The following is a 112,768-nucleotide window of genomic DNA, read 5'->3' on the forward strand; positions in this document are numbered from 1 at the left end:
GTTGAACACAAAAGCATGTAGCTGATGACTGCGTTCTATTTCTTCCTTTTGAAAGTAACGGCGGCCAGGAATACCAAACTCTCCCTTGACCAAATAACCGAGCTGTTCTAGCTTTGGGGCCGCCCAATCTAGCTCTTCTAAGCTATCTACTTCCATCAATAAATCAATAAATCAATAATGGGCTTGGCCGATAAACCAGGCACAGAAGTACTCCCAATATGATGAATTTGGACCAGCATGTTTTTAGGCAAAATACTCAAAATGGTCGCCTTTTCTTTGGCAAAGGCCTGGGGCCAGTCCTCCCGATAAGGACAAACTTCAATCGTTCTGATGTTCATAGACTATTGTTTTAAATGCAAAGGTAGGGATCTCTACTATAACGCTCTTCTTCAAAACAGGCTTTGTTTTTAAACTAAAACCTGTACCTTTGTTGCCAGAAAGATCATCCTTTCTTTTTAACTAAAACTATGCTTCAATATGGATTTTGATATCATTGTTTTGGGCAGCGGCCCTGGCGGATACGTAACGGCCATTCGGGCCTCTCAATTAGGGTATAAAGTAGCTGTTGTAGAACGCGAAGCCCTTGGTGGTATTTGTCTCAATTGGGGATGTATTCCCACTAAAGCACTACTCAAAAGTGCACAGGTATTCAATTATATTCAGCATGCTGCTGATTATGGCATTCAAGTAAGTGAGGCCAAAAGCGACTTCTCTGCTGTGGTGCAACGCAGCCGTGGAGTAGCTCAAAAAATGAGCGGCGGCGTCAATTTCTTGATGAAGAAGAATAAAATTACGGTCCTTATGGGCCAGGGCAAGCTGTTGCCCGGCAAAAAAATAGAAGTAAGCGAGGAAAATGGCCAAAAGAAAACCTATTCGGCCAAACATATTGTCCTGGCTACTGGTGCACGCGCCCGCCAACTCCCCAATTTACCCATCGATGGTAAACACATAATTGGCTACCGCGAAGCCATGACCCTAGCCAAACAACCCAAAAGTATGTTGGTGGTGGGCTCTGGCGCTATCGGTATGGAGTTCGCCTATTTCTACAAGAGTATGGGCACTGAGGTGACCGTGGTCGAGTATCTAGATAATATCCTTCCCCGCGAAGATGTAGATGTCTCTAAGGAAATTACTAAGGTCTACAAAAAGGCCAAAATGAAGATTAAAACCAAAGCCGCCGTGCAAAAGGTTACTCCTTTGGCCAACGGAGGCTGTGAGGTCGAAATCCAACACAATAAAACAGGAAAAGTAGAAAAAGTCACCGTTGATCTGGTCCTTTCTGCTGTAGGCGTAAGCCCCAATACCGAAAATATCGGCCTGGCCAATCTAGGCGTCAAAACAACCAAAACAGGCCATATCGAGGTCAATGAGGTCTATGCCACCAATGTCGCCGGCATTTATGCTATCGGCGATGTACTAGAAACTCAGGCTTTGGCCCATGTCGCTAGCGCCGAGGGAATCACTTGTGTAGAAGCTATCGCCTATAAAGAGGGTAAGTTTGAGCACGCCCCTCAAGCGATCGATTATGACAATATTCCCGCCTGTACCTACTGCTGGCCCGAGGTCGCTTCTGTCGGCATGACGGAGGAACAAGCTAAAGCCGCTGGCTACGAACTGCGCATCGGTAAGTTCCCCTTCTCCGCTTCCGGAAAAGCGAGCGCCGCTGGCGATAATGCCGGTTTTGTCAAACTAATTTTTGATAAGAAATATGGCGAGTTGCTCGGTGGCCATATGGTGGGCGCCAATGTAACCGAAATGGTGGCCGAACTCGTGGCCGTCCGCAAACTAGAAACTACAGGCATGGAGCTGGTCAAAACCGTTCACCCTCACCCCACAATGTCTGAGGCCGTGATGGAAGCCGCCGCCGCCGCCTATGATGAAGTCATTCACCTATAAAGTAGCTCTTATTTTGGGGCCTCCGCTGCGGCTTCGCCTTGCGGCGGTTATTCCCTTCGGTCATCGAACTGCGGCCTAAAGGCCTTGTTGTCGTTTCAGGGCTCGCTGTTACTTGCTTCGCTGCGTCGGCTCCCGTTGGTCGGGTCGCTCGGCCCTTCAGCGCTAAAGCGCTTCGGTCTGGCCTACGGCCACCCCTGCACATCGCTAGGCCTGCGGCCCTTCGGGCCTGTAGGACGCCAAAATGAGCACTAAAGAAAAAGCCACCCTCTTCAAAAAAAAAGGGTGGCTTTTTTGTGCCCCAAACAAAAAAACTTAGCGAGCTTGTTTAAATTTTTTAGTCAGCAGCTAGACTAAGGCAAAAAAAAATGCTGCAAAGCGCTTATTATTGTTGATTACGACAAAAACAAAAAAAGGCTTTGCAACATGGTTGTGAATTTATCAAAAGAATTTATTACGGAAAAAATATTAGCATTTTTTCCCGAAAAAAAATTGGCTCGAAAAACCAAAGCGCCTCTGTGGCAAATTGTTAAAGCGATAATTTATAGGCTTAAAACAGGTTGTCAGTGGAGAGAATTACCGATACAATCTTTTTTTGACGAAGTTCTAATTTGCTGGCAAACAGTATATTACTACTTCAATAGCTGGTCCGAGTCTGGTATTTGGCAAAAAGTGTGGATCCAATTTCTAGCCCATGAAAAATCTTGTTTAGATTTATCTAGTATACAGCTTGACGGAAGTCATACCCCAGCGAAAAGAGGGGGCGAAGCTGTGGGTTATCAGGGCCGAAAAAAGTCCAAAACCACAAATGCTCTCTTTCTCACAGATAAAAATGGGCTGCCAATCGCTATGTCTCCGCCTTTTGCGGGAAACCATAATGATTTGTTTGAAATCGAGAGTCATTTCCAAAAAATGCTTGCCGATCTGCAGCTTTCAGACATCTCTCCTGATGGTTTATTTATGAATGCTGATGCAGGGTTTGATAGCAAAAAACTTAGAGAAAACTGCCAAAAAATGGGCATTATCCCTAATATTGACCACAACAAAAGAAATAGAAAAAAAGCTTATTATCAAGATATTATAGATGAGGAACTTTACAAAGAACGCTTTTCTGTTGAGCGAACTAACGCATGGATTGACGCATTCAAAATTTTACTCATTCGTTTTGAAAGAAAAGCCGACAACTGGGCGAGTCTACACTATTTAGCCTTTATACTTATTTTCCTAAAACGAAATTTTTAAACAAACTCAGCTTTAACAATAGTCTTTTTATAATCTCCAAATCAAAGTTAATTATGGCAACTAAAGTATCTGCTATCGAAGGAATTGGCCCTAAATACCAAGAAAAATTAGCCGAAGCAGGCATCAGCACCGTAGAAGGCCTACTAGATGCAGCCTGTACCCCCAAAGGCCGCCAAGAATTAGCCGATAAGTCAGGCATCGATAAAAAACGCATTCTGGCCTGGGCCGGCATGGCCGATATGTTCCGCATAAAAGGCGTAGCTAGCCAATTTGCCGAATTGCTCAAAGCCGCCGGCGTAGATACCATCAAAGAATTACGGACCCGCAAGGCCGAAAATCTACAACAAAAAATGACCGAGGTCAATGCCGAAAAAAAACTCACCAGAGCGGTCCCCCGCCTAGAACAAGTAGAAGGTTTTATCGATCAAGCCAAAGAATTAGAACCTAAAATGAGCTATTAGGACAAGCCAAGCCAAAATAATCATTAGCCGATAGTAGCATAAAGCTGCTATCGGTTTTTTATTGAATGCAGAAAAAATGAGCCAGAGGCCAAAAAAATAACAGCATTTTTATACCTTATACAAACATTTGAGCGAAAACAGTTTCCCTACACAAAACCGATATAATGAAAGCTAAAAAAATAACCCTTTCACTAGCCGTTTTGGGCCTCATGGGCCTGCAGGCTTGCCAGCCTTCTGCCCCCAAACGGACTTTTGAGCCCATTGAAACCCAAGAGGAAACAACAATAACAACCCCCAAAAACAAAGAAGCAGTGCAACTGATTCATCCCGATAAATTGCAGTTGGTTTATCCCAAAACAGAAGAGGGAAACCAAAGCGATGATTATTTTGGCCAAAAAGTAGCCGACCCTTACCGCTGGCTCGAAAAAGATACCGACCCCAAAGTAGAAGCTTGGGTGGCCAAACAAGAAAAGTTGAGCCGCAATTATCTAGATGCGCTCCCCGGCCGTGAAGCCCTAAAAGATCGCCTAGAAAAAATCTGGAACTATAACCGCTATTCGGCGCCCAGAAAAGAAGGGAACTATTATTATTATACCAAAAATACAGGCCTACAAAATCAATCGCCGCTTTACCGCTCAGCTAGCTTGAGCCCCCTCAAAGAAGAATTGGTCCTAGATCCCAATACTCTCTCTAAAGATGGTTCTGTTTCTTTGATGGGCCTTTGGTTCTCTAAAGATGGCCGCTATTTGTCTTATGCCATCAGTGAGTCAGGCTCCGACTGGAGAACAATCAAGGTAATGGACCTGAAAACCAAAAAAGTATTGGCCGATGAGATCAATTGGGTGCGCTACTCTAATGTGAGCTGGTTTGAAAATGGCTTTTTCTATAGCCGCTATGATGCCAATGAAGCAGAGGATAAATATAGCCGCAAAAATGAGTTCCATCAACTATATTACCACCGTTTGGGCCAAAAACAAGCAGAAGATGAACTCATCTTTGCCGATAGAAGTCACCCGAATTATAATTTTAGCCCAGAAGTGACCGAGGATGAAAATTATCTCCTCATTTATAGTACAGCTAGTACTAGTGGCAATGGAATTTATTACAAAAACCTCAAGCAGAAAGATGCGGGCATTGAGGTCTTGGTCAGTAATTTTGATTATGATTATAGCCTGGTGAATAATAAGGGCAGCCGTTTATATTTTAAGACCAATTATAAAGCACCCAATTACCAATTGCTAGAAATTGACCTCAAACAGGCCGAAGAGAAAAATTGGCGCCCCATCTTGCCCGAGCAAAAAGAAGCTTTAGAGTCGGTCATTATGCTAGGCGATCAGTTTGTGGCCAACTACATCAAAGATGTACGCAACCAATTACGGGTATATGATGCTAAGGGCGAATATAAGGGCCGTTTGCATTTGCCCAAGGTTTTGGGTAGCGATAGCCCGGTAGATATTGGTAGCTTGCGGGCTTTCCCCAATGGCCAAGGCGGTAGCTATAGCGTGAGCGCCTTTACAATTCCTACCACCGCTTGTACCTTTGAGCTCAAAAGCCGAAAAAGCGAAACTTGGCAGGCCCCAAAATTGGCCTTTAACCCCCAAGACTTTGTAACGCGACAGGTGTTTTATACCTACAAAAACGGAAAAGAAACCGTTCGGATTCCCATGTTCATTACCCATAAAAAGGGCCTAAAAGCAGATGGCAAACGCCCCACTTTACTCTATGGTTATGGCGGATTTAATATTAGCATTATGCCTTCTTTTGCCCTAGAGCGCATTCCTTTATTAGAGGCGGGCGGTATTTTTGCCGTGGCCAATATCCGAGGAGGAGGAGAGTATGGTAAAGATTGGCATCAGGCGGGAACGCAGCTAAATAAGCAAAATGTATTTAATGACTTTATCCAAGCAGCCGAGTATTTGGTCAAGGAGGGCTATACCAACCCCGGTAAATTGGCCATAGAGGGCCGTTCTAATGGGGGACTATTGGTTGGGGCTTGCATGACGCAGCGCCCAGATTTGTTCAAGGTGGCTTTCCCGATTGTGGGCGTTTTGGATATGCTCCGTTATCAGGAGTTTACCATTGGTCGTTTTTGGGCGGCAGATTATGGTTTGAGCAGCGATAAAAAGCAGTTTAAGCATCTATACGCTTATTCTCCTGTACATAATGTAAAGGCCCAAAAGTATCCGGCTACTATGGTCATGACCGCTGATCATGACGACCGAGTAGTGCCTGCACATTCCTTTAAGTTTGCGGCGGCCCTACAGGCCAATGCCCAGGGCAATGCGCCTGCTTTGCTACGCATTGATCGTTCGGCGGGACATGGAGCGGGCAAGCCCACCGCTCAGCGGATAGAGGAAATTGTAGACAAATTGGCCTTTATGCAGTTCAATTTGATGGATTAGCCTGATTAGCGGGCAGTAAAAAGCCAGCAGCTCTAGAGCTGCTGGCTTTTTGCTGTTTTTGGGCGGCTTGTCCGCCTTTTTATGGCCTAGCGATGTGCAAGGGTGGCCCTTAGGCCAGACCGAAGCGCTTTAGCGCTGAAGGGCCGAGCGAATAGCGAGCCCTGAAACGTAGCGCCGCAGCTTTGCTGCGGAGGCCCCAGATTTTAAAAGACCTGATTATTGGTCATATTGGTGCAGGCGGTAGCGTTCAATCAGCTCAATTAGTTTGCTAGGGTAGGAGGAAGAAGTGGCATAGCCGGCTTTTCGGAGGCCCTTGGCCCAGCCCTTATAATCGGTAGTTTTGAGTTTGAAAAGGTCGGCATAACGGCTTCCATTTCGGAGAAAATCAGAATGTTGCCTAAAGCTTTCTTCGGCGCTACTGTAGGCTCTAAAGCAGGCATTTTTGGAGCGGAGTTGATAGGTTTTGCCGCTCCAGCCGCTGCCGCATTTGATTCCGAAGTGATTATTGGCATTTTTGGCTAGTTCGCTACGGCCATAGCCAGATTCTAGGATGGCTTGGGCCATTTTGATGCTAGCGGGCACGCCAGTTCGCTTCATTTCGGCAATAGCAATGGGTTTGAAGCGTTCTATATAGGCTGAGGCGGTGGCTGTGGCGCTGCCACTGCTTGAGTTGTTGTTGTTATTGTTGCTGGGGATTTTGAGAAGATGGCAAGCCGAAAGGCTAAGGAGGAGGCAAAGGGCCAATAATTTAGAGAAGGATGCGTACATGAAAACTTTTGTTTTTGCGGATAAAAAAGTGACTTTTCGGGCTTTAAGACGTTCCTTTGGGCTAAATATTGTGGTCTTTAGCATTGAACTTTTAGGCAAAGCAGAAAAAGCCTTATTTTTGGGCAGAAAAATAACTAAAGCTTATGGAAAAGAAAATTATGCTCACGCCTTTGGAGCTAAAGGTGATGGATATTTTATGGAAATTGGAGCGGGCCTATATTAAAGATATCTTGGCGCATTGGCCCGAGGCCAGCAAACCGGCCTATAATACCGTTTCTACGATAGTGCGCATTTTGCAAGATAAAAAAAAGTACATTGGGCATATGGAAAAGGGGCGGAGTCATCAGTATTACCCCTTGGTGTCTAAGGAAAGTTATCAGCAAGACTTTTTGGAAAATGCCGTAGAGAAGGTCTTTTCGGGTTCTGTGCAGTCCTTGCTTTCTGCCTTAATTGAGCAGGAAAACATGACGGATGCGGAGCTAGAAGAGCTCAAAAAATTATTGGACCGATAAAATCTGCTTATGCTAATTTTTCTACTACTTTCTGCCTTACTTTTGGCTGCGGGGGCACTTTTTTATTGGGCCTTAAGAAAGCAGTTGTCTTGGCAGAATCGAAAATTATTTATTTGGACCTTTTTGTTGGCGGCCTTGCTTTTGCCTATGCTCATGCCTTCTTTGGAGCATCATTTTGAGAAAACCTGGGTTGATTATGAGAGCTATGAGGGCTGGAATCAGGTGGATATTGAGGACCCGCAGTTGTTGTCTTGCTATAAATCGGCCAATAATAGCGAGGGCGTTTGCCATTGCGAAATCAAGCAAAAGGCCGCTATAGTCGATTTTCAGCCCAACCCCTATTATGACCGTATGATGGAGCTTCGAGGAGCCCTAGAATGGCTGTTTTTGCTTTTTGCTAGCTACTTTTTGCTGCGTTTTTTATGGCGCTTTGGGGGCCTGCTTTGGCTGCGGCGACAATCCTATGCCGAAGACCGACAGCTAGAAAATCTCTCTTACCAGATGCTTTACCCCAAGGGCTATAAGGTCTATCCTTTTAGCACATTTAGCCTGCTGCGGCACTACATTTTATGGTCGCCGGCCCTAGATCGCCTTACTGAGGCCGAGCAAGAGGCCGCTTTTTATCATGAGTTGGGCCATCTCAAGGGCCGAGATAGCTGGGCCGGATATTTTTTGGGCCTGCTGCAAATTTTTTGGTTTTGGCATCCGCTCTACTACCTTTTTCGCAAAGAACTCTTGGAAATCAACGAACTTTTGGCCGATGATTATGCCGCTCAGCGGCTGCCCAGCCGCCGAAGTTATGCCGAAATGCTCCTCAAGATGACCGCCTTTCAGCAAAAAGGACAAGCTTTGGCCTTCTTTTTGGCTAAGAAAAAATTGCAAAGACGTTTAGAGGCACTGCTTTTTCAGGCCGCCCCAAAAGGATGTACAAAAAAGCAGTTTCAACTCTTGCAAATCTGTTTGTTATCAGGGCTTTTTCTGCTTTCCGTTAGCCTTTATTTCCCGCTACATCGGCAGTTAGAGCAGCCTACAAGCATAAAAAAAGAGCAGTTTTTACCGCTCAAAAATACAGAAAACGGCTAGTCTACGTTATATAAGGACATACAGCAGAATAGCCAATGCATACGTTTTAAGATCAATTAAACTAAAAGAAAATGAAAAATATATTTGCTTCTGCCTTCGTCGTTGTAGCGCTTTTTATAGGGCATTCGGCTCAGGCGCAACAACAAACTGGCCCAAAAATTAGTACAAATATTCGCCAATTGCCTACAAATGCAGAGGAAGTAAATCGCCTAGAAAAAGAACTGGCGCAGGCCAAACAAAATCCAGCCCGCATTGCCGACGGTACGGTGGCCAAATATGAGGCCGCCCTCGCTCGCCGCAAAAAAGCGCTGGCCCTAGAAAATGAAGAAAGAGCTCGCCTAGCCAACCAAAAAACGGCGACTAAATAGAAGATGCAGAAGGAGGAGGGGCTTCCCCCTCAGTTCCTTCGGGGTCGGGCTCTGTCGCAGCTCGCTGTTCGCTCGGCCCTTCAGCGCTAAAGCGCTTCGGTCTGGCCCTTCGGGCCACTGCTATCCATCCCTAAGCCTGCGGCCCCTTCGGGGCCTGTAGAACCGTATATTATCCCCCACAAATCAAGCGCCTAGCGCTTTTTTTTATCGCTTAGAGGCTATAGCCTCTTAAATCAAGCTAAAATCTATGCTATCCTACCAGCAGATGACTCGGTTTTTCCTTTTACCACTTTTGGCGATGCTACTGATGCCAGCAGCAGCCTCGGCCCAGGGAAATACCTGTGCCGCTTCAGAGCCCTTTTGTTCTGGATCGGGGGTTACCTTCCCCGCAGGGACCAACCAACCCGCCGCCCCAGCCGGCAATAACTACGGCTGCTTAGGCTCTCAGCCTAACCCCGCCTGGTATTACCTGCAAATTGATCAGCCCGGTAACTTGATTATTGATTTGGTCAATACCAACTCCGTAGATGTGGATTTTATCCTCTATGGACCATTTAATAACTTGGGTGTAGCCCTCGGCCAATGCGGCAACCTCGGCAATGGGGGCGCCGGGAGCGCTATTGAGTCTTGTAGCTACTCCGCTAGCGCCTTTGAAACAGTAACTATTAACAATGCCGCCTCAGGAGATGTCTATATTCTGTTGATTACGAATTTCTCGAATCAATCGACCCAAATTTCGGCAAACCAAACGGGTGGAACAGGATCTACGGACTGTAGTATCCTTTTGCCCTGTGCCCCTGTAGAGTTTAATGACCTTACGGCTAATAGTCCTTATGATTGTACGGGCAGTGCAGTGGCATTAACTGCAGACCCCACTAGCGCATCTCCAGGTAATCTCGGAATTACTCCTGGTTTCTATTTTGATATTATCACCGACGCTTTTTCTGCTACGCAGAATATTTTGCGCGTATATGATGGACCCAATGCAACGGGGAATATCATTGCCTATTGGGGACCTTCTAATACAGGGGGGAACTATCAAGGCCAACTGCCCAATAATAGCCAGTTCCAAACAACTATTGAGTATCTAGATCCAGCTACTTCCTACTCTATGGAGTGGTGTGATTTGGCCAGTAGTGGAACATTTATTAACGAAATCCGCATGTCGGGCTCCAATACAATTATCTCTAATACTACCTTCAATGGTGGGGCCGGATGTACCATTATTAACTTAGGTACGCCTGAAGGCACAGGTATTTTTTCTGGACCAGGAGTGGTCGATAATGGAAATGGTACAGCTAGCTGGGATCCCGCTGTCGCTGGCGGTGGCGTGCACGCTATTCGCTATGATTGGGATAGTGGCGATGGCTGTGTAGGAACCGAACTGCAAACCGTGATCGTCTGCTGCGATACAGGAGCTACGCTAATTACGGCCGCTCCCGATACCGTTTGTAATGGCGACTCTACTTATCTCTCCGCTAATTTACCTGGGGCCATAACAACGCCTTCTGTATTTAGCAATCCGAATAGCGTAGGCCTTAACTTTGGCGGCTATGTTCGCTCGAATATTACGGTGGCTGGCGTTTCGCCCCTAACCCTTACTAGTGGAAGTATCGACTCGGTTTGTGTAGATATTACCAATAACCCTACGTCTAATATTAACTTGACTTTGGTCTCTCCAGCAGGAGATAGTATCGATCTATCTAGCGGTAATGGAGGAATCAACACAGGAGCTTATACCAATGTTTGTTTTTATCCTACAGCAGCAACCCCTGTAACCGCTTACGCGGGACCATTTACGGTAATTCCCGCCGATGCTGACCTTAGTCCAGAAGAACCCTTCTCTAACCTCAACCTAGGAGCAAGTAATGGAACTTGGTCTCTGGCCGTATCGCATAATTCGCTGGGGGCTGCTGGAACAATCAATAACTGGTCTATCCATTTTGCGCCCTCATCGGCTAGCAATACCTACCTCTGGTCTGGACCCAATTTGAGCTGTACGACCTGCGCCAACCCTGCAGCTGGACCAACAGTGAGCTCAGATTATAGTGTGACCTTAACGGATGCTGTGGGCTGTACGTATGTAGACTCTATTCGCATTGAGGTAGGTAGCTCGCTTGCTGCTCCAACCTTAAGCTGTGGAAACACTACTGCTAATGATATTACATTTGATTGGGCCGCAGTGGCTTCGGCTACTGGCTACGAGATAAGCTTAGACTCTGGTCTAACTTGGATCAGCCCAACTGGAACACTTAGCCATACTGTAGGCGGCTTGGCCCCTAGCACTTCGGTGCATATTTATGTGCGCGCTTTAGGCGGTACAGGCATTTGTCCCAACCCTATTGATTCTATTACTTGTACAAGCCTAAGTTGTCCGCTTATTCTTACTGTAAATAACCAAACAGATGCAAGCTGTAACGGCTTTGCAGATGGTAGCGTAGATTTTTCAGTAAGTAATGATATCGGAAGCTTGAGTTTCCAACAAACAGCACCAACTCTAGGCACTGTACAGCTTAGTCCGAGCTTTTCTGGACTAGCCGCCGGTACTTATACTTTTGAAGTAAATGATGCTAGCTTGGCTTGTGGCGTGAGTACTACTGTAACTATCGGAGAGCCTACGGCCCTATCTATCTCTTCAACGGGCCAAGATGTTAGCTGTAATACAGGCAACGATGGGGAAGCAACAACAACTCCACAAGGTGGAACGACTCCCTATAGCTATAGCTGGGATGATGGACTGAACCAAACAACAGCAACAGCAACAAATCTTATTGCTGGAACTTATAATGTAACGATTATAGACGCTAATAGCTGTAGTGTAACGGACCAACTAGTCATTTCTGAACCCACTGCGGTAACCATTACAATGAGTAATACCGACGTTAATTGCTTTGCTGGTTCAGATGGATCTGCTTCTGCTGTAGTTACTGGTGGGGTTGCCCCTTATACCTATCTCTGGAGTGATCTCAATGCTCAGAATACCCCTACTGCCAACAACTTGACGGTAGGAACTTATACAGTTAGTGTTACAGATGCTAATGCTTGTTTGTATACAAACTCTATTGTGGTGAATGAGCCCGCTGCAGCACTTTCTGCTAGCCTCAGTGCAGTAGATGCTGCTTGTTTTGGACAAGCTAGCGGAAGCACCACCGTAACTGTTGCAGATGGTACAGCCCCTTATACTTATCTCTGGAATGATCCCAATGCTCAAACTACAGCTACTGCTAGTAACTTAGCCGCTGCAACTTATACCGTAACGGTAACAGATGACAATGGCTGTCAGCTTATTGATAGTATTGTAGTGAGTAATGGAGTCGTGATTACTTCTACCGCAAGCGCTAATATGGTTTCTTGCCAAGCTGGAACTGATGCTACGGCTACGATTACCCCAGCCAATGGATCTGCACCTTATACTTACCTTTGGGCCGATGGACAAACAACACAAACAGCTACTGGCTTAGCTGCTGGTCTTATTTGTGTGACAGTGACCGATGTAAATGGTTGCTTTCATGATACTTGTATTCAGATTACAGAGCCTACAGCGATCAGTGCCACTTTTACAGCGAATAGCATTAGTTGTTCTTATAATACAGATGGCGAACTTACTGTGAACGCTACTGGCGGAACCGCTGGCTATAGCTATAACTGGTCTAATGGCCAAACAACACAAACAGCTACTGGCTTGTCTGCACAACAGTACTATGTGACGGTTACAGATGCCAATGCTTGTGTTTATATAGATAGCGCTCAGGTGAGCAGCCCTGCTCCTTTACAACTTAGCGTAGCTACAGACTCTGTAAGTTGTCGCTTTGGTAATGACGGACAAGCAACGGCAACAGTGACCGGAGGTACTACTCCTTATGTATATAGTTGGGCGCCTAGTAACAGTGGTTTAGCTATTAACAATAACTTGACGGCTGGCACTTACCGCCTAACGGTAACAGACCTCAATGGCTGTACAATTACAGATAATGCTTTGATTGGAGAGCCTGCTACTGCAGTTCAAGTTAATTTCCTCGGATCAAATGATGCAGGTTGCTTTGGTGAAGAAGATGCTAATATTGATGCCGATGCTCAGGGCGGAACACCCAACTATAGCTATGTTTGGTCCAATGGAGAGCTTACGGAAGATCTTAGTAATGTTGGAGCAGGAACTTATACGCTTACGGCTACAGATAGCCGTGCTTGTTCTGCTAGTAATACAATTACTATTGGCCAACCTGCAGAGATTATTCTTAGCGTTCAACAATACTCGAACTTTAATGGAGCTGCCATCAGCTGCCCCGGGGCTGCAGATGGAGCGGCTCAGGTTACGGCTAGTGGTGGCATTGCGCCTTATACTTATGCCTGGTCTGGCGCCCAAGCCCAAAATGGCACAATTGCTAGCAACTTGGCAGCAGGGACTTATGCCGTAACGGTAACGGATGCTTCTGGCTGTACGGCTATTGATAGCATCAGCTTGGCGGATCCAGTGCCTTTGGATGCGACGATCCAACAAGTGAATGTATTTTGTGCTAATGATTGCGATGGCCAAATTATCGCTACGGCAGTATCTGGAACAGGTACTTTGGGCGTAAATGGCTATGAATACCGGATTTTAGGTCCTGGACAAACAGGCAATGTATTTAGCAGTAATAATAACTTTACGGGGCTCTGTGCAGGGACCTATACGGTAGAGGTCCGAGATGGAAATAACTGTGTATTGCCCATTTCGGTAACAATTACGGAGCCCACGGCCATTCAGTTGAGCCTAAGCGATACAGATGTATCTTGTGCCGGAGGAAGCGATGGAACGGCTAGCGTAAGCGCTAGTGGTGGAACTCCTCCTTATAGCTACAACTGGGACAATGGTATGACGGGAACCACAATTACGGGCCTAATGGCTGGTACTTATGAGGTGACCATCACCGATGCCAATGGTTGCGATATGGTATCTACTACGGAAGTAGAAGAGCCTGCCGCCCTAACGGCTAGCATGAGCGCTAATGCGCCTAGCTGTAACGGAAGTACAGATGGCAATGCTACGGTAAGCGTACAAGGTGGAACAACGCCTTACACTTACTTCTGGTCCGATGGCCAAGGAACGGCTACTGCCGTTGGTCTGTCGGCTGGAACGCATAGTGTGACGGTCACCGATGCCAATGCCTGTCAGCTCGTAGAAAGTATTGTGATTAGCGAGCCTAGCTTGTTGAGCACAACGATTAGCACCAATACAGCGGCCTGTGCTGGAGCGAATAGCGGTAGCGCTACGGCTGTTCCCACAGGAGGAACTACCCCTTATACTTACCTTTGGTCTGATGGACAAACTACGGCTACTGCGATGAACCTAGCGCCAGGCGCTTATTCTGTGGTGGTAGTGGATAGTCAAGGTTGTTCTGTAACAGCACAAGTCTTGCTACAAAACCCCGATCCTGTCGTATTGAGCTTTGTATCGAGCAGTAACCCTAGCTGTAATGGCGATCAAAATGGATCGGCTACAGTAGTCGCTAGCGGAGGAAATGCCCCTTATACTTATCTCTGGCCCAATGGGGAGTCTACAGCGACGGCAACGAGCCTAGGCGCTGGCGTAAATACAGTAACGGCAACGGATGCCAATGGCTGTAGCACGACATTGGATGTCAATATGGTGGAACCTGCGGCCCTAGTGGTCGATACAATTCGGATGACGGCGGTGAACTGTAAGGGAGGCGCCGATGGAACGGCCACGGTCTTCTTGAGTGGAGGAACCTTGCCTTATAGCTTTGCTTGGTCCAATGGAATGACGGGCCAAAGTATCAGCGGTTTGGCCGCAGGGACTTATGTGGTCAGTGTAACGGATGCCAATGGTTGTTTGACTAACAGTCAGATTATTGTGAGTGAACCCGCTAGTGAGCTAGTGGCGACCCTAAATACGGCCGATGCGCTTTGCTTTGGTGGGGCCTCTGGTCAAATTACCGCGATTGTGAGCGGTGGAACGCCAAACAGCAATGGCGACTATACTTATGCTTGGTCGAATGGAGCGAGCAGCGATGTGAACTCGAACTTGACCGTAGGCAGCTATAGCGTGACGATTACAGATGCGAATGGTTGTTCTCTGGTCCGTACGGCAACGGTAAATGAAAGTTCAGGAATCACGAGCCAGATGGTGAATGTAACAGATGCCAGCTGTACAGGCAGCGCAGATGGAAGCGCTCAGGTGACGGCTTCAGGAGGAACAGGCACCTTGAGCTATCAGTGGTCAGATCCTTTGGGTCAGACGACGAATGTAGCGACTGGCCTTTCTGCAGGCACTTATTATGTGAGTGTAACGGACCTGAATGGTTGTACGCAGGTAGATACGGCAGTAGTGGAAGAGGCTTTGGCCTTGAGCGTTACGGTAGCGATTGATGATGTAGATTGCTATGGGGCCTCTACGGGTGCGATTAGCATTACGAACTCGAATGAGCCTTTGCAGGCGAGTTACTGGAGCAATGGTGTTGTGGGCACAAGCATTACGGCCCTAGCTGCTGGCCAATATGGCGTGGTGGTCCAATCGATTAGTGGTTGTGTGGATAGCTTTAGCTATCTAGTGGGTCAGCCTGCGGAACTAGAGTTGAGTTTGAACCAAGTTCGAGCGGTAGATTGCTACAACAATAGTACAGGAGCATTGGGCTCTACGGTAGCTGGTGGAACTTCGCCTTACAATTATCTATGGTCCAATGGGGCGCTAACGCCTAGTTTGGATAGCATAGCGGCAGGCAACTATACCCTTAATGTAGAAGATGCCAATGGATGTAAGGTAGATACGAGCATTAGCTTGGCGAATCCGACGGAAGTAGGTATTGGCAACCTCAGTATTACAGGCGTGGCCTGTGTGGGCGATGCGAACGGAAGCATTCAGTTGGATGGAACGGGCGGATCGACGCTGTTGGGAGGCTATACTTATAGTCTAGATAGCTTGACGTTTCAGGGGGGGAATCTTTTTGTGGGCTTGGAAGCAGGGATTTATCCTTTGTATGTCCAAGATAACAATGGTTGTCTCTTTGATACTTTGGTGACGGTAGAAGCGGCAGATCCCTTCTTTATCACGAGCTTTGGTCCGGCTTTAGATTCGGGCGAAGTGGAGTATGTGCTAGAGTATGGGGATACCTTGACGCTTTTTGCGGATTTGAATGATACGACTGCAGCTAGCTGGTGGTGGAGCGAGATTAACGCTGGCGCATTGCTGGATAGTAGTTTGGAGACTTCATTGACGCCTTATGAGTCGGGGATTTATCAGTTTACGGCCATGAATGCTTCTGGCTGTGTGCAGGATAGCTCGATTGTGGTGAAGATGGAGAAGCCTAGAAATGCAGCTGCACCTACGGCCTTTACGCCGAATAGTGACGGGAATAATGACCGTTTCTTTATTCAGGGTGATGAGAAGGTGGAGCAGGTGTTGGTGTTTAGAGTGTATGACCGCTGGGGCGAGTTGGTGTATGAAGGTGTAGACCTTGATCCTAATGATCCTCAACAGGGTTGGGATGGTAGCTTTAAGGGCAAGCCAATGAATTCTGGGGCTTATGCTTGGTATGCTGAGGTGCTTTATATTGATGGAGAGACGGCAGTGATTAACGGGGCGGTGAATTTGCTTCGTTAGTGCTGAGTTGATGATGTAGTGAAGGGCTGTCGGGTTTTCCCCGACAGCCCTTTTTTTATGGGGATGCGCCCCGGAGGGGGGCATCGTAATGCTGGGCGCTTTGGCCCCCAAGGCCAAAGGAGCCCAGCCCCCAGGCGGGGGCGGCGTAGGGGAGAACTGGGCCTGAAATGGAATATATTGAGGGGCAATGTAGGGGAAGAGTAGGGAGGAAGTGGCCGCCGCCAGCCGCCGGCCGGGCGCGCTTGGCGCGAGCCTGCGAAGCTTGAAGGCGCGAAGCGGCTTGTAGCTGAGCAGTAGGGGAGGATTGGCCTAGGGGCCTGAAGGGGTGGCCGAAGGCCAGACCAAAGCCCGCAGGGCTGCAGGGCCGAGCAGACTTGCGAGCCCCGAAAGGGCCCGGCCGCCGAAGGCGGCAGGCCCCAAAAAAAATGTCCTCCAACTAGTTAGAAACCATTGGAGGACATAATATAGAAGAGCCTAAACCAACTAACTTTGTCGTTGTTGGTGGCGGTAAGTAGAGGGAGCTAAGCCAAAAGTTTCGGCTAATTCGATATTGGGGTAGGCATACTTGAGGCTAATTTTAAAGATAGCCATATGATGGATAGCATGTTCTACATTAAAGGCGATTTCGCGGTGTAGAGAGCTTTGGATGGGGCTTTTTTCCTGTTCCTCTTTAGCGAGGCTATGGTCGACTAATAGTTGGAGGCTTTGTTCTTGGGGTTCTGTTTGTAGCCAAGCGAGAATGCCATCGATCGCAAGGCTAGCGGCTTGGGTAGAGGTTTCGATTTCTGTTTTGCGTTGGCGCAAATCGTAGCAGATGCTACCTTCTGGAGTTTGTTCTTCTAGGCATTGGAAGAACTCGATAATATGGCGGCTATGTTGGCCTACAGAGGCGTTGATGAGGCTATTGGGTTTAGCAAACTGCTCGTCGTTGAGTTGTTCGATAGCGGTTTGTAGGTCTTCTAGGATGTATTGGGCAGTGGTGATAATAGACATAAAATGCAAATTTATGTTTGAGAATTAAATTCGGACCTAAAGGTCGGTTTTTTTTATTACTTATTATAACCGAGCAATAAAAACAACTCCCCTAGGCATTTGGCTCTTCCTAGCTGTAGGCTGCAGAGGCAAAAGAAAGTCAACCTATAGAAGAATGATATAAATAATAGTAATTTTGCTTTTGGTATTACACCTAAATTTTGGATAGTTGCATCTATAAGAGAGAAAGAAAACATCATCTTATGCCAGCAGCTCGTAGTTATTCTGTACATCAAAGCACCAAAACCGTGACCGAAGAGGAACTCATAGAAGGATGTCGTGCGGGGAATCATCTTGCACAAGAGCGGGTTTACCAGCGTTACTCTGCCAAAATGTTTGGTCTGAGTCGGCGTTATGTAAAAACCACTGAAAATGCGGAGGAGGTTTTAGTGCAGGCCTTTTGCAAGGTTTTTAGAAAGATAGACAAGTACTCTGGCAAGGGAAGTTTTGAGGGCTGGATTCGCAGAATTGTGGTGAATGAGGCTTTAATGTTTTTACGTAAAAAGTATCGGTTTAGCGAGCATGTAGAAATTACGGAAGTGCCTGCGAAGGCGGTACAGATTAGCGTAGAGGACGAGCTTTCGGCTAAAGAAATTTTGGCCTTGTTGGAGCAATTGCCTACGGGCTACAGAACGGTGTTTAATCTTTATGTGGTAGAGGGCTATAAGCATCGAGAGATTGCAGAAATGTTGGGGATTAGCATCAATACCTCAAAGTCGCAATTGATTTTGGCCAAGAAAAAGATGCGTACTTTAGTGGAGGCGGCCCGGCAAATCCGGGGCATGAAATAGAATCATCCCATTATTAACATCTTATTATACACACTAAATTATGAGTCGAGAGGATTATATCTCTAAGCTCTTTCGAGAGAATGCCGATAAGCTAGACGAACAGCCTAGCCAGGATCTCTGGTCTCGCATTAGCGGAGAATTGGACCAGCCTGAGGGCAGTAGTACTCAGGAGGACTTGCCCAGGTTTGAGCAAATTTCTCCAAAATCTGCCGCTCGGCCTAGGGGGGCTATACTCAAGTTTGCACCTTATTTTGCAGCAGCATCTATTGTGGCCGCTATCTTACTGGCCAGCCCGCTATTCTTTGAGCAAGAAGCAGCTCCAAAAATGGCCCAAAAGATGGCGAAACCTTCTGACAGAGGGCTATTAGCCGAAGCAATTAAGGAAGAGGCAGAAAGCGAGGCCCTCCCTCTAAATGCCAAAGAGCAGGAGGCTCAATTTGAAGCACAGGAAAAAGAACAGGCCCAGAAGATTTTGCAGGCAGCACAAGAAAAATCAGCTAAGCCTTTGGCCGACAAGGACCTAAATGAACTGACCAAATTAAAAGAGCAGCCTATTGATGAACTCGTTGTGCTAACCCAAGATGCCTCTCCAGAAGAAGAACCCATATTACTGCAGGAACAGGCCGAAGAACAGGCTGATTACCCCCTGCCCAAAATGCGCCCCACTGTTCCAAGAAATTATGCCCAAACTCCAGCTGCCGACCCAAGCCTAGGCCCTCAAATAGAGGCTTTGCAAGAGCAAAATATAGCTAAGGCCGCCCCAAAGCAACTAGAAGAAGAAAATAAAAGAGGCTTGCGCAAAAAACAAGCTAAGGGACGCTCTCGAAAAAAAGCCCAAAAGCATAAAATTCATCCTCGTATTCAGCTCTTTGAATGGCTGCTAGGAGAGTATGAAGACCAAACTCCAGAGGCCGGAACCTCTATCGAACGCTGGCGGTTACTCCACCCCAATGTTATAGAAGGGATTGCCGTCTTGAAAAAAGGAGACGACAAAATATTTGAAGAACGAATGCGCATCTTTTATGATGAAGACCTAAGACAAGTGTTTTTAGACCTTCCCCTAGATGATAGCCGCTTGCCCGCTCGCTATATGCTTAGCCAGTTTGATACCGAACGAATTATCTTTGAACAAAACGATCAGGCGGATTTACCCAATAAAATTATTTTACAGCCCTCTCTACAGGGATATACCCTAATTATTTTGCAGGAAAGAGGTTTCCTGAAAACAAGACAACAACAGTATCTACAACATCGTAACCGACTTTCTAATGTGCGAGCCATCCGAGATTTAAAGTTGAAAGAATAAAATGAAGCCCTGAGGTCATCTCCCTCAGGGCTCTTTTTTGCTACCCGCTTTTTACAAACAATTCAAAATGGGGCTTGGTCCAATCCCCGTTGCCAACCAACCGCTATTATCGCCTTTTTAACCTGATGGGGCAAGAGCTTCCTCTTTCCTACGAACTCATTGAAGAGGGGGCAAAGGGCAATCGCTATCGCCTAAATCTCCAATCCTTAGCCGCAGGCCAATATTTTTTACAAACACCCTACGCCACCCAAAAGCTGATTAAACAGTAGGTTTTGGGGCCTGCCGCCTTCGGCGGCCGGGCCCTTGCAGGGCTCGCAGGCCTGCTCGGCCCTGCGGGCTCATTTTATTTCGCCCTTGGTCTGCCGCTTCGCGGCACCCTTTCAGGCCCCTAGGCCAATCCGCCCAACTGCTCAGCTACAAGCCGCTTCGCGCCTTCAAGCTTCGCAGGCTCGCGCCAAGCGCGCCCGGCCGGCGGCTGGCGGTAGCCTCTCCCTCCCCACTCTTCACCTATATTAGCCCTCAATATATTTCATTTCAAGCCAGATCCCCCCAGATCCACCGCCCCCGCCTGGGGGCGGGGCTCCTTTGGCCCTAACAGGCCAAAGCGCCCCACATAGCATTCGCCCCTCCGGGGCTCATCCCTTAAAAACAAAAAATGCTGCCCCTTATCCATAAAGGGCAGCATTTACTATATATACAGTATAAGGTCTAATGACCATTCTTTAGGGCCGAATCTCGAAGGCGTTGCAAGAAAGGCGAAGCAAAAATAAAGTCCTGCAAGAGTTCATTATCGCTGTTCATAACCTCGCCGCAATTGCCCACCCAGGCCAACTCGCCAAAATAGAGGAGGTTGATCTTATCGCCAATCTCCATAACCGAGTTCATATCGTGGGTGTTAATCACCGTAGTCATTTGGTTTTCTACCGTAATCTGATGAATCAGTTCATCAATGCGCATAGAAGTAGTGGGATCTAGGCCCGAGTTAGGCTCATCACAAAAGAGATACTTGGGCTTAAGGATAATGGCCCGGGCAATCCCTACCCGTTTTTGCATCCCCCCACTAATCTCTGAGGGATACTTATTGTTGGCCCCGCCTAGTTCTACCCTTTCTAGGGTCTCATCTACTCGGATACTTTTTTCCTTGGCCGTCAATCGGGTAAACATATCTAAGGGGAAACGGACATTTTGCTCCACCGTCATAGAGTCAAAAAGGGCCGAGCCCTGAAAAAGCATCCCCATTTCGGTCCGAATGGCTTTACGTTGTTTATTGCTCAGCTGAGTAAAGTTGGTATTGCCATACCAAATATGGCCAGAAGTAGGTTGCAAGAGCCCCACCAATATTTTGAGCATTACGGTTTTACCCGCCCCACTTTTTCCAATAATGAGGTTGGTTTTGCCCTCTTCAAAAACGGTAGTAATCCCTTTGAGGACTTCTTGCTGACCAAACTGTTTCTTAATATTTTCTACGCGAATCATAGCGGAATTGGACTAATGGTAAAGAGGAAAATCTGGGGGGCCGAAGCCGAAAAGCCCAGCGCAAAGACGATGGATGAGCGGCCTAGCGCTGTGAAGGGGTGGCCCAAAGGGCCAGACCAAAGGCAGGCTTTGCCTGCCTGCAGGGCCGAGCAGACTTGCGAGCCCCGACAACCTAGCGCCGCAGCGCCTTTAGGCGCTGCGGAGGCCCCAAAAAATAAAAAAAGAAGGAGCTAGATGCATTAGGTCATCAAAAGGGCAATGACATAATCGGCCAATAAAATCATGATATTGCTAATGACTACCGCCGAGGTGCTCGCCTTGCCCAACTCAATGCTGCCGCCCTTAACGAAATAGCCTTGGTAGCAAGAGATAGAAGTAAGCAAAAAGGCAAAGACAAAGGCCTTGACCTCCATCATGAAGACATTGTAAGGAATAAAGAAAGAGCGAAGCCCCTGCATGAAGTCGGCAACAGTGACCAATTTGCCAATAACGCAGGCCAAATAGCCCCCCATCATGCCCATAAAAGCGGAAAGAATGACCAACATCGGGATGACCACAATGGCCGCAATGATTTTTGGCGCAATCAAATAAGCCGCCGTATCAACGCCCATCACTTCTAAGGCATCAATTTGCTCCTTTTGGCGCATCCCGCCAATTTCAGCGGCAATATTGGACCCCACTTTACCGGCCAAAGCCAAACAAGAAAAAGTAGGCGCCAACTCAATAATCATAATATCGCGAACGATATAGCCCACATAATAGGGCGGAATAGAAGAGGCCTGCAACTGATAGGCAAATTGAACGGCTGTAACTGCCCCAATAAAAATAGAGACCAGCCCTACAATGACGAGCGAGCCCACACCGATATCATTCATCTGCCGAGCGGTGGCTTTCCAGTACATAGAAAACCGTTCGGGCTTGCCAAACATACTCTTCATGAGCATGAAATAGCGACCAAGATGGTAAAACATATTGCGTAATAATTTTTAGCAAAGCTACTATTATTTTTTGTCGTCTAGTCCGCTTTTGCCCTTTTTTTGTCCTTAGAGCTCCTTAATGAGCTGTTTGTAATGCTGTATAATGATCTGTTCATCAAAATGTTCTAGGGCCATTTCTCGACCCTTGGCGCCCATCTTTTCTAAAGCCGCTTGGGGCAGTTTGTACATCTTTAGCATGGCCTTGGCCAAGGCATTGGCATCTTTGGCGGGCACCATAAAGCCATTTTGGCCCTCTTCTACGGTTTCTCTGCAGCCCGCTACCTCGGTGGTGAGGACGGCCTTGCCCATGGCTAGGGCCTCGAGCATGACTCGGGGCAGACCTTCTCGGTAGGAGGGGAGGACCACCACATCGGCCCGCCCAATAAAGTCTTTGACCTTATCGGAGCGGCCAAAATATTGCAAATTGCCCAAGGCCTGGGCCTGCGCCAAGGTCTCGGCAGAAATACAGGCGGGATTATCCCGGTCCATAGCCCCCACTACCCAAATTTGTGCCTCGGCCTGGGCCTGCTGCAACTGCCGAGCGGCCTCCAACAACTCATTGACCCCCTTGTCCTTGAGCAAACGCCCCACAAACAAAAAAGTAAAGACCGCAGGTTCTTCCCGCCCCGCTACTGGGGCAAAAACTTGGGTGTTGATGCCCGAACCCGGAATAAGCAAGCTCTTTTCTTGGGCCACTAAGCCCCGATCAATAAAAAGCTGCCGATCATCGCGGTTCTGAAAAGCTACCCAACTGGCCCTTTTAAAGGCATACTTATATAATCGTTGGGCCAATTTGCTGACCATATTGTCATGCAAAAAGGTATAGCCCAAACCCGTTACGGTACAAATGCTCGGAATGCCTGCCCATTTTGCCGCCAAAGCCCCGTATATATTGGGCTTGATGGTATAGAGCAACACCAAATCAAGCCGCTCCTGCTTAAATACTTTGTAGAGTTCTCGACAGAGCTTCATCTCTCTTAAAGGGTTGCTGCCCTTGCGCTCTAATTGATTTAAAGCCAGAAAACGAGCTCCTAAGGCCTCTATCTGAGGGACATATTCATCGGCTGGGGCAATAGCCACCACCTCATGCCCATCGGCAATCAATTGCTTGATGAGCCCCAAACGAAAGTTTACAATGTTCCAGGCCGTATTGAGGACGATCCCTATTTTTTTTGCATTTGCCTGCTTCGCCATGCTTTTTTACTTAAATTTGTCTGTCCAGAAAACTGGACGCAAAGTACAGACTTTCTATTACTTTTCTCGAATTTTATTAAGGCTTTAGCCAAATGCCCTTACCCACCGCCTGCCTAGGATTAGTCCCTATTCTGACTACTATCGACTTTTTGCTGCTGCCTTTCTTTATCCTGATCTACACGGGAATATTCTGGGCATTCCGAAATTGGCGATACAAAGACCCTATCGTCCGCCGATACTTTTTACCCGCACTTTGGTTCCGCCTTGCAGGGGCCTTCCTAACGGCCCTGATGTATCAGTATTATTATGGCTATGGCGATACTTTTTATTATTATCAAGGGGTGGTCGATATCTTTAATGCCTTTTTTAGATCGCCTATTACGGGCCTAGAAATGATTGTCTCGAACTATGATAATTATTCGGGAGAAGCCAAAGATGCCCTGACCTACCATTTGCTTTTTCGCCAAAATTCTGCCGCAGCAGTCATCCGTACAGGCGGCTTTTTTAGCCTCTTTAGTTTTGGTTCTTTTATCGGCACCTCTTTCGGCATCACTACTCTAGCCTTTTTGGGCAATTGGATGCTCTACCGAGTCTTTACCGATATCTATCCCAAGCTACACCTTCCCCTAGCTATTGCCGTGCTTTATGTGCCCTCGCTCTGCTTTTGGGGAACGGGCGTAATGAAGGACCCCCTCTCTCTAGCGGGCCTAGGGATGTTTGTTTATGGGCTCTATTTTTTAGTCTATAAACGAAGCCGAGGCTATATTTTACCCATTTTTGCCCTGATTATTGGCCTGTATTATGCCGCCGTGATTAAGGCTTATATTGCCCTGGCCCTGATGCCCGCCTCTCTAGTCTGGATTACCCTTTTATATAAGGATAAGATCGAAAATAAGACGCTTCGGATGCTGATGGGGCCCATTCTCCTTGTTTTTGGAACCGCCTTTGGCGCCATAGCTCTCATGCAATTGGGCAAGATATCAGAAAAATTTGCCCTAGAAAATATGATGGTCGAGGTGGCCCGTACCCAATGGTGGCTGTCCGTCAGTACCGAGCGCGACGGAGGAACGGGCTATAGCCTGGGTATGATAGAACCAACCCTAATGGGCATGCTCAAAACCTTTCCCGCCGCCGTCAATGTGAGCCTCTTCCGGCCCTACCCCTGGGAGGCCCGAAAAGTCATTGTGCTCCCCTCTGCCGCCGAGGCCCTTTTTACGCTCTTTTTTACCCTCTATGTCTTCTTCCGTGTAGGGGTACTCAACACCCTAAAGGCCCTATTCAAAGACCCTACGGTCCTGTTTTGCCTCATCTTTGCCATCATTTTTGCCTTTGCAGTGGGCTTTACCTCCATGAACTTTGGCGCCCTGGCCCGCTACAAAATTCCCGCCCTGCCTTTCTACTTTTCGGCCCTCGTTATCCTGCTCTCCTATAAAAAGAAATAGAGCATTCTCAACTAACTCAAACTTCTTGAGTATCTTTGTGGTTAATTTGGGGCCTGCCGCCTGCGGCGGCCGCTCCCTTGCAGGGCTCGCAGGTCTGCTCGGCCCTTCAGCGCTGCGCGCTTCGGTCTGGCCTTCGGCCACCCTTACAGGCAGCTAGGCCTGCGGCGGCTTCGCCGCCTGTAGGACGCCAAAAGGAGCCCGCCCAAACTAAAAGAAGAAACTAACTTATGATTTTTGATACTTATGATGTCGTTGTTGTTGGTGCCGGCCATGCAGGCTGCGAAGCCGCTGTAGCTGCCGCCAACCTAGGGGCCAAAGTCATGTTGGCCACCATGAATATGGAAACCATCGCCAAAATGTCTTGTAATCCCGCTATGGGAGGAGTAGCCAAAGGGCAAATCGTTCGAGAAATCGACGCCCTCAACGGCTATTCAGGCATTGTGACGGACCATACTATGATCCAGTTCCGCCTACTCAACCGATCAAAAGGACCCGCCATGTGGAGCCCCCGCGCCCAAAGCGATCGTATGCGCTTTGCCGAAAAATGGCGGCTGATGCTAGAAGCACATCCCAATATCGACTTCTGGCAGGAAATGGTCACCGGAATTGTCGTTAAGGATAAAAAAGCAGTGGGTATCCGCACTTCTTTGGGCCTAGAAATTCCCGCCAAAACCGTTATCCTCACTAATGGGACCTTCCTCAACGGGCTTATCCATATCGGAGAAAAGCAAATGGGCGGTGGCCGTGCTGGCGAAAGAGCCGCTAAGGGCATTACCGAGCAATTGGTCGGGCTTGGCTTTGAGGCCAGCCGCATGAAAACGGGTACCCCGCCCCGCATTGATGCGCGTAGCATCAATTGGTCGGCCCTAGAGGTTCAAGAAGGCGACCAACCCGCAGGGAAATTCTCTTATACCGATACGCCAGAGCTCAAAGAACAACGCCCCTGTCATATTGGCTACACCAATAAGAAGGTCCATGAATGCCTCAAAGAAGGCTTTAGCCGCTCGCCTATGTTCAATGGGCGGATTCAGGGCCTAGGCCCCCGCTATTGCCCCTCTATTGAGGACAAAATTGACCGCTTCTCAGAAAGAGATCGACATCAGCTCTTTGTAGAGCCCGAAGGCTGGAACACCGCCGAGATTTACCTCAATGGCTTTTCTAGCTCTTTGCCCGAAGATGTACAGTTTAAGGCTATGCGCCTCATCCCCGGTTTTGAGCAGGCCAAGATGTTCCGTCCTGGCTATGCTATCGAATATGATTTCTTCCAGCCTACGCAGCTAAAGCAAACCCTAGAAACTCGTCTAGTGGATGGGCTTTACTTTGCGGGCCAAATTAACGGTACCACGGGTTATGAGGAGGCCGCTTGTCAGGGCCTAATGGCCGGGATCAACGCCATCCGAAAGGTCCGTGAAGAAGAGCCTTTTGTCCTCAAACGCTCAGATGCCTACATTGGCGTTTTGATTGATGATTTGATTAACAAAGGGACCAACGAACCTTATCGGATGTTTACTTCTCGGGCCGAATACCGCATCTTGCTTCGCCAAGATAATGCAGATATTCGCCTTACGCCCATAGCCCAAGCCTTGGGTATGGATGTAGAAGAGCGGATGCAAAGAGTTCGAGCCAAAGAAGCTGCCGAGCGAGACATAAGTAAATTTATGAAAAGCTATAGTGTGCGTCCAGAGGCCATCAATGGCTATTTGGGTAGCTTGGGCTCTGCTCCTTTGCGCCAGCCCGTTAAGCTCATGAAGGTCTTGCTCCGCCCCAAAGTCAATGCAGAGGCCTTGGCCGAGCATTTGCCAGAGCTCAAGGCCGTTTTGGACCAATATCCCAAGGAATTTGTGGAGTATAGTGAGATTAAGGCCAAATATGCGGGTTACATTAAGAAAGAAGAAGAACAGGTAGGAAAAATGAACCGCCTAGAGTCGGTTCGTCTGCCCGAAAACTTTAATTATCATGCGATTCAGGGCCTATCGGCAGAAGGGCAAGAGAAACTAAGCCAGATTCGTCCGGGCAGCATTGGTCAAGCCAGCCGCATTAGTGGGGTTTCGGCTAGTGATATCTCTATTCTTTTGGTGTATATGGGCCGATAAAAGATTATCTATGTCTGAGCATCATCATCATGGCGGTTGTGGCCATGGGCACCATCATCATCATCATCACCATGGGGATAGTGAAAACATGGGCCGTGCATTTCTGATTAACTTCAGTTTTGCCATTTTGGAGCTATTTGGTGGTTTTTGGACCAATAGCGTCGCTATTTTATCCGATGCTTTGCACGACTTTGGCGATAGTCTAGCGCTAGGCATTGCTTGGGGGCTAGAGCGCTATGCCGATAAGGGGCGAACCAAGAAGTATAGCTTTGGCCACAAACGCTATTCTGTTTTAGGGGCCTTGATTACGGCTTCTATTTTGGTTTTGGGTTCTTTGGGTATTCTTTGGGCCGCTATTGCTCGCTTTATGGCCCCAGAACCTAGCAACGGTTTGGGCATGTTGGGCTTTGCCATTTTGGGCATGCTCGTTAATGGTTGGGCCGTCTTTAGTCTAAAGGGGAGTGATTCGCTAAATGCCAAAGCTGTTCGTCTTCACCTCTTAGAGGATGTGATGGGCTGGCTGATTGTATTTATAGGCTCTTTGGGGATTTACTTTTTTGAGTGGTATTGGCTAGATCCGCTGATGTCTATTGTTTTGGCCCTTTATATCTTATATAATGTATCCAAGACTTTGGGCCAAACCTTTGAGATTTTCCTGCAAGCCACCCCGGCCAATATCGATACAGATGAAATCAAGGCCTTTTTATTGGCCGAGCCTGCCATTTTGGACCTACATGATTTGCATTTATGGACCATGGACGGGCAGTCGCATATTTTTTCGGTGCATTTGGTGGTAGACAAAGCTCATCAGCAGCTGGCGGACCTTCTGCCCATAAAGGCCAAACTAGAAGCGGGTCTAAAAGAAAAGGGCCTCTCTCATGTAACTCTTGCCTTTGAGCTAGAGGGGAGCCCTTGTAGCCTGGCCGACTGTTGATGGCCATTTCTACAGCTGAGCCCCGAAGGGGCGAAGGCCACTAGCGGCTGCAAGCCGCCAGGCCTAGCGCTGTGGAGCAGTGCGGCGCAGCCGCAGACCCAGGCCGTCAGGCCGCAGGGCCGAGCAGACCTGCGAGCTGCGAAACATAGCGCAGCAGCTTGCTGCTGAGGCCCCAAAATAATTATAGAACAAACAGCAAAATAGCGAAAAATGAAAACGGAACAGCATCAGAAAGTCAATACCTTATTTAATAGCTGGGCGGGCACCGAAAGAGGCGAGCGCATGGCCTTGGGGCACGACCCCTTATTGCAGCCCTTAAAAACCGACTGGAACTGGGGGGAAGTAGAGGCTGTTTTGGACCTCGGTTGCGGTAATGGTCGGGCTTTGTCTTTGGTGCAGCATTGGGGCGCCAAGGCCTTGGCTGGATTAGATGTATCGGACAAAATGATTGCCGAGGCCAAAAAAAATGTACCCACAGCCGACTTGCAAGTAGGTAGCATAGAGGCTTTGCCTTGGGCCGATAATTGCTTTAGTCATGTCCTTTCGGTAGAAGCCTTATATTATTTGGAGGATCCCCATCAGGGATTGGCTGAAATCCGCAGAGTCTTGAAAGCGGAGGGGCGTTTGGCCATCATGATTGAGTTTTTTGCTGAGAATGAAGCTTCTCATGTTTGGGCCAAGAACCTACCGACCGCCATGGTCATTTGGTCGGAAGCAGAATGGCTAGCGGCTTTGAAAAAAGTGGGCTTCCCCAATGCCAAAGCCAGCCGAATTCGGAGAACGACAGTAAAGAGCGAGGAAGAATTTCAACCCTCGCCTTCCTTCCCTTCTTATGCGCAATATCTGGCCTATGTAGAGGCGGGCGCGCTTTATCTACAAGCTTAATGAGCTGCCTAAAAGGCCCTTAGTACATCTTACTAAGGGCCTTTTTTGAGGATTTTAGCGAGCATTGGTTTAAGACCAATTCTAAAGGTAGCCTTAGATTTTTTGCTCTGCTCTTTTAGCCTTATTTTTGTATTGAATAGTGAAATAGATAGGTCATCTTTGTCAGCTAAAAGCTTAGGTAGTTGGCTTATCTTTGTACTAGAAAATCACCGATGATATGAAAATAATGAGCTTTACTGCCATCATATTGAGCAGTCTATTTTTCTTTCTCCCCAAGGCTGAAGAAATACAGCCCCTTCCTTTAACGTCTGCTTTGCCTAGCGATGCGGTAGAATTGGGGGAGCGTTTATTCTTTGACAGCATTTTGTCATTGGACCAAACCATTAGTTGTGCCTCTTGTCATTTGCCAGAATACGCCTTTGCCGATACCTCGGCTTTAAGTAAGGGCGTTGGTGGAGCTTTAGGCGATCGGAACACCCCTTCGTCCATGAACATGCTATCTCGAGATGTCTTTTTCTGGGATGGGCGAGCGGCAACTTTGGCCGAGCAGGCGCTTGGGCCCATAGAGAACCCTGTAGAGATGAATCTGCCCATAGACTCCGCCATTGCGCGTTTAATGGCAGATGAATATTATTCGGCTGCTTTTGCGGCACTTTATCCAGAAGAAGGATTGACCAAAGAGAACTTGGGCTTGGCGATTGCGGCTTATGAAGAAAGCTTAGAGACGGGTTCTGCCTACGACCAATTTGCGGATGGGGACAGCTCGGCGATTTCGGCATCTGCTATGCGAGGCATAGAGATCTTTAATGTAAAGGGAAAGTGCTTTGACTGCCATTTTGGTCCAGACATGACGGGGGATGAGTTTAAGAATATTGGGACCTACAATGGGCAGGCATTTAATGATGTGGGTCGTTTTTCGGAGACCAAAGACAGCAATGATTTGGGTAAATTTAAGGTGCCAGGTTTGCGCAATGTTGCCGTGACGGCTCCCTATATGCATGATGGAAGCTTTAAGAGCTTGCGAGAAGTGATAGAGTATTACAATACGCCCAATGCTTTTCGTCCGCACGCTATTGGTCGAGACACCTTATTGAGAGCGCCTTTGGGCCTAACGGAGCAAGAAATAGATGATTTAGAAGCCTTTATGCGCAGTTTGACTGCCCCTCAATTTGAGCATCTTTTAGCTAGAAAAGAGGAGTAGGAGCTGCGGTTTCTAGAAGAGCATAAAAAAAGGGCCAAGCAATTGCTTGGCCCTTTTTGGTTTAGCGGAGGTCGCTTAATTATTCTCCTTGAGAGAGCGAGTAAGCGCGCTCACCATCAAAGTTGTAGAGGTTTTCTGTTTTCACTACATCAAAACCTTCGGCATGTAGGCGTTGGAGGAGGCCCAAAACGCTTTCGTAGCTAGCGGCACCCTCTTGGCTGATGAAGCGGCAAGGCCAGTGGTCGGTACAGAAAGTTTCTGGGCGACCGTTGGGGTAGACCTTTTGGCCGCGGTTGGTCACGGCTTTGAGGCGGAGACCATTTTGGGCTAAGGCTTCGAGTTTTTGGCCCAAAACATTGGGGTTGCGCTCGCCGTTTTCGCCGGCCCACTCCAAAAATACATCGATACCTACCAATTCTTTATTTACACGGCTCACTTTGGGGCGCTTAGCCTGAACGGCTTTGGCATTGGGGTCATAGCTCACCTCTTTGAGTTGGCTAGGGATACGGCCAAGGCGCTCAATCACGGCATTGGCAAAGGCTTGGGTGCCTACTTTTTGCTTACTGCTGCCCTCGGTATAAATATCGCCAGTATGGATTCCATCTTCTAGGGTGACCATAAGGGCGTTTTGGATTTTTGCGGCTACTTCAGCTTGGCCAAGGTGGACCAACATCATGCAAGCGCCATTGAGCAAACCAGAGGGGTTAGCAATGTCTTTGCCTGCAATATCGGGAGCAGAACCGTGGATGGCCTCAAACATGGCAAAAGTTTCGCCTACATTAGAAGAACCGCCAAGTCCAACAGAACCTGCTACCTGAGCAGTAATATCAGAAATGATATCGCCATAGAGGTTCAGGGTAACCACCACATCAAAACGTTCGGGCTGGTCGGCCAAAAGGGCAGATCCAATATCAATGATCCAGTGTTCGGCTTCGATTTCGGGATATTCCTTGGCCACTTCATTAAAGATTTGGTGGAACATACCGTCGCTCATCTTCATGATGTTATCCTTAGACATACAAGTTACTTTCTTGCGGCCATTGGCTTTGGCATACTCAAAAGCGTAGCGGATGATGGCCTCACTACCGGGGCGAGACAGCAACTTAAGGCATTGGAAGACCTCAGAAGTTTGGCGGTGCTCAATACCTGCATAAAGATCCTCTTCATTTTCGCGGACCACCACAACGTCCATTGTCGGGAAGTGGCTGTGCACATAAGGCGTATAGGCCTTTACGGGGCGCACATTGGCAAAGAGGCCCAAGGTTTTGCGAATGGTTACGTTTAGGCTTTTGTAGCCCCCTCCTTGAGGGGTGGTAATGGGGCTTTTGAGGAAAACGCCAGTCTCGCGGAAAGTATCCCAAGCAGAGGGATCAATGCCAGATTCTTGGCCAGAGAGATAAACCTCTTTACCAATTTTGACGGTTTCATATTCCAATTCAGCACCAGCTGCTTTCATGATTTTGAGTACGGCCTCCATAATTTCCGGTCCAATACCGTCTCCGTAAGCCACTGCGATCTTTTTCATGCAGGTTTTTCTTATTTTTGTGTGAAGTAATTATCCAATAGTAAATTGGGTTATCTTGCTCTATATATAGATTTCGCAATTTAGTTTAAAATTCATAATATGCCAAGGTTTTGGGCGCTCTTATCCGTTTTATCTTTAGTTTTTGTGAGCAATTGCACCATCCGTTTTAATGATTGGGATATCAGTCAGGAGGTAAAGACCTTTTCGGTCCAGCAATTTGAAACTACAGCGGGCAATGCACCCCCTACTTTGGGGCAGCAGTTTTCTGAGCAAATTAAGGAGCGGGTCATGAATGACACCCGCCTAAGTTTTAGCCCCAATAAGGGAGATGTTCAGTTTTCGGGGGCTGTAACGAACTATGAGGTGAGCCCTATTGCCCCTCAGCCAGAGGCTACGGTGAGTTTGCAGCGGCTAACGATTAAGCTCAATATTGCCTTTAGAGACAATACAGATAAGGCTAAAAATTGGGAGCAGAGCTTTAGCCGCTTTTCCGATTTTTCGGCAGATGTGGATATTTCTACTGTAGAAACAGATCTGATAGAGGAAATCTACGAGCAAATTATTGAGGATGTCTTTAATAAGGCCTTTGGGAACTGGTAAATTATTGGTCCAATAAACGGTTTTGCAGGCCCGAAGGGCCGCAGGCCATAGCCAGATTTAAACGCACTCGCTTTTATAGTTTGCAGCAATTTCCGGCTAGTCGGCCCTATTTTTCTCGGCTATAGCGAAGGCTATGCCCTTAAAAAATAGCTAGCCTAGCAGAAAATTCATAGCAAACTATGGCCAAATCAGCGCACTTAAATCTGGCTGAGGGATGCTAGGGGGTGGCCGAAGGCCAGACCGAGCTTTTTTGAGCAAAGCGAAAAAAAGCGATGGGCCGAGCGAACAGCGAGCCCCCGCACAGCCCGACCCGAGCGAAGCGAGTGGGCAGCCCCAAAAAAAACAGCCACTCAAAAAGCAGCTGTTCATCGGTTAATCTTCAAAAAGGAATTGGCGAAGTTGGGTGGCTTCTTCGGGCTTAATTCTGCCGGCCAACAGCAAGCGCATTTCTCGGCGGCGAAGGGCCTCCTCATAGCGCTTTTCTTGCTCTGCGGTTAGGGGGAGCACCTGCGGGACCGCCCGAGGGCGTTTGCGCTCATCATCTACGGCCACAAAAGTGAAATAGGCATCATTGCAGCGGCGCATATTCCCGCCTTTAATATCGGCTGAAAAGACCTCGACATAGACCTCTACGGAGGTAGAAAAAGCGCGAGTCACGCTACATTGTAGGGTAATCACATCGCCAAGGGGAATAGGTTTTTGGAAAGACACATGGTCCACCGCCACAGTAACCACATAGCTCTCGCAATGTCGGCCAGCACAAATACCAGCAGAGACATCCATCCATCGCATTAGGTTGCCGCCCATCAGGTTGTGAATGGGGTTGGTGTCGTTGGGCATAATCATTTCGGTCATGACCGTTTTCGAGTCGGCTACTTTTTTTGCTTTCATGCTATAATCTAAAGTGTTTTGAAATACTATTTTGGGGCCTCAGCAGCAAGCTGCTGCGGGCCTTGTCAGGGCTCGCAGGTCTGCTCGGCCCTGCGGCGCTAAAGCGCCTGGGTCTGGCCTTCGGCCCCCCTTATCAGTCCCTAGGCCGGCGGGCCTTCGGCCCTTTTTACTGTAGGTTGAAACCTACAGCAAGCATGGTATTGCTTCGCAATGATTGATGAATGAGGGTGGAAACCCTCATAAAATTAACTTCTCGGCCATCCTTTGATAAAAATGGCAGGGCTTTCATTTGGCCTTTGCCTACGGCGGCTTCGCCGCAAGAAAATCCTGCTTTGGATCCAAATATGGGGCAAAGGTAAACGCTTTTTCATTATTTTGGGCCAAAATGAACTTAAGCTAGGGTTAAAACAATAAGAACAAAGATGTCTACTTGCTCCAAAACGGCTCAGTATTTTGCCAGTATTCGCTCTTCGGCCAAGGCCTTAGCGGCTTTTTTCGAGGCCTTTCCAAAAGGAGGGGACATTCATCATCATGCTTTGGGGGCACTCTTGCCCGAGGCCATCTGGTCCAAAGGAGGGCGCTTTTGGGCCAATGCAGAGGGGCAGCTGTCGGCTAAGGCCCAGCCTGGTTTTTTGCCCCTCTATAGCTACAATAAAAGCGAAATGCTGGCCCACTGGTCGGTAAAAGGGGCCAGCAAGGAAGGGCATGCCCAGCAATTTTTCAACTTCTTTGCGAAAATCGCCCCCATCTTTCAGGGCCAAGAAGGCTATTGGTTGGGCCAAATTGCCCAGCGGGCCGCTGCAGAAAACATCCTTTATGTCGAAACCCTCATCGAGGCCCCTGCTGCCCGGCAAGAACTCTGGAGCTGGACCCAAGGCTGGAGCAGCCAGCCCGCCAATTTTGAGGGCTGGACCCAAAGCCTGATCAACTACGGAATAGAAGACTTAACCCAAGACGTATTGGCCGAAATAGCGGGCTGGCAAGCCGATTATCAGGCCTTAGAAGGGCCCAAGGCTCAGCTTGGCCTACAATGGTATGCGGTACGGACCTACCCCTTGCCCATGGTTTTTGCCCAGCTTTATCTGGCTTTTCAGCTCGCCCAAGAATCAAGTTGGGTGCTGGGCGTCAATTTGGTCGGGCCAGAACATGCCGAACTCTCTCAGGCAGAATTTGAGGGCCAAATGCAGGCGCTTCGATACCTTAAACAATTATTTCCAAGCGTTTCTTTGGCCCTACATGCTGGAGAGCTTCGGCCCGATATTTTGGCGGGCCGCCCTTACCAAAACCCCATTGAGCAAGCGATCCATCTTGGGGCGCAGCGAATTGGGCATGGCGTGGGCTTGCCTCTAGAAAGCGATGCAGCCGCTTGTTTGCAAATGATGAAAGAGCAAGATATTCCCTTAGAGCTACTGCTGAGCAGCAATGCCTTTATATTAGAGCTCCCCTTAAGTCAGCATCCGTTTTCTACTTATTTGGCTGCAGCTGTACCTATTGTGCTCGCTAGCGATGATCCCGCCCTTTTGGCCACTAGCCTGAGTCAGGAGTATTGCCTTTTGGCCCAAAATAGCCAGTTGAGCTATGAAGACTTTAAACAACTCTCTTTTAATAGTATTCGATATAGCTTTTTGCCAGAGAAAGAAAAAGAAAATTTAGAACAGGAACTAAAAAAGGCGTTCTTGTCTTTTGAAAGCCGTAAAATTAACCCCATTAACCACTAAAACTGACTATAAATGATCAACTTTGAAGATCGATTGAATCAGGCCTTAGAAAAAGGCTATGATTTTTCTCCCACCGAGGCCCTCAGCCAAGCCTATGAAACCGTTAAAGCCAAAATGGGGGAGTTTATTGGCTTTTTGATTATATACCTTATTGTTAGTGGCAGCGCGTCTAGTCTGGCCGGCACTATTTCTCCCGGTCTAGACAATCTAGTTTCCCTCTTTTTTTCGGCCCTTTGGTTGCCGGGCTATTTTTATGCAGCCCAGGCCATCCGAAGAGGCCAGCCTTTTTCCTTCAATCTCTTTATGGATGGCCATAAAAAGGCTGGCAAGCTGATCGGCTATCAGTTTTTGCTAACGATTTTGGCCTATTTGCCGCTCTTACCCGCTATAGCCAGCCTCTTTTTTCAAGATAACATTATCGCAGAGTTTGAATATATGCAGGAGCTCGCTCAAGACGGGGAGTTTTACATGCCCCAGCTGAGCGGCCTGAGCATTGGCCTTTTGATTGTGGGCCTTTTGGGGACGCTCTACCTGAGCTTTTCTTATACCCTAGGGCAGGTAATTTTAGTCATAACAGATTTTGGTATCTGGGAGTCGCTAGAGGCTAGCCGCAAATTGGTCCAGAAAAATTTCTTGACCTTTATCGGGCTGTTTTTCCTCATTATTGGCATCAATATTCTAGGCGCTTTGCTGCTTTTCGTGGGCCTGCTAGTTTCTATTCCTGTCAGCCTGGTGGTAAACTATGTTGTCTTGGAAAAGATTTTCCAATTGTATAAAGAAGATGATCATGAACAAAATATTAGGGATCACTTTGTTGATCAGTAGCCTGCTTTTTGCCGCCTGCGAAAAGGCCAGCGAAGAACGCTGGATCAATGAACGGAACGAAATCAGAAGCTATTTAGAACAGGCGGGAATCGACTATTATGAAGATCCCGAAGCGGGCTATTTCCTCTACTTTTTGCAAGAACCAGATAGCCTTAAAGACCAGCCCGATATTTCTTCTACGCTAGAACTGCGCTATAAGGGCCAAATCTGGCAAGGGGCCACTTTCTACAATAGCTTTGATAGCAGCTCTGCCGATATGCTGCCCCTTTCTGGGACCATCCCCGGCTTTCAGCTCGCTAGCCAAAAGATGTATGTGGGTAGCCAAGCTGTATTTATTTTGCCCTCTCGTCTGGCTTATGGCGAGCAGGGCTTAGCTCCAGATATTCCCGGACATAGTATCCTCTCTTTTGAGCTCTCTCTAGAAGAGGTGCATGTGCATTTCTAATTTCGGATTATTTTTTTGGGGCTGCCCCGGCCTTTGGCCGGGTCGGGCTCTGTCGTGGCTCGCTGTTCGCTCGGCCCTGCGCCGCCGAAGGCGGCTGGGTCTGCGGCTGCGCCGCCCCACTTTCCATCCCTCAGCCTGCGGCGGCTTCGCCGCCTAGGGCTGGCCTTCGGCCAGCCTGAAGCTTGCCCTTTGAACAAATAATAATGAAGTTTATCCCTATCTTTTATCAAAAAATAATGCTTGCTGTCCTATGTGTAGCTGTTTTTATTATGGCTAATCATCTAGTTGTAGACAACTACAATCGCAAGAAATGTCGTGAAGTGGCCAAAACATGTGAAAATGGATTTACTGATTATAGCTATTCCAGCTATTATATAGGACGTTGCAATTGCAAGATAGAATGTGCTGATTAGTAGTTTTATATGGACTGCTGATTTGGTCCAAAAGCGCCCGCTGCCCCAAGCAGCGGGCGTTCTGCGTCTAGAGGCGGCGCAGCCGCCTGGCTGAGGGATGGACAGCAGTGGCCGAAGGCCAGACCCAGCGGGCGAAGCCCGCGCAGGGCCGAGCAGACCTGCGAGCTGCGACAACCAGCCCCAAAGGGGCGCCAGTTCGACGAAGTAAACAGCCCGACCTGGCCAAAGGCCAGGGCAGCCCCAAAACGTTACTAAAAACTTAAAACACATAAATGTCGCCTGCGATATAAAAACCTGAGCTATATTTGTATCGCAAGCGATATTAAAAATCACCAAAAACCAAGATAATTATGCTTATTTACAGCACAGCAGCCAAGGCCAAAGGTGGCCGAAATGGAGAAGTAGCCACAGAAGATGGCGTTTTGAGCGTATCGGTACGCATGCCCAAGGCATTGGGTGGGGCCGATGACGAGCACACGAATCCCGAGCAATTATTTGCGGCCGGTTATGCGGCTTGTTTTGATAGTGCGCTCAATTTGGTAGCCCGAACTCAAAAGCTCAAAATTACTTCTGAAATTAGAACGGAAGTGGGTTTGATGAAAAATCAGGAGGGCGGTTTTGACCTCAAAGTGGCCATTGAGGCCAAAATTGAGGGCGTAGAAAAGGCCCAAGCTCAGGCCCTTTTAGAGGCGGCCCATGCCGTTTGTCCCTATTCTAGAGCCATTCGAGGGAATGTAGATTGCAGCATTAGCCTAGCAGATTAGGGCAAGAATTTTAATTCTTTCTAGGGAGAGGGCTATCTTTGGTCCTCTCTTTTTTTGTTTAAATTTGTGTCTATGGACAAAAAAATACCTTTACGCCTCGATCAGCAGTTTTGCTTTCCCGTTTATGCGGCTTCGCGCCTGATTATTCGGGCCTATCAGCCTTTGTTGGCCCCTTTGGGCATTAGTTATCCGCAATATTTGGTCTTTTTGCTTCTTTGGGAGGAAGATGGCCGCAGCATGAAGGATTTGCGAGAGCGCCTTTTGCTCAATAGCAACACCATTACGCCCTTGATGAAGCGGATGGAAAAAGAGGGCTGGCTCCAACGCCAAAAAGATCCTCAAGATGAGCGGGTATGGCGCATTTACCTGACAGACAAAGGCCAAGCACTTAAAGAGGAGGGCCAAAAAGTGCCTACTCAATTGATTGCGGGCCTAGAAAAAAGCGAATTGCAGTTAGAAGACCTGCAAGAACTCAAAAAAGGCCTAGAGTTGCTGATCGAACAATTGAGCTAGTTCGATAAGTTGTTTATCTTTGCGCCCATCAGCAAAACTCTATTTTCTTGAAATATTACTGCATTGCCGGAGAAGCTTCTGGCGACCTACACGCTAGCTTTTTGCTTTCGGCCCTCAACGCCCTAGATCCACAAGCCCAGTTTCGCGCTTGGGGCGGCGATCTTATGCAGGCCCAAGGGGCCAAGCTAGACAAACACATTCGGGAGCTAGCCATTATGGGCCCCGTGGAGGTTTTGCTCAAGATTTTTAAGATTTTCCAGAACTTTGCCGATTGCAAAAAGAATATTCTCGACTTTCAGCCAGATGTACTCATTCTCATTGATTATTCGGGCTTTAATCTGCGCATGGCCAAATGGGCCAAAAGCCAAGGACTAAAGGTAGTGTACTATATTTCGCCTCAGGTTTGGGCCAGCCGCGCTAGCCGTGTCGAGAAGATCAAGCAATATGTAGACGAAATGTATGTGATTTTGCCTTTTGAGGAGGAATTTTACCGCCAAAGGGGCATGAAGGTGCATTATGTAGGCCATCCGCTGATTGAGGTGGTGGATAAACACCGGCCTAATCCCGATTTTCTGGCCCAAAATAATTTAAGCGCAGAACAACCCATTATTGCGCTTTTGCCCGGTAGCCGAAAACAAGAAATTCGCTCTATTCTCTCCTTGATGCTAACGGTTTTGCCAAATTTTCCAAAGGTCCAATTTGTAGTGGCGGGCGCCCCGAGCTTAGATCCCGAATTTTACCGCAATTTCTTGGCCCCTTTTCCTCAAGTCACTTTTGTCCAAAACAAAACCTACGACCTGATGGCGCATAGTCAAGCGGCCCTGGTTACCTCGGGCACGGCCACTTTAGAGGCCGCCCTTTTCGAGCTCCCGCAGTTGGTTTGCTATAAAACGCACCCAATTTTTTATTGGATTGCTAAGCAAATTATTAAGGTTCCTTATATTTCGCTGGTCAATTTGATTATGCAAAAGGAGTTGGTGCCCGAATTGATCCAAAATGAGTTGAATCCTCAACGCCTAAAAGCAGAACTCCAACAACTTTTTGAGGACGAAAACCGTCAACGTATAGCCCAAGAATATAAGGCGCTGCGCAATAAACTTGGCCAAGCTGGCGCTCCTCAGCGGGTGGCCCAAGGCATTTTGAAGTTTCTGGCGCCTCCAAAAAATTAAGATATGATGTACTTAGCACAAATTGAATTTGCCTCCCCAAATTATGACGATTTGGTGGCCCTCCGCAAAGAGGCCCTAATTGACCCCCTAAAAATGACTTTTGAACTAGAGGACTGGGCCGCGGAGGCCGAGCTTTTGCATTATGCCCTCTTTTCTGAAGAGCATGAACTCCTGGGCGGCGTGATCCTCAAACCCGAAATCGAAACGGAGGCGGGCAAACGCAACGAAAAAGCCGAATTGCAGCAAATCGTGATCGCTCCCGAATATCAGGGCCAAGGCCTTGGCCGATTTATGCTCTCTCAACTGGAAAGAGTGGCCCTTTTTGCAGGCTGGAACCACCTCAGTCTGCTCACGCATACCGCCGCTAAGGCCTTCTATGAAAAATTAGGCTATAAGCAACAAGGCAAAGATAAAATGATTCAAGATCAGGCCCACCACCTGATGGTTAAACGCATGAAAGAGGAGTTTCTGGTAGAGGCCCAAGCTCCTCAATTAGAAGCCCCCACTACCGAAGAAACAACAGAAGACGAGCAGTAAGATAAGGATTTGGGGCCTCCGCCTCGCTGCGCTTGTCGGCGGTTACTCCCTTCGGTCGTCGAACTGCGGCCTAAAGGCCTTGTTGTCGTTTCGGCGCTCGCAGCTCTGCTCGGCCCTTAGCCAGCAAGCTGGCTCGGTCTGGCCTTCGGCCACCCCTGCAGATCGCTAGGCCTGCGGCCCTTCTAGATCCAAAAGTACCTTCGCTTCATCATAAAAACAGCTAAATTGAAAAAAGGAACCACCTTAGAATTAGATATCGTAGATATGGCCTTTGGCGGCAAAGGCATTGCTAAACTCCCTACCGAAAATGGGGAGTTTATTGTCTTTGTAAACAATAGTATTCCGGGCCAAAAAGTAGCGGCCCGCATCACCAAAAAGAAAAAGCGCTTTGCCGAGGCCAAGCTCGTTAAGGTGTTGCAGCCCGCAGCCGAAGAAACAGAATTGCCTTACCAACGGATTCCAGGCGCTCCTTTTGCCGCCTGGCCCATAGAAAAGCAAAGAACGGCCAAAGAACAATCTACCCTAGAGATGTTTAAGCGCCTAGGCGAATGGGAAAATGTAGAAGAGGTTTTTGAGGGCTATATTGCCTCTCCAAAAAGCTGGCACTACCGCAACAAAATGGAATATTCTTTTTCTAGCCTCCGCTCTGAGCTAGGGACCGAAGAAGAAAGTTGGGATTTTGCTCTGGGCTTCAAAAGAAGAGGCCAATGGTGGGCCGTAGAAAACCTAGATGCAGATTCTGGCCTCTTTGATGAGCAGCTGGAGTCGCAGCTGCTCCGCATTCGTGAGTTTTGCGAAAAAACAGGCCTTCCCGCTTGGGACCCCGCCAAAAGCGAAGGCTTTTTCCGCTTTTTGGTGGTCCGCAAATCATTTGCTCAAGATGCGCTTTTGTTTAATTTGGTGACCACCTCTAAGGGCTTGGACCAATTTGACCAGACCGCTTTTGTGGCCCTGCTCAAAGATATTTTGGGCGAAGACCGCCTAGCTGGCGTTTTGCATAGCCTCAATGATGAGGTGGGCGATGCCGTTAAGCAATTGCCCGAAAACCAAAAGCTACTTTATGGCGAACCCAAGGTGGTAGAAGAATTATTGGGTCTCTCTTTTGAGATTTCTATGCAGAGCTTTTTCCAGACGAATCCCGCCTGCGCAGAGCTGCTCTACCAAAGAGCCATTGCTTATGCTGAAGAAGCTATAGCCAAATTGGGCCAAAATGACCTTTGGGTCATGGACCTCTTTTGTGGAACGGGAACCATTGCTCAGCTTTTGAGCCGCAGCCCCAAAATTCAAAAAATTATTGGGGTAGATATTGTCCCTGAAGCCATTGAGGATGCGGCCAAAAATGCGGCCCGCAACAATATTGAAGGCATTGAGTTTTATGCGGCCGATGTGCGCAAATTCCTTTGGGAATATCCGCAGTTTAAGCAAAAGATTGGGGTCATTGTTTTGGATCCGCCTCGTGGGGGAATTGTACCCAAGGCCCTCAAAAGAGTAATTGAATTGGAGGCGCCTGCTATCGTTTACATTTCTTGTAACCCAGCCACACAAGCTCGCGATAGCTTGGTCCTAAGAGAAGCAGGTTATGAGGCGGCAAAACTCAGTTTGGTGGACCAGTTTCCGCATACTAGCCATATTGAATCGGTCATTTTATACCTAAAAAAATAGCCCAGGCGTCTGGGAAATAGCAGGTGGGCTTTGCCCGCCTGCTATTGGCCTAGCGATGTGGAGGGGTGGCCAAAGGCCAGACCGAGCCAGCTTGCTGGCGAAGGGCCGAGCGAATAGCGAGCCCCGAAACGTAGCGCCTGCCGTAGGCAGGAGGCCCCAAAAAATAGAAAAATCTTGCGATTTTATAAGAACTTGATTCCCCCAATTTGGCAAACTGCCCGCGCCATTTTGCAAGAGGGAGCCCATGCACACCGCAGCATACAGCAGCTTTTGCGGAGCAATAAGAAATGGGGCAGCCGCGACCGCCGTTTTGTGGCCGAGCAAATTTATGAGCTCATCCGCTGGTATCGTTTGTATTATGAGGTTGCCTTGGAGCGGCCACCAGAAACGGAAGCCGATTGGTGGTTGATGCTAAAAACTGCTTGGTTGTTGCAAGGGCATCAGCCGCCAGAAGATTGGCCAGAAATGCAGGGATTGGATAGCCTAGAAATCTGGCGTCGGCATCGCTTGGCGGTAGAAAATCGAGCGATTCGGGAGTCTATTCCGGATTGGTTGGAGGAGCGTGCCCTGCAGGAAGTGGGAGAGGAGCGCTGGGCCAAATTATTGCCTGCCCTCAATAGTTCTGCCGATGTAGTTTTGCGAAGCAATAGCCTTAAAGCGCCTCGGCAAAAGGTCTTGCATCGTTTGCGCAAAGAAGGCTTGCCTGTAGAGCTTTTGGGTGATCGGGAGGCTTTGGTCTTGGGCCAAAATCGAAAATTTACCCATTTAAAATCTTATGAAGCAGGTTGGTTTGAGGTGCAGGATTATGCCTCTCAGCAGCTGGCTCATTTTCTCAAGCCGCAGGCGGGCCGTTATTTGGTAGATGCTTGTGCTGGGGCGGGTGGAAAGAGTTTGCACCTAGCTGCTTTGATGAAAAATCGGGGAGAAATATTGTCTATGGACCTCTCTGAGTATAAGCTCAAAGAGCTGCGCAAGCGGGCCAAAAGAGCGGGAGTAAGCATCATTAAAACGGAGAAAATTCCTGCCTCGGGGCGTTTTTCGCCAGCCTACTACAACATGGCCGATTATTTGGTTTTGGATGTACCTTGTTCGGGTTTGGGGGTATTGCGTCGAAACCCACAGACAAAATGGATCATCAAGCCAGCGTTTTTGGAAGAAATACAGGCTACTCAGGCGCATATTTTAAGAGAATATTCGCTTTTGTGTAAGCCTGGCGGGCAGTTGCTCTATGCCACCTGTAGCATTCTGCCTTCAGAAAATGAGTGGCAGGTACAGCGGTTTTTGCAAAGCAAGGACGGCCAAGAGTTCGAATTGCTCAAAGAGCAGCATTTAGGGCCAGATCGTGGGCCAGAAGATGGCTTTTATATGGCGCTATTGGCCCGTAAAGGCTGATTTCTGAAGCGATAAAAGATGTTTTTCGGTCAACTTCATTATTTTAGGGCGCTTTTAAGGAAAAACTAAAAACCCTTAAGGCGCTGATAAGGTCCGAAAAAAGTTGAATAACTTATATATATTTGCTCAATCCCCATTGGGCCAAATATACTTTGCATAAAGAGCGAAATCTCAATAAAATCTAGCAAATTGGCAAGTGAAAATTTGGTGATTATACCCACCTACAACGAAATTGAAAACATCGAGAATATTATTCGAGCGGTGCTGGCTTTGTCCGCAGATTGCTCCTTTGATATTTTGGTTGTCGATGATGGCTCTCCGGATGGTACAGCCGAAAAAGTACAGGAGTTACAAAAAGAAGTTTCCGATCGGCTTTTTTTGATGCAAAGAGCAGGTAAACAAGGACTAGGAACGGCTTATATCGCAGGCTTTAAATGGGCCTTGGAGCGAGACTATCAATATATTTTTGAGATGGATGCCGATTTTTCGCATAATCCCAAAGATCTCCCTCGCTTGGCCAAGGCTTGCCAAGAGGCTGGAGTGGGAGTAAGTGTAGGTTCTCGCTATGTTCGGGGCGGAAAATTAGTCAATTGGCCCATCAAACGCATCCTGATGTCAAGAGGGGCCTCTTTTTATGTTCGCTTGATTACTTGGATGCCCGTTTCTGATGCTACGGCTGGCTTTGTTTGCTACAAACGAGACTTTTTGGCCCAACTAGATTTTGAAAAAATTCGATTTAAAGGCTATGCCTTCCAAATTGAAATGAAGTTTGCCGCCTGGCAATTGGGCTTCAAACTCCGAGAAGTACCTATCACCTTTAAGGACCGAGAAGAAGGCGCCTCCAAAATGAGTACGGCGATCTTTAGCGAGGCCTTCTGGGGCGTTTGGAGTATGCGCTTTAAGGCCTTTCGCAATTCTTATGCCCGACAATAGGGCCTTTCTTTGCTACAATAATTATAATATTATATATGGATATCCTCTATTACCTATCGGTATTTATCTTGGGCTATTTACTGCCCTTTGCCGGTATTTCTAAACTTTTTGAAAAGGCTGGAGAAACAGGCTGGAAAGCTTATGTTCCTATTCTAAACTACCTGAGCTGGACCAAAATTGTGGGCCGCCCTAGTTGGCATATTATCTGGCTTTTTATTCCTATTGTCAATGTTTTTACCCTGGCCGCTATGGCTATCGAGCTCAACCGAAGCTTTGGTAAATATGGCTTTTTAGATAATGTGTTGGCCATTGCAGCCCCCTTTGCTTGGTTCCCATATCTAGGCTTTGTCAAAAAAGATGAGCTGAGCTATAAAGGCCCCGCCCACCAACAACGAAAAGAATATAAGGCCGCCTACAAAATGGCCATTAAAAATAAGGACCAAGCCGCTATCCGAAAGCTAGAGAAAAATCGCCCTTTTCCCAAAAAGACCTTTGTCCGAGAATGGGCCGATTCTATCCTTTTTGCCGTTTTTGCCGCTCACTTTATTCGCCTTTTCCTCATCGAGGCCTACACCATTCCCACGCCATCTATGGAGGGCTCGCTTTTGGTCGGAGATTTCCTTTTTGTGAGTAAGGTACATTATGGCTCTAGATTGCCCATGACGCCCCTTTCTTTTCCGCTTTTGCATAATGTAATGCCCCTTACCGGCGGAGAATGCTACTCGAAATGGCCCAGCTGGGACTATAATCGGGCTCCAGCCCTACAAAAGGTCAATCGCTACGATCCTGTGGTTTTCAATTATCCAGAAGGTGATACCATTATTAAAGGCGTAGATTATTCTAGCGATTATCATAATATTCTCAAAGGGACGCCCAGAGCCCAAAGAGAGACCACCCGCCAACAGCTCCTCAAACGCTTTCAAAACCGTATTGTTACTCGGCCTGTAGATAAGCGCGACCACTATATCAAGCGCTGTGTGGGCTTGCCCGGCGATAGCATTGAGGTCCGTGCCAACCGACTATTTGTCAATGGCCAAGAGCCCGATATTATCCCCGGCGTGCAGTATCGCTATGAGTTGGTGCCCCAAGATAATAAGAGCATCAATATGAGTTATGTAGATGATAATTATGCGCTTTCGATTCCTTCGGGCCCCGGAAAAGCCAGTAATTTCAGAAATATTTCGCCGCTGGTGGTCGAGCAGATGTTGCAAGATCCTCAGTTGGCCCCAATTCTCAAGGAGATTCGCCCAGTGGTGGGGGCCCCAGGCTACAACCTTGGGATTTTCCCCTATAATGGCGAGCTTTTCCCTTGGAATAACCATAATTATGGCCCCATCTGGATTCCCAAAAAGGGCGAGAGCGTAACGCTTACTATGGATAATATCGATCTCTACAAAAGAGTGATTATGGCCTATGAAGGCCACGACCTAGTGATCCGAGATGGCCAAATTATTATTGATGGCCAAACCACCAATAGCTACACCTTTGAAATGGATTACTACTGGATGATGGGAGACAACCGCGACGATTCTGCCGATTCTCGCTCTTGGGGCTTTGTGCCCGCTACTCATGTTGTGGGTAAACCTCTGTTTGTCTGGATGTCTATTGGCCCCAATGGGATCCGCTTTGACCGCATTTTGAAAAATGCCGCCCAATAAAAAGTAAGCTTAAATTGTTTAAGCCCTTCTGCAGTTTGCTGTAGAGGGGCTTTTTTTGGGGCTGCCCACTCGCTTCGCTCGGGTCGGGCTGTGCGGAGGCTCGCTCTTCGCTCGGCCCATCGCCAGCAAGCTGGCTCGGTCTGGCCTGCGGCCACCCCCTACCATCCCTCAGCCTGCGGCCCTTCGGGCCTGTAGGACGCAGATTTTGGTCCAAAATAAAAGGCCCAAACCTAAAGGTTTGGGCCTTCCTTGCTGTAGGTTTCCACCTACAGCATCGGCTGAGGGGCTGTAGCAGGGCCGCCGAAGGCGGCAGACCAAAGCGCTGAAAGCGCTGCAGGGCCGAGCAGACCTGCGAGCTGCGAAATGGCCCGACCCGCCCAAAGGGCGGGGCAGCCCCAAAAAAAGAAAAACCTAATCTCTAATAATCAAAGCTTCGCGTTCTGGACCAGTAGAGATCATTTTCATGGGTACGTCTAGCTCTGTTTCTAGGCTATGAATGTAATCTTGTAGTTTTTGCGGAAAGTCCTCAAACTTTTGAATGCCCTTGAGGTTGCTTTTCCAACCCGCATAACTGCGATAGTCCAAACTAATGTCTTCAAGGACCAAATCATGCGGCAGTTCTTGGCTTTTTTGCCCCCCATAATTGTAGGCCGTAGCCACTTTGAGCTCCTCCATTTCGTTCAGGACATCGACCTTAGTAATGACCAATTGGGTCACGCCATTGAGCATAATGGTATATTTGAGTTGGGGCAAATCGAGCCAACCGCAACGGCGAGGGCGGCCCGTAGTTGCGCCAAACTCTCCACCTGCTTGGCGAAGATTTTCGCCTTCTTCGCCAAAGAGCTCAGAAGGGAAGGGGCCGCTACCTACGCGGGTGCAATAGGCTTTGGTGATGCCGATAACCTCCCCAATCTTTTGAGGAGCTACGCCTAGGCCATTGCAAACCCCGGCGCTAATGGTATTGGAAGAAGTGACAAAGGGGTAGGTACCAAAATCAATATCGAGCATAGAGCCCTGGGCCCCCTCGGCCAAAACCTTTTTGCCTTGGGTCAACTGCTTATTGATAAAGTATTCGCCATCTACCAGTTGATGGCCCTTTAGGGTTTCTACAGCGGCAAAAAAGTTGGCTTCTTGTTCTGCCAAATCAAAATCTACAGTGGGATAAATTTGGGCCATTTTCAAATGCTCTGTTTTGAGTTCTTCATAGCGGGCTTTGAAATTAGGCAAGAGAATATCGCCCATACGCAGCCCACGGCGGGCAATTTTATCGGTATAAGTGGGGCCAATTCCTCTTAGGGTCGAGCCAATTTTAGCTTTGCCCTTGGCGGCTTCCATGGCGGTATCGAGCAAGCGATGCGAGGGCAGGATCAGCTGAGCTTTTTTGGCAATAAAAAGCCGCTCCCCAAAATTTGGGACAGCGGCAGCAATACTTTCCATTTCTTTAATCAGGGTAGTGGGGTCAATCACTACGCCATTACCAATCAGGTTGAGCACCTGAGGTCTAAAAATCCCAGAGGGGATGGTGTGCAGTACAAATTTTTGGCCATCTAGGACCAAAGTGTGCCCAGCATTGGGGCCTCCTTGAAAGCGAGCGACAATATCGTATTGCCGAGCTAAATAATCCACGACCTTACCTTTTCCCTCATCTCCCCATTGGAGTCCCAACAGAACATCAACCATAGTTGCAAAATTTTGTGTAGCAAAAAATGTAGATGGAATCTACTTTTGGCGCACAAAAATAAAAACAACTTTTGAAAAGCGGCTAAAGATTAGGCTTTAGTTCTTTGTTAAGGCTTGCAAAATGTTCAGGGCCTCTTCTCGGTTGTCGGCCAGCTCAAAGGTAGAGCGCAGGCGAGTCATGAGTAGGAGCTGCTCAATTTTGGGTGAGATTTGGCAAAGGGCCAATTCTCCACCGGCAGAGCGGGCACGGGTGAGGATGCTAATTAAAAAAGCGAGTCCAGAAGAGTTCATAAATTGCATCTGCCCCAAATCAATGAGAAACAGGCGTTGCCCCTGAGCAATTAGGCGTTCTACTTCCTGAATGATTGCTTGGTTTTCTTCTGGATTCCAAAGGTCGTCTAGTTCCAAGATGCAAATTTCATCTTGTTGTTCTAATTGAAAAGTCATTGGGCCCTATTTCTTTTTTTCGCGGCCTTCTTTGCTATAACCATAGAAGGTTAACGAGTGGTGAGTAATTTCAAAGTCGAGCATTTCGGCTACCAACTCCTTGATTTGCTGAATACGGGGATCACAAAATTCAAAGACTTCTCCAGTCTCAATACAAACGGCATGATCATGCTGCTTAAAGCCATAGGATTTTTCATATTGAGCCAGGTTTTTTCCAAATTGATGCTTGCGCACCAAATCACAGGCCACCAAAAGCTCTAAGGTATTATAAACAGTAGCTCGGCTCACCCGATAATTCTGGGTTTTCATATGAATATATAGCGCTTCTGCATCAAAATGATCGTTGCGCTTATAGATCTCTTCCAAAATGGCAAAGCGTTCTGGGGTCTTGCGTAGGCCATTCTTTATTAAATAGGTAGAGAAGATTTTACTTACTTCGTCTATGGTGTTTTGTGTTTTGTTTTCTGACATAACTTTGGCGGTTGATTTAACGGCCTAAAATAGGGAATTTTAAATGGATAACAGGGCTTAGCCCGCAATAGTTTTTGTGACATCTACAAAATGGAGTAGAGTAGGATGCCTAACATAATTACAAACATGATAATTAGCCCAAAAGGTGTAGAGCGGCCTTCTTGATAATCTTCAAATAACATGTTGAGTAACTCAGGCCATTCTCTTCCTTTTGCTCGTCGTTCTATAACAATCATAAAATAAGGTCGAATACCTTTCGGTATAATATTCCCATGCTTTCGCATTATGAAATAGTTGTCATCTAAGAATACAGGCTCATAGAACTCATACTCTCTACCAATTTTTATAAAAAAACCTTTCACATCTTTCTCCCAAGTTCCAGGAATGACATCTCCATCTAGTATACGTAGATACTTGCCGTCTTCCTTAAATAGATGAAGTATGGCTTCTTGAAAGTCTAGGTCATCTCGGACTTCTAGCCATCTTTTACCTATAAAAAAAGAGCTGTCTTCAATACTCTGACTATATGATTTGTAATTATGGCCATAAATCAAGTTTTGAATACCCGCCTCTAGTGTTGGGGTCTCTTCTAAAACTGAAGTAATGGCCCCAAAAATATTATTCCAAAATGACATGTTTTCTATCGTTTAGTAAGGGCAGTGTTTACAGCCATTGCCACAACAATATCCCCGCTGAATGAGGTAGTATTTACTAAATATCCAAAGGCCGTTTTCCTTATAAAAGTGCTTGCCTTCTACAAATTCATGGGCCTTCTGAGGGAGGGGCTCCCTAGCCGCCTGCTCGCAAATTGTATTCAGTTCTCGCAAGCAGGCGGCACAATAACAGCTCTTTTTGCTCTTGGCCAAATGGGCCCTCAAAGCAGGCCCAATAACTAGGTCCACACACTGGCAATTGCTGATGTTTTCTGGCTGGCACTCAAAGCTTTTGTGACAGCTTGGGCATTCTGTTTTCATTTTGTTTTCATTTTTGGGGCTGCCCCGGCCTTTGGCTGAGCCCTGCTAGAGGCAATGGGCCAAAAATCGGTTTTTTTGCGCCAACCGCCAAGAAAATTATCCCCTAAGGCCGAAAAGGCCGCTCCTCAAAGCGAAGCAAAAGATAAATTTCTCCAGCTCGGCAGCTTTTTAAGAACCGCTGCAAAGCCCGTACTTGCCGATTGAGGTCGAGGTCCAAACTGCGATCGTCAAAAACTATTTGCTCTAATATGTAAATAGCCTCTGGCCGCAGAATAATGCCATAAGAGTAGGGAATAAGCGGCTTTTGACCAATTCCCCCAGGATCCTCTCCATAGGGACCAATCTGTAAGTACCGCTTCATCTGGTCCAGTTCCCAGGCTTGTAGGGCAGACATAGGCGCAAATTCTTTATGCAAATCCGAATGCTCAAAAATAGGCGGTAGGTCTTTTGCTGCCGCCGCCCAAACCCTACGGACTAAGGTCTCCGAAAAATAACGCTCTTGCCCCATAAACCAATAGTCCGGATAAAAACGCTCGCTCTCAAAGGCCAATACTTGCATCAAAAAGGCCGTATGATCAAAATAATGACACTGATTGCGCCGCCACCTCGCTCTGTAAATCTCTAATGACTTAATGGTAGATTGCCGCACAACCGCCAACTGCTGCTCAAAATCACTGTAGTTGGCCCGATACCAAAGCTCAAAACTACGGTCGGTCTTTTTACTGTCAAAGTTGCGCAGATCGCGCAGCATTTTGCGAATCTGCGCCTGCACTTTGCGCTCTTTGCCTTTTTGAACCGCCTCAACGACCTCCATAAATCGCTCAAACCCTTGCTTTTCTATGGTGTAAAAACAAACTTTAGAGTAGGTAGTCGGACGCTCCGTTTTGTTTTGTGCCTTGGCCCAATTAACGAGCAAAACTAAAGATAAAATAAGGCTAAAAGTTCCTAAACTGTTAAATTTCATAAGCTTAAGCTTTCAATAAAGGAGATTCTTTTGGTTTTTTGGCCAAAATAAATAGATTTGCAGCCGATTTATATGAAAAAAGATTTTTGATTGCGTTCAAGGCTCCTTAAACAAATGGCTTTAAATGTTAAGCCAAAAGAGAGACCGAACAGAAGAATAAAATATATGAATTCCATATCTAAGGTAGAGATCTTTCAGATTTTTTTGCTCTATATGACGCTACTGATCGTCAGCGACCAATATATTCGCATGCAACAAGAGCAATTGGCAGAGGAAAAGGCCCAAGCCGAACAATTAGCCGCAAGTATGGCTACCTTCGCCAAGAAAGTAAAGGTCATCCAAGCCCTAGAACTAGAAAAAGCCCAAATCGAACAGGCCGATATCACGGGCATGAAGTCCCTGATCCAACGCAAACGCCAAGCAAAAACAAAGGCTAAACGCAAAGCAAAGTTGGCCAAAATGCGCCAAGCCGTTTATCCAGACGTTCCCGTAAAATTTCAAGGGGAACTGACCCTAGAAAAACGAATCTTGATTCGCTCCGAAATTACCGCCGCCGCCAAAAAATATCTGGGCCGCCCCTACATTTATGCCGCCAAAGGTCCCAACGCTTTCGATTGCTCCGGCTACACTTCTTTTGTGATGCGCCTGTTCGGAATCGAAATCTCTCCCGGCTCTCGCTATCAAGCTAAACAAGGAAAACATGTAGACCTCAAAGATACAAAAGTAGGTGACCTCCTCTTTTTTAGCCGCTACGGCAAGGGCGGAATGGTCACTCATGTCGGCCTTATTCTAAGCAATACCGCCGAAGGCATTACCGTGATTCATGCCAATGGCCCCCGCCACGGCATCATGATCGAAAATGTAAGCAAGTCTTCTTATTGGAAAAAGAAAATTCTCTTCGCTAGAAATGTGATCGACCCCATAGGCACAGAAAAGCAAGCTGCTCCGCTGGCCGAAAAATAAAGTGAAAAGCCGCTCTCGCCTAGAGAGCGGCTTTTTTTTGCCCAAACTTGGCCCAACGCAAATGTTTTTATAGCTTAGAGAGCCTAAATGATTAGTTCATGGCTAGATGTACGGTAGTTTTTGCCCTGCTGCACTAAAGGCCCTAAATCTATAGAATGATGAGCAAGATGTATGCAATGGTCTTGGACCAAAAGAAATCGCCCGCTGTTTATCGCCAAATTGAAAAGCCCCGCCCCCAAGCCGATCAGGTATTGATTAAGGTGGAGGCGGCCGCACTCAATCACCGCGATTTATATATTACCCAAGGCCTCTATCCTGGCGTTCGAGAAGGGATTATCCTAGGCTCGGATGCTAGTGGTGAGGTGGTGGAGTTGGGCCCGCAGGCCGATAAAAAATGGCTGGGCCAAAAGGTTATCGTCAATCCCAACCAAAATTGGGGCGAAGAGCAAGCCGTACAGGCCAAAAACTATAGCATCTTGGGCATGCCGCAGTACGGCAGCTTTGCCGAATATCTGCTGGTTCCCCAAGATCGCCTGTTTTTGCGGCCCGCCCATCTTTCTGCCGAGGAGGCAGCGGCCCTGCCTTTGGCCGGACTAACGGCCTATCGGGCGCTCTTTAGCCGAGGCCGCCTGCAGGCGGGCGAACGCCTATTTATTTCGGGTATTGGCGGTGGCGTGGCCCTAACGGCCCTGCAATTTGCCCAACCTCTGGGCATTGATATTTGGGTAAGCTCTGGACAGGCCGAGAAGATCGAAAAGGCCAAGAAAATGGGCGCCCTAAACGGCATTTCTTATAAGCAGGAGCAATGGCATAAGGCCCTATTGGCCCAAGATCCCGCTGGTTTTGATTTGATTATTGATAGTGCTGGCGGTCCCGACTTTAGCTATTTTGTCGATTTGGCCCGTCCTGCTGCACGGATCGTTTTTTATGGGGGAACCCGAGGCAAATTTCAAATCAATCCCCAAAAGATGTTCTGGAAACAGCTCGATATTATGGGCAGCACCATGGGCAGCGATGAGGATTTTGCCCAGATGATTGCTTGGGTAGAAGAGCACAAAATTAAACCTTTGGTCGAGCAGGTTTGGCCTTTGGACCAAGCGCAAAAAGCCTTTGATTGTATGAATAAAGGCCAGCAGTTTGGCAAATTGGTCCTAAAAATGACTGACTAATTTAATTACTTTAAGTACAAAATAGAAGAAGCTATCGAAGGGTAGTTTCTTTTTTTTTGGGGCCCGCGGCCAGCAAAGCTGGCCGCCGCTATGCTGCGGGGCTCGCTGTTCGCTCGGCCCTTCGCTTTTTTCGCTTTGCTCAAAAAGCTCGGTCTGGCCTTCGGCCACCCGCTCCGCAGCGCTGGGCCGTTTGGCCTTCGGCCATGGCGGCGAAGCCGCCTGCCATTCATCGCCTAGGGACAAGCCCCTAGGCGGTTATTGGCATTTTGTATATGATCGGTTTATCAGTACAATGAAGAAAATATTGCGCTGGTCGATGACAAAGATAGTTTGTATCTGGACGAGCTGCATTTATATGGCTCTGCCCGTTTGGGGATCTTGAAAAAAGCCTTAGCTTTAAGGTATCGGGATGAGTCGGGCACGGCCAATTGGTCTATTAGAACATTAGCCAAAACGGCTTTGGCGCAAAGCAGCTACCAGCAACTAGAGCTGGACCGCCGCCGCTATGAGCTCTCTAACCACCTAGGCAACGTACTCGCTACGGTCAGTGATAAATCTTTGGGCCAAGACAGCAGCCAAACTGGGCAGGCAGATTATTATCTGGCGCAGGTTTCTTCTGCAAGTTTATAGAACTCATTTGAAAGCGACGTTCTTGTAGGGCTTGAGTAATAATTTTGTGGGCCTTTCTAGGCATTTTTTGACGGGATAGCAGCGCTATCGTGGAGAAAAATAACGACGAAGGACGCAAAATTAGCTTTCAAGTCCAAGAACAGTTGTTTTTAAATGAGTTCAAAACCCATTCGGATGGGAAATGCCTGGGCGTAAGTTTGTGAGTGGGGAGGGGTATCGTTTTGGGTTTAATGGGAAGGAAGATGACCGAGATTGGGGGACGCAAAATATACAGGATTATGGCTTTAGGTTGTATAATCCGAGTATAGGGAAGTTTTTGAGTGTGGATCCGTTGGCAAAAAGCTTTCCATGGAATAGCTGCTATGCTTTTGCGGAAGGAGATGTAGTTAGAAGTGTAGATTTAGACGGCTTGGAGAAGGAGTTCTATTACACAATGGACAAGGGCCAAAAGCCTATCTTAAAGTCTGTAAGTTATGGTGATTCTCCAATGGATAGTGAGGGGAATAGAGAAGTTCATGTAGTAGATTACTTTGATGATTTGGGCTATAAGCTTGGACAAGCAGTACATCACTCTGTTGATGAGCTAGAAAGTTATGATCATGATGAGCAGTTTGGGAACAGAATCCGTCCTATGGCTTCGGGTAGAATTGATCCTGTAGATGATCCGTTTACAGGAGCATTAGGTGGAGGACTCGGTTTAATTGATGATCTTGTAGCTCATGCAGTTGGAAAAATAACTGCGAAGGTAGGAGCAAAACTTCTATCTAAAACCTTATTGAAGACCTCTCCAAAGTTGCCTGATCAGGTAGTCGGTGCCGCAAAAAAAGGGTTTAATAGTAAAAAAACAGGGAAAAAAGCTTCTAATAAATTACGCCCAGATAAAAGCGCAGAGGGAGATCATACTACATTCAAAAGAGACGATTATGGAAAAGTCTTTAAATATGAAACCTATGAAAAAACAAGAACTGGGCATTATAATCCTATAAAACGTTATGATGGAGGTAAGCCAAATGGCGATCCTGGGAACACACATGCAAATGGCAAAGGTGTACCTATTCCAACTCCTCATGTTCAAGGAAAAGGAATACCTGAAGGTGTTCGACCTCCTGAACCTTGGGAAATACCAAAATAATAAAAAATGAATATGAACATATTAAATGTATTAGAAGAGTGGGCTTTGTTGTATTCTGCTAAGAAAGAGCAAGTTAAAGACTTGATTCACATTTATAATATTGATAACCCAGGCTGGGGTGTTAAAATTGATTTAAAAGAAACTATTTTAGATGGGGCAAGTGTAGAATGGGAACGAATAGAAGGATCTAAAGATGGTTGGTCCACAGGAGACTGGCATGGAATTGCTGTAGTAGATGCTGTTTTTGATGGATTTGGAGGCCCTAAAAAGCTACGGTTGTTATTGAATCGCTTTAAGGACTTAGTAGAACAAAAAAAGAAAGAGTTAGGCTGGAATAGTTCTGAAGGCGGTGAAAAATGGCAAGAAGAGGATAACACTGACATATTAGCTTGGATAGAAGACTGGTTCAGCTTTCATTGTGACGGAGATTGGGAACATCAATACGGCTTTACTATAAAGACAATCGAAAGTGGCGGCTGGTCTGTGCAGATAGACCTAATAGAAACTCTTTTAGAGGATACCGAGATAGCCTGGCAATTAGTGAAAAAATCAGAAAATGATTGGTATGGGCTGGCTATCAAAGATAGTGTATTTACGGCTTCTGGAGATCTCCGAAAATTAAGTTTTTTATTGCATTCTTTTAAGGAGCTGGTAGAAGCTGCTGATGAAGATTTTGAGGAATAGGGGCCTCCCGCCTTCGGCGGGCGCTACGTTCGGCAGCTCGCTGTTCGCTCGGCCCTGCGCGGGCTTTGCCCGCTGGGTCTGGCCTTCGGCCACCCCTGCACATCGCTAGGCCAGTCGCTTCGCTCCTTTGCGGCGGCTTTGCCGCCTGCTATCCATCGCCTAGGGACAAGCCCCTAGGCTAATCCCATGGAGTCAGCCCTAAAGGGCCTCAACTGCTCATATAGTTGGCCTTGCTCATCTGTTTTTGCAGAGAAGGGCCATATCCAAAGGCCCTCGCAGAGGGCTGTCTAAAAAAGCTAGCCTAGGGGCTTGTCCCTAGGCAGCAAGAAGGGCAGACACAAAATTTTAAATACGCCCATTTATTAGTCCCTCAACTTTTTCTTGGGAGCTTTGAAAAAGGAGAGATAAAGAAAGCGGCTTTTAGCGGCTGGGTAGCTTTGGGCCTATGGGCTGAAGCTTAATGGGAATCTACAAGTAGAAAAAGCGAACAAGGACTTTAGTCCGTCAGTTCGCTCAGGTAATAACCCTGGGCTTCAGCCCAGGGCGGTAAGCATAGCAATTGTTTTTACCCCTGATTTTTTTGTGTGGACTTGTTTGGGGCCCATGGGCTAAAGCCCATGGTTGTGGGTCTATGCAAACTGGCGGGCTAAAGCCCTTGTTTGCTGATGGAGCCTAGTGGAACAGAAAATCCCCTCGAATGAGGGGATGACAATTTTTTCGATAGCCTAGGGCCTTGGCCCTAGGGGTATTATGAAATTTATGGGGGAGACAAAAACAAAATCAAACTACCGAAGAAAAAAACACCCTTGTTCAAGTTCAAAGCGGTAGAGGATTTTAATCCTCTCCGCACTATAGATGCAGAATGGGGTTGTTGTATGGCTGCTGGTTTCAACCTGCAGCCACAGCTAGCAGGCGGCGAAGCCGCCGCAAAGGAGCGAAGCGACTTGGCCTAGGGGCCTGCAAGGGGGCCGCGCAGCGGCAGACCCAGCCAGCTTGCTGGCGCAGGGCCGAGCAGACCTGCGAGCCCTGCAAGGGCCCGGCCGCCTTAGGCGGCAGGCCCCAAAAAAAAAGAAGAAGCGCATGGCCTATTTTATTCTATGGAAAAGGGGGGGGCTGGGCCAATAATATTTTAGATGTGATCTAAATTACCTAATAATTTTGCAGACTTGTTTAAAATTGAGTACTATTATATAGATATTTAGATACACAACTAAAAAAAGCCTAGATTATGCCAGAGAAGACCTATGAATCGTTTTATAATTGGAGTATAGATCAGCCGCAAGAATTTTGGAAAGCGCAAGCGCAGCGACTTGCTTGGCATAAGTTTCCGGAAAAGATATTGGATGAAAGTGGAGATTATCCGGAGTGGTTTGGGGATGGGGAGTTAAATCTTTCGGAGCTTTGTTTGGACAAGCACATTGCGGATGGATATGGGGAGGATACGGCCTTAATTTATGATTCGCCGGTGAGTCAGAGCAAGGCAAAGTACAGTTATAATGAATTGCGGGATTTGGTAGCGGCTTTTGCTGGTGGATTGCGGGAGTTGGGATTAGAGGCAGGAGATCGGGCGGTAATATACATGCCTATGATACCTCAGGCGGTGGTGGCTATGTTGGCCTGTGCTCGATTGGGGGTCACGCATTCGGTAGTATTTGGTGGATTTGCGGCACATGAGTTAGCGATACGGATAGACGACTGCAAGCCCAAGGTATTGATCACGGCTTCTGCGGGGATAGAGATCCAGAAAATCATTCCTTATAAAGTATTGGTAGATGCGGCCTTAGAGGAGGCGGAATTTCCGCCTGAGAAGGTGGTATTATATAACAGACGGTTGGGGGTAGAGCATCCGGAGCGGGATTATGACGTTGATTTTGAGGAATTGCTCAAGGCGGAGCCTGTAGGGGCGGTGATGCTGAAGTCTACGCATCCTTCTTACATTCTGTACACCTCGGGGACGACGGGAACGCCCAAGGGGGTGATTCGGGACACGGGGGGATATGCGACCGTCTTACATTTTAGTATGCAGCATATTTATGGCTTGAAGCCTGGGGAAGTATTTTGGGCGGCTAGTGACATTGGCTGGGTTGTGGGGCATAGTTATATTGTATATGGGCCATTATTGCATCGGAACACGACCGTATTATTTGAGGGCAAGCCGATTCGGACGCCAGATGCGCGGACCTTTTGGCGGGTCATAGAAGAATACAAAGTATCGGTGATGTTTACGGCGCCCACGGCTATACGGGCGATACGCAAAGAAGATCCGGGGGGGGAGTGGATCAAGAAGCATGATTTATCCTCTTTGCGGTTTCAGTTTTTGGCTGGAGAGCGATGTGATGCGGCCACATTGGATTGGTTGCGGGGGCAGTTGCAGAAGCCTGTTATAGATCATTGGTGGCAGACGGAATCTGGTTGGCCGATGTTGGCCAATATGGCGGGGCATGAATTGATGCCGATTAAGGCGGGTTCTGCGGGCCGTCCTGTTTGTGGTTTTGCCTTTGATATATTGGATGAGGAGGGGCAGGTGTTGCCAGCGAACGCCGAGGGATTATTGAGTATACGGACCCCCTTACCTCCGGGTTGTTTGATGGGGTTGTGGGAGAACCCAGAACGGTTTAAGAACAGTTATTTTAGTCAGTTTGCGGGTTACTACAGTACTGGAGATGGGGCATATATAGATGAAGAGGGCTACTACTTCATTACGGGGCGGGTAGATGACGTCATCAATGTGGCGGGTCATCGTTTGTCTACGGCAGAGATGGAAGAGGTATTGGCGGGGCATGCTGCGGTAGCGGAAGTGGCGGTCATTGGGCGGGCTTGCGAGCTCAAGGGGCAGCGGCCAATGGCCTTTGTCGTTTGGCAGCCTCAGGCGGGTCGTGCGGAATCGGTTTTGGAGAAAGAGTTGGTTCAGTTGGTTCGGGCCAAGATTGGGGCGGTAGCTTCTTTGAAAGAGATTTTGCCAGTAGAGCGTTTGCCCAAGACGCGGTCGGGTAAGACCTTACGTCGCTTGCTACGTGATTTAGTAGATCAGCGGCCCTATAAAATGCCATCTACAATAGATGATCCTGCGGTCATTCCAGAATTACAGGCCAAGATACAGGCCTATCGTTAGAGTATAAAAAGCCCCTTTCTAGGGGCTTTTTTTTTGGTCACGAAAATGCATGTTTTTCTAAAAAAAAATAGCATCTTAGTAGGTATTCCTAGAAGCAGCCAATTTTTAATAAGGAATAGCTATGGCAAAAGAAATACAGACAGAAGTAGGCTATCTACTTCAATTGGGGCCAAATATCGCCAAGGAAGTTTATTTAGTACCCGAGGTAAAGGATATTGATATGGTTAAGGGTCATGTTCAGAAGGGGCAGGAGATCTTTGGAGCAGGGGGGTATTGCTTGAGCGACATTCGCAAATTAAAGTCTATTAGCAGAGAGGTTAGAGAGTATTTGAAGGGGCATTCTACAGTCATTGCGGCGGCCATATTGGTGAATAGTGGTCTATCGATGATGGTGGGTAATTTATTTATAGATATCAGTCGGCCACCCTATTTGGCCAGAGTATTTCGGAAAGAATCGGCGGCATTAAAGTGGTTGGAAGAACAAGGGGGGATCTTGTATTCAGAGTAGGGTTCTAGCTTTGTATTCCTAGGAAAATGCTTAAACTTTAAGTAGAATCAATTTGTACTTATTTTAGCAGAAAGAAGCGCATAGATTTATGAAGAAGGAGGTAAATACAAGCTTAGCGAGAGTATGGGCCTTGAGTCCGAACTTGATGAAAGAAGTCTATTATAAAACAAAAGTCCATGATATGGAGCTAGTGCGGGAGCATATACGGCTTTGTCATGAGACTTTTGGGTTGGGAAAATATTATATTACGGATATTCGCTTGCTCAAGTCGGCTTCTAGAGAAGCCCGAGAGTACTTGCGGGATCATTCTGGGGCGGCGGCGGCGGCAATTATTGTCGGAGGTGGCTTGTCTAAGATGCTAGGAAATATGTATATGAGTTTTAGTAAGCCCCTTTATCCTAGTCGAATATTCCAGGATGAGAAAAAGGCCATAGCTTGGCTAGTGGAGCAGGGGGCGGAGGCGCCAAAAAAATAAAAATAGATGAAGACGACAACTACTCCTTTAGGCAAAGCAGAACAACTATCTGATGATCTTATAAAGGTGACTACCTTAGTAAAGAAAGGCAATGATGTAGAGCTTGTTCGGCAACATATAGGGTTGATCGAAGAGCATTTTGGAACTAATATTTACTATCTCTCTGATACGCGGGATGTACAGTATACTACTGTAGCCGTGCGTAAGTATTTGGCAAAAAACGTTAAAGCTCAAGCTGTAGCTGTACTCATAAAAAGTGGAACAGCGGCTATGTTGGCCAATTTATTTATTAGCTTTGGGAAGCCATTGTATCCAACTAAACTTTTTAAAGAGGAAGCAGCAGCCATTGCTTGGCTAGTAGAACAGGGGGCTAATGCGCCCCAAAAGTAAAATATATGAAGACAATAAGGACTCCTTTAGGGATAGTCGAGCAACTATCAGATAACCTTATTAGGGTAACAGCAATATTGAAGAAAGCAACAGATGTTGAGCTTATACAAAGGCATGTAGAGGAGATAGAAGAACATTTTGGAAAAGATCATTACTACCTCTCAGATACTCGTAGTCTTCTTTCTACTACCTTAGAAGTTCGTCAATATTTAGCCAATCAAAAAGAGGTTAAAGCAATTGCAATTTTAGTTAAAAATGGAACGACAGCCATGCTGGCCAATATGTTTGTTAGCTTTAGTCGGCCCTCATACCCAACTAAAGTCTTTAAGGATGAGACAAAAGCTATAGCTTGGTTGGTTAGTCAGGGGGCTAATGCGCCTAAAAAATAAAAGCTAATGAAAAGGGTCAGAACAAACTTAGCAGAGGTTATACAGTTGTCAAATAATATGATTAAGTCAACGGTTGTTGTTCCTTATGTTACAGAAGTAGAAGATATAAAAGAGCATACTCAAACGGTACATCAACATTTTGGAAAGAATATCTACTACCTATCCGATAGTCGTCAGCTAAAGTCTTCTAGTACCGCAGTAAGAAAATATCTGGCAGAGCATGGACAGGTGTCAGCGGCTGCAATTCTTGTAGGAAGTGCTTTAACCGCAATGATTGCCAATATATTTATCAGCTTTAATCGCCCCGCTTACCCCAATAAGATATTTAGCTCTGAAGCAGATGCTATGGCTTGGCTAGTAGAACAGGGAGCAGAGGCCCCAAAAAACTAGTTTTTTTAGTAGTTTTGTCTTAGAACAATACCTACTATGAATCAAACTATACTCAAGCTCTATCAAGAGCATTTTGGCGAGGCGGCCCAGCACATTCAAGCCCTGCCTCTTTCTGGCTCCGACCGAAAATACTATCGTCTTTCTTCGCCCAATGGCCAAGCGCTAGGGGTCGAAAACCCCGCAGAAGAAGAGAATTTAGCCTTTGTTTCTTTTACCCAAAGTTTTCTAGATCTGGCCCTGCCAGTCCCTAAACTTTTGGCCCAATCTCTAGACAAAAACTGCTATCTGATTGAAGATTTAGGCCCAAAAACGCTATTAGAAAAGCTAGAAGAAGCCCGCAAAAATGAGGAGGGACATTTCCCCGATCGCTTTTATAACTACTATGAAAATGCCCTGATTGCCTTGCTCGATATGCAGCTAGAGGGCCATAAGAAAATAGATTATCGCTTGGCCTATCCCAAGGCCGATTTTGATAAACAATCTATGCAATGGGACTGCCAGTCGTTTAAGTACTGGTATTTATTACCCGCCAAACTCCCCTTTGATGCCGAAGCTCTAGAGCAAGATTTTGATCGCCTAGTCGATTTTCTGGCCCAAGCTCCCGCCAACTATTTTATGTTCCGAGATTTTCAGGCCAGAAATATCATGATCAAAAATGAGCAGCCTTATTTTATTGATTATCAGGGAGGCCGCCGTGGCCCTTTGCAATACGATTTGGTTTCTCTGCTTTTTCAGGCCAAAGCGCAGCTCTCCAATAAGGACCGTCAACGCTTGCTGCAAGCCTATTTTAAGGCCCTCAAAAAGCGAGAACCCCATTGGAACCGCCAAGAGTTTGAACGCTATTACCTGGGCTTTGTACTCTTGCGCAGCTTGCAGGTTTTGGGCGCCTATGGCTTTAAGGGGCATTACCAAAAGAAAGGGCATTTTTTGGCCAGTATTCCCTTTGCACTCGAAAATATTCGCTGGCTGCTCAAACAAGATGTACTGCCTTTGCCCGAACTCAATCGCTTGCTTAAGGCCCTCATTCGGCAGCCAAAAGAGCAGCTGCCCAAGCCCCAAAAACAGGCGCTCCGCCTGCATATTTCTTCCTTTTCCTATAAAAGAGGCTTGCCCGAAGACCCCACGGGCGGACATGGAGCGGGCTTTATCTTCGATTGCCGTTTTATCCATAACCCAGGCCGATATGCGCCCTACAAAAAGAAAACGGGCCTAGATGAAGAGGTCAAACTCTTTTTGGTAGAAGATGGCGAAATTGAGCAGTTCTTAGCGCAGGTTTTTCCCATTATTGAGCGGGCCATACAAAAGTATTTGGACCGTGGACATTCCGACTTAGGAGTCCATTTTGGCTGCACGGGCGGCCAACATCGCTCGGTCTATTCTGCCGAGCGCTTGCAACAGTTTTTGCAAAGTCGTTTTGCAGCTCAGCTCAATATTCATTTGCAGCACCGAGAACGTCCTCATTGGCCAAAATAGACGGTTTGTTTTTAAGGTGTTTTGGGGCCTCCGCCTCGCTTCGCTCCTCGGCGCTACGTTTCAGGGCTCGCAGCTCTGCTCGGCCCTGCGCCAGCAAGCTGGCTGGGTCTGGCCTGACGGCCCCCCTTTCACATCGCTAGGCCTGCGGCGGCTTCGCCGCCTGTCCGCTGCAAATAGGACCAAAAAAGCCGCATACGCTCTGTTAGCGTATGCGGCTTTACATCATCTTCTCGCCAAGCAATTAGATTTTTTTAAAGAGCGTGAGGATATCGCCCACCTTATCTTTAAGATCCTTGCGTTCCACAATAAAATCGAGGAAGCCATTATGGAGAAGAGACTCTGCTCTTTGGAAACCTTCGGGCAATTCCTTTACCTTAATTGTTTCTTTGACAATACGGGGGCCAGCAAAGCCAATCAGGGCATTGGGTTCCGAGAAGTTAAAGTCGCCCAACATAGCAAAAGAAGCGGTAACGCCTCCGGTGGTGGGGTCAGTCATAAAAGAAAGGTAAGGCAGGCGGGCATCGGCTAATTGGGTAAGTTTGGCTGATACCTTGGCCATTTGCATAAGGGAGAAGGCTGATTCCATCATGCGGGCGCCACCAGACTTAGAGATAATCATGAAGGCGCAGCGGTGTTTGATACAGTAGTCAATTGCCTTGGCAATTTTTTCTCCGGTTACGGCGCCCATAGAACCTCCGATAAAAGAGAAATCCATAGCGGCAATAACCAGGTCATTTTTTTGGACCTTTCCTTTGGCTACGCTAAGGGCATCGACTAGGCCTGTTTTTTTGCGGGCGGCCTCTAGGCGTTCGCTATAGGGTTTAAGGTCTACAAAGTTGATAGAATCTACAGCGGCAATATTGTCAAATAATTCCTTGTATTTTCCATCATCAAAGAAGAGCTCAAAGTAGGCACCAGAGCCTAGGCGTTCATGATGATTACAGCTAGGGCAAACATAGAGATTTTCTCTAAGGTCTTTTACGGTAACCCGGTGTTGGCATTTTCCGCATTGGTGCCAAATACCTTCTGGGGCTTCTTTCTTTTCTCGGGTAGAGGTAGTAATACCTTTATTGTCTCTTTTAAACCAACTCATAGGCAATTCATTTTTCTTCGGTCGGGCCGATGGTTTTGGATGATCTGTGGTGCATCTTTGGGATGCAAAAGGAGAAGCCTTCCCCTAAACAACAGCTTGGGGGAAGGCTTATTTTATTTTTCTTTGGGGATAATCTTTGCGAAGAGGTCATATTCGGTAGCATCAGTAATTTCTACCCAGGCAAAGTCGCCAAGGCGAAGGTAGTCATTTTCTTGCATTTCGATAAGGACCTCATTATCTACTTCGGGAGAGTCGAACTCGCTACGGGCCACAAAGTAGCCTCCTTCTATGCGGTCTACCAGTACTTTGAGTTTTTGGCCAATTTTTTCTTGGTTCAGTTCAAAGGAGATGGCTTGTTGGGCCTGCATAAGGCGGTTGGCGCGTTCGGTTTTCACTTCAGGGCTAATATCGTCTTCTAGTTGGTGGGCCAGGGTGTTTTCTTCATGAGAGTATTGGAAAGCGCCCACTCTTTCGAAGCGCATTTCTTCGATAAAGGCGAGTAGGTCTTCAAACTCTTCTTCGGTCTCGCCAGGGAATCCAACCAGAAAAGTGGTACGTATGGCAATGCCGGGCACTCGGCGGCGGGCTTCTTCAATGACCTCTTTGGTTCCTTGGCGATCGATTTGGCGGCGCATTCTTTTGAGCACCTCTGTATTGATATGTTGCAGGGGCATATCCAGATAATTACAGACTTTGGGTAATTCTCGGATAGCGTCAAAAACATCGCTGGGAAACTTAGAGGGGTAGGCATAATGCAGGCGGATCCACTCTAGGCCATCAATATCATTGAGGGCTTGTAGGAGTTGGGCTAGGCGTCGTTCTTTATAGATATCAAGGCCATAGTAGGTCAGTTCTTGGGCGATCAGCATAATTTCCTTCACGCCATTTTTGACCAAGCCTTTTACCTCTTGGACCAAATCCTCGATAGGTTTAGAAATGTGTTTGCCACGCATGAGGGGGATCGCACAGAAAGAGCAAGTACGGTTACAGCCTTCCGAGATTTTGACATAGGCATAATGCGGGGGCGTCATGAGCATGCGTTCGCCTAATAGATCTTGGCGATAATCGGCCTCTAGTTTTTCGAGTAGGGCGGGTAGTTCGAGGGTACCAAAAAAGGCGTCTACTTCTGGGATTTCTCTTTGGAGGTCCTCTTTATAGCGTTCGGAGAGGCAGCCAGTTACGTATAGCTTTTCGATATTGCCCTCTGCTTTTTCGTCGGCATAGGCAAGGATAGCATTGATCGATTCCTCTTTGGCTTTATCGATAAAGCCGCAAGTATTGATAATAATAATATCTGAGTCATCTTCTTCGCTATCGTGGCTGACATCAAAATCATTGACGCGGAGTTGGTGCATAAGGATTTCGGAGTCGACCATATTTTTGGAGCAACCCATGGTGATCACATTGACCTTATCCTTTCCTATCTTTTTGGTTTTCATTCTCTTTCGTTCTAATTTTTGGCCCTAATTATAATTAGGCTAGGCGCAAAGATAAAGAAGTTGAACGAAAATTGCCTTTGTTGGCCAACTTTTAGGCATTTTTGCGGGGCTCTTTTTGGGGAACTTTAGTGGCTAGAAGTTTTTTTAAGGTTAGGGGATCGTATTTATTATTATGCATGGCTTTTATTTTTTGCGTTTTGCAGGCCCGCAGGCCTAGCGATGTGCAGGGGTGGCCTTTGGGCCAGACCGAGGCGCACAGCGCTGAAGGGCCGAGCAGAGCTGCGAGCCCCGAAACGACAACAAGCCCTTGGGGGCGCAGTTCGACGACCAGAGGGAGTAACCGCCGACGAGCATAGCGAGGCGGAGGCCCCAAAAGAAGATTATACATTTAATACCATATATATGCGATATTTATTAGGAAGTTGTTGCTTGTTTTGTCTTTTATTTGTGGCTTGTCAGTCTGATCAGCCGGCGGCGGTAGTGGATACCAGGGCTACTGTAGCGGGCTCAAGGGCGGCTGGGCCAGGTTTTCGCTTGCAGTCTTCTGGAGATACGGCTGCGTATGAGCAGGTTGTTTTGGCCAGAGAGGTAGAGCCCTTTGGGGAGGAGGCACAGGTGACGCAGATTCGTTTGAGTTATCCGAAGATTACGGATTTTAAGGCTACGGAAGTGAAAGACAGCATCAATGCGGTAATTTATGAGATTATGTTGCTCAATGATGCGGGGGAGATAGCGTATGATAATTTGCAGCAGCGATTGGATGCATTTATACGGGAGTATGAGATGGCCAAGGAGGAGATGAAAAAGCAGTTAGTTTTGCCTAATCGTTGGACCTGCGAGGTAGAGATCAAGGTCGTTTTGAACAGCAATCGGATTTTATCTTTGCAATTGCATGAGGCCAACTTTACGGGGGGGGCGCATCCGAACAGCTATACTCGTTACTTTAACTTTGACTTAAAAACGGCCAAGTTGTTGGCATTAGAAGACATCTTTGTAGCGGGTTATCAGCAAGAACTATTGCAGACCGCCGAGCGATATTTTCGGATGGCTCGGGAGATTCCGGCAGATAAGCCAATGGGAGAGACCGATTATGAGTTTCCTTCAGGCCGTTTTTTATTGCCCAGGAACTTTGCCTTGGGGGAAACGGGCATTGCTTTTTGCTTTAATCCTTATGACATTGCACCTTATTCTATGGGGACCATAGAATTTGAGTTGCCTTATCAGGCCATCTTGCCAATTTTAAAGCAAGAGGCTGTTTTATAGATGTTTTACATCATTTTTTTGCGCAAACTAGTTCATTTTGAATAGTTTGCGTTTTTTTATGACAAAGAACAAAGTAAATGTTTGACACTAAACAGAACCCTATATATGAACAATATGCTGGCAGTCTGCTACCATTGGCAGTTGCACAGCCAGCGCTATAAACAGCCAGAACATATATTGGAGGAACTTAAACTATCACTCTAAAATAATGGCCTAAACCCTTAAAAAGAGACAATTTCAGCGCAATTTTTCGCATGAAAAAAACTATCTTAACTTGAGATTATAAGGAAACTAGATGAAAATGGCCAAAACTTTCTATCAGTAGGCCATCAGAAGCCACTCCTTCATTAAAGATTTTCTCCATTTCCCCAATCCCAACATTATGCAACTTGAAAAAATCGGAGTAGCCGGCCCCACGCACTACTTCCAACGTCCCGATGGTATCATTTATACTGAAAGCTTTGAGTCCACTGTGGTGACCAAAGAGGTGTTTATCGCCAATTTTGAGTTTATTAAAAAGATTGCTTCTGAAAAGAAGGAACCCATCAAACTCCTCATCAATTTTACGCAGGCAAATAAGCTCGATAAAGAAGCCAAGGCCCTCATCAAAAGTAGTTATCCCAATGATAATTACGGGCAATATATAGAGGCCGTGGCCCTACTCACCAATAGCCGATTGTCTACTCTTATTGGCAATTTTATGGTCGGTATTAGCAAAAAAGGACCAAATAAATATCCCGTCAAAATATTTATGGCGGTCCCCAAGGCCGTTAAATGGCTAGACCAATTATAAAGGCAGTTATGAACTTGAAGGAACTTGGCCAAGTTGGCCCAACCATTTATTACCTCCGAAAAGACGGGGTTATACATACCGTAACCACCAACCCTCAACCCATTCAGCTTGATCTGATGATTGCTAACTTTGAGTTTATCAAGACTATCGCTATTGAAAGAAAACAAGCGTTGCGGATGCTCACGGACTTTAGCGGCAGCCAAAAAATGGGCAAAGCAGAAAGAGATTTTCTCAAAAGCGAACAAATGAAAAGTTATGCGCCCTATATCTTGGGCACGGCTTTGGTCACCCCCAATTTCCTCTCCCGAATGATCGGCAATTTTGTCATGAGCGTAGGCGCAAATAATCATAATGTAAAACTGTTTGGCCAAGAAGAACAAGCCGTACACTGGCTGCTCCAACTCCCCAGCAGAATCGTTTAAGCCAAATAAACTAAAAAAATAATGCGATTATAAAGTAGAGGTTTTGGGGCTGCCCCTTCGGCCCTCCGGGCCTGCGGGTCGGGCTGTGTCGCAGCTCGCAAGTCTGCTCGGCCCTGCAGGCCTTTTTGCTTCGCAAAAAAGGCCTTGGGTCTGCCGCCTTCAGCGGCCCTGCTATCCATCCCTCAGCCGAGGCGCTGCGCGCCTTTGGCGGGCGCTTCGCGCCCTTCGCAATTGGACCAAATATTTAGGTTTTGCAGGGCCAAAGGCCCGCAGGCCTAGGGATGGTAACTGGTGGCCGCAGGCCAGACCGAGCTTTTGAGCAGAGCGAAAAAGCGATGGGCCGAGCGAACAGCGAGCCAGTGCACAGCCCGGCCGCCGAAGGCGGCAGGCCCCAAAAGAAAAAGGCCCAAAACAGCAGTTCTGGACCTTTCCCCCAATAGCCATTAGCCATTAGATGACCTCTAGGGCTTTGCCCACTTTGGTAAAGGCGGCAATGGCTTTTTCTAGTTGCTCTTGGCTGTGCCCCGCCGACAATTGCACCCGAATGCGGGCTTTGTCTTTGGGCACCACGGGATAGAAAAACCCGATCACATAAATGCCTTCTTCTAGAAGTTGGCTGGCCATTTTTTGGGCCAAAACAGCATCATAAAGCATAATCGGCACAATAGGGTGGTCGCCAGGAATGATATCAAAGCCGGCCTTGCTCATTTCTTCACGGAAAAAGCGAGTATTTTCCTCTAGGCGGTCTCTCAATTCCGTAGATTCCATCAATAAATCGAGGGCCTTAATAGAAGCGCCAACGATAGAAGGAGCCACCGTATTAGAAAAGAGGTATGGGCGAGAGCGCTGGCGCAAAAGATCCACAATTTCTTTGCGAGCGGCGGTAAATCCACCAGAAGCACCACCCAAGGCCTTGCCCAAAGTGCCCGTAATGATATCTACACGGCCCATAACGTTGCGGTATTCATGGGTTCCACGGCCAGTTTTGCCCAAAAAGCCTGTAGAATGGCATTCGTCAATCATAACCATAGCGCCGTATTTATCGGCTAGGTCGCAAATTTTGTCTAGCTGCGCAATGGTGCCATCCATAGAAAAAGAGCCATCGGTAACAATCAGTTTGCGGCGGCAATTGGCGGCGGCCTGCAACTGCTTTTCTAGCTCCTCCATATTATTGTGTAGGTAGCGGAAACGCTGGGCCTTACAAAGGCGAATGCCATCAATAATAGAGGCGTGGTTGAGTTGATCGGAAATGATGGCGTCTTCCTTGCCCAAAAGGGGCTCAAAAAGGCCTCCGTTGGCATCAAAGGCAGCGGCATAGAGGATGCTATCTTCCGTGCCTAGAAATTCGGCAATTTTTTGCTCCAATTCGCGGTGAATATCTTGGGTGCCACAAATAAAACGAACCGAAGAAAGACCATAGCCCCGTTGATCGATAGCATCTTTAGCGGCCTGAATGAGCGCGGGATGCGAGGAAAGGCCAAGGTAGTTGTTGGCGCAGAAGTTGAGCACATCGCCAGCCTCTTGCGTATGGATTTGGGCAGCTTGCACACTATCAATAATCCGCTCGCTTTTCCAAAGGCCAGCCTCTTTAATGTCTTGGATTTCGGCTTCAAAGCCAGATTTTACATTATCGTACATAAATTTATAGGAATTGAGTCTCGTTATAATTCGGTTTCTTGCGCTTTTGCAGCTGTTCAATCATATCTTTGGTCATGCTGCTCAGGTCGTATTCTTCTTGCCAGCCCCAATCTTGGCGGGCTAGGCTATCATCAATATTCTCGATCCAAGAGTCGGCAATAGCTTGGCGAAAATCGGGGGTATAGCTAATACTAAAATCGGGAATATGCAATTGAATTTCGGCGGCAATTTCGGCGGGGGTAAAGCTCATGGCCTGTACATTATAGGCATAATGGATAGACAGTTGGTCTACTGGGGCCTCCATCAGTTCCAAAGTGGCCCGAATGGCATCGGGCATATACATCATAGGCAGTTTGCTATCGGCCCGCAAAAAGCAGTCGAAATGTTCGCCATTAACGGCCTTATGGAAAATATCCACGGCATAGTCGGTGGTTCCACCGCCGGGCATAGATTGATAGCTAATCAGGCCGGGGTAGCGAATCCCTCGCACATCGATTTGGAACTTATCAAAATAGTAATTGGCCAAATCTTCACCCACCTTCTTCGTAATGCCATACATCGTAGAAGGTTCAAGGGGGGGGAATTGCGGGGTATTCTGCTTGGGGGTGCGTCCGCCAAAAACCGCAATAGAGCTGGGGTGAAAAATTTTGCGAATCCCTGTATTTTGGGCCACTTGCAGCACATGGAGAAAGCCCTGCATATTTACATTCCAGGTGAGCATCGGGTTTTCTTCTCCCTTAGCAGAAAGCAGGGCGGCTAGGTGGTAAATCTGGCTCACCTTGTACTTTTCGACAATTTGGCCCATGCGTTTGGCATCTAGCACATTGAGTTGTTCAAAATGCCCAATAATCGTTTGTCGAGGAGCCTGTAAATCGGAGCAAATGACGTTGGCTATGCCATAAATTTGGCGTAGTTCTTCGGCCAGTACGCTTCCAATTTGGCCATTGGCTCCAGTAATTAAAATCACTTCTTTGCCCATAGTTGTTATATAGTAGCTGGTTTGAAATAATAAGGTTTTGGGGCGTTACTCCCTTCGGTCGTCGAACGGCGAACTAAAGTTCTTGTTGTCCTTGCGCAGCTTGCTGCTGTTTTGGGGCCTCCTGCCTGCGGCAGGCGCTACCTTGCACAGCTCGCAAGCCTGCTCGGCCCTGCGGCGGCTTTGCCGCCTGGGTCTGCGGCTGCGCCGCACTGCTCCACATCGCTAGGCCAAATGGCGCCCGGCTATCTGCCCAGGCTCTAAAAGCGCAAAATAGAGCTTGGGCTCAAATTATTGCTTTTTTAGCAAAGCTTAAAGCCTAAAAATCAAAGAATATTTTTTTGTTAAATGCCCTTTTTGAAGATATATATTTTTGTATATAGCTAAAAGGCAGTTGCTTAGGGCCTTATATAGAACAACTTATACTTTTAGGGGGTTAATTAGCGGGAAAGCCTTATCTTTGAGGGGAAAAACATCTTTACCTATATTTTACGCAAAAATATTATGCTAAATCTCATTTTATTTGGCCCTCCTGGCAGCGGAAAAGGCACCCAAGCTGCAAAATTGGTAGAACGCTATGGTCTTTTGCATATTTCTACGGGAGATCTCTTTCGCTCAGAAATTAAAAATGAAACGCCCTTAGGGCTAGAGGCCAAGTCTTATATTGATAGAGGCGCCTTGGTTCCAGATCAGGTGACCATTAACATGTTGGCCAAAAAAATGGGGGAGCATCCCGAGGCCAAAGGCGTTATCTTTGATGGCTTTCCTCGTACTGTAGCGCAAGCCGAAGTCCTAGATGAGTTGTTAACTCAAAAAGGTACAGCGGTAAGCCAACTCCTATCTTTAGAGGTAGAAGAGGCCGAAATTGTCAAACGTCTGCTTGCTAGAGGAAAAGAATCTGGCCGTAGCGATGACCAAAACGAAAGCATTATCCAAAACCGAATTGCTACCTATAAAGCACAAACTACTCCAGTAGCGGACTATTATGCGGGCCAAGAAAAAACCCAAAAAGTAGCCGGTATGGGGAGCATTGAAGAAATTTTTGAGCGTCTTTGCACTAAAATTGACGCTGTTTTGGTATAAAATCCAAAGTTTTTTGTTTTTTAGTAAACGGTTTAGCGCAAAGTTTTGCAACTTTGAACTAACAGGCAAGCCCCAGCAACAAACTGCGGGCTTGTCTGTTTTAGATTTTTGGGACGGAAGTGGTACTGCCTGCTGTTCCCATTCACTCATTTTATGAGTACTTTAGCAAAGCGTTTTTTGCTTCACCTCATTAAGAAGTATCATTTAACACCCATACCTTAAGATTTTTAAACTTATGTACTACCGCCTGTCCCTCTTGGCAGAAGACCGGATAGAAATGCCTGGCCCCTCACATTTTATTGACGCCAATGCAGCTGTCCTCCGATTATTCGAAACCGCAGAAGACAATGTTGTCTACGAGATGGTGGAAAAATATGTGCGCGATGCCTTCGACACAGAAGACTTTGAATTGCTGGTCCAAAATATTCAGACCTTTGCCAAACGCTCGGACCAAGACGAGTTTGAACGTTTGATGCAATTGCTCGCCGATGACCACTGGAAAACCATCCAGGAAAAGGGTTTCCAAGCCCTGCCCGCAGAAGCCACCGAAAATGCCTCAGGCTATTGGTATCTAACCAATATTATGGGCGGCGCTCGCCCCGATCGCGTTAAGCCCAAAGAGGCTTTGCGCATTCAGTTTGAAGTGGAAGGCAATGGGGAAGACCCATTATTTACCGCTGATGATACAGGCCGCTATGGCGACCTTTACCCCTTTGCTGTTCGAGCATTATTAGATGCTACTGCAGCAGAAGGCAAAATTGGCGATTACGAATTGGCAGGTCCTTTTGTGACTTATTTTGAAAAACTCAAGGAGTCAGAAAAAACAGCCTTGCCAAGCAATGAGCCCTTTGATTTTGGTAGTTTTGGAGATGACGCCTATGGTGTGGTCTTTGGCGCCCAACTGATTCAGGGACCAACTGATAATACCGAAGGTACAGAAACGGCTATTTATGAGTTGATTGTAGACCCTAACTGGTTAGCTGGCCCTCTTAAAAAGGAGTGCCAAACTTATGCTTTCTCTGAATTTGGAGAATAGTGAATAGGGGCTATTAGATAGACAAAAGCGCCTGAGCCGTTCAGCTCAGGCGCTTTCCTTTTTGGCCCAATGGCTTTATGCTAAAAAAAGTAAGGGCTTTTTAGTAGTTTTGCAGCAAGAAAATGGCCGGGCCCTTTTGGCCTAGCGATGTGTAGGGGGGCGGCGCAGCCGCAGACCAAGGCCGTCAGGCCGCAGGGCCGAGCGAGCAGCGAGCCCCGAAACGTAGCGCCGACGAGCGCAGCGAGGCGGAGGCCCCCAAAAAAAAGAAAATTAAAAAAGAACAATGGCAGATAGTCCAAACTTTATAGATCATGTAAAAATGCATTGCCGCTCAGGTGCTGGGGGCAATGGTTCTGTACACTTTTATCGGGATAAATTGACCTCTAAAGGAGGACCCGATGGTGGCGATGGTGGCCGTGGTGGCCATATTATTTTGAAGGGGAACAAGCAACTTTGGACCTTGTTGCCACTCAAGTATATGAAGCATGTGATTGCTTCGGCAGGGCAGCCCGGTAGCGGTAGCCGTTCTTCTGGCGCCAATGGAGAAGATATTATTTTAGAAGTGCCTTTGGGGACCATTGTCAAGGATGCCGAAACTGGCGAAATTGAGACGGAAATCACAGAAGATGGACAGATCTATATTTTGCTGGCTGGAGGGCATGGCGGAAAGGGCAACTGGCACTACCGCTCGGCTACCAACCAAACGCCGCAGTATGCCTCTCCAGCTGGAGAAGGTCGAGAATCTTGGAAAATTCTAGAGCTCAAGGTTTTGGCCGATGTAGGCTTGGTAGGCTTTCCGAATGCTGGAAAATCGACCCTTTTGTCGGTGCTTTCTGCAGCCAAACCCAAAATTGCCAACTATCCATTTACTACTTTGGTGCCCAACCTCGGGGTGGTCTCATATCGAGATAACCGCTCTTTTGTGATGGCTGATATTCCTGGAATTATTGAGGATGCACATAAAGGCAAGGGCATTGGCCACCGATTCTTGCGTCATATTGAGCGTAATGCGGTGCTGTTGTTTATGATCCCAGGCGATGCTGAAGACGTGAAGGAGGAGTATCGGATTTTGCTCAATGAACTCAAAAGCTATAATCCAGAATTGCTCGATAAGCCTCGCCTTTTGGCCATCTCTAAGTCTGATTTATTAGACGAGGAACTCAAAGAATGGATTTCTGCGGAATTGCCTGAAGATTTAGAAACGCTCTTTATTTCTTCCGTAGCCCAAAAAGGCCTGCAAGAACTAAAAGACAAGTTGTGGCAAATTATGAATATTAGTATTGAGGAGTAGTATGAAAAAATCACAGCTATACGGTTTGCTAGGAGGGTTTATTTCCTCTGCGGCCTTAGCCGTTTTGTATGTAACCGACAAAAATTATTTGTTGGAGGGCTACGAAAAGCTAAGTTGGTTGGTTATCTGGGCGGCTTGCTTTGTTGCGGTGGCCCAAGAGCGCTCGGCCAAAGAAGACCAATTTATTGGTTTTTATGAGGCCCTACGACCCGCTTTTCAAACCTTTGTCTATGCCTATGTGATCAAGACAATTTTTATTTACCTTCTTTTTGTGTACATAGATCCCGATTTGCTGGAGCTCTCTAAGCAAAAGGCAATAGAAATTTTTATTGAGCACAAACCCGCCGAAGAACCTCAAGAAATTTTTAATGGGCGACTAGAAGCCTATAAAAAAGAGTATTTTGGACCAAGGCTTTTTGATTTGGGCATTATGCTAGAAGTCATCCTGGGGTTTGTTCTCTCGGCAATTACGGCCTTTCTGATGCGCCGCGATCGCCCTGATTATTAAATGCTATGGAAACAATGACCAAAAATGTATTGAACTGGGGCCAAATTGCCAAACAAGCCGCCTATTTGGGCTCCCTAACTGGACTGGGCTATTTTGTTGGAATTACCCTCATGTATTGGGCCGGAATGGGCCTGGGCGACTGGATTAACTGGGTCTATAGAATTGCCGTAATTACCGCAATTATCTGGACCATCATGGCCCTGCGCCTGCGTTACCCCAGCGGCCTCTCTTTCCTAAAAGCCTATTCTGCTGGCCTAATGGCTTCCTCCGTTTTGGGCCTCTGGATGCTGATCTCCGCTTTTTTGTTTTATGGCCAAATTGCTCCCAATTATCTCCAAGAGTATGAGGCCTTCTACCAAAGAAACCGAGAAGTACAAATGTACCAAACCCAATACAAAAATATCAATGCCGAATTAGAGGAGGAGCAAACGAGCAGGGCGCTAACGACCCAAGATAGCCTGATTGTCCAAAAAGGCTTGGAAAAACATATGGAAGGTACCGCCTATTTCTTTACCGTTTCTGGCCAAGCCGTAATCAACCTAATTTATAGCCTCGTCTGGGGCCTACTCGTTAGCCTCCCCATCGCCTATATGTCGATGTCTAAAAAAGAATAGCCCTAAACTTAACGCTTATGCTATCTTCAAAGAAGGTCCAATATCCCTACCATCTCTCTATTGTGATCCCCCTCCTCAATGAGGAAGAATCACTGGCCGAATTGGCCTCCTGGATTCGTACGGTCCTGCAAGAACATAAATTGAGCTACGAAATTATCTTTATCGATGATGGAAGTAGCGATTCTTCCTGGTCGGTCATCCAACAACTGGCCCAAGAACAGGCCTGCATCCGAGGCCTGCGCTTCCGCCGAAATTATGGCAAATCCGCCGCCCTCAATACGGGCTTCCAATATGCCCAAGGCGAGGTGGTGGTTACTATGGACGCCGACCTACAAGATTCTCCCGACGAACTGCCCGAACTCTACAAAATGATCGTAGAAGATCGCTTCGATTTGGTCTCGGGCTGGAAGAAAAAACGCTACGACCCACTCTCCAAAACAATCCCAACCAAAATCTATAATGGGGTGACCCGCCTGATGAGCGGTATCCACCTCAATGATATGAATTGTGGCCTCAAAGCCTACCGAAATGATGTGGTCAAAACCGTAGAGGTCTATGGCGAAATGCACCGCTATATTCCCGTTATCGCCAAGGCTTCTGGATTCGATAAAATTGGCGAAAAAGTGGTCCGACATTACCCCCGAAAACATGGAGTGACCAAATTTGGCATGAACCGCTTTATTAACGGCCCCCTCGACCTGCTTTCCATCATCTTTATTAGCCGATTTAGCAAAAAACCTATGCACTTTTTTGGGACCATGGGCCTGCTTTCCTTCTTTATCGGCTTCCTCATTTTGGCCTATCTTAGCATCGTCAAGCTGCTCTATTCGGAATATGGCATGACCGACCGCCCCATTTTTTATCTGGGCATTCTCTCGGTTATCCTCGGTAGCCAACTCTTCCTCACAGGCTTTTTGGCCGAATTAGTCGCCCGCTCAGCCCCTAACCGAAACCAATACGCCATCTGGGAATACCTCCAAATTAAAAAGAAGAAAAAGGAGGACGATGATGATGATTAGGGGCCTCCGCTGCGGCTTCGCCTTGCGGCGCTACGCTTCAGGGCTCGCAGGTCTGCTCGGCCCTGCGGCCTGACGGCCTTGGTCTGCGGCTTCGCCGCCCCCTTGCACATCGCTAGGCCATTTGGACCAGCTCCGCACTTTAGTATAACCATAATCCCTACTTATTCAATTTATAAAATACAGATATATGCTTATTCAGGATATTTTCGCCCGCGAATTGCTCGATTCTAGAGGAAACCCTACTGTAGAGGTAGAGGTGGTTACAACCAACGGCATTGTGGGCCGTGCAATGGTTCCCTCCGGTGCTTCTACCGGTAAGCATGAAGCCGTTGAATTACGCGACCAAGACCCCGACCGCTATATGGGCAAGGGGGTGCAGCAGGCCTGCCAAAATATTAGAGGCCCAATTACAGAAGCCCTCCTCGGCTTCAATGTTTTTGAGCAAAAAGCCATTGACGAAATCTTGATCGCCCTAGACGGTACGCCCAACAAAAGCCGCCTAGGCGCCAATGCCATTTTAGGCGTTTCTTTGGCCGTGGCCCGCGCTGGCGCTCAAGAATCTGGCTTGCCGCTTTATCGCTATATCGGCGGCCTTGGCGCAGACCAAATGCCCGTTCCCATGATGAATATCCTCAATGGAGGTTCTCATGCCGATAACTCAATCGATATCCAAGAGTTTATGGTGATGCCCGTTGGCGCAACTAACTTTGCCGAAGCCCTACGCATGGGAACCGAGGTGTTCCACCAACTCAAAAAGGTCCTTAAGGCCAAAGGCCATTCTACTAATGTAGGCGATGAGGGTGGCTTTGCCCCCAACCTAGGCTCCAACGAAGAAGCTATCGAAATCGTCTTGGAGGCCATTTATGCCGCCGGCTACGAGCCCGGCCGCGATTTCTTTATCGCCCTAGATGCCGCCGCCTCTGAGTTCTATATTGAAGAAGAAGGCGTTTACCACTTCCACCAATCTACAGGACAAAAATTGACCACCGAAGAAATGGTCGATTTCTGGGCCGAATGGGTAGAAAAATATCCTATCGCCTCTATTGAAGATGGCCTCTTTGAAGATGATTGGGAGGGCTGGCAATTACTGACCGAACGCCTAGGCCATATGGTCCAATTGGTGGGCGACGATTTGTTTGTGACCAATACCGAACGCCTTGCTCGAGGAATTGTAGAAGGTTGCGCCAACTCGATCCTCATTAAGGTGAACCAAATTGGTACGCTTACCGAAACCCTAGACGCTATCCGCATGGCTCAACGCCAAGGCTATACCGCCGTAATTAGCCACCGCTCTGGAGAAACAGAAGATACCACTATTGCCGACTTGGCCGTAGCCCTAGCCACAGGCCAAATTAAAACCGGTTCGGCTTCTCGCTCAGACCGTGTCGCTAAATATAACCAACTGCTCCGCATTGAGGAGGAATTAGGCGAACAGGCCGATTATCTAGGCCGTGCTGCCCTGAAATTTTAACTGTAAAACAAATCGTTGTTTTAAAAGCCTCCACTAGGGGGCTTTTTTTATTAAATTGAAACAAATCGTTTGTTTTTGCGTAAAAAAGGGCTGTAGGTTTATTTCTTAATTACCAAAAATCAGCAGCCTATGCAGGAAGAAAAAGGGCGGGACGCGCTCCATCAGCGCTTTAAAGAGGTCTTTGCCCTCTTGGAGCAGAACGAGCAGATTGTGCGGCGACATCGGGAGAAAGGCTTTTCGGCTTTGGCCGAGCAGCTATTTGGCGACCGACGTTACGGCAGTCTGCTCAACCAGTTTTTGCAGGATAAGCGGCAAATTAGCTTTGAACAAGCGCAAAAGTTTGCCCAAATTTATGGCCTCAATGAGGCCTATTTACTGTTTGGAGAAGGGCCCATTTTTGAAAAGGCCCATGAACGCTCCCTAACGGGAAATGCCCAGTTTGTGGGGGGACAAAGAGGCAATATTCTATTCTCCAATATCGAAGCCCTGGCCTCTTCTGCCATTGATGTAGATTTGCGAGAGGAAAACCAATGGTTTTCTATTCCAGGCCTAAGGGGCCAAGATTATGTCGCCTTTTACATTAGTGGGAACTCTATGAGCCCTACTATTGCCGCTGGAGATATGGTGATTTGCCGCCCCATCGAAAGCTTTGAATACATTCAGGATAATGAGGTTTATGCCTTGGTCCTTCAAAATGCCGTACAGGTAAAAAGAGTGCAAAAAATTTATGAAAAGAGTCAGCTCAAGCAGCTCAAACTCATTTCAGACAACCATTTGGAGCATGACCCTTTTTATATCGATTTGTCTGAGCTGCGCAAACTACTCAAAGTAGAACGCAAACTCTCTAGCTTATAAGTTCGTCTCTAGCCTCCGCTTAGGAGGCTTTTTTGATAAAAATGCAAACTATTGAACTTATTTTAAGGGCCAAAGCTTTTAAAAAGAACTCATTTAAAACTAAGAATATGGCGTTTATTGTGCAAGCAGTAGAAGGAAAAGAAAATTTGCTACGTCTTTTATTAGAAAACTTGAATCTAGTGGCTAGCGTAGAGGAGCAAAATAAAGAAGATTGGGCAAAAGAATTGACGGCAGAACAGCTTGATTTATTGGTTAAAAGTCAAAAAGAATTGCTGCAGGGAGAGCAAGTCCATTCGGTAGATCTACGAGCAAGCTCTAAGGCTTTTTTCGAGGCCAAAAAAAAGCAAGCAAATGATTGATGTTATTTGGAGCTCAACCGCTAGAAATCAATATTTTGAGCAGCTGAATTATTTGTATGATCATTTTGGAGAATCAACGGCACTCAAGTTTCAGGAAAAGGTATTTAAAATTGAAGACCAATTAGCTACAGGCCTTGTAAAGTACCCAGCTTCTAAACAGCTGGGCTTAGAAAAGTGTGTTTTAGATAAATATAATGCGCTTATCTTTCAGCGAGATAAGGAGCAAATAAGAATTGTATTATTGATTAACAATCGTTCTGACTGGGACTATTAAGTTGCTCAATAGGTTTTAGCCTCCGCTTAGGAGGCTTTTTTTGTACCTTAAGGGAGCTTAAATAAAGAAATATGTGGTTTGAACAACTATTTGGCTTTGCCGAGCAAAACCCTGCCCAAACAAGGGCCAATTTTCGCCTAGATGGAGAGTATTTGGAGTCTCTAGTGAATGGAAAACGCTATGCTTGGGGCCGTTTAGCATGCCCTAGCTTGGCCGATTTACGAGCTCGGGCGCAGCCTTGCGCTAGCCCTGGCCCACTAAAGTTGTCTGAATTAGTGGGAGATGTACAGCAATTGCATATAAAAGAGGAAGCCGATGGCCTTTTTCAAGTGGCTTCTCAGTTTAATTTACTAGAAATGGCCCGCCCTAGTCTGCGGCCAGAAGATGGTATTGGCATTTATGAGTATGACCGTACGCAGGGCCCTGCTGCGGCTATTGCTTGTGGGGCGGGAACGGTTTACCGCAATTATTTTGTCCCTATTGGCCAGCAGTTGGGCCAATCCTCAGACTTGCAGCTCAATATGCTGGAGGAGCTGTTGGCAGCCCTAAATTGTGAAGATTATCAATATCAAAATGGCTATTTGTTTATGGAAAAGGCAAGCTTGCTCAAAATTAACGAGCAACTGGCCCAATTATCTGCTGCCGAAAAGGAGGCGCTTAAAGGAAAATTGAGAGTAGGGGTACAGTGGCGGGCGGAGGTTACTTTGAGCAGCGAAAAAAAGCGCCAAAGTCAGATTTATGCCTCGGCCTTGCCCATTGCCTACTCTGCTTTGGCCCAAGAAGATTGGCAGCCCTTGGCCCAACTAATTTTATCGGCTAGTTATGAGATGAGCTTTTATTTGGCCCTAGAAAATTGGCAAAAGCATGGAAATCCCCGTCTGTACCTGACCCTTTTGGGTGCAGGAGTTTTTGGAAACCCTTTGCCTTGGGTCTTAGCGGCTATTGCCGAGGCCAAAGCAAAATTTATCAACTGTCCGTTAGAGGTAAAAATGGTGAGTTATGGGCAGGCTGAGCCCGCTTTGCAATCGCTCTTTTAGGGCTTTTTTGTTTTTTTTATGGCCTAGCGATGTGCAGCAGTGGCCGTTAGGCCAGACCCAGCCGCTGAAAGCGGCGCAGGGCCGAGCAGACCTGCGAGCTGCGAAACGACAACAAGGCCTTTAGGCCGCAGTTCGATGACCGAAGGGAGTAACCGCCCGCCGCAGGCGGACAACAAGGCTGTAAGCCGCAGTTCGACGACTGTAAGGAGTAACGCCCCAAAAAAGAGAATTATCCTACCGGCGCCATAGTCACCATAGCTTCTAGGGTAGGCGAGGGGCTACCGCCTTTGGGCTCAATAGTGATGGCAAAAGCCTGTGGTTGCAGCACGGACTTCATGGGCAGGATGCTACCTTTTTTGGCTTCATTGGGCAAAACGCCCAAGTCTATAGGTTTGCCCTTGACGATCGCCCAAAGTTGATAAGATTGATTATTGGGAAGTTTGGGTAATTGGCCAGCCAGCAAATAAGTTTGTTGGGCCTGCGGGTTCCAGAAAATCGTAGCTCGTTTATCGGGATGGCCCTCTGTGCCGGGCAGTTCTAGGCGTTCTAGGGCGGGCTGACTGAGAATATGTCGTTCCTCCTCGCAGGCCAAAAGCAGTGCATTTAGGCTATCGATATTCTTTGTTAAGCCCAGTTGTTGATTTTTTTGTTCTTCCAATTGGCCCAGCAGTTCCTCATTATTGGTTTTTTGAGTAAAATACATACAAGCCGAAAGGCCAAGGCCCATAGACAGGCCCAAAGAGAGCAACCAGGGCAATTGCATCATCCAATGAAAGGGCGATGAGGGAGCGAGGCTGGTGGTATTTGCCTTAGGCCTGGGGGTTGGTTGTTGATCGACAGCCGGCGGTCCTTTTGGCGGCAATTGATTTAAAATTTGTTGTTTAAGTTCGGGAGGAGGAGGCGTGCTTTCGGCTGCGGCCAAAAGTTCTAGGCCTTCTTCTATGCTGTTTAGCTCTTGGCGAAGCTGCGGATATTCTGCTAAAAGCCCCTCTATTTCTAGATTCTCCTCTTCAGAAGTGAGGCCCAGTGCATACTCTTCCAGAATGCCAGATGCTATATATTTTTGGATATCCACGCGCTTAGTTTACTAGTTTTCTCAATTCGCGAAGCCCAATGCGCAGTCTGCTTTTCACGGTGCCCAGCGGGATGTTTAATTCTTCGGCAATTTCTACCTGCGTATAGCCGCCAAAATACGCCAACTCAATTACCTTTCGGTAATCTTCGGGCAGTTGTTTGACAATTTCTTTCAGGCCAATTGTATTCACATTCAATTCCGTTTTCCCAATTTCAACGCCCTGTTCTAGGCTATTGGTCTTATGATATTGATGTTTATAGGCATTGGAGCGATAGACATCTATGGAGCGATTTCGAGCAATTCGCAGCATCCAACTGAGCAAACGGCCCTTTTGGGCATCGTAGCGGTCAATGTTTTGCCAAACCTTGACAATTACCTCTTGCAATACGTCTTGTGCAAGGGGTTCAGATTTTACAATTTTGAGAATTGTCCCATATAAAATGCCCGAATAGCGCTCATAAAGAAGCTCCATTGCCGCCTTATCCCCTTTCTTGAGGCCTAGTATTAGGCGGTCTTGTTTCATATTATAGCTAGTATTTGTAGACAAAAGATTTGGATGTAGATGAGGAAATCGAAAGGGGGAGCTTTGTTCTTCTGCTTTTAAGAAGGTAGCTGGTCCTTAAATGTAAGCATTTAGAGGCGAAACATTTTTTTTGAATGAAGGTTCTAGGGAAAATAAAAAGAAGTAAAAAGAGCATTTAGGCTAATAAAGTAGATGATTATTTGGGGCTGCCCCTGCGGCCTGCGGCCTTGGGTCGGGCTGTCTCGCAGCTCGCTGTTCGCTCGGCCCTGCGCCAGCTTTGCTGGCTTGGTCTGGCCTTCGGCCACTGCTGCCCATCCCTCAGCCGCGTCGCTGCGCTCCTTTGCGGCGGCTTTGCCGCCTGCTAGACGCAAAAAAACTGGCCCAAAAACAGAAGAACAGTTTAAATTGAAGAATTTCTTTATTCCTGCCAATAAAGTTTCGTAATTTTGCCCCTTCAAAAGCGCCTAGCCGCTTAATTTAAGAAGAATCAACGACTTGAAGATTATGCTGATACAGCGATTTAAATCTAAAATTCACCGGGCTACGGTGACCGAAGCTAACCTCAATTATGTAGGGAGCATTACGATTGACGAAAGCCTAATGAAAGCCGCCAACATCTTGGAGGGCGAACGGGTGCAAATTGTTAATAATAATAATGGTGCTCGATTAGAAACTTATGTGATTAAGGGCGAGGCTAATTCTGGTGTAATCTGTCTGAATGGTGCAGCGGCCCGTTTGGTCCAAGCTGGCGATGTGGTAATTATTATTGCCTACGCCTACATGACGCCTGAAGAGTCAGTTAGTTTTGTACCTACCACCATTATGCCCAAAGAAGGTAACCGCCTACCCTAACCCCTTAACTTAGTATTGCTTTATGGCCGAAACGAAGAAGAATTCTCCCCTCAAAACCTTTCTCCAATTCATTCTATTTCTGGCCGTGGGCCTAACTATTCTATACTTTGTTTATAGCAATCAAGAAGCGGCCTATCAGGCCGAATGTGCCTTTAAGCTAGACTATGATTGCGAGGGCAAATGTGAGCACAATAGCTTACTCGATAAGCTGATTGTTGATTTTGGGAGTAGCTCGCCCTTTTGGCTGTTTTTGGTCTGCTTAGCCTTTATGCTGAGTAATGTTAGTCGGGCTTTGCGCTGGAAACTCCTAATAGGGCAGCTAGAAGATGGGCGCTACAACATCAAATGGTATAATGCCTTTTGGGCCACTATGGTCGGCTATTTGGTCAATTTGGCCCTGCCTAGAGCTGGCGAGCTGGCCAAACCGGCTACTTTGGCCCAATATGAAAAGCTGCCCTTAGATAAACTTTTAGGGACCATTGTAACCGACCGTATTATGGATGTGGTCATGCTCCTTTCTATTATTGGCCTGACCTTTTTACTCCAATTTGAGCAGCTCTACAATTTCTTAATGGGCAAAACCAAGGCAGAGCTCATCTGTGCAGAAGAATTGCCCTTGGTAGAGGCTAGCGATAACAGCTGGTTGATTTGGTTGTTGGGGGCAGGTGCCTTGGCGGGAGTTTTGGTCCTCATTCTAGGCTTTATCTTTCGCAAACAACTATTGCAGCTTCCTTTAGCGCAAAAGGTCTGGGGAATGGCCCTCAATTTTTGGGCGGGCATCAAAACCGTCTTTTCGCTCCGCCGCCAAAAACTCTTTTGGTTTATGTTTCATTCGGTAGTCATCTGGTTGATGTACTTCCTGATGACTTACTTTTGTTTCTTTGCTTTTGGTCCCACGGCTCACTTAGGGCTAATGGCGGGGCTATTGGTCTTTGTTTTTGGCGCCTTTGGCATTGTTATTCCCTCTCCTGGTGGAATGGGCACCTACCAAATTGCCGTTACTGCCGGACTCGTTATTTATGGTGTTGGCCGAGCAGATGCTTTTGCCTTCTCCAACATTTGTTTTTTTACCATCAACCTATTTTGTAACATAGGTTTTGGCCTTTTGGGTTATCTGTTGTTGCCTTTGCTCAACAAAAATTATCAGCCCAGTTGGACCAAAGAAAAATAATAAAAAGATGCAAAATTTAGGGCTCATTGATAGCCATGCACACTTATACTCTGATAAATTTGAGGAGGACCGCAGCGAAATGATGCAGCGGGCCTTTGAGGCGGGCTTAAGCCATATTTTCTTGCCCAATATAGACAGCAGTTCTATTGAGCCTATGTTAGCGCTAGAAGCTGCTTATCCGCAGCAATGTTTTGCCATGATGGGCTTACATCCTTGCTCGGTGGGCAAAAATATGGAGGAAGAGTTGGCCTTAGTAAAAAACTGGCTAGAAAAGCGTCCTTTTGTGGCTGTAGGCGAAATTGGATTGGATTATTATTGGTCTATGGAGTTTGTAGAAGAACAAAAAGAGGCCTTCCGCAGACAGTCGCGTTGGGCCATGCAGCTCAATTTGCCCATAGTCATCCATGCTCGAGATTCTATTGATGATTTGATTAAATTGGTGGAAGAGCTGCAAGAAGAAGGTCCATTAAGGGGTGTTTTTCATTGCTTTACGGGAACCTTAGAGCAGGCTCAAAAAATTATTGAGCTGGGCTTTTATCTTGGCTTTGGTGGGGTGCTTACCTTTAAAAAAGCGGGTTTGGACCAACTTATTCCGCATCTGCCGCTTTCTAAAATTGTTATAGAAACAGATGCGCCTTATCTCAGTCCAACCCCAAAAAGAGGCAAACGCAACGAAAGCGCCTATCTTTTGTATGTGGCCCAAAAAATGGCCGATATCAAAGGCATTTCATTAGAAGAATTGGCCCAAACCCTAAAGGCCAATAGCTTAGCACTATTTGATCTTTCTGTTTTGGAGGAAAAAAAAAGCTTTAGTTTAAAATAAAGCTAAGGGGGCTGTCGAAAACTCGACAGCCCCCTTTTTGTGCTAGCTACTTAGTTGTTTTTATATGTTAAGAGCCAATCTATAGCCATTTTTTCATTTGGGAATAGCTTGGCTGCATAACTAGGTCGGTATATTCGCATAATAATGCTGGCAAGCATTCGGCCAAATAAATTAGGGGCTACCAAGGCGTAGGCAGATATATAGGTATTGACTTCTAAGCCCTCGGGGCTTTTGGCCCAGGCTCTGGCCTCGGCAGAAATTCTAGACATGTTACTTAAGTTAGCCAAGACCAGAATTTTTTCTTTCTTTTTTTCACATAAATCTCTTTGTACCGCTAAGGCATAGCGGGCTGTAGGTACATCAAGTAATGCCTTCTCTCCATTTTCAAGGAGGCGTATAGCTAGAATTTTATCTTCAATTAACCAAAAGGAAAATGAGCCAAATTCATCAATTTTGATAGAGGTCATTTTAGAACTATTTTGAGGATAGGAGGGGATGCCTCTTTTAGGGAATTATTGACTAGAAGTGGGCTTCTTAGATGATTATATATGTTGTTTAGTTAGCCATTTCTTGGTTAGTTCTTTGTTCTAGCAGCCAGTTAATGGCTTTTTCTTCAGAGGTAAACATTTTGATGGGGTAGCTGCGTCTAAATATTTTGCTCAACATATTTCCTACCATTCGATTTAATCGGTTGGGGGCAATTAGGGCATAGGCTAGGGTATATTTATTGATGGCTTGGCCCTCATTACTTTTGGCAAATTCTTTAGCTGCTTTGTTAATTTTAGAGAGCTCGCCAAGGTTGCCTAGGATTAAGAGCTTTTGGCCTAGCTTTTTATATAAACGTTTTTGGACCAATAGGGAGTGGCGGGCATCTTCGGCCCCAATTTCCTTTCCTCCTTCTTTATCTACTAAGCGAATAATTAGTATGTTGCGTTCTTCTAGCCAGAACTCAAATTGGCCAGATTCATCAATTTTTTCTGTGTTCATAATTGTGCTTTGGGTAAATTTAAGGTTTTTAGCGCTTTTTTTTAATGTTGCTACAGCAATCCCATGATTTTTAATTGGTTCTGGTCTAAATCGGTCCTGCAGGCGGCGAAGCCGCCTGCAAAGGCGCGCAGCGCCTCGGCTGAGGGATGGACAGCAGTGGCCCGTAGGGCCAGACCAAAGCGCTTTAGCGCTGCAGGGCCGAGCAGACCTGCGAGCTGCGAAACAGCCCGACCCGCCCGCAGGGCGGGGCAGCCCCAAAAAATAAACAAAATGGGCATTTGAACAAAAAAAATGTATTTTGTCCTCAATAAAAGCAGATAAAATGACCAATAAAGCCATAGCTGATCAGTTTAAATTATTAGGGGCCTTGATGGAATTGCATCAGGAAAACCCCTATAAAATAAAGTCCTATAAAACGGCCTATCAGAACCTCAGAAGGGTAGATGAGTCCTTGGCCGGGATGGAAAAAGCCGATTTGAAAAAGATTAGGGGGATTGGCGATGCGATTGCGGATAAAATTGTAGAATTGGAGGAGAAAGGCGAGTTGCGTCTGCTGCAGGAGTATAAGGCCAAAACGCCCAAGGGTATTATTGAGCTGATGAATATTAAGGGCTTGGGAACGAAGAAGTTATTGCAACTTTGGCAAGAGTTGGAAGTAGAAACGCCAGGTGAATTGCTCTATGCCTGCCAAGAAAATCGCCTGCTTAGTTTGAAGGGATTTGGCGAGAAATCGCAGCAGAATATTGCTGCGCAACTACAGTATTATTTTCGGAATTTGGACCAACACCGCTGGGCAGAAGTAGCGGATGAGGCCGAAGATATACTGCTGGATCTCCAAGAGGTTTTTGGGGCCGAAAATGTAGCGTTTACGGGGCCTTTTCGCCGTGAAATGCCTGTGCTTGATGCATTAGATTTTCTTATTGCTGACTTTGATGGGGTGCAGCTAGCGGCCGCTCAACTTTTTGATAATTTGGCCCCAAAAGCGCCCAATTTGTCTTCTTATTGGCAGGCACATTCTAAGGAGAGCAATATATTGCTGCGTTTTCATTCTTGTGCTAAAGAGCGTTTTGGTTTGGGCCTTTTGCAATCTACAGGAGGGGTTGATTTCTTTAGGACCCTTAGTGAGCAAGAAGATCTGGAGGTTTGTGTAGGCCTTTCTGAATCTGCTATTTTTGAAAAACTGGAGCTGCCTTTTATCTGGCCTAGCCAAAGAGATGTATCTAAAATTTATTGGCGGGCCAAGGCGGGCAAAATTCTGCCGGCTATTGAACAAACAGACATTCAGGGGATGTTGCACCTGCACTCTACCTATAGCGATGGGGCCAATAGCCTGAGCGAAATGGCCGAGCATATTCGCAGCCTAGGTTATGCTTATATGGGCATTACGGACCACTCTCCATCGGCATTTTATGCCAATGGTCTCAAGCCCGAAAGAGTAAAGGCCCAATGGAAGGAAATTGATGAACTAAATGCCAATTTTTCGGATTTTCATATCTATAAAGGCATCGAATCGGATATTAAATATGATGGTAGTTTAGATTATGAGGCCGATATATTGGCGGGCTTTGATTTTATCATTGCCTCGGTGCATAGTCATTTAAAAATGAGCAAAGAAAAGGCGATGGAGCGTTTGCTCAAGGCCATTGCCAACCCTTACACCCATATGTTGGGTCATCCTACGGGCCGCTTGCTACTTTCTCGTCCAGGTTATCCTGTAGATCATGCTTTGCTAATAGAAGCCTGTGCGAAATACAATGTAGCTATAGAAATCAATGCTAATCCCTTGCGCTTAGATTTGGACCATCGATGGATTCCTTATGCCCTAGAAAAAGGCGTAAAATTGGCCATCAATACCGATGCACATCAACTCAGTGGGCTAGATCATATACGTTATGGTTTGCAAATGGCCCGAAAAGGGCTGCTGCCCAAATCGGCCTGTATCAACTGCTTTAGTCCGAGCGAATTTGCGGCTTGGTGCAAACAAAAAGGTTAATTTTGATATTTAACAACTAAATTGCATCTTTGAGTTTACATTAAGTTAACAGCCCTTCGATTCCCTAGGCCCCACTAAACTAGCTAACTTATGAAAATATATTGCGTTCCAGGCCTAGCCAATGATTACCGAATGTTTGAAAATCTGGCCCCAAAATTACTCAGTCAAAATATTGAGTATTTGGAGCATTTGCCGCCTCGGCACCTCAAGGAGTCTATGGAAGAATACGCCCAGCGGCTCTACAAAACCATTGAGGCTCAGAAAGAAGAGGAGGCGGTGATTATTGGGATGTCATTAGGCGGGATGATTTCTGTGGAGCTCTCTAAATTGCGCCCTTTTACCAAGGTGTTTCTCATTTCTACCGTAAAACATCCTGCGGAAATGCCTTGGCAAATTAAGCTGGCCCGTCGGCTTCCGCTCGATAAGGTCCGTTTGCCGGCTTGGCTGCTCCGTTCTACCGTAAAACCTGTTACTTGGATGATGGGCGTAACTAATTCTAGTGGCAGAGAGCACATTAAAGCCATGATTGATTCGGCTGATCCTCAGCATATTGCCTGGGCTCAATATGCGGCTGCCAATTGGCAAAATAACTTGATTCCGAACAATTATGTACATATTCATGGCAGCCGCGACGAGATTTTTCCGGCCTATATGGTTAAGGCTAGTCACTTTATTAAGGGCGGCAACCATTATATGATTATGGACCGAGCCGATGAGTTGGCGCAGATTATCAACCAAGAGTTAGCGACCTTAATGGGCCAAAAAGCCCTGCCTTTTTCTTCTATGAAGTAGGGGCCTCCGCTGAATATATGGCAGCGGCGGTTACTCCCTTTGGTCGTCGAACTGCGGCCAAAGGCCTTGTTGTCGTTTACTTCGTCGAACTGGCGCCTCTTCGAGGCTGGTTGTCTGGGCTCGCTGTTACTTGCTTCGCTGCGTCGGCTCCCGTTGGTCGGGTCGCTCGGCCCTTTGGCGGCAAAGCCGCCCTCTAGATCCAAAAAAGCGTATGAATTACGATTTACCCCCACCTAATGAGGCTCAGATCCGCTGGATAGAGCGTTTATTGCAGCCTTGGAACTGGTTGACGGAGCCCGTCTATTTATCTACCTACAATATTCCTAAAGATGGGCCTGTATTATTTGTGGGGAACCACAGCTTGATGGGGGGCTTGGATGTGCCTTTATTGGCTTTGCGTCTTTATCAGGAGCATGATATTTTTCTGCGCATTTTGGTAGATCATGCTCATTTTAAGCTTCCTTTGGTCAAAGATTTTTTGGCTCGTTTGGGCGAGGTAGAGGGAACGTCTGAAAATGCCCTAGCCTTAATGCGGCAGAAGCAGTACATTTTGGTTTATCCTGGTGGGGCTAGAGAGGCCTTTAAGCAAAAGGGCGAGGCCTATCAGTTATTATGGCGCAACCATTTGGGTTTTGCACGTTTGGCCATAGCGGCTGGTTGTCCTATTGTGCCTTTGGCGGCAGTTGGGCCAGAAGAATGCTATGATATTGTATTGGACCGAGAGGAGCTTTTGCAAACGCCTTTGGGCCAAATTATGGAGCGTTTTCGCTTGCGCAGAGATTTATTGCCGCCTTTGGTAAAAGGGTTGGGGCCTAGTTTTTTGCCCAAGCCCCAGCGTTTTTACTTTAAATTTGGTCGCCCCATAGATAGCCGCCCCTTTGCCGAGCTGGGGGAAGAGGCTGGGCCTTTGGCCCTACGAGACCAAGTAAAGTTGGCCCTAGAAAAAGAAATTGCGGAGCTGCAAGAGTATCGAAAAATAGACCCTAAAAAAGAATTTTGGCGAAGAATACTGCCTTTTTGATGGAGCGCAGCGGCCTGCGGGCCGCTGCGCTCTTTCGGTTTCAACTCATTTTGGCTGAGGGATGGATAGCAGTGGCCCAAAGGGCCAGACCGAAGCCCGCAGGGCTGAAGGGCCGAGCAGACCTGCGAGCTGCGACAGAGCCCGACCCGCCCGCAGGGCGGGGCAGCCCCAAAACAGAAAAACTAGCGTTTAGCAAAAAGGAGCAAATAAAGCGGGCCTAAAAAATGAGGGAAACGGACCAAAAACTCGGAAAAATAGAGGGTGAAATCGCCTAGGTCCAAAAAGGCGTAGCTATTGGCTAGAGGGCGAGCAAGTGCGGTGATTAGTCCCCAAGAAAAGCAATAAATTAGGCCAAGATTTCGGCTTTTGGGCCAAAAAAGTAGAGCGACCGCCAAAATATCTAAAAGGCCCATATAAAATAGAAAGTTTTTGGCTTCTGCGGCAGAGAGATGCAGGAAATGCATGCAGTAATTTAGCCAATCGACAGGGGGCGGATAGAGCCCCAGGGCATAGCAGGCATGGGCGGTAAAGCAGATGCCCGTGGCCCATAATAGCCACTTTTGGCGAGGAGCAAGGACCAGGAGCAGCGGCCAGCAAACTTGCAGACTATACTCCCAAAATTGGGGGGCTTGTAGGTTTTTGCTCAGGGCAAAAAGTAGGGCTAAAAAAAGCAAGCTCAGGCTGGCTGCATAGGCTAAAAAACGGGATTTAAAGAAGGGGAGGAGCAGAGCGGAAACTATCCAAAAAACAGCCATTCCCCAACTAAACAGATTGATATAATCTTCTTGAAAAAAAAGGAGGTAGTCCTCTTCTTTGAGGAAGGGCTGCCAAATGGTTTGATTCCAGAAAAAGGCTCGCCAGGGCAAATCGGCAAAAGCGGCCTGCCAGCTACGGCCCAAGAGCAAGGCCAAAAGCCCTATGGACAACAAGTAGTTGGAAAAAACTGGAGGAGGTTTGGGGATAAGTTGCATACTGCGGTCATTTTTTTCGACAAAATAGTTAGTTTTGCTGTTTCTAAATAAAGAACATGAATCCTAAAGACAAACAGATAGACTTAAAAGGCGGGCAGATCAGCTATATAGTGGATCGTTGTTTGTTTAGCATTAGCGTGGCGCCCACTAAAATTTCTGCGGTAGAAGCTGCCGAATTCAAAACGACAATTCGAGCAATGGCTAAGGCGCAAGAACAGCCTATTTATGCCCTTTTTGATATTCGCAAAATTAAGGGCTTTACGAAAGATGGCCGAGATTATTTTGCGAATGACCCCAAGCCTATGGGCCGTTCGGCGGCGATATTGGTGGGTTTGGGCATTTCTAGAATTGTGGCCAACTTTATGTTGGGGATGAACAAGCCGCCTTACCCCATAAAAGCTTTTTCTAATCGAGAGAAGGCCTTAAATTGGTTGGAAAGCCAAAGAAAAAAAATTGATCCAGACTATAGCTAAGATTATGGAAAAGAAAATAGATGAATTTGGGCAGCTAGAATTTTGGCTGTTGGATAATGGGATTTTAAAAGTAAAGTCAGTTCAAACTCTGGCTAAAACTCAAGAGTTGACCTTCAAAGAGCTGAAACACTCTTTAGCTGTTCAGCAGAAGGTTTATGAAATGACGGCTAAAAAAGTCCGTATGATAACAGATTTAGGGAGTATGTCTAAGCTAAGTTCAGAGGCTCGACAATATTTAAAAACAGTTGAGGGTAAAAATGCAACAGCCTGTGTTTTGGGCTATGCGCTTTTGGCGAGTAGTTTATTTAGCCGAATGACTGGGAATATATTGTTGGGCCTCTACCAGCAGAAGTATCCTGTAAAGTTGTTTAAAAAGGAGGAAGAAGCGATGAGCTGGCTCCTTAGCCTAGAAGAAAAATAAAATGGCAAAGAAAATAGATGAATTTGGACAGCTAGAATATTGGCTGTTGGATAATGGAATTTTAGAAATACGAACAGTTGGAGATAAGAATAAAAGCAAAGAGATTTCTTTGGAAGAAATTGTATATGGGGTAGAAGTTCAGCAACGTCTGCTTGAAGAAGAGCAACAAAAAATTATTCTGCTTGCAGAAATGTCGAGTATGTCTAAATTGAGTAAGTCTGCTAAGGACTTTTTAAAGACAGAAGAGGGGCGCAAATTAAATGATTTTACACTAGCAAATGCCTTATTAGTGAGCAATGCCTTTAGCCGAATGTTGGGGAATATGCTTGTGGGGGTTGTGAAAAGTGATTACCCTGTAAGAATTTTTAGTAATAGAGAAGAAGCAATTAAATGGTTGCTCAGTTTCAAATAGGCTTAAAATGGAAAAGAAAATAGAGAGCTTCGGCCAATTAGATTTTTGGTTGTTACCTGCGGGCATTTTAGAGGTTCGGTCTGCTGCTGGTTTAGAAAAAAATAGCCCATTAACTTTAGCAGAAGCGAAAAAAATAGAAGCGGTTCAAGCAGAATATCATAGAGAAAGTGGGCGGTCTATTCGCTTGCTGGTTCGTATAGATAATATGACAAATGCTACTAAGGAGGTCAATGCTTTCTGGAAAACAGCAGAAAGCAAACTAAATGACCCTGATACTTCGGGTATCGCCTTGCTGGCCAATAATTTGATGACTAAGATGTTGGGGGCAGTTTCCTTGGCGATTAACCGCCAAGAGTATCCCACTAAGCTTTTTCAAAGCAGAGAAAAGGCCTTAAAATGGCTAGAGAGCTTGGAGGAGCGTTAAGTCTACTCGGCCAAAGCCTTCCGAACAGCGGGCTTGAGTTCTCTATAGGTCTGGGTAGCGTCAAAGCTGCTGCTGCCTGTAAAGTATTCAATAACCGTCCCCTTTTTATCAATGAGAATATTGGAAGGGTAGGCCAGGACCTTATAGTTCTTGGCCACTTCTTTGGCATCAAATAGCAGGGGGTATTTGCTCTTAAATGCTTGGCCAAAGGCCTTTGTTTCTTCTAGCCCATCTCTAGAAAGGCCTAAAACGACTAGCCCTTCTGGCCCAAAATCTTCTTGTAGTTGGTTGAGGCTGGGCACTTCTACTTGGCAGGGTTTACAGTTTTTGAAGGAGAAGCTCAGCAAAACGACTTTACCCGCATAATCACTGAGTTGGACCTTTTTTTTCGCCAAATCTTGCAGTTGAAAATTGGCTGCTTTTTGGCCCAAAATGGCCTTTTTTTGATTCTCCAAATACTGAAGATATTCTATTTCTCCTTGCTCCGAGTTATTTTCGGCAAGGGGTTTTTTTGTGCTACAAGCCAAGCCTGTAAAGAGCAGCGCAAAAATGAGCAGGCGCATAATTAGTTAGATTTAATTTGGCAATATTGAGATTGGGCGCGGGCGGCTTTGTCTAAGCCCAAATTTTTGGCTTCTTCTAGGCAGCTGCAGCCCTTTTGGGCCATGCCCAATTGCAAAAGTAGTATTCCTTTATAATAGAGCGCTTCGGACCAATTGGGCTGATAGCTCAGGGCCTGTTCATAGGCCATTAGGGCCTGCCGATAAGCCTGTTTTTGCTGCAATAGCAGTCCTTTTTTTAGCCAAGCTTTGGGGTTGTTGGCCTGCAACTTCAAACTTTTATCCAGCTCCAAATAAGCCGCCTGATTTTGGCCCAATTGCAAGAGGGCCATTGCCCGATAATAGTAGTAATGCGCCTTGTTATCGACAAAACTAATGGCCGTATCTAGCTGGTTTTTGGCGGCCTCAAATTCCTCCAATTCCAAATAACAAAGGGCCTTATAATAAAACAAAATATCGCTCAATTGCCCTTCTTCATTGGCTTGCATGGCTTGCTCCAAGGCCAAAATAGCCTGCCGATACCGCTGCCCATCAAATTGAGCAATGGCCGTTTGCAAAAAAGCCTCGGCCTTGGGTTGTAGCTGCAGCTCCTGAAGTGCAGGAAAGTTTTTTTGGCCCAAAAGGCTGCCAAAGCTAGCGAAAAAAAGGCCTAAAAAAAGACCGTATCGATAAAAAAAAGATAACATTTTGGTATAGTGATTTGGTAAATACTGCTGTTTTTTTGGGGCTGCCCCTCGCCTTTGGCTCGGGTCGGGCTGTGTCAGGGCTCGCAGGTCTGCTCGGCCCTTCGTTTTTCGCTACGCTCAAAACTCGGTCTGGCCTTCGGCCACCCTTATCCATCCCTCAGCCAGATTTAATCGCGCTGCTTTGACTGACCATGGTTTGCTATGAATTTTCTGCTAGGCCAGCTATTGCTGCGGGCCTTCGGCCCTTTAAGAGCGGTATTGCTGCGCAATGTTTTATATATGAAGGGGAGAAGCCCTCATAAATTAAACAGCCGAAGAAAAGGGCCAAAAGAAAGAACAAAAGATGAGCGGCCCAGCGCTGCGGAGCGGGTGCGGCGAAGCCGCAGACCAAAGGCAGGCGTAGCCTGCCTGCAGGGCCGAGCAGACTTGCGAGCCCCGCAGCATAGCGGCGGCCAGCTAGGCTTTGCCTAGCTGGCCGCGGGCCCCAAAGCAAAAACTGCTCCTAGCCACTATTCATTATCCAAAATCTGATTATTGAGCGCAAAAACGACCAGACCCGCCACATTTTTGGCCCCTGTTTTTTCGAGTAAATTGCGTTTGTGGGCATCTACTGTGCGTTTAGAAATATAGAGCTCATCGGCAATTTCCTGATTAGAATACTCCTTGATAATTAGGGCCAAAACCTCTTTTTCTCTAGAGGTGAGCGGGGCGAGGGGATCAAAGCGAGAGCGTTTTTTTCGGTTGGCGGTGCCCAGGTTATTCATAACAATTTGAGTCACCTCGGCGCTATAAAAATTTTGGCCTTGATAGACCGCTCTGATGCCTTGCTTAATTTCTTGTTCGGTAGCGGTTTTGAGCAAATAGCCCTTAGCTCCTGCCTTAATCATCTCTTTAATATGTTGGTTTTCGGCCAGCATACTGAGGGCCAAAACATTGAGCTGGGGGAGTTCTTGGCTAAGGATTTGGGTGCAGCTGATGCCATCCATGCCATCCATATTGATATCCATCAGGACCACATCTGCGGTGGTTTCCTTCAGTTTTAGGATAGCTTCTTGGCCATCGGCTGCTTCGCCAACGATTTCGAAATCTTGGGCCTCTTCTAGGTGGGCCTTTATGCCATCGCGAATGAGTTTGTGGTCGTCTACGAGGAAAACTTTAATTTTTTGCATAGTAGTGAAGCTTTATAGGGGGATTTCAACCATAATAACAGTGCCTTGTTGGGGCCGGCTTTCAATGGTGAGCGTTCCCGAAATCGAATTACTTCGGTTGCGCATACTATTGAGGCCAAACTGTTGTTTGCCTAGCTTTTCTTGGGCATCAAAGCCTTTGCCATCATCTTCAATGATGAGCATAATGACATCGGGATAATGCATGAGTTGAATGCTCACTTGCTGGGCTTGGGCATGTTTTAGGATATTAGTAATGGCCTCCTGAGTAATTCGGAAGAGGGCCAACTCTACCTTTTGGGGAAGCCGTTTGTTTTGTAAATTGTCATAGAATATAAATTCTATGTGTTCTAGTTTTTGGTAGCCTTCGAGCATAGATTGCACGGCCAGCACATAGCCATAATCATTGATGGCTTTGGGCATGAGGTTATGAGAAATATTTCGGCCTTCGGTAATGGCATCTTGGAGAAACTGCAGGGCTTTATCTAGCTTTTGCTGATTGCGTTCGGCTAGTTTTCCACGGTCTTTTTTTAGGCCTTCCAGATTGAGAGAAATAGCCATCAGGAGTTGTCCGAGGCTATCGTGTAGCTCTTTGGCAATTCGGGCTCGTTCTCGGTCTTCGGTGGCTAGAATAGCGGCTACGGTTTCTTCCTCGCTCTGTTTTTTTTCAATCAGAAAGGCAATTTGGGCGGCTACGGCCTCAATGAGTTGCAGTTCTGTTTTTAGAAAGGGGTCGGCCCCTTGATTTTTGAGTTGGTTTTCTTTGTAGGCGAGGCGCAAAATGCCTTTTTCGCCATTTTTGAGTGGAATACTGGCGCTAAGTTGATAGATACTCTCTTCTGGAAAACCATCGGTCTGCCATTTTTTATTGCCCAATTGGATTTGGGCTTGGCAGAGTTCAGGGAACTGCCAGCTTGGTGGAATAAGCTTTAGGGCTTTTTCGATCAGCTCTTCTAGGTTGGCAAACTCATGTGCGGCCAAGCGAGAGAGGTCTAGAATACAACGCAACTGCTCATTACTCTCCGAGAGGTCGTAGTAGAGTTCTTCAATGCGTTGTTCATAGCGAATTCGGTCGCTAATATCTCGAATAATCAGGTAGCGGAGCCCGGGCCTTAAAACGCCCTGAGTGCCACTTTCCCAAACCTCGGCCATAAAAGAGCTGCCATCGCTCCGGTAGAGCAGCGTACGGTCTAATTTAACTGTATCGCTTTGTTCTAAGGCGGCTTGCAAACTTCGGCCACCTAGCTGGGCAATTTTGCGAATATTTTGGCCGGTTAGTTCTTGCTCGCTCCAGCCAAAGAGGCTGCAAGCCGCATGATTAACCTCCTGAATTTGCCCATCTTTATAGATAATAACTGCCTCTCGGCTGGCATTGGATAAACGTTTATACTTTTCTGTACTTTCTTGTAGTAAACGCTGATTTTCCAAGCTTTCACTCATGTCTCGGATGAGCAAATAGCAAAGGTTGCTATCGTCTAGTTTGCGATGATGTAGCTGGGCGGGAAACAGCTGCTTGTTTTTGTGTTGGAGGACCACATCCTTCCGGAAGATAGCTTGTTTTTGGGCTTGTTGTTGTAGCATTGGCAGCTGCTCTTTATCATTAAATAGCAACTGAATGTTTTTTCCAATGACTTCTTTTTCTTCATAGCCGAGCATGCTACAAAAGGCGCGATTCACCTCTCGAATGACGCTTTTTTCTAAAATCATTACGCCCTCAAAGCTAGCATCGGCTAGGTTTTTATATTTGTTTCGGCTTTCTTCTAAGGCCTGTTTGGCTTCTTCTGCCTGTGTAATATCTCGGATAATCACATAGCGGAGCTTTTGCTCTTTGTTGTACATAATCCGCTCCTCAAAATCGACCATAAATTTGCTGCCATCCTTTTTGGTCATTAGGGAGCGGCCAATAATTTCCCTATCGCTTTGATAGAATTGACGGATCTCTCTACGGCTAAATTGCTTATTCTGAAAGTTAAAGGTGATCATGAGATCAAAGGTTTCGGCCCCAATGAGCTCCGACTCCCTAAAGCCCGTAAATTCACAAAAAGCTCTATTGACCTCCCGAATAATTCCATTTTCATGAATCAAAATGAGCTCTTTGGTGGCATCAGATAAGCGTTTGTACCGCTGCTCGCTGGCCTTGAGCATTTGTTCTGACAAATGCTCTTTGGTAATGTCTCGAATAATGACGTAGCGATAGGACTTTTGGTCCAGCTTGATCTGACTCCCCCGAACAGAAACATACATAAGCTGCCCCGACTTCTTATGCCGAGTTTTGACAATCGCCTGCCGCTCTATGTCTGCATTTTGTTTGTTCTCTCTCAGAAAGGTCAAGATCTGAGGTACTGAATCTTCATGGACTAGGGCCGAAATAGGCAGGCCCGAAATCTCATCCTCATCAATGCCCGAAATTTCTCTGGCTCGGCTGTTCATTTCCAAAACCATCCCTTCTTCATGAATGACAATGCCCTCTTCGGTGGCCACCGAAAAGGTATTGTATCGCTGCTGTACTTCCTCTAAAGCCAGACTACAGTTCTTTTCCTTGCTTTTATCCAGCAAATAGATGTATTGGGCCTCGGCTTTTAGACAGAAGTAGCCCCATTCCCCATTTTTCTTTTGTAGTTCTAACTCAAAGGCTTCGGCAGACTCTTCTTTTTGCAACCGCCGCCAAAGGTAGTTGAGCAAATCGGCTTGTTGCCTAGAGACTAAGAGCTCTCTAAGATCTTGCCCAACTACTTCTTCTTGGCTCCAACCCATCACTTCCTCAAATCGAGGGTTGATGGTTTGTACTTCATAGTGGTTGTGCTGAATCAATAGCTCTCGACTGCCCTCAAAGAGCTCGGCTCCCTTGGGTTTTTTATCTAAGGGAATAAGAATGCTCTGAATGTAGCCCTCTTTTTGGCTAATCAACAGCTGTTCTTGCATCCACAACTGCTTTTCTTGGGCTACAGTAGCCTGAAAATAAAGCTCTAGGCGGCTTTCGCTCCGCTTTATGGCCTGCCGCAATTGCTCTTTGTACCAGAGTCGGTCTCGAACAGTGAGTAGCTCCCAAAAACTACAGCCTATAGCCTGTTCCAAATCATTCTCTGGCCCATGCCAATCTATAATTGTAGCCGCTTCATCTAAGCTGCGTTTACAATAGATAAGGCCAATGCTATTCATAAAGTGTAGTCGATCCATTGCAGTCTAATGCTTAAAAGGTAGGGGCTGCCTTGAGCAGCCCCAAAAAACTATTCGCCAAAAAAGTCAATAAAGGCATCAGCGATTTCTAAACCAATATAACGCTGTGCCTCTAGGGTAGAGGCCCCAATATGAGGGGTTGCAGAAATAAGTGGATGCTGCAAAATAGCCGCAGAAGGGCTGGGCTCATGGTCAAATACATCTAGGGCCGCACCAGCCAATTGCCCACTGTCCAATGCTGCTAATAAATCAGCCTCAGAAATTACACCCCCTCTAGAGGTATTGATAATACAAGCCCCTTTTTTCATCTGCTCCATTTCTTTGGCCGTAATGAGGTCCTTTCCACTAGGCACATGAATAGAGATGAAATCACTCTCTTCTAACAATTGCTCCATCGGAACAGTCTGTAACTCTACCGCCAAACTGGCATTTTCTACAGCAGGAGGCTGAATGTAAACCTTAACCTTGCGCTCTTCCAAATCAGTGGCCAGCACTTCCATGCCTATCCCCATAGCCAAACGAGCCAATTCTTGCCCAATTCGACCAAAACCAATGATGCCCAATTTACGGCCACTCACTTGCAAGCCCTTAGCATAACGCTTCTTGAGCTGCTTGAACTCGCTGTTGCCCGTTTCTGGCATCGAGCGATTGGCCTGATACAAATAACGCGACAAACTGAAAATTTGCCCCAATACCAATTCCGCTACCGCCAAAGAAGAAGCCCTAGGCGTATTGATGACCTTAATGCCCTTCTCCCGAGCATAAGCAACGTCAATGTTGTCTAAACCCACTCCCGCACGAGCAATCATCTTTAATCGAGGACAAGCATCTATCAACTCTTTGCGCACTTTGGTCGCCGATCGAACAATGATCGCATCATAGTCCTGTAACTTTTCCATTAAGTCTTCCTGAGGAATCTTGTTGGTGTCTACCTCGTAATTGGCCTCCTCCAACAAAAGTTGGCCGTCGGGATGTATGCCATCATTGGCTAAAATTCGGATCATTTTTTCTGAAGTTTGCAAGGCAAAAAAATAGTTCTAAGGGCCCATTCGGTCCCCTTTAAAGATATAAATTATTCATAGGCTAGCTAAGCTTGCTCTCCTTTTTTTTAAGGAAGTCGGCTTATCCAATTGGCCCTCAAAGAAAAAGCTCTCAATAAGGAGCCTGTCCCCATTGAGAGCCTGTCTAGTTCTTCCTATTAGCTAACGCAAAGGAAATAACTCATCCGCAGAAATCCAGCCCTTGGCCGCTTGATTCATCTCCGCAATCTGCAATAAGCCGTTCTCCTCAGCTAAAACCAAAACAACCGAGAACTTCTCTAGCTGCCCCTTAGCTTCCGATTTTTGAGCATCACCGTATAGCTTGGCATCCTGACTCAATACACCCACACGCAAATAACCCGCTGGCTGAGACAAAAATAACTTCTCCCCCTCGCCATACAAACTAGGGTCGCACTGCCCGCCCGGATTAGCCGCCAGCTTTAAGGTTACAGCCTGCTCTTCTTGCTTCAAGCTACCTTCTACTACCTCTTCACTGCCCGGAAAATAGGCCTTGACCGCCACTTCTTTGCCCGCTTCCACTAACCGCCCCTCCAAAAAGAAGCTGCAGCCATTGCCAGAACCCAAAGGCATGTCGTAGTATCCCGTCAATTGATTGCCCTGAAATCCTAAAACTAAACTGCCGTATTCTCCAGTCGGAAAACTAAGCTTGACTTCAGGAGCCACTTCTTTTGCTTCCTCCTGAGGCGCCGCCGCTGTCGATTCTTCTACCTTAGATTCATCTTGCTGCTCCGCTTTAGGAGCCGATTCTTTACAGGCCGCTAGACTCACTAGCAATAGGACCAAAAGGGCCCAGTTCTTCAATATGTTCATGCGTTTCTATCTTTGTTTATTGTCCATTAATCGCTTCTACAGCCAAAATCTCCGGAATGACCGACTTTACCGTCGACTCAATCCCCGCTTTCATCGTCATCCCACTCATAGAACAAGATTGACAGTTGCCCAACCACTTGACCTTTAAACACATGTCTTCCGTCAAATCAACTACCTCAATATCTCCTCCATCCGCTTTGAGATGCGGACGAATACTGTTTAAGGCCTCATCTACTCGGGCCAATAGTTCTTTCTTATTACTCATAGTTCTTACTGTTTTTATCTTTTTTTGGGGCTGCCCCGCCCTACAGGCGGGTCGGGCTGTGTCAGGGCTCGCAGGTCTGCTCGGCCCTTCGCTTTTTCGCTGCGCTCAAAAGCTCGGTCTGCGGCTGCGCCGCCCCCTTTTCCATCCCTCAGCCAAATCGGATCGCCCCGCTAAATGGCAGCGCAATAGGGCGAACTACAAAAATACGCTTTTTTAATAAGAACTTTAAGCCGCTGTAGAGTTTTTAAAAGTTCAATAGGCCTTGTAGTTTGTCTCCTAACAAACTCTTCTGACGTAAACCATAATATAAGGAGCATGCAAAATAAGGCGATGGCCCCAGCTTGGGCAAAACTAAATTGTCTTGGCCCAATATATCTAGCTGCCGATAAGGCATATAACCTCCCTCTAAATAAAGCTTCCAGCCACTGCTACTTTTTAAATGAAAGGCCAAGCCCGTTCGCAAATGCAATTGCTGAAAATAGATGCGCTGCCCATTCCTAGGATGCGGATAACCCAAACCCGTACTGCCCAAACTCGCCAAGAGGTCTAGCTTAGTCTGCCGACTAAATTTATACTGAAATCTCGTCTGCAAGGGCAAGGTAATATTCCACCAAGTCTTTTTACCCAAACGCAAATCGGTCCCAATAAAGGGAAGGGCCAAAACCGGAAAAGCCTGATCCGCACTAGCCGATACCGCCAAGCCATAGTACCAATAGTAAAATATTCGCTTAAAATTAACCACTCCAATAGCCCCCTGAAAATAAGGCCGACTGCGGTCCAATTGACCGATGTCTTGCTGCATCCCCACATTTATGGAGTAGAAGAGTAGCCGCCATTTAGGAATCAAATGAATGCCCGTAATGCCCATTTGTAACCCCAAGGCTTGCTGCCCATTGGGCTGCATAAAGCGCAGACTGTCGGCCAAGCCCGCCTGAGGGTAGAGCTGCGTGAACTGCGGCTTGAAGGTCCAGAATATTTGATAGGCATTGACTTTCCCCACCTTGATGAGGTCCTGCCACTTCCGAACTTTCCAGATCTTATTCCAACGAACCCCCAAACCCAATTTACTCTTAATAGGGACCACCAATTGGGCCGAAAAACGAGCAATATGCGGCTCGGTCAACTGCCCCGAGGAAGGCAGCTGATAGTCCGCATTGAGCTGCAAACTAGGCTGAAAAAACCGCTGCAGAATAAAGGACTGCGCCCCCAAAGAACTCCAAGAACAACAGAGCCCTAGGCCCAAAATATATAAGGCTAGTTTTGACATAAATCATAGTAATTGAAATGAGCTAAAGCTTCTTTAACGGATAAAGCGCTAGAAATATGGCCCAGGGCGGGCCGGCCTAGCGATGGGCAGCAGTGCGGCGCAGCCGCAGACCAAGGCCGTCAGGCCGCAGGGCCGAGCAGACCTGCGAGCTGCGAACCGTAGCGCAGCAAGGCCGCAGGCCGCAGCTGAGGCCCCAAACCCCTCTTCTAATCCATTAACTGAATGGGAAAATGAGCCTCGGTTTTGGCCCCCTTGAGTCGAAGATAGTACTGCCCCGCAGGCAAATCGCCAACAAAATATTGCGTTTGCCCCACAAACTGCCCCTGCCGCAACAAACGGCCCAAAGCATCGTAGAGCTCGAGCTGCTGCTCCTCCTCATCGGGCGCCTCTATTTGTAGGTACTCTCGGGCCGGCTGAGGATAGAGCTTGTACTGCAAAAGCTCCTCTGCCCGACTAGCTAAACCCACTTGCAAGTTGATGCCCTTCTGACGAGGTAGACTGATGAGCTGGGCCTCATCCTCGGCAGTTAGAGCGATTTGGGCCGAAATAGAACCCGCATCAAACTCAATGTCTACCTGACTTCCATCGGCATTTTGGCTGATAATCTGCCCATTTTGGACCGACCAACAGTAGTGGTAGCCCGCCTGAGGTTGCGCCACCGAATAAGTTACAGACTGCTGCGGTACAGCCGCCACTGGCCCCTGAATTTGTGGGGCCGCTGGACGCATCTGCTCATAGAAAAATGCGGCTGTTTGCTCAATCATTGGCGACCAAAAACTGTTGGGGCCATTGCTGCCCCAGTCGCCATTGTTTACGCCCCAGTATTCATGCCCTTCGCCCGCCTCAATCTGCGTTTGATGAGGAATGTTTAGGGCCGTCAGGACCGAATCCATGGGCCGACTCCCGCAAACCACCGGGGCCGTGAGCAAAATAGACGAAAATGGTCGACCGCAATCTACATCCACAATCGCATCTTGGTCTCCATGAAAGAAAATCACTGGCGCTTGGTTGTTGCCGCTCAACATATCTAAATCAGCAATGGCGCCCCAATAAGCCGCAATGGCCTGGGGAATAGAATCGACATCCTGCGCGGCCACATTGCTCCCCATAAAGGGATTAAATCCAGTCAATTCAACAACGGGCCGACTGTGCAAGGAGCCCAAGTCGGCAGTCAATAGGTTTTGCTCATAGCTCTCTGCAATCCGCTCATTTTCTTCTACAAAGGCCGCATGCAAGCAGGCAAAAGCCCCCGCACTACTGCCCCCAACAAATACCTTTTGGGGATCGATGCCAAACCATTGGGCATTCTTTCTAAAGAAGCGGATGCCCGCACTAATATCTTGGCTGCCTCGCCAAACTGCTCGCTTGACGCTACTGCCATTGGCGGGGTCAAAGCCCGTGCGGTACTGAATGCTGGCCGCTACAAAGCCCCAATGGGCCAGAGTATCGGCCAGGGCTTGAACATCTTCATTGTCTTTGGTGCCCACCAAGGCCGTGCCGCCCATAAAAAAGATATTGACAAAGCCACCACCATGGGCCAAAATTACCAAGGGCCGATTGCGGAGGGTATCTGTGGGCGGTGGCATATAAATATCCATAACCAAATCTTGGTCAAAGGTGGTCTCGGCCCCAAAAGAAGAAGCCAACAAAGAAGAAGCATCTTGGCTATACACCACCTCTGGGAAAAACTGAACAGAGGAGAAGATACGCTCCTGATAACGTTTGCCTAAGCAGTCTTGGGCCTTTAGGCAGAAAGGAAGTAGGCCCAACAATAGAAGGGAAAAGGTTCGCATAGTCGATTGTTTTGTTGATGTACTACTAAAGTACAGAAAAGCAAGAGATTTTTAATAAGGGAAAACAGCTAGAAGGAATAGCTAAAACTCATCCCGATGATTAAGTTAGGCCCTCTGTATGGGTAGTGCACCCCCTCGGGATGGGTAGAGTAACCCCTCAAAAGGGGTAGAGTAACCCCTCAAAAGGGGTAGAGTAACCCCTCAAAAGGGGTAGAGTAACCCCTCAAAAGGGGTAGGGTAACCCCTCGAAAGGGGTAGGGTAACCCCTCGAAAGGGGTAGAGTAACCCCTCAAAAGGGGTAGGGTAACCCCTCGAAAGGGGTAGAGTAACCCCTCGAAAGGGGTAGAGTAACCCCTCAAAAGGGGTAGGGTAACCCCTCGAAAGGGGTAGAGTAACCCCTCAAAAGGGGTAGGGTAACCCCTCGAAAGGGGTAGGGTAACCCCTCGAAAGGGGTAGAGTAACCCCTCGGCTTCATTTTCAAAGAGAAAAGCCTAACAAAATAAAGCCATCCGCTTGTATTTTAGAAATAAAGCAGCTACTTTAAAGTTATCTCTAATTGATAACCCTAATAAAATTGAAATTATGTCTTACCGAGAAGTGACACACAAAAGCTGGTTTAGCCGCATCATCAACTCCTTTTTGGGCGTCTTATTTGGCTTTTTATTTTTCTTGGGCTCCTTTTTCCTATTATTTTGGAATGAGGGCCGGGTCAATTTGGCCAAAGTGGCCAAAACTGCTCAGGAAATTACGGCTGGCGGCAGTGCTGAGCAGGGCCAATTGATTGCCCTTAGCGGCAAAATGACGGCTTCGGCTAGTTTGGGCGACCATTATTTGAAGGCGGGCAACTACCTCTACCTCAAAAGAACAGTAGAAATGTATGCTTGGAAGGAAGATAAGGACAGCAAGACCAAGAAAAATATTGGGGGCTCAGAAACCACCACCACCGACTATAGTTACCGCAAGGTCTGGACAAGTTCTCCCGAAAATTCCTCTAACTTTAAGGTAGATGGCTATCATAACCCAAGCATGTCCATTAGTGGAGAGGAGCTAAGGGCCAAAGAGATGGAAATGGAGGGCTTTCGGCTCGAGCAGCCTGAGGACTTGAGTCTAGCGTCTGATGAGTTAAGCTTAAGCCAGAGTATGCTAAAGGGCCAAGATGGAGTTGTTTGGGCTGCTGATCGCTATTTGTTTTCGGGCCGGGGGAGTTTAGAAGCGCCTAAGGTGGGCGACCTCCGCATTAGTTATGAGGCCTTGCCCAGCCCTAGCCCCCAGCTTACGCTTTTTGCGGCCTATGCGAGCAGTGCTAGCTTGGCCCCCTTCAGCAACAGTGAGGTCAATGGGTTTTATCGGGCCTTAAAGGGGGATAAGGAGCAGGCGGTGGACTACCTACAAACGGAGCACAACACCATTCGCTGGATCCTTCGGGGCCTAGGTTTCTTCTTGATGTGGATGGGCTTGGCCATGATTTCGGGCCCCGTTTCGGTTTTTCTCGATTTGGTCCCTATTGCGGGTCGCATCAGCCGTTCTTTGGTGGGCTTTGCCTCCTTCCTCATCTCGGCGGTTCTGAGCACGGTCACCATCATTGTCTCGCTCATCATCCACAGCTGGATCGCCCTAATCATTACCATTATATTATTGGCTGGGGGCATTGTTTACTACCTCAAATCTAAGAAAAAAGCGGCCTAATGGGCCATAGCAAAGGCCAGCTCCTTGATGGGGGCTGGCCTTTATTTTTTGGGGGCGAGATGATTTTTTTGGGGCTGCCCCTCCCTTTGGTCGGGTCGCTCCCTTTTGGGCTCGCAGGTCTGCTCGGCCCTGCGCCGCCTTTGGCGGCTGGGTCTGGCGCTTTGCGCCACCCGCCAGGCAGCTCAGCCTGCGGCCCTTTGGGCCTGTAGAGCCGTTTAGTAGGACCAATTATTATCCAGCATTAGTTTAGAGAGGCGGCTCATATCATCGGCAAAGACCTCATAGCCTTTGGTCTGCATAATAAATTGGTGGGCGGCAAGCACAGCCTGTTTAAACCAGGGCATTTCTTTGGTCAGGGCCAATAATTTGCTTAGGCCATAGGCAAACTGTTCGGCTTGGATGAGTTGGAGGGCGTGTTGCATTCTATAGTGGGGGCTCCAATAAAACTCTTCGGCATATTGTTCCCAATGTTTTAGGTCCTTACTTTTTTGCAAAAAGGAGATGGCATAAACGGGGGCTTGTAGTCCGCCTTGGGCCAAAGAAAACAGCTGCTCAAAGGGGAGTTGTTTTTGGCCTTGGGCCAGCTCTTGCAAAAAGCGTTGATAAATGGGCTGGGCCTTTTGGGCATGGCCTTGCCAGAGCCAGACTTCGGCTTGTTGGAGCTGAGCGGCTTTGAGCAGGGGTTCTTGTTTTAGGGCTTGTTCGAGCAGTTGGAGGGCCTTTTCATTTTGGTCCAGCACAAAATAGAGTCGAGCTTGCTGGGCCAAAAAGTTGGCCGAGGGGTTTTCATTTTGCTCCTTCAGGGCCGTTTGGGCCAGGCGGTCATCAAGGAGGCGGTGCAGCTTTTGCCAGGGGGCGAGTTGGCTGCCTAGCAAACGGTCTAAGAGGGCATAAACCACCGTGCGTTTATCCCAGGGGGCATCTACGGCCAGCCAATCTTTAAAGGCGGCGGGATAAGCTTGGGCGAAGGATTGGGGTAGGCTTTTTTCTCCTTGCCACTGGAGTTCTAGGCCTTGGGCGGGAAAGCCTAGGTAGCGAGAAATCAGTCGTTGGCAATCCTCCTCAAAGGCTTGGGGGTTGGGGGGGCTAAGTATTTCCTCTTCTATTGGTGCTGGAGCAGCTTGCTCTGGGGGAGGAGTTTTGTGGGTGTTGGTTTTTGGGGACTTCTTTTTCTTGGACCAAAACTTCTTAAACATCAATCTTTCATCTTAAAGACAGCCGTGCGCACTGCTCTGGTGCTTTGGCCGTCGGGTTCTTCTTCTAGGATAAGGGCTTGGGCGGCTTCTTGTTCAAATACTTGGGCCATATTTCGGATAAGGCCTAGGGGGACATTAGTATTTAGTGCTCCAGCTAATAGCTCTTGGCTTTCCCATTTGCCAATGGCTTCGGCTAGGAGTTGGGCTAGGTCGCTACGGTTTTGCAGTCGGTCTTGATTCTCGATAAAGCGTTTATCCTTGGCCAATTGTTCTTCTCCGATAAGTTGGCAGAGGGCCAAAAACTGTCGGTTGCTACCAATGGCGGTTACCACTAATTGATCATCGGCTGTTTTGAACTGTTCGCCATAGGGGGCAATATTGGGGTGGAGGGAGCCCATGCGTTGGGGCAGATGGTCTAGCATGAGGTAATTACTTGCTTGGTTGGCTAGGGCGGCAATAGCGGCATCGAAGAGCGAGACACTAACATAGGCGCCTTTATGTTCTCTTTCTCGGCGCCAGAGGGCCAATAAAATTCCTTCTTTGAGTTGGTGTGCGGCCAGAACATCGATCAGGGCCACGGGCATTTTTGTGGCTGGGCCATCGGCTTGGCCATTCATGTACATAAAGCCTGTTTCTGCTTGCAGGACTAGGTCGAAGGCGGGGCGTTTGGCGTTTTCGCCAAAGCCATTGATGGCCCCATAGATCAGCATGGGGTTAATTTGGGAAAGAATATTATAGTCGACTCCTAACTTTTCGGCATCGCCTGCTTTAAAGTTAGTAATGACGATATCGGCTTCTTCGACGAGGTGGTAGACCACTTGTCGTTCATCTTCATCTTTGAGGTCTAGCGGTAAAATTTCCTTGCCCCAATTGACGGAAGCGAAATAGGCAGAGCGGAGACTTTTGGGATCTTCTTGTTCTAGTTTCCAGCTTCTGGTCACATCGCCTTTGGGGGTTTCTATTTTTAGGACATCTGCGCCGAGTTCGGCGAAGAACATACCGACAGAGGGGCCTGCGAGGACAGAAGAGAGGTCTAAAACTTTTATATTTTCTAAACTAATCATTATATTTTTTTGTGTAGAGAAATTCTACCTTTTGGGGCGAGTTGCTGGCCCTTATTTTTATTGATTTTGAGCGAAAAAGGTCAAATTGCTTCTTGCTCTTGGGCGCAAATATGGGCATTCCCAGCTTTTTTTAGTAAAATTGTTAGCAAACTTCTTAAAAAAAGAGGAAGAAAGGCGTTTTTTGCCTGTAGAAATTGGTGCCTGCAGGGCGCCAATTGGCTGAGGGATGGACAGCAGTGGCCCCTAGGGGCAGACCAAGGCGGCTTTGCCGCCGCAGGGCCGAGCGAATAGCGAGCTGCGAAACAGCCCGACCCGAGCGTAGCGAGGGGCAGCCCCAAAAGCAGCAGAGGAACTAAGTTTTGGAAGGAAACCTTATTGACCTGTTTGAAACTGGCCTAGCTTTTGGCCAAAACGACCTACATTAATTATTATTAACAACGCAATAGCCATGACATTTAAGCGAACCGTATTGTTGGCATTGTCTACTTGCTTTGGCATTTCTCTATCGGCCCAAGAGGCGGCCTTGGAGCGTGCACAAGCTCTCTATAATGAGCAGAAAGTAGACTCGGCCCTATTCTATTATGAACAGGCCCTTAGCCAGACCCCCACAGACAAGAATTTACAATTGACAATGGCAGAGTTGTATCTGCAGACGAATCGTCCGAAAAAGGCTGCTCAGTATTATGGGGGCTTGGTAGAGTCTCCGAATGCGGGGGTTGACCTTTATTTTTGGTATGCCTATGCGTTGCAGATGGATGGTCGTTATCAGAAGGCCAAGGAGGTGCATGAGAAGGCCAAGAAGCACCCTGATATGGCGGGAAATTATGCTGCCTTGCCCTTATTGGATGCCTATGTGGCCTCTTGTGATTTTGCCTTGGCGCATCAGGGCAAGCGTCCGGTATTTGATGTGCGCAATGAGACTGCGGTAAACTCTTCGGCTGCGGATTTTAATCCGGTATTGGCTGGGGGGCGTATATACTTTGCTTCTAAGCGGATTGTCTCTAATCCGATGGGAATGGGGGGCTATTCTGATGCGAACGAGGATTATTTGTATCAGGCGGATCGTCAGAACGACCGAGACTTGAAGAATGCGCAGACGGTTTTTCCGGCTGGGAACATGGAGTTTACCAATCGCTATAAGTTATCTCCTGTGAGTAGTGTTAATGGGAAGACCTTTGTGAGTGTAAATAACTTTTCTGCAGCGGTTCGTCACCCGATGACTTTGGGTGGGGGGAGTAGTAGTTTTAAGATGGGTTATTATAATGCGCCCTTGGCGAGCATTCCGGCAGAGGATCCTACAGAGTATCCATATTATGCGGAGCAGTCGGCATTTCCGGCTTTAGCGGAAGGGGGAAACACCTTATACTTTGCGGCCAAAGGCTTGCCGGGTAGTTATGGGGGCTTTGACCTTTACGTTAGTTATTTTAAGGATGGGCGTTGGACCACTCCTCAGAACTTGGGGCCCAATGTTAATAGTGTAAGAGATGAGATATCTCCTTTTGTAGACAGCAAAGGCATTTTGTATTTTTCTTCTGATGGGAAGCCTGGATTTGGTGGTTTTGATGTTTATCGGGCCGAGAACTTGGGGGGAAGTTGGAAAAATGTGCGGAATATGGGGCCTGGGCTCAACTCTAGTCAGGATGAGCTTTACTTTATTTTTGAGCCGGAGAAAAACATGGGGTACATGGCCTCTAACCGAGATGGTGGTCAGGGTGATTATGATATTTACTCGGCTTATTTGCAAGGGAATGTAGAGGGGATGCCTTTAATTTCTAAGCAAGAAGAAGACTATGTAGTGAAAAACCCTGATGGGCAGTCGGGTCTTACGCAGGAGCAGGAGGACCAACTCAATACCTTGGAAGAAATTGCTGATAATGTGAATGGGGGAGAAGGCAATGGCAGTAATATGGGACAAGACAATATTGATGACTATGTTTTGAATCCGCCCAAAGAAGGGGGGAATCAGCAGGGGAACAATGCTGGTACAAACAATAGTGGAAGTAATAATGCTGGTACAAACAACAATACTGGGGGCAACAACAGCGGCAGTAATAATGGGGCGAGCAATAACAAGGATCCTTATGCGGGCAAGCAAATTCCTTGTGCCGACAACTCCTATATTGGTGTAGTGACCGATGCGGTGAGCAAAAGACGTTTGGCCAATGTATGGGTTTATGTACGTCATATGAAAACGGGCGTAGAGTATAAAAAGCAGAGCTCTAAATATGGGGAGTATGCTTTGATCCTAGAGCCACAGTCTCAGTATGAAGTTCGTTTTTCTGCTGCGGGTTATCAGAATGACATCATGGAAGTATTTACTGGGGATGGCCAAAAGCGGACGCTTTTGGGCAGCAAGGCGATTCAGCCTTCGGCCACCAATGGCTTGGCCCTTTTGAACAATGATGGTCAGTATATGGGGCGTGAGGGAACGCAAGAAGAGGTTTTGCCCAATCAGTTTCGCCGAGCCAATGAAATGCCTCAATCCTTGATGCCGGACAAAGGCTATTTGGTTCAGGTGGGTGTATTTAAGTCTTTGGACAAAGAGCTACAAAAGGAGTTGGGGCAATATGCCAACATGCTTACGGCGCCTTACAAAAATGGAGAGGCTAAAATCTATCGGCTAGGTGTTTTTGCTGATAAGGCCCATGCCGAAGAGGTTTTGGCCAAGGTAAAAGACATTAAAGGCTTAGATAAGTCGTTTTTGAGAAGTGAAGCCTTGAGCAATCGCACGGCGGCTGAGCGCATGACCAACAACATGCAAGTGGTCTTTCCGATGAAGAAAGAAGTAGCCGAGGCAGAGAATAAGCCTGTGGTAGAAGAGCGGCCTTTAGAGAATGGCAATGCCGATCTTTTGCCTCCTATTGTAGAGGATGCTAGAAACAGCTATGCGGATAATAAGTTGCCTGAGGGGACTACTGCTCGTGGGGCTGGGCTATTGCCTGCCGAGCGTCCCTTAGAATTTAAGGTACAGTTAGGGGCCTATAAAGATGCTTCTGCCGCCAACTATCCCGATTTGAGTCAGATTGGACGGATTGAGCGTCAGCTCAACTCCAAAAATGGATTGACTTATTTCTATTTGGGGGGCTATAGCAGCATTGATGATGCCCGCAAAGCCGATACGGAGGTAAAACAAAAAGGCCTAAAGTCTTTTATTGTAGCCTTTAAGGATGGAAATAAAATTCCGGTTAGTCAGGCCGTAAAATTGGCCAACTAGAGAGAGGATAGCACCAAAGGCCCGCTAGCAATTGCTAGCGGGCCTTTTTTGTTTTGGCTTGTTTTTACTCTTTGGGGAGCGTAAACTGTACAGTTAAGCCAGTGGGGAGAATATTGCTAATATGGAGTGTTCCATTCTCTTTGCCAAGGACTTTTTCTAGGGTAGCTAGGCCAATTCCATCGCAGTTAGTTCCAAATTTATCGTTGGGGGCGGAGCTAAAAAACAGCTCGGTTAGCTTATTGAGCTGTTCGGCTTGAACGCCTGGCCCGTCATCGCTAACTGTAATTTGGTACATTTTGTTATCTCGGCCAGTTTCCTTAATGTTGATTCTTATATTTGGAATTTCTTGACTAGCATAGCGGTAGCTATTATCGATCAACTTATGAAGCATTCTTTTAAAGAGCTGGGGGCGGTAGTAGATTTCTTCTAGGCCCAACCATTTGATATTGACCTTTCTGCCCATACTCAACTGAATATGCTGTTGGATGCTTTTAATTTGAATCTTTTGTTTTTCTTCTTCTAGGGCTTCATCAATTGTATTGTAGCGCCAGAGGCTATTGAGCATCGTTTTGAGGCGATCAGAAGACTGCAAGACCTTTTCCATCATTTTCCGTTTGCTATCGGGCAGGCCAAGTTTGCCATCGGCAAGGAGCAGTCGGGTAACATTGGCAATATTGGCCATAGGGCTTTTGAGCTCTTTGATGGCAATATGGCTAAAGCGCTCGAGTTCGGCTTGGCGGTGTTGTTCTCTTTCTAGGGCTTCCTGAATGAGGCGTTTTTTTCTGCGCAATTCAAGGAGGCGCATAGCCTGTTGGCCAAGGATAGAGAGCGCTTTTTGTTGTTCTTCAGAAAACTCTCTGGGTTTTTGGTCCAAAACGCAGACCGTACCTAAGGGCAGGCCATCTTCATTGACCAAGGGAACCCCAGCATAAAAACCGAGTTGAAAGGGGCCCGTTACTAGCGGATTATCGGCAAAGCGTTCATCTTTAGAGGTATTGGGCACCATAAAAACATCATCTTGCAAAATGGCGTGAGCACAAAAAGAGACCTCAATAGGGGTTTCTTCTACATCGGCGCCTACTTTGGCCTTAAACCATTGGCGTTTGTCATCTACCAATGTTATCAATGCCATGGGCATGTCACAGATAGTAGCGGCAAGAGAAACGATGTTGTCATAATCTGCTTCGGGCAGAGAGTCTAATACATTGTAGCTGTCTAAAGCGGCCAAACGAGCCACTTCTTGCTCATGCTTAGGGGCAATCATCATACACTTATACGTTTTAATAAAGAAGTTAAGTTATTTGTCAGTAGCTTGCTTTTGCCTTAGGGGTTGGGGCAAAAGAACAATAAATATATGAAAAATAGTGTCACTTTAATGTGATTATTGATACGTGTTGCTTTTTCAGTGGAGCTAAAATTTATAGCCTTATGCGTTTATTTTTTTGTTTGCTGTTGGGCTTGCTTTTTTGCAGGGCTATAGTTTTGGGCCAAAATAGCGTTCAGCAGCGGTTTTCTGGGCAGTTGTCGGCGGTTCAGGCTTGGTCGCCTCAGCAGGGGGCGGCTCATTTTTCGGCGGGACGTTATTTGCCCAATTATTTTGCGGCTCGGAGTTGGGATAGCAGTCGGCAGGGGCTAGATCTGGAGGCTGCGCTAAATTTATCAGCCTATGCCAGTTATCCTACTGGAAGTTCGGCGGCGAGCATTCGGCCCTATCGCTTTTGGTTGCGTTATACGGCGCCCAATTTAGAGTTGCGTTTGGGCTTGCAAAAAATAGATTTTGGCAGTGCGCAGTTGTTGCGTCCTTTGCAGTGGTTTCATCAGATAGATCCTCGAGATCCTTTGGCTTTGACCAATGGGGTTTATGCTTTTTTGGGCCGTTATTATTTTAAGCAAAATGCCAATCTTTGGCTCTGGGCGCTTTATGGCAATTCGCAGCGGAGGGGTTTTGATTTATTAAGAACGGAGCAGGGGCGGCCCGAGTTTGGTGGCCGCTTTCAGTTGCCCTTGCCCAAGGGGGAGTTGGCCCTGAGTTATCATTATCGTTGGGCACAATCGGATAGCAGTTTGGCCTATCTGTTTAATATGGGGCCTTTGCCTGAGCATCGTTGGAGCCTAGACGGCAAATGGGATTTGGGGGCAGGGGTTTGGTTAGAGGCTGCACAGATTTATCGGCCCAAAGGTTTAGGCCCTTACCAAGCGGCGCAACAGCTCAATTTGGGCCTAGATTATACCTTCGCTTTGGGAAATGGCCTCAACTGCAGTGCAGAATATTTATTTTTGGCCTATGGTCAGGAGCTGTTTCGCCCAGCCCTGAGCACACATGCTTTGGCGGTTCAGACTAATTATCCACTAGGGCTCTACGATCAGTTTTCACTGATCTATATTCAAAGTTTTGGAGGGCAAATAGGCGGACAATTGAGCTATAGCCATCAGTTTAAGTATTTGTCTGCCTACCTGATTGGGGGCTACAATCCTAGGGTGGGTAGCCTCAATGTTCAACAAAATGATTTGAGTCAGCAGTTTTTGGGCTGGAGCCTTCGTTTGGTTTTGGCCTATAATTATTAGGATTTGGGGCTGCCCCAGCCTTTGGCTGGGTCGGGCTGTTTCGCAGCTCGCTGTTCGCTCGGCCCTTCAGCGCTGCGCGCTTCGGTCTGGCCTTCGGCCACTGCTGTCCATCCCTCAGCCTGCGGCGGCTTCGCCGCCTGCAAAACCGTTTAGAAGTGGTATTGCTTCGCAATCTTTTATTGAAAGAGCAAAGCCCCAAACAGAAGTTTGGGGCTTTGAATAGCTGATTTTTATTTTTTATGGAGTGGAATTTCTTTAATCAACTGATCGGCATTATTGGATAAGACCTGTTTAACAAATATTCCTCCATTTGGATACACAAAGTTGCCAATAGGATCAAGCAATAGCCATTGTACTTCTACGCTATTTCCTTTCTTTACCGTTTGTAAAGTCCCTTTAACAAGTTTGAAAAACCCTTTTTGTATTCCATCTGTCTTTGTATTAGCTACAGAGGCATTTATACTAACATTTCCTGAACTATAATTTGTAGTAGATTTTTCTGTAGCATATTCATCTGTAAGAGAATAGTCGCCTCCAAGTATGCCATCAAGACCAAAGTTTGCAGCGCCTGTTCGCCCAATGTTATGTGTGGAACCTTTTGTTTTACTACTCCCTATTTCAACTCCAGCCTCTGCAGCTATACTTTCAGTTTTCTGATCCGCAGCTATTTTGTAGCTAATCTCTGCAGAAAATTCGTGATAAGTAGTACCATCAGCTTCCACAACTAGCGGAGCATTAAAACTGGCTTTGATTTCATAGTCAGGCCCCTTTTTTTGACTAACATTCATGCTTAGAGCTGTGGCTTTTGCCGCATACTGTCCGTTGTTTTTATTCAACTGAAATTTGATAGTAAGCGAGAGGGTACTATCATTAGAGAGTAGAATATTTTGAGTTAAGCTATCTTCGGTATGGCTAGGGGCCCATTGCACTACTGCTTGTTGACAACTTTTTATGGCCTCTTTTATGTTTTCCTCCTGAAAATTATGAGCGAGAATTAGTGCTAAGTCTTCAGCCAATGTTGCATTAGCCCTATTTGCTTCTATATAACTGATTAGCCCATTTTTTCTTTATGGAAAAAAGTATTGCCTATAGCCTTTTTATAAGGCCGTATAAGATGACGGGCTAAAATTATATTTCTGCCCTTAAGGCTTGCTTTGAGTTGCTTAAGTTCAGCCTCCAAGGCTGGAGCAAAAGCAGCCATTGCCGCTTCTTTTTTGAAATAGGCGATTAATTTTTCAGTTAAACAATCTAGCTTATAGACGCTATTGTCAGTTGCAAAAACATTAGACTGCCTTACCCAATCTAAGTAAATATCATAGCAGTTAAATTTTGCTCTTGCACCATCTATTTCTGCAAGAAGAGCTAGAATTTTGTGAAGGTTGGGTAGCACTACTTTAGTGTGATTTTCATACCATGCTTCAGGATGCGCAATTAAAAAGGTAGCTGTTTTATCGATGACCTTAATCATATTACTGGATACATCTTCATTGCTTAGCTGTCCTTTAGGAAGGAATTTACGGCTGTAATCAAAAATTAGCTGAACGACTTTGGGATCATCAACTTTATCCCATTCTTTTATTTCTTCTAATACATAGATAGCGTTAATTTTTAGATCGCGGTATTTTTCTAGCGTATCTAAGACCATCAGCTCATAAATAGTTTTTATGCTTTGGGTTTTCCAGTTTTCAACTTTAGAAGTCCATTTCTCTATAGCCATTTCTTTCTCTCTTTCCAACTCCTTTCGTGTCTCCTCCAATTCTTTTTCCTTCTCCTCCAACTCCTCCTCCGTCAAAAAGTCATCTATGGCCAGGGCTTGGTCCAAAATGGGTTCTAGTTGGTTTGGGGAAAGGACATAAGGCGCAATGCTAGACTCAATAAAGCGCGATTTAGCTCTATACTTCTTAATCTTTTCTACCGCATCATAACGCTCAAAAATTTGGGCCAATTCTTCTAAAAATATACTGGGCGGCTTGTTGTCTGCCTGCTCTACTAAAGCCTTAATATCTGCTGCAATTAGACGGCAAACTTTGAGCTTTTTACCTTCCTTGAATTTAATATATAAATGATTTAAAGCAGTAGTTTTTGCCCACTGGTCATTATTTACATTATTCTTTAGATTTCTAGCTTTACCTGCTAGCTCTAGAGCATTTTGAGCAAACTCTAATAAAAAATCAGTTTTGGGTATATCCTCTTCCTTAAGGGCCAAAAATAGCTGCTCCAAATTGGCCTTTTCCATTTTGAGCTGCGGCTTAAAGGCCTTTAGGCCCGCTTTGGTCTTGAGTAAAGCCGCCTTCAGGCTTGGGCGATCGGGATCCTCTGCAGGAAGCTCCTGATAAAGTGAATATAGTTCTTGATATTGGGCCAAGGTTTCTTCATAAAGGGCTGTATCTTCTTGATACTGCTGCTGTTTTGCCAAAAAAAGTTGATGATTATCCATTTTTATAGCATTGAATGGGCTAATAAATAAGAAGCTGTGAAATAGAAAAATGGCTAATGCTTTCATTGCTTTGTTTTTGTGTTTACGTAAAAGTAGTAACTTTTATTTATAAACGCAAAATTAGCCTGAAATTTTCATCAAAAAATGGCCGAAGGCCAT

General features: G+C 46.9%; 105 protein-coding genes and 1 pseudogene (1 of these 106 only partly in view). 69 read left to right on the forward strand and 37 right to left on the reverse strand.

Translation table 11 applies throughout. The features are described from left to right. Together SAPGRDRAFT_RS14455 and SAPGRDRAFT_RS23545 are read right to left on the reverse strand one after the other, a co-directional pair. Positions 1-156 carry the 5' end (the start) of a GrpB family protein gene (locus SAPGRDRAFT_RS14455; protein WP_253271334.1) on the reverse strand. It extends 204 nt beyond the left edge of the window, so only the first 156 of its 360 coding nucleotides appear in the window; its start codon is at positions 154-156; its stop codon lies off the left edge, out of view. After that, positions 156-338, reverse strand: a complete 183-nt coding sequence (locus SAPGRDRAFT_RS23545) for a GrpB family protein (protein ID WP_253271335.1) — start codon at positions 336-338, stop codon at positions 156-158. The genes SAPGRDRAFT_RS14455 and SAPGRDRAFT_RS23545 overlap by 1 nt, the downstream gene beginning before the upstream one ends. 139 nt (positions 339-477) lie before the next feature. On the opposite strand from SAPGRDRAFT_RS23545, the gene lpdA reads away from it, so the two are divergent. The 4 genes from lpdA to SAPGRDRAFT_RS14475 all read left to right on the forward strand — a co-directional run bounded on the left by lpdA (position 478) and on the right by SAPGRDRAFT_RS14475 (position 5,998). Further along, positions 478-1,896, forward strand: coding sequence for a dihydrolipoyl dehydrogenase (lpdA, locus tag SAPGRDRAFT_RS14460; RefSeq protein WP_002659993.1), 1,419 nt, complete (start codon positions 478-480; stop codon positions 1,894-1,896). Positions 1,897-2,319: 423 nt separating this feature from the next. Further along, positions 2,320-3,135, forward strand: a complete 816-nt coding sequence (locus SAPGRDRAFT_RS14465; RefSeq protein WP_002657728.1) for an IS5 family transposase — start codon at positions 2,320-2,322, stop codon at positions 3,133-3,135. A 53-nt stretch (positions 3,136-3,188) separates the two neighbouring features. Then, a complete protein-coding gene (locus tag SAPGRDRAFT_RS14470; protein WP_002659994.1) occupies positions 3,189-3,596 on the forward strand; it encodes a DUF4332 domain-containing protein in 408 nt (135 codons plus the stop codon). Between the two features lie 164 nt (positions 3,597-3,760). Then, positions 3,761-5,998, forward strand: a complete 2,238-nt coding sequence (locus SAPGRDRAFT_RS14475) for a prolyl oligopeptidase family serine peptidase (protein WP_002659995.1) — start codon at positions 3,761-3,763, stop codon at positions 5,996-5,998. A gap of 216 nt (positions 5,999-6,214) precedes the next feature. On the opposite strand, the gene SAPGRDRAFT_RS14480 is transcribed toward SAPGRDRAFT_RS14475, so the two are convergent. Then, positions 6,215-6,766, reverse strand: coding sequence for a glycoside hydrolase family 73 protein (locus tag SAPGRDRAFT_RS14480; protein ID WP_002659996.1), 552 nt, complete (start codon positions 6,764-6,766; stop codon positions 6,215-6,217). Between SAPGRDRAFT_RS14480 and SAPGRDRAFT_RS22980 the strand changes: the two genes are divergently transcribed. The 5 genes from SAPGRDRAFT_RS22980 to SAPGRDRAFT_RS14500 all read left to right on the forward strand — a co-directional run bounded on the left by SAPGRDRAFT_RS22980 (position 6,765) and on the right by SAPGRDRAFT_RS14500 (position 16,326). Further along, a complete protein-coding gene (locus SAPGRDRAFT_RS22980; RefSeq protein ID WP_156001940.1) occupies positions 6,765-6,989 on the forward strand; it encodes a hypothetical protein in 225 nt (74 codons plus the stop codon). The genes SAPGRDRAFT_RS14480 and SAPGRDRAFT_RS22980 overlap by 2 nt on opposite strands. Beyond that, positions 6,910-7,278 carry a BlaI/MecI/CopY family transcriptional regulator gene (locus tag SAPGRDRAFT_RS14485; RefSeq protein WP_002659997.1) on the forward strand — a complete coding sequence of 123 codons (369 nt, stop codon included), beginning with the start codon at positions 6,910-6,912 and terminating at the stop codon, positions 7,276-7,278. Before SAPGRDRAFT_RS22980 ends, SAPGRDRAFT_RS14485 begins: the two co-directional genes overlap by 80 nt. Positions 7,279-7,287: 9 nt before the next feature. Next, complete coding sequence (locus tag SAPGRDRAFT_RS14490; protein ID WP_002659998.1) at positions 7,288-8,361, forward strand: M56 family metallopeptidase; 1,074 nt, start codon at positions 7,288-7,290, stop codon at positions 8,359-8,361. 71 nt (positions 8,362-8,432) lie between these two features. After that, positions 8,433-8,729, forward strand: a complete 297-nt coding sequence (locus SAPGRDRAFT_RS14495) for a hypothetical protein (protein WP_002659999.1) — start codon at positions 8,433-8,435, stop codon at positions 8,727-8,729. Positions 8,730-8,976: 247 nt separating this feature from the next. Further along, positions 8,977-16,326, forward strand: a complete 7,350-nt coding sequence (locus SAPGRDRAFT_RS14500) for a gliding motility-associated C-terminal domain-containing protein (RefSeq protein WP_002660000.1) — start codon at positions 8,977-8,979, stop codon at positions 16,324-16,326. Positions 16,327-16,809: 483 nt separating this feature from the next. Here SAPGRDRAFT_RS14500 and SAPGRDRAFT_RS14510 read toward each other — a convergent pair whose 3' ends face one another. Further along, entirely contained in the window at positions 16,810-17,319 is a 510-nt protein-coding gene (locus SAPGRDRAFT_RS14510; RefSeq protein WP_002660001.1) for a hypothetical protein, read from the reverse strand. Between the two features lie 242 nt (positions 17,320-17,561). On the opposite strand from SAPGRDRAFT_RS14510, the gene SAPGRDRAFT_RS14515 reads away from it, so the two are divergent. The 3 genes from SAPGRDRAFT_RS14515 to SAPGRDRAFT_RS14525 all read left to right on the forward strand — a co-directional run bounded on the left by SAPGRDRAFT_RS14515 (position 17,562) and on the right by SAPGRDRAFT_RS14525 (position 19,724). Further along, positions 17,562-18,149, forward strand: a complete 588-nt coding sequence (locus tag SAPGRDRAFT_RS14515) for an RNA polymerase sigma factor (RefSeq protein ID WP_002660002.1) — start codon at positions 17,562-17,564, stop codon at positions 18,147-18,149. Between the two features lie 40 nt (positions 18,150-18,189). After that, positions 18,190-19,455, forward strand: a complete 1,266-nt coding sequence (locus SAPGRDRAFT_RS14520; protein WP_002660003.1) for a hypothetical protein — start codon at positions 18,190-18,192, stop codon at positions 19,453-19,455. Positions 19,456-19,529: 74 nt separating this feature from the next. After that, positions 19,530-19,724 (forward strand): hypothetical protein, encoded by a 195-nt coding sequence (locus SAPGRDRAFT_RS14525; protein ID WP_156001942.1) that lies wholly within the window; start codon positions 19,530-19,532, stop codon positions 19,722-19,724. Between the two features lie 439 nt (positions 19,725-20,163). Here SAPGRDRAFT_RS14525 and SAPGRDRAFT_RS14530 read toward each other — a convergent pair whose 3' ends face one another. From SAPGRDRAFT_RS14530 to SAPGRDRAFT_RS14545, 3 genes are all read right to left on the reverse strand, one after another. Next, positions 20,164-20,931: an ABC transporter ATP-binding protein gene (locus SAPGRDRAFT_RS14530; RefSeq protein ID WP_002660005.1), complete on the reverse strand. Its 768-nt coding sequence runs from the start codon at positions 20,929-20,931 to the stop codon at positions 20,164-20,166. Positions 20,932-21,170: 239 nt separating this feature from the next. Then, a complete protein-coding gene (locus tag SAPGRDRAFT_RS14540) occupies positions 21,171-21,902 on the reverse strand; it encodes an MlaE family ABC transporter permease (protein WP_002660006.1) in 732 nt (243 codons plus the stop codon). A gap of 72 nt (positions 21,903-21,974) precedes the next feature. Beyond that, a complete protein-coding gene (locus SAPGRDRAFT_RS14545) occupies positions 21,975-23,102 on the reverse strand; it encodes a glycosyltransferase family 4 protein (RefSeq protein ID WP_002660007.1) in 1,128 nt (375 codons plus the stop codon). Between the two features lie 92 nt (positions 23,103-23,194). Here SAPGRDRAFT_RS14545 and SAPGRDRAFT_RS14550 point away from each other — a divergent pair, with 92 nt between their 5' ends. The 5 genes from SAPGRDRAFT_RS14550 to SAPGRDRAFT_RS14575 all read left to right on the forward strand — a co-directional run bounded on the left by SAPGRDRAFT_RS14550 (position 23,195) and on the right by SAPGRDRAFT_RS14575 (position 29,657). After that, a complete protein-coding gene (locus SAPGRDRAFT_RS14550; protein WP_002660008.1) occupies positions 23,195-24,544 on the forward strand; it encodes a hypothetical protein in 1,350 nt (449 codons plus the stop codon). 227 nt (positions 24,545-24,771) lie between these two features. Next, positions 24,772-26,637 carry a tRNA uridine-5-carboxymethylaminomethyl(34) synthesis enzyme MnmG gene (gene mnmG, locus SAPGRDRAFT_RS14560; RefSeq protein ID WP_002660009.1) on the forward strand — a complete coding sequence of 622 codons (1,866 nt, stop codon included), beginning with the start codon at positions 24,772-24,774 and terminating at the stop codon, positions 26,635-26,637. A 10-nt stretch (positions 26,638-26,647) separates the two neighbouring features. Beyond that, positions 26,648-27,571 carry a cation diffusion facilitator family transporter gene (locus SAPGRDRAFT_RS14565; protein WP_002660010.1) on the forward strand — a complete coding sequence of 308 codons (924 nt, stop codon included), beginning with the start codon at positions 26,648-26,650 and terminating at the stop codon, positions 27,569-27,571. A 210-nt stretch (positions 27,572-27,781) separates the two neighbouring features. After that, positions 27,782-28,456, forward strand: a complete 675-nt coding sequence (locus SAPGRDRAFT_RS14570) for a class I SAM-dependent methyltransferase (protein ID WP_002660011.1) — start codon at positions 27,782-27,784, stop codon at positions 28,454-28,456. A 217-nt stretch (positions 28,457-28,673) separates the two neighbouring features. Continuing rightward, positions 28,674-29,657: a cytochrome-c peroxidase gene (locus tag SAPGRDRAFT_RS14575; protein ID WP_002660012.1), complete on the forward strand. Its 984-nt coding sequence runs from the start codon at positions 28,674-28,676 to the stop codon at positions 29,655-29,657. A gap of 79 nt (positions 29,658-29,736) precedes the next feature. Here SAPGRDRAFT_RS14575 and SAPGRDRAFT_RS14580 read toward each other — a convergent pair whose 3' ends face one another. Next, positions 29,737-31,182: an NADP-dependent isocitrate dehydrogenase gene (locus tag SAPGRDRAFT_RS14580; RefSeq protein ID WP_002660013.1), complete on the reverse strand. Its 1,446-nt coding sequence runs from the start codon at positions 31,180-31,182 to the stop codon at positions 29,737-29,739. 99 nt (positions 31,183-31,281) lie between these two features. On the opposite strand from SAPGRDRAFT_RS14580, the gene lptE reads away from it, so the two are divergent. Further along, positions 31,282-31,782, forward strand: a complete 501-nt coding sequence (lptE, locus tag SAPGRDRAFT_RS14585; RefSeq protein WP_002660014.1) for an LPS assembly lipoprotein LptE — start codon at positions 31,282-31,284, stop codon at positions 31,780-31,782. 372 nt (positions 31,783-32,154) lie between these two features. Here the strand turns inward: lptE and SAPGRDRAFT_RS14590 are convergent, their stop codons facing one another. After that, the gene (locus tag SAPGRDRAFT_RS14590) at positions 32,155-32,673 is read right to left on the reverse strand and encodes an acyl-CoA thioesterase (RefSeq protein ID WP_002660015.1); all 519 of its coding nucleotides are present in this window, start codon (positions 32,671-32,673) and stop codon (positions 32,155-32,157) included. Between the two features lie 422 nt (positions 32,674-33,095). Between SAPGRDRAFT_RS14590 and SAPGRDRAFT_RS14595 the strand changes: the two genes are divergently transcribed. The 11 genes from SAPGRDRAFT_RS14595 to SAPGRDRAFT_RS14655 all read left to right on the forward strand — a co-directional run bounded on the left by SAPGRDRAFT_RS14595 (position 33,096) and on the right by SAPGRDRAFT_RS14655 (position 44,702). Continuing rightward, positions 33,096-34,391 (forward strand): adenosine deaminase family protein, encoded by a 1,296-nt coding sequence (locus tag SAPGRDRAFT_RS14595; protein ID WP_002660016.1) that lies wholly within the window; start codon positions 33,096-33,098, stop codon positions 34,389-34,391. A gap of 12 nt (positions 34,392-34,403) precedes the next feature. Beyond that, a complete protein-coding gene (locus tag SAPGRDRAFT_RS14600; RefSeq protein ID WP_002660017.1) occupies positions 34,404-35,216 on the forward strand; it encodes a hypothetical protein in 813 nt (270 codons plus the stop codon). Beyond that, positions 35,179-35,661, forward strand: coding sequence for an FKBP-type peptidyl-prolyl cis-trans isomerase (locus SAPGRDRAFT_RS14605; protein WP_002660018.1), 483 nt, complete (start codon positions 35,179-35,181; stop codon positions 35,659-35,661). Before SAPGRDRAFT_RS14600 ends, SAPGRDRAFT_RS14605 begins: the two co-directional genes overlap by 38 nt. A gap of 763 nt (positions 35,662-36,424) precedes the next feature. Further along, positions 36,425-36,838: an organic hydroperoxide resistance protein gene (locus tag SAPGRDRAFT_RS14620; protein ID WP_002660020.1), complete on the forward strand. Its 414-nt coding sequence runs from the start codon at positions 36,425-36,427 to the stop codon at positions 36,836-36,838. Between the two features lie 72 nt (positions 36,839-36,910). Continuing rightward, positions 36,911-37,351: a MarR family winged helix-turn-helix transcriptional regulator gene (locus SAPGRDRAFT_RS14625; RefSeq protein WP_002660021.1), complete on the forward strand. Its 441-nt coding sequence runs from the start codon at positions 36,911-36,913 to the stop codon at positions 37,349-37,351. A gap of 47 nt (positions 37,352-37,398) precedes the next feature. Beyond that, the gene (lpxB, locus tag SAPGRDRAFT_RS14630) at positions 37,399-38,520 is read left to right on the forward strand and encodes a lipid-A-disaccharide synthase (protein ID WP_002660022.1); all 1,122 of its coding nucleotides are present in this window, start codon (positions 37,399-37,401) and stop codon (positions 38,518-38,520) included. A gap of 3 nt (positions 38,521-38,523) precedes the next feature. Continuing rightward, positions 38,524-39,057 carry a GNAT family N-acetyltransferase gene (locus SAPGRDRAFT_RS14635; protein WP_002660023.1) on the forward strand — a complete coding sequence of 178 codons (534 nt, stop codon included), beginning with the start codon at positions 38,524-38,526 and terminating at the stop codon, positions 39,055-39,057. Positions 39,058-39,282: 225 nt separating this feature from the next. Next, a complete protein-coding gene (gene rlmD, locus SAPGRDRAFT_RS14640; protein WP_002660024.1) occupies positions 39,283-40,719 on the forward strand; it encodes a 23S rRNA (uracil(1939)-C(5))-methyltransferase RlmD in 1,437 nt (478 codons plus the stop codon). A gap of 174 nt (positions 40,720-40,893) precedes the next feature. Continuing rightward, on the forward strand, positions 40,894-42,111 hold the full coding sequence (locus SAPGRDRAFT_RS14645) for an RsmB/NOP family class I SAM-dependent RNA methyltransferase (RefSeq protein WP_002660025.1): 1,218 nt from the start codon (positions 40,894-40,896) through the stop codon (positions 42,109-42,111). Positions 42,112-42,300: 189 nt separating this feature from the next. Beyond that, the gene (locus SAPGRDRAFT_RS14650) at positions 42,301-43,044 is read left to right on the forward strand and encodes a polyprenol monophosphomannose synthase (protein WP_002660026.1); all 744 of its coding nucleotides are present in this window, start codon (positions 42,301-42,303) and stop codon (positions 43,042-43,044) included. 35 nt (positions 43,045-43,079) lie between these two features. Further along, positions 43,080-44,702 carry a S26 family signal peptidase gene (locus SAPGRDRAFT_RS14655; protein ID WP_002660027.1) on the forward strand — a complete coding sequence of 541 codons (1,623 nt, stop codon included), beginning with the start codon at positions 43,080-43,082 and terminating at the stop codon, positions 44,700-44,702. Between the two features lie 411 nt (positions 44,703-45,113). Here SAPGRDRAFT_RS14655 and SAPGRDRAFT_RS14660 read toward each other — a convergent pair whose 3' ends face one another. From SAPGRDRAFT_RS14660 to SAPGRDRAFT_RS14685, 6 genes are all read right to left on the reverse strand, one after another. Then, a complete protein-coding gene (locus SAPGRDRAFT_RS14660) occupies positions 45,114-46,382 on the reverse strand; it encodes an adenylosuccinate synthase (protein WP_002660028.1) in 1,269 nt (422 codons plus the stop codon). A gap of 96 nt (positions 46,383-46,478) precedes the next feature. Then, positions 46,479-46,829 (reverse strand): STAS domain-containing protein, encoded by a 351-nt coding sequence (locus SAPGRDRAFT_RS14665; RefSeq protein WP_002660029.1) that lies wholly within the window; start codon positions 46,827-46,829, stop codon positions 46,479-46,481. Between the two features lie 6 nt (positions 46,830-46,835). After that, a complete protein-coding gene (locus tag SAPGRDRAFT_RS14670; RefSeq protein WP_002660030.1) occupies positions 46,836-47,300 on the reverse strand; it encodes a Fur family transcriptional regulator in 465 nt (154 codons plus the stop codon). Between the two features lie 83 nt (positions 47,301-47,383). Further along, positions 47,384-47,935 carry a hypothetical protein gene (locus tag SAPGRDRAFT_RS14675; RefSeq protein WP_002660031.1) on the reverse strand — a complete coding sequence of 184 codons (552 nt, stop codon included), beginning with the start codon at positions 47,933-47,935 and terminating at the stop codon, positions 47,384-47,386. 12 nt (positions 47,936-47,947) lie between these two features. Next, entirely contained in the window at positions 47,948-48,274 is a 327-nt protein-coding gene (locus tag SAPGRDRAFT_RS14680; protein WP_002660032.1) for a cysteine-rich CWC family protein, read from the reverse strand. Positions 48,275-48,377: 103 nt separating this feature from the next. Next, positions 48,378-49,238: a hypothetical protein gene (locus tag SAPGRDRAFT_RS14685; protein ID WP_002660033.1), complete on the reverse strand. Its 861-nt coding sequence runs from the start codon at positions 49,236-49,238 to the stop codon at positions 48,378-48,380. Between the two features lie 165 nt (positions 49,239-49,403). Between SAPGRDRAFT_RS14685 and SAPGRDRAFT_RS14690 the strand changes: the two genes are divergently transcribed. The 13 genes from SAPGRDRAFT_RS14690 to SAPGRDRAFT_RS14755 all read left to right on the forward strand — a co-directional run bounded on the left by SAPGRDRAFT_RS14690 (position 49,404) and on the right by SAPGRDRAFT_RS14755 (position 60,553). After that, entirely contained in the window at positions 49,404-50,201 is a 798-nt protein-coding gene (locus SAPGRDRAFT_RS14690; protein ID WP_002660034.1) for a C40 family peptidase, read from the forward strand. A gap of 155 nt (positions 50,202-50,356) precedes the next feature. Continuing rightward, positions 50,357-51,370 carry a quinone oxidoreductase family protein gene (locus SAPGRDRAFT_RS14695; protein WP_253271336.1) on the forward strand — a complete coding sequence of 338 codons (1,014 nt, stop codon included), beginning with the start codon at positions 50,357-50,359 and terminating at the stop codon, positions 51,368-51,370. A gap of 330 nt (positions 51,371-51,700) precedes the next feature. Beyond that, the gene (locus SAPGRDRAFT_RS14705; RefSeq protein ID WP_002660036.1) at positions 51,701-52,000 is read left to right on the forward strand and encodes a hypothetical protein; all 300 of its coding nucleotides are present in this window, start codon (positions 51,701-51,703) and stop codon (positions 51,998-52,000) included. Between the two features lie 181 nt (positions 52,001-52,181). Further along, positions 52,182-53,132 (forward strand): RHS repeat-associated core domain-containing protein, encoded by a 951-nt coding sequence (locus SAPGRDRAFT_RS19925; RefSeq protein WP_002660037.1) that lies wholly within the window; start codon positions 52,182-52,184, stop codon positions 53,130-53,132. 6 nt (positions 53,133-53,138) lie between these two features. After that, a complete protein-coding gene (locus tag SAPGRDRAFT_RS14715; protein ID WP_253271337.1) occupies positions 53,139-53,816 on the forward strand; it encodes an Imm53 family immunity protein in 678 nt (225 codons plus the stop codon). 806 nt (positions 53,817-54,622) lie between these two features. Then, positions 54,623-54,769, forward strand: coding sequence for a hypothetical protein (locus SAPGRDRAFT_RS23145; RefSeq protein WP_172635361.1), 147 nt, complete (start codon positions 54,623-54,625; stop codon positions 54,767-54,769). Positions 54,770-55,044: 275 nt separating this feature from the next. After that, the gene (locus tag SAPGRDRAFT_RS14725) at positions 55,045-56,928 is read left to right on the forward strand and encodes an AMP-binding protein (RefSeq protein ID WP_002660039.1); all 1,884 of its coding nucleotides are present in this window, start codon (positions 55,045-55,047) and stop codon (positions 56,926-56,928) included. 121 nt (positions 56,929-57,049) lie between these two features. After that, positions 57,050-57,436 (forward strand): DUF7793 family protein, encoded by a 387-nt coding sequence (locus SAPGRDRAFT_RS14730; RefSeq protein ID WP_002660040.1) that lies wholly within the window; start codon positions 57,050-57,052, stop codon positions 57,434-57,436. A gap of 88 nt (positions 57,437-57,524) precedes the next feature. After that, positions 57,525-57,911 carry a DUF7793 family protein gene (locus SAPGRDRAFT_RS14735; RefSeq protein ID WP_002660041.1) on the forward strand — a complete coding sequence of 129 codons (387 nt, stop codon included), beginning with the start codon at positions 57,525-57,527 and terminating at the stop codon, positions 57,909-57,911. Positions 57,912-57,917: 6 nt separating this feature from the next. Then, the gene (locus SAPGRDRAFT_RS14740; protein WP_002660042.1) at positions 57,918-58,301 is read left to right on the forward strand and encodes a DUF7793 family protein; all 384 of its coding nucleotides are present in this window, start codon (positions 57,918-57,920) and stop codon (positions 58,299-58,301) included. Positions 58,302-58,306: 5 nt separating this feature from the next. Further along, a complete protein-coding gene (locus SAPGRDRAFT_RS14745; protein ID WP_002660043.1) occupies positions 58,307-58,690 on the forward strand; it encodes a DUF7793 family protein in 384 nt (127 codons plus the stop codon). A gap of 6 nt (positions 58,691-58,696) precedes the next feature. Next, on the forward strand, positions 58,697-59,080 hold the full coding sequence (locus SAPGRDRAFT_RS14750; protein WP_002660044.1) for a DUF7793 family protein: 384 nt from the start codon (positions 58,697-58,699) through the stop codon (positions 59,078-59,080). Between the two features lie 36 nt (positions 59,081-59,116). Beyond that, entirely contained in the window at positions 59,117-60,553 is a 1,437-nt protein-coding gene (locus SAPGRDRAFT_RS14755) for a RapZ C-terminal domain-containing protein (protein WP_002660045.1), read from the forward strand. A 241-nt stretch (positions 60,554-60,794) separates the two neighbouring features. Here the strand turns inward: SAPGRDRAFT_RS14755 and accD are convergent, their stop codons facing one another. Both accD and rimO read right to left on the reverse strand, forming a co-directional pair. Further along, positions 60,795-61,646: an acetyl-CoA carboxylase, carboxyltransferase subunit beta gene (accD, locus tag SAPGRDRAFT_RS14760; RefSeq protein WP_002660046.1), complete on the reverse strand. Its 852-nt coding sequence runs from the start codon at positions 61,644-61,646 to the stop codon at positions 60,795-60,797. A 113-nt stretch (positions 61,647-61,759) separates the two neighbouring features. Next, positions 61,760-63,085 carry a 30S ribosomal protein S12 methylthiotransferase RimO gene (rimO, locus tag SAPGRDRAFT_RS14765; protein WP_002660047.1) on the reverse strand — a complete coding sequence of 442 codons (1,326 nt, stop codon included), beginning with the start codon at positions 63,083-63,085 and terminating at the stop codon, positions 61,760-61,762. 402 nt (positions 63,086-63,487) lie between these two features. Here rimO and SAPGRDRAFT_RS14770 point away from each other — a divergent pair, with 402 nt between their 5' ends. From SAPGRDRAFT_RS14770 to SAPGRDRAFT_RS14780, 3 genes are all read left to right on the forward strand, one after another. Beyond that, positions 63,488-64,348 (forward strand): DUF3298 and DUF4163 domain-containing protein, encoded by an 861-nt coding sequence (locus SAPGRDRAFT_RS14770; protein ID WP_002660049.1) that lies wholly within the window; start codon positions 63,488-63,490, stop codon positions 64,346-64,348. A 382-nt stretch (positions 64,349-64,730) separates the two neighbouring features. After that, positions 64,731-65,141 carry a DUF7793 family protein gene (locus SAPGRDRAFT_RS14775; RefSeq protein WP_002660051.1) on the forward strand — a complete coding sequence of 137 codons (411 nt, stop codon included), beginning with the start codon at positions 64,731-64,733 and terminating at the stop codon, positions 65,139-65,141. A gap of 8 nt (positions 65,142-65,149) precedes the next feature. Then, positions 65,150-65,563 carry a DUF7793 family protein gene (locus SAPGRDRAFT_RS14780; RefSeq protein ID WP_002660052.1) on the forward strand — a complete coding sequence of 138 codons (414 nt, stop codon included), beginning with the start codon at positions 65,150-65,152 and terminating at the stop codon, positions 65,561-65,563. Between the two features lie 450 nt (positions 65,564-66,013). Here the strand turns inward: SAPGRDRAFT_RS14780 and kbl are convergent, their stop codons facing one another. After that, the gene (gene kbl / locus SAPGRDRAFT_RS14790) at positions 66,014-67,201 is read right to left on the reverse strand and encodes a glycine C-acetyltransferase (RefSeq protein ID WP_002660053.1); all 1,188 of its coding nucleotides are present in this window, start codon (positions 67,199-67,201) and stop codon (positions 66,014-66,016) included. A gap of 4 nt (positions 67,202-67,205) precedes the next feature. Beyond that, complete coding sequence (locus tag SAPGRDRAFT_RS14795; RefSeq protein ID WP_002660054.1) at positions 67,206-68,180, reverse strand: NAD-dependent epimerase/dehydratase family protein; 975 nt, start codon at positions 68,178-68,180, stop codon at positions 67,206-67,208. 501 nt (positions 68,181-68,681) lie between these two features. Here SAPGRDRAFT_RS14795 and SAPGRDRAFT_RS14800 point away from each other — a divergent pair. The 11 genes from SAPGRDRAFT_RS14800 (at position 68,682) to SAPGRDRAFT_RS14850 (ending at position 77,724) form a co-directional block, all read left to right on the forward strand. Beyond that, on the forward strand, positions 68,682-69,260 hold the full coding sequence (locus SAPGRDRAFT_RS14800; protein ID WP_002660055.1) for an adenylate kinase: 579 nt from the start codon (positions 68,682-68,684) through the stop codon (positions 69,258-69,260). A gap of 235 nt (positions 69,261-69,495) precedes the next feature. Beyond that, on the forward strand, positions 69,496-70,296 hold the full coding sequence (locus SAPGRDRAFT_RS14805; RefSeq protein WP_002660056.1) for a hypothetical protein: 801 nt from the start codon (positions 69,496-69,498) through the stop codon (positions 70,294-70,296). A gap of 283 nt (positions 70,297-70,579) precedes the next feature. After that, positions 70,580-71,587, forward strand: coding sequence for a GTPase ObgE (gene obgE, locus SAPGRDRAFT_RS14810; protein WP_002660057.1), 1,008 nt, complete (start codon positions 70,580-70,582; stop codon positions 71,585-71,587). Position 71,588: 1 nt separating this feature from the next. Next, entirely contained in the window at positions 71,589-72,095 is a 507-nt protein-coding gene (locus SAPGRDRAFT_RS14815) for a DUF4199 domain-containing protein (protein ID WP_002660058.1), read from the forward strand. 5 nt (positions 72,096-72,100) lie between these two features. Further along, entirely contained in the window at positions 72,101-72,709 is a 609-nt protein-coding gene (locus tag SAPGRDRAFT_RS14820; protein ID WP_253271338.1) for a DUF4199 domain-containing protein, read from the forward strand. A 17-nt stretch (positions 72,710-72,726) separates the two neighbouring features. Next, entirely contained in the window at positions 72,727-73,728 is a 1,002-nt protein-coding gene (locus tag SAPGRDRAFT_RS14825) for a glycosyltransferase family 2 protein (protein ID WP_002660060.1), read from the forward strand. A 187-nt stretch (positions 73,729-73,915) separates the two neighbouring features. Next, a complete protein-coding gene (eno, locus tag SAPGRDRAFT_RS14830; protein WP_002660061.1) occupies positions 73,916-75,199 on the forward strand; it encodes a phosphopyruvate hydratase in 1,284 nt (427 codons plus the stop codon). A 129-nt stretch (positions 75,200-75,328) separates the two neighbouring features. Further along, a complete protein-coding gene (locus SAPGRDRAFT_RS14835; RefSeq protein WP_002660062.1) occupies positions 75,329-76,054 on the forward strand; it encodes a S24 family peptidase in 726 nt (241 codons plus the stop codon). A 41-nt stretch (positions 76,055-76,095) separates the two neighbouring features. Continuing rightward, positions 76,096-76,413 carry a hypothetical protein gene (locus SAPGRDRAFT_RS14840; RefSeq protein WP_253271339.1) on the forward strand — a complete coding sequence of 106 codons (318 nt, stop codon included), beginning with the start codon at positions 76,096-76,098 and terminating at the stop codon, positions 76,411-76,413. After that, positions 76,406-76,687: a type II toxin-antitoxin system RelE/ParE family toxin gene (locus SAPGRDRAFT_RS14845; protein ID WP_002660064.1), complete on the forward strand. Its 282-nt coding sequence runs from the start codon at positions 76,406-76,408 to the stop codon at positions 76,685-76,687. Before SAPGRDRAFT_RS14840 ends, SAPGRDRAFT_RS14845 begins: the two co-directional genes overlap by 8 nt. Before the next feature lie 71 nt (positions 76,688-76,758). Further along, a complete protein-coding gene (locus SAPGRDRAFT_RS14850) occupies positions 76,759-77,724 on the forward strand; it encodes a hypothetical protein (protein ID WP_002660065.1) in 966 nt (321 codons plus the stop codon). A gap of 229 nt (positions 77,725-77,953) precedes the next feature. On the opposite strand, the gene SAPGRDRAFT_RS14855 is transcribed toward SAPGRDRAFT_RS14850, so the two are convergent. Both SAPGRDRAFT_RS14855 and SAPGRDRAFT_RS14860 read right to left on the reverse strand, forming a co-directional pair. After that, complete coding sequence (locus SAPGRDRAFT_RS14855) at positions 77,954-78,799, reverse strand: anti-sigma factor (RefSeq protein WP_002660066.1); 846 nt, start codon at positions 78,797-78,799, stop codon at positions 77,954-77,956. 4 nt (positions 78,800-78,803) lie between these two features. Next, a complete protein-coding gene (locus SAPGRDRAFT_RS14860) occupies positions 78,804-79,322 on the reverse strand; it encodes an RNA polymerase sigma factor (protein WP_002660067.1) in 519 nt (172 codons plus the stop codon). Between the two features lie 504 nt (positions 79,323-79,826). Between SAPGRDRAFT_RS14860 and panD the strand changes: the two genes are divergently transcribed. Genes panD through SAPGRDRAFT_RS14880 form a run of 3 tightly spaced genes read left to right on the forward strand, consistent with a single transcriptional unit; the run spans position 79,827 to position 82,168 of the window. Beyond that, positions 79,827-80,174, forward strand: coding sequence for an aspartate 1-decarboxylase (gene panD, locus SAPGRDRAFT_RS14870; RefSeq protein WP_002660069.1), 348 nt, complete (start codon positions 79,827-79,829; stop codon positions 80,172-80,174). Positions 80,175-80,196: 22 nt separating this feature from the next. After that, a complete protein-coding gene (locus SAPGRDRAFT_RS14875; RefSeq protein ID WP_002660070.1) occupies positions 80,197-81,345 on the forward strand; it encodes a lysylphosphatidylglycerol synthase transmembrane domain-containing protein in 1,149 nt (382 codons plus the stop codon). A 7-nt stretch (positions 81,346-81,352) separates the two neighbouring features. Continuing rightward, positions 81,353-82,168: a TatD family hydrolase gene (locus tag SAPGRDRAFT_RS14880; RefSeq protein ID WP_002660071.1), complete on the forward strand. Its 816-nt coding sequence runs from the start codon at positions 81,353-81,355 to the stop codon at positions 82,166-82,168. A 50-nt stretch (positions 82,169-82,218) separates the two neighbouring features. Here SAPGRDRAFT_RS14880 and SAPGRDRAFT_RS14885 read toward each other — a convergent pair whose 3' ends face one another. Continuing rightward, positions 82,219-82,635 carry a DUF7793 family protein gene (locus SAPGRDRAFT_RS14885; RefSeq protein ID WP_002660072.1) on the reverse strand — a complete coding sequence of 139 codons (417 nt, stop codon included), beginning with the start codon at positions 82,633-82,635 and terminating at the stop codon, positions 82,219-82,221. Positions 82,636-82,723: 88 nt separating this feature from the next. Beyond that, entirely contained in the window at positions 82,724-83,155 is a 432-nt protein-coding gene (locus tag SAPGRDRAFT_RS14890) for a DUF7793 family protein (protein WP_002660073.1), read from the reverse strand. Between the two features lie 298 nt (positions 83,156-83,453). Between SAPGRDRAFT_RS14890 and SAPGRDRAFT_RS14900 the strand changes: the two genes are divergently transcribed. The 3 genes from SAPGRDRAFT_RS14900 (at position 83,454) to SAPGRDRAFT_RS14915 (ending at position 86,961) form a co-directional block, all read left to right on the forward strand. Continuing rightward, on the forward strand, positions 83,454-85,148 hold the full coding sequence (locus tag SAPGRDRAFT_RS14900) for a PHP domain-containing protein (protein WP_253271340.1): 1,695 nt from the start codon (positions 83,454-83,456) through the stop codon (positions 85,146-85,148). Positions 85,149-85,238: 90 nt separating this feature from the next. Continuing rightward, on the forward strand, positions 85,239-85,940 hold the full coding sequence (locus SAPGRDRAFT_RS14905; RefSeq protein ID WP_002660076.1) for an alpha/beta fold hydrolase: 702 nt from the start codon (positions 85,239-85,241) through the stop codon (positions 85,938-85,940). 211 nt (positions 85,941-86,151) lie between these two features. Next, a complete protein-coding gene (locus SAPGRDRAFT_RS14915; protein WP_002660077.1) occupies positions 86,152-86,961 on the forward strand; it encodes a lysophospholipid acyltransferase family protein in 810 nt (269 codons plus the stop codon). 182 nt (positions 86,962-87,143) lie between these two features. On the opposite strand, the gene SAPGRDRAFT_RS14925 is transcribed toward SAPGRDRAFT_RS14915, so the two are convergent. Then, positions 87,144-87,932, reverse strand: coding sequence for a hypothetical protein (locus SAPGRDRAFT_RS14925; RefSeq protein ID WP_002660079.1), 789 nt, complete (start codon positions 87,930-87,932; stop codon positions 87,144-87,146). Positions 87,933-87,988: 56 nt separating this feature from the next. On the opposite strand from SAPGRDRAFT_RS14925, the gene SAPGRDRAFT_RS14930 reads away from it, so the two are divergent. The 4 genes from SAPGRDRAFT_RS14930 to SAPGRDRAFT_RS14945 are packed head-to-tail and all read left to right on the forward strand — an operon-like array spanning position 87,989 to position 89,662. Further along, positions 87,989-88,405 carry a DUF7793 family protein gene (locus SAPGRDRAFT_RS14930; RefSeq protein WP_002660080.1) on the forward strand — a complete coding sequence of 139 codons (417 nt, stop codon included), beginning with the start codon at positions 87,989-87,991 and terminating at the stop codon, positions 88,403-88,405. Between the two features lie 4 nt (positions 88,406-88,409). After that, positions 88,410-88,826: a DUF7793 family protein gene (locus SAPGRDRAFT_RS14935; protein WP_002660081.1), complete on the forward strand. Its 417-nt coding sequence runs from the start codon at positions 88,410-88,412 to the stop codon at positions 88,824-88,826. A 1-nt stretch (position 88,827) separates the two neighbouring features. Beyond that, complete coding sequence (locus SAPGRDRAFT_RS14940; protein ID WP_002660082.1) at positions 88,828-89,238, forward strand: DUF7793 family protein; 411 nt, start codon at positions 88,828-88,830, stop codon at positions 89,236-89,238. Between the two features lie 7 nt (positions 89,239-89,245). Further along, positions 89,246-89,662, forward strand: coding sequence for a DUF7793 family protein (locus SAPGRDRAFT_RS14945; protein WP_002660083.1), 417 nt, complete (start codon positions 89,246-89,248; stop codon positions 89,660-89,662). A 2-nt stretch (positions 89,663-89,664) separates the two neighbouring features. On the opposite strand, the gene SAPGRDRAFT_RS14950 is transcribed toward SAPGRDRAFT_RS14945, so the two are convergent. The 9 genes from SAPGRDRAFT_RS14950 to SAPGRDRAFT_RS14995 all read right to left on the reverse strand — a co-directional run bounded on the left by SAPGRDRAFT_RS14950 (position 89,665) and on the right by SAPGRDRAFT_RS14995 (position 100,447). Continuing rightward, positions 89,665-90,225, reverse strand: a complete 561-nt coding sequence (locus tag SAPGRDRAFT_RS14950) for a peroxiredoxin family protein (protein WP_002660084.1) — start codon at positions 90,223-90,225, stop codon at positions 89,665-89,667. Between the two features lie 2 nt (positions 90,226-90,227). Continuing rightward, positions 90,228-90,908 carry a tetratricopeptide repeat protein gene (locus SAPGRDRAFT_RS14955; protein ID WP_002660085.1) on the reverse strand — a complete coding sequence of 227 codons (681 nt, stop codon included), beginning with the start codon at positions 90,906-90,908 and terminating at the stop codon, positions 90,228-90,230. Positions 90,909-91,417: 509 nt separating this feature from the next. Continuing rightward, complete coding sequence (locus SAPGRDRAFT_RS14965; protein ID WP_002660086.1) at positions 91,418-92,077, reverse strand: response regulator transcription factor; 660 nt, start codon at positions 92,075-92,077, stop codon at positions 91,418-91,420. Positions 92,078-92,089: 12 nt separating this feature from the next. Further along, positions 92,090-95,251, reverse strand: a complete 3,162-nt coding sequence (locus SAPGRDRAFT_RS14970; protein ID WP_002660087.1) for a PAS domain-containing sensor histidine kinase — start codon at positions 95,249-95,251, stop codon at positions 92,090-92,092. A gap of 50 nt (positions 95,252-95,301) precedes the next feature. Continuing rightward, complete coding sequence (locus tag SAPGRDRAFT_RS14975) at positions 95,302-96,255, reverse strand: D-2-hydroxyacid dehydrogenase (protein WP_002660088.1); 954 nt, start codon at positions 96,253-96,255, stop codon at positions 95,302-95,304. Between the two features lie 198 nt (positions 96,256-96,453). After that, positions 96,454-97,122, reverse strand: a complete 669-nt coding sequence (locus tag SAPGRDRAFT_RS14980; protein WP_002660089.1) for a hypothetical protein — start codon at positions 97,120-97,122, stop codon at positions 96,454-96,456. A gap of 16 nt (positions 97,123-97,138) precedes the next feature. Beyond that, a complete protein-coding gene (locus SAPGRDRAFT_RS14985) occupies positions 97,139-97,387 on the reverse strand; it encodes a NifU family protein (protein WP_002660090.1) in 249 nt (82 codons plus the stop codon). Between the two features lie 244 nt (positions 97,388-97,631). Further along, positions 97,632-98,654, reverse strand: coding sequence for a DUF6268 family outer membrane beta-barrel protein (locus tag SAPGRDRAFT_RS14990; protein ID WP_002660091.1), 1,023 nt, complete (start codon positions 98,652-98,654; stop codon positions 97,632-97,634). A gap of 206 nt (positions 98,655-98,860) precedes the next feature. After that, entirely contained in the window at positions 98,861-100,447 is a 1,587-nt protein-coding gene (locus tag SAPGRDRAFT_RS14995) for a T9SS type A sorting domain-containing protein (RefSeq protein WP_002660092.1), read from the reverse strand. A gap of 582 nt (positions 100,448-101,029) precedes the next feature. On the opposite strand from SAPGRDRAFT_RS14995, the gene SAPGRDRAFT_RS15000 reads away from it, so the two are divergent. Further along, positions 101,030-102,133 (forward strand): TMEM43 family protein, encoded by a 1,104-nt coding sequence (locus SAPGRDRAFT_RS15000; RefSeq protein WP_002660093.1) that lies wholly within the window; start codon positions 101,030-101,032, stop codon positions 102,131-102,133. A gap of 215 nt (positions 102,134-102,348) precedes the next feature. Here SAPGRDRAFT_RS15000 and SAPGRDRAFT_RS15010 read toward each other — a convergent pair whose 3' ends face one another. Together SAPGRDRAFT_RS15010 and SAPGRDRAFT_RS15015 are read right to left on the reverse strand one after the other, a co-directional pair. Next, positions 102,349-103,329 carry a tetratricopeptide repeat protein gene (locus tag SAPGRDRAFT_RS15010; RefSeq protein ID WP_002660095.1) on the reverse strand — a complete coding sequence of 327 codons (981 nt, stop codon included), beginning with the start codon at positions 103,327-103,329 and terminating at the stop codon, positions 102,349-102,351. Continuing rightward, positions 103,329-104,393 carry a CaiB/BaiF CoA transferase family protein gene (locus tag SAPGRDRAFT_RS15015; protein ID WP_002660096.1) on the reverse strand — a complete coding sequence of 355 codons (1,065 nt, stop codon included), beginning with the start codon at positions 104,391-104,393 and terminating at the stop codon, positions 103,329-103,331. Before SAPGRDRAFT_RS15015 ends, SAPGRDRAFT_RS15010 begins: the two co-directional genes overlap by 1 nt. Before the next feature lie 448 nt (positions 104,394-104,841). On the opposite strand from SAPGRDRAFT_RS15015, the gene SAPGRDRAFT_RS15025 reads away from it, so the two are divergent. Beyond that, positions 104,842-107,607: a tetratricopeptide repeat protein gene (locus tag SAPGRDRAFT_RS15025; protein WP_002660097.1), complete on the forward strand. Its 2,766-nt coding sequence runs from the start codon at positions 104,842-104,844 to the stop codon at positions 107,605-107,607. Positions 107,608-107,671: 64 nt separating this feature from the next. Here the strand turns inward: SAPGRDRAFT_RS15025 and SAPGRDRAFT_RS15030 are convergent, their stop codons facing one another. Beyond that, entirely contained in the window at positions 107,672-108,874 is a 1,203-nt protein-coding gene (locus SAPGRDRAFT_RS15030) for a GAF domain-containing sensor histidine kinase (protein ID WP_002660098.1), read from the reverse strand. Between the two features lie 161 nt (positions 108,875-109,035). Between SAPGRDRAFT_RS15030 and SAPGRDRAFT_RS15035 the strand changes: the two genes are divergently transcribed. Continuing rightward, positions 109,036-110,172: a hypothetical protein gene (locus SAPGRDRAFT_RS15035; RefSeq protein ID WP_002660099.1), complete on the forward strand. Its 1,137-nt coding sequence runs from the start codon at positions 109,036-109,038 to the stop codon at positions 110,170-110,172. Positions 110,173-110,402: 230 nt separating this feature from the next. Here SAPGRDRAFT_RS15035 and SAPGRDRAFT_RS23830 read toward each other — a convergent pair. Next, a pseudogene (locus SAPGRDRAFT_RS23830) lies at positions 110,403-112,675 on the reverse strand (hypothetical protein). Positions 112,676-112,768 lie beyond the last annotated feature (93 nt).

The organism is Saprospira grandis DSM 2844 (assembly GCF_000275825.1).
Classification (GTDB): Bacteria; Bacteroidota; Bacteroidia; order Chitinophagales; family Saprospiraceae; genus Saprospira; species Saprospira grandis_A.

Excerpts from the sequence above, each read along its gene's own strand:
- SAPGRDRAFT_RS23545 (WP_253271335.1), bottom strand. The coding sequence starts at position 338 with ATGAACATCAGAACGATTGAAGTTTGTCCTTATCGGGAGGACTGGCCC.
- lpdA (WP_002659993.1), top strand. The coding sequence starts at position 478 with ATGGATTTTGATATCATTGTTTTGGGCAGCGGCCCTGGCGGATACGTA.
- SAPGRDRAFT_RS14465 (WP_002657728.1), top strand. The coding sequence starts at position 2,320 with ATGGTTGTGAATTTATCAAAAGAATTTATTACGGAAAAAATATTAGCA.
- SAPGRDRAFT_RS14470 (WP_002659994.1), top strand. The coding sequence starts at position 3,189 with ATGGCAACTAAAGTATCTGCTATCGAAGGAATTGGCCCTAAATACCAA.
- SAPGRDRAFT_RS14475 (WP_002659995.1), top strand. The coding sequence starts at position 3,761 with ATGAAAGCTAAAAAAATAACCCTTTCACTAGCCGTTTTGGGCCTCATG.
- SAPGRDRAFT_RS22980 (WP_156001940.1), top strand. The coding sequence starts at position 6,765 with ATGAAAACTTTTGTTTTTGCGGATAAAAAAGTGACTTTTCGGGCTTTA.
- SAPGRDRAFT_RS14480 (WP_002659996.1), bottom strand. The coding sequence starts at position 6,766 with ATGTACGCATCCTTCTCTAAATTATTGGCCCTTTGCCTCCTCCTTAGC.
- SAPGRDRAFT_RS14485 (WP_002659997.1), top strand. The coding sequence starts at position 6,910 with ATGGAAAAGAAAATTATGCTCACGCCTTTGGAGCTAAAGGTGATGGAT.
- SAPGRDRAFT_RS14490 (WP_002659998.1), top strand. The coding sequence starts at position 7,288 with ATGCTAATTTTTCTACTACTTTCTGCCTTACTTTTGGCTGCGGGGGCA.
- SAPGRDRAFT_RS14495 (WP_002659999.1), top strand. The coding sequence starts at position 8,433 with ATGAAAAATATATTTGCTTCTGCCTTCGTCGTTGTAGCGCTTTTTATA.
- SAPGRDRAFT_RS14500 (WP_002660000.1), top strand. The coding sequence starts at position 8,977 with ATGCTATCCTACCAGCAGATGACTCGGTTTTTCCTTTTACCACTTTTG.
- SAPGRDRAFT_RS14510 (WP_002660001.1), bottom strand. The coding sequence starts at position 17,319 with ATGTCTATTATCACCACTGCCCAATACATCCTAGAAGACCTACAAACC.
- SAPGRDRAFT_RS14515 (WP_002660002.1), top strand. The coding sequence starts at position 17,562 with ATGCCAGCAGCTCGTAGTTATTCTGTACATCAAAGCACCAAAACCGTG.
- SAPGRDRAFT_RS14520 (WP_002660003.1), top strand. The coding sequence starts at position 18,190 with ATGAGTCGAGAGGATTATATCTCTAAGCTCTTTCGAGAGAATGCCGAT.
- SAPGRDRAFT_RS14530 (WP_002660005.1), bottom strand. The coding sequence starts at position 20,931 with ATGATTCGCGTAGAAAATATTAAGAAACAGTTTGGTCAGCAAGAAGTC.
- SAPGRDRAFT_RS14540 (WP_002660006.1), bottom strand. The coding sequence starts at position 21,902 with ATGTTTTACCATCTTGGTCGCTATTTCATGCTCATGAAGAGTATGTTT.
- SAPGRDRAFT_RS14545 (WP_002660007.1), bottom strand. The coding sequence starts at position 23,102 with ATGGCGAAGCAGGCAAATGCAAAAAAAATAGGGATCGTCCTCAATACG.
- SAPGRDRAFT_RS14550 (WP_002660008.1), top strand. The coding sequence starts at position 23,195 with ATGCCCTTACCCACCGCCTGCCTAGGATTAGTCCCTATTCTGACTACT.
- mnmG (WP_002660009.1), top strand. The coding sequence starts at position 24,772 with ATGATTTTTGATACTTATGATGTCGTTGTTGTTGGTGCCGGCCATGCA.
- SAPGRDRAFT_RS14565 (WP_002660010.1), top strand. The coding sequence starts at position 26,648 with ATGTCTGAGCATCATCATCATGGCGGTTGTGGCCATGGGCACCATCAT.
- SAPGRDRAFT_RS14570 (WP_002660011.1), top strand. The coding sequence starts at position 27,782 with ATGAAAACGGAACAGCATCAGAAAGTCAATACCTTATTTAATAGCTGG.
- SAPGRDRAFT_RS14575 (WP_002660012.1), top strand. The coding sequence starts at position 28,674 with ATGAAAATAATGAGCTTTACTGCCATCATATTGAGCAGTCTATTTTTC.
- SAPGRDRAFT_RS14580 (WP_002660013.1), bottom strand. The coding sequence starts at position 31,182 with ATGAAAAAGATCGCAGTGGCTTACGGAGACGGTATTGGACCGGAAATT.
- lptE (WP_002660014.1), top strand. The coding sequence starts at position 31,282 with ATGCCAAGGTTTTGGGCGCTCTTATCCGTTTTATCTTTAGTTTTTGTG.
- SAPGRDRAFT_RS14590 (WP_002660015.1), bottom strand. The coding sequence starts at position 32,673 with ATGAAAGCAAAAAAAGTAGCCGACTCGAAAACGGTCATGACCGAAATG.
- SAPGRDRAFT_RS14595 (WP_002660016.1), top strand. The coding sequence starts at position 33,096 with ATGTCTACTTGCTCCAAAACGGCTCAGTATTTTGCCAGTATTCGCTCT.
- SAPGRDRAFT_RS14600 (WP_002660017.1), top strand. The coding sequence starts at position 34,404 with ATGATCAACTTTGAAGATCGATTGAATCAGGCCTTAGAAAAAGGCTAT.
- SAPGRDRAFT_RS14605 (WP_002660018.1), top strand. The coding sequence starts at position 35,179 with ATGAACAAAATATTAGGGATCACTTTGTTGATCAGTAGCCTGCTTTTT.
- SAPGRDRAFT_RS14620 (WP_002660020.1), top strand. The coding sequence starts at position 36,425 with ATGCTTATTTACAGCACAGCAGCCAAGGCCAAAGGTGGCCGAAATGGA.
- SAPGRDRAFT_RS14625 (WP_002660021.1), top strand. The coding sequence starts at position 36,911 with ATGGACAAAAAAATACCTTTACGCCTCGATCAGCAGTTTTGCTTTCCC.
- SAPGRDRAFT_RS14635 (WP_002660023.1), top strand. The coding sequence starts at position 38,524 with ATGATGTACTTAGCACAAATTGAATTTGCCTCCCCAAATTATGACGAT.
- SAPGRDRAFT_RS14655 (WP_002660027.1), top strand. The coding sequence starts at position 43,080 with ATGGATATCCTCTATTACCTATCGGTATTTATCTTGGGCTATTTACTG.
- SAPGRDRAFT_RS14660 (WP_002660028.1), bottom strand. The coding sequence starts at position 46,382 with ATGGTTGATGTTCTGTTGGGACTCCAATGGGGAGATGAGGGAAAAGGT.
- SAPGRDRAFT_RS14665 (WP_002660029.1), bottom strand. The coding sequence starts at position 46,829 with ATGACTTTTCAATTAGAACAACAAGATGAAATTTGCATCTTGGAACTA.
- SAPGRDRAFT_RS14670 (WP_002660030.1), bottom strand. The coding sequence starts at position 47,300 with ATGTCAGAAAACAAAACACAAAACACCATAGACGAAGTAAGTAAAATC.
- SAPGRDRAFT_RS14675 (WP_002660031.1), bottom strand. The coding sequence starts at position 47,935 with ATGTCATTTTGGAATAATATTTTTGGGGCCATTACTTCAGTTTTAGAA.
- SAPGRDRAFT_RS14680 (WP_002660032.1), bottom strand. The coding sequence starts at position 48,274 with ATGAAAACAGAATGCCCAAGCTGTCACAAAAGCTTTGAGTGCCAGCCA.
- SAPGRDRAFT_RS14685 (WP_002660033.1), bottom strand. The coding sequence starts at position 49,238 with ATGAAATTTAACAGTTTAGGAACTTTTAGCCTTATTTTATCTTTAGTT.
- SAPGRDRAFT_RS14690 (WP_002660034.1), top strand. The coding sequence starts at position 49,404 with ATGAATTCCATATCTAAGGTAGAGATCTTTCAGATTTTTTTGCTCTAT.
- SAPGRDRAFT_RS14695 (WP_253271336.1), top strand. The coding sequence starts at position 50,357 with ATGATGAGCAAGATGTATGCAATGGTCTTGGACCAAAAGAAATCGCCC.
- SAPGRDRAFT_RS19925 (WP_002660037.1), top strand. The coding sequence starts at position 52,182 with ATGCCTGGGCGTAAGTTTGTGAGTGGGGAGGGGTATCGTTTTGGGTTT.
- SAPGRDRAFT_RS14715 (WP_253271337.1), top strand. The coding sequence starts at position 53,139 with ATGAATATGAACATATTAAATGTATTAGAAGAGTGGGCTTTGTTGTAT.
- SAPGRDRAFT_RS14725 (WP_002660039.1), top strand. The coding sequence starts at position 55,045 with ATGCCAGAGAAGACCTATGAATCGTTTTATAATTGGAGTATAGATCAG.
- SAPGRDRAFT_RS14730 (WP_002660040.1), top strand. The coding sequence starts at position 57,050 with ATGGCAAAAGAAATACAGACAGAAGTAGGCTATCTACTTCAATTGGGG.
- SAPGRDRAFT_RS14735 (WP_002660041.1), top strand. The coding sequence starts at position 57,525 with ATGAAGAAGGAGGTAAATACAAGCTTAGCGAGAGTATGGGCCTTGAGT.
- SAPGRDRAFT_RS14740 (WP_002660042.1), top strand. The coding sequence starts at position 57,918 with ATGAAGACGACAACTACTCCTTTAGGCAAAGCAGAACAACTATCTGAT.
- SAPGRDRAFT_RS14745 (WP_002660043.1), top strand. The coding sequence starts at position 58,307 with ATGAAGACAATAAGGACTCCTTTAGGGATAGTCGAGCAACTATCAGAT.
- SAPGRDRAFT_RS14750 (WP_002660044.1), top strand. The coding sequence starts at position 58,697 with ATGAAAAGGGTCAGAACAAACTTAGCAGAGGTTATACAGTTGTCAAAT.
- SAPGRDRAFT_RS14755 (WP_002660045.1), top strand. The coding sequence starts at position 59,117 with ATGAATCAAACTATACTCAAGCTCTATCAAGAGCATTTTGGCGAGGCG.
- accD (WP_002660046.1), bottom strand. The coding sequence starts at position 61,646 with ATGAGTTGGTTTAAAAGAGACAATAAAGGTATTACTACCTCTACCCGA.
- rimO (WP_002660047.1), bottom strand. The coding sequence starts at position 63,085 with ATGAAAACCAAAAAGATAGGAAAGGATAAGGTCAATGTGATCACCATG.
- SAPGRDRAFT_RS14770 (WP_002660049.1), top strand. The coding sequence starts at position 63,488 with ATGCGATATTTATTAGGAAGTTGTTGCTTGTTTTGTCTTTTATTTGTG.
- SAPGRDRAFT_RS14775 (WP_002660051.1), top strand. The coding sequence starts at position 64,731 with ATGCAACTTGAAAAAATCGGAGTAGCCGGCCCCACGCACTACTTCCAA.
- SAPGRDRAFT_RS14780 (WP_002660052.1), top strand. The coding sequence starts at position 65,150 with ATGAACTTGAAGGAACTTGGCCAAGTTGGCCCAACCATTTATTACCTC.
- kbl (WP_002660053.1), bottom strand. The coding sequence starts at position 67,201 with ATGTACGATAATGTAAAATCTGGCTTTGAAGCCGAAATCCAAGACATT.
- SAPGRDRAFT_RS14795 (WP_002660054.1), bottom strand. The coding sequence starts at position 68,180 with ATGGGCAAAGAAGTGATTTTAATTACTGGAGCCAATGGCCAAATTGGA.
- SAPGRDRAFT_RS14800 (WP_002660055.1), top strand. The coding sequence starts at position 68,682 with ATGCTAAATCTCATTTTATTTGGCCCTCCTGGCAGCGGAAAAGGCACC.
- SAPGRDRAFT_RS14805 (WP_002660056.1), top strand. The coding sequence starts at position 69,496 with ATGTACTACCGCCTGTCCCTCTTGGCAGAAGACCGGATAGAAATGCCT.
- obgE (WP_002660057.1), top strand. The coding sequence starts at position 70,580 with ATGGCAGATAGTCCAAACTTTATAGATCATGTAAAAATGCATTGCCGC.
- SAPGRDRAFT_RS14815 (WP_002660058.1), top strand. The coding sequence starts at position 71,589 with ATGAAAAAATCACAGCTATACGGTTTGCTAGGAGGGTTTATTTCCTCT.
- SAPGRDRAFT_RS14820 (WP_253271338.1), top strand. The coding sequence starts at position 72,101 with ATGGAAACAATGACCAAAAATGTATTGAACTGGGGCCAAATTGCCAAA.
- SAPGRDRAFT_RS14825 (WP_002660060.1), top strand. The coding sequence starts at position 72,727 with ATGCTATCTTCAAAGAAGGTCCAATATCCCTACCATCTCTCTATTGTG.
- eno (WP_002660061.1), top strand. The coding sequence starts at position 73,916 with ATGCTTATTCAGGATATTTTCGCCCGCGAATTGCTCGATTCTAGAGGA.
- SAPGRDRAFT_RS14835 (WP_002660062.1), top strand. The coding sequence starts at position 75,329 with ATGCAGGAAGAAAAAGGGCGGGACGCGCTCCATCAGCGCTTTAAAGAG.
- SAPGRDRAFT_RS14840 (WP_253271339.1), top strand. The coding sequence starts at position 76,096 with ATGCAAACTATTGAACTTATTTTAAGGGCCAAAGCTTTTAAAAAGAAC.
- SAPGRDRAFT_RS14845 (WP_002660064.1), top strand. The coding sequence starts at position 76,406 with ATGATTGATGTTATTTGGAGCTCAACCGCTAGAAATCAATATTTTGAG.
- SAPGRDRAFT_RS14850 (WP_002660065.1), top strand. The coding sequence starts at position 76,759 with ATGTGGTTTGAACAACTATTTGGCTTTGCCGAGCAAAACCCTGCCCAA.
- SAPGRDRAFT_RS14860 (WP_002660067.1), bottom strand. The coding sequence starts at position 79,322 with ATGAAACAAGACCGCCTAATACTAGGCCTCAAGAAAGGGGATAAGGCG.
- panD (WP_002660069.1), top strand. The coding sequence starts at position 79,827 with ATGCTGATACAGCGATTTAAATCTAAAATTCACCGGGCTACGGTGACC.
- SAPGRDRAFT_RS14875 (WP_002660070.1), top strand. The coding sequence starts at position 80,197 with ATGGCCGAAACGAAGAAGAATTCTCCCCTCAAAACCTTTCTCCAATTC.
- SAPGRDRAFT_RS14880 (WP_002660071.1), top strand. The coding sequence starts at position 81,353 with ATGCAAAATTTAGGGCTCATTGATAGCCATGCACACTTATACTCTGAT.
- SAPGRDRAFT_RS14885 (WP_002660072.1), bottom strand. The coding sequence starts at position 82,635 with ATGACCTCTATCAAAATTGATGAATTTGGCTCATTTTCCTTTTGGTTA.
- SAPGRDRAFT_RS14890 (WP_002660073.1), bottom strand. The coding sequence starts at position 83,155 with ATGAACACAGAAAAAATTGATGAATCTGGCCAATTTGAGTTCTGGCTA.
- SAPGRDRAFT_RS14905 (WP_002660076.1), top strand. The coding sequence starts at position 85,239 with ATGAAAATATATTGCGTTCCAGGCCTAGCCAATGATTACCGAATGTTT.
- SAPGRDRAFT_RS14915 (WP_002660077.1), top strand. The coding sequence starts at position 86,152 with ATGAATTACGATTTACCCCCACCTAATGAGGCTCAGATCCGCTGGATA.
- SAPGRDRAFT_RS14925 (WP_002660079.1), bottom strand. The coding sequence starts at position 87,932 with ATGCAACTTATCCCCAAACCTCCTCCAGTTTTTTCCAACTACTTGTTG.
- SAPGRDRAFT_RS14930 (WP_002660080.1), top strand. The coding sequence starts at position 87,989 with ATGAATCCTAAAGACAAACAGATAGACTTAAAAGGCGGGCAGATCAGC.
- SAPGRDRAFT_RS14935 (WP_002660081.1), top strand. The coding sequence starts at position 88,410 with ATGGAAAAGAAAATAGATGAATTTGGGCAGCTAGAATTTTGGCTGTTG.
- SAPGRDRAFT_RS14940 (WP_002660082.1), top strand. The coding sequence starts at position 88,828 with ATGGCAAAGAAAATAGATGAATTTGGACAGCTAGAATATTGGCTGTTG.
- SAPGRDRAFT_RS14945 (WP_002660083.1), top strand. The coding sequence starts at position 89,246 with ATGGAAAAGAAAATAGAGAGCTTCGGCCAATTAGATTTTTGGTTGTTA.
- SAPGRDRAFT_RS14950 (WP_002660084.1), bottom strand. The coding sequence starts at position 90,225 with ATGCGCCTGCTCATTTTTGCGCTGCTCTTTACAGGCTTGGCTTGTAGC.
- SAPGRDRAFT_RS14955 (WP_002660085.1), bottom strand. The coding sequence starts at position 90,908 with ATGTTATCTTTTTTTTATCGATACGGTCTTTTTTTAGGCCTTTTTTTC.
- SAPGRDRAFT_RS14965 (WP_002660086.1), bottom strand. The coding sequence starts at position 92,077 with ATGCAAAAAATTAAAGTTTTCCTCGTAGACGACCACAAACTCATTCGC.
- SAPGRDRAFT_RS14970 (WP_002660087.1), bottom strand. The coding sequence starts at position 95,251 with ATGGATCGACTACACTTTATGAATAGCATTGGCCTTATCTATTGTAAA.
- SAPGRDRAFT_RS14975 (WP_002660088.1), bottom strand. The coding sequence starts at position 96,255 with ATGATCCGAATTTTAGCCAATGATGGCATACATCCCGACGGCCAACTT.
- SAPGRDRAFT_RS14980 (WP_002660089.1), bottom strand. The coding sequence starts at position 97,122 with ATGAACATATTGAAGAACTGGGCCCTTTTGGTCCTATTGCTAGTGAGT.
- SAPGRDRAFT_RS14985 (WP_002660090.1), bottom strand. The coding sequence starts at position 97,387 with ATGAGTAATAAGAAAGAACTATTGGCCCGAGTAGATGAGGCCTTAAAC.
- SAPGRDRAFT_RS14990 (WP_002660091.1), bottom strand. The coding sequence starts at position 98,654 with ATGTCAAAACTAGCCTTATATATTTTGGGCCTAGGGCTCTGTTGTTCT.
- SAPGRDRAFT_RS14995 (WP_002660092.1), bottom strand. The coding sequence starts at position 100,447 with ATGCGAACCTTTTCCCTTCTATTGTTGGGCCTACTTCCTTTCTGCCTA.
- SAPGRDRAFT_RS15000 (WP_002660093.1), top strand. The coding sequence starts at position 101,030 with ATGTCTTACCGAGAAGTGACACACAAAAGCTGGTTTAGCCGCATCATC.
- SAPGRDRAFT_RS15010 (WP_002660095.1), bottom strand. The coding sequence starts at position 103,329 with ATGTTTAAGAAGTTTTGGTCCAAGAAAAAGAAGTCCCCAAAAACCAAC.
- SAPGRDRAFT_RS15015 (WP_002660096.1), bottom strand. The coding sequence starts at position 104,393 with ATGATTAGTTTAGAAAATATAAAAGTTTTAGACCTCTCTTCTGTCCTC.
- SAPGRDRAFT_RS15025 (WP_002660097.1), top strand. The coding sequence starts at position 104,842 with ATGACATTTAAGCGAACCGTATTGTTGGCATTGTCTACTTGCTTTGGC.
- SAPGRDRAFT_RS15030 (WP_002660098.1), bottom strand. The coding sequence starts at position 108,874 with ATGATGATTGCCCCTAAGCATGAGCAAGAAGTGGCTCGTTTGGCCGCT.
- SAPGRDRAFT_RS15035 (WP_002660099.1), top strand. The coding sequence starts at position 109,036 with ATGCGTTTATTTTTTTGTTTGCTGTTGGGCTTGCTTTTTTGCAGGGCT.